Here is a 113,610-nt window from a genome sequence, read left to right as displayed (position 1 = left end):
TAGCCACCACAGGCTGGCCTAAGTCACGCCCGGCATTCATCTGCTTGATGAAGATGAAGCCCAGCAGCGCGCCGCCGAGGTGGGTGATTTCGCCGCCCGCGTTGCCGCCGTTGATGCCCGCAATGGAAATCAGTACTACCACCAGGGCAATCCACTTGATTTTGACCGGGCCCAGGATGAAAAGCATGAACGTGTAGTCGGGCAACAGCGTGGCCGCCGCCACGATAATGGCCGTCACTGAGGCCGACGCGCCCAGCACTGGCTGCCCCACCATGGGCTGCAAAGCGGGCAGAAAATTATACGCCAGCAAAAACAGCACGGCCCCGGCCAGCGCCCCCAACACGTAGATGCTCACCAGGCGCCGGTCGCCGAGGTACTCCCGAATAATCTGCCCGAACCAGTAGAGGTTCAGCATGTTAAATAAAATATGCAGAAAGCCCTCGTGCACAAACGCGTAGGTGAGCAGCGTCCAGGGGTGACGCAGTAGTACCCAGCCGTCCGACGACAAAGCCAGGTAGCGCAGCACCACCGTGTAGATGCCCCGCGACTGCGCCAAAAACAGCACGGCCTGAAATACAATGAGCACCGCCCACACCAGCGCATTGAGGAGAATGAGCTGAATAAGCGCGTTATCGCGGCGCGAAAAAGCGGCGCGGATATCCTGAGTTACACTCATGAGAAACGTTGATTTTAATAGAAGCGGGCGCGCCCGCTTTCCCAGAACTTAAGAATAATGAAACCAATCAGCAGGCCGCCGAGATGGGCAAAATGCGCCACGTTGTCGCCGGGCGTTCGATGCACGCCACTATACAACTCATACAACGCATAGAAAAAGACAAAGTATTTTGCCTTGATAGGAAACGGGAAAAACAGCAACATCAATTCCGTATTCGGGAACAAGTAGGCAAAGGCAAACAAAATACCAAACAGGGCGCCTGAAGCACCCACCATCGGCGAAGCCATAACTGTTTGATAAATTCGCTGAGTTTCAGTGATAACAGTATTCCGCAGCACAGTATTACTGGGGTCGCGGTCAAGGGAGCCAGCCAGTGCCATATCGTCGGCGGCGTAAAAGCTATTGCCCTCCGTTAGTCGGACGAGTTGGGCAAAATCGCCACTCGTTGGATTCCGAACAAGGTCACGCTGGAGCTCTATAATGGGCCGCAACTCATAGTAGCGGACACCTTCGTAGAGTACGCCGGCCCCAACTCCGCAAATCAGCCAAAATACCAGAAAGCGTTGCCCTCCCCAGCGCTGCTCCAACATCGGCCCAAAGGAAATAAGACCAAACATATTGCCGATGAGATGGCCCCAGCCGCCATGCAGAAACATATAAGTTACAAATTGCCAGGGCTGAAAGAAAGAGGAGCTTATCGGAAATAAGGCCCCAAACCGTGAAATCTGGGGCAGCACATTAATACTGAGAACGAGTAGCAACACATTCGCAATGAGCAAATTGCGAACGGTAGGCGTGAGATTGAACATAGAAGAAGCAACAAAAGAAGCGTGCCGCAAAGGTCAGCTACGCGCCGGCTTTACGGAAATAGGCAGCCAGCTGCTCGCCATCGAGCAGCACTACGGTGGGGCGGCCGTCGGGGGTATAGTTGGGCACCTGGCAGCCGAAAAGCTTGTCTACCAAGGCGTTCAGCTCTACGTCGGGCAGGCGGGGCAGGCTGGTAGCCTGGGCCACGCGCCGGGCCAGGGCGCGGGTCAGCGCCTCGCGCCGGTCAAGGCGCAAAGGGGCGGCCCCGCTCCGAAACTGCTCAATGAGGCCCTCTAGCAGCTCCTGCTCGCCTTGGGCGGGCAAATCGGCGGGCACGGCCTCAATGGCAATGGTGAGCGGCCCAAACTCGGCAAAGCGGAAGCCCAGCAGGTGCAGCGTGGGCGTGAGCTCGCCCAGCACAGCGTAGTCGGCGGGCGAAAACGTGAGCGGCCGTGGAAACAGAAGCGCCTGCGAATGCCCGCCGCCGCCCCGCTCCTGCCCCGCCGCATACTGTTCATACAGAATGCGCTCGCGGGCCGCCTCCTGGTCAATCAGCATCAGCCCCGACTTCACGGGCAGCAGCACGTAGCGGTTCAACACCTGCGTGGCGCGGGGCGCGCCCTGGTTGGTGGCCCGCGCCGCACTGCTGGCGCTGGGCGCGGCCGCGGCGGCCGCAGGGCGCGGGCCTTCGGGTGGCGCGGGGTGCGTGAAGGGCAGCTCGGGTAGGGGCGCGGTAGGCGGCTCTACCACAAAGGCGGGCGCAGTGGGTGCGGCCTCCTCGCCCGCCGGGCGCACGGGCTGGCCCAGTTCGCGGTAAAAGGCTTCGAGGTCGCGCTTAGCTTGCTCGGTGGGGCGCGCTGGCACCTGGCGGTCGCCGGCGGCTTTGCGGTCGCCCCGCGCGGCGGCCGATACCGAGTCGGCCAGCGCATCGGGGTTGAACTGCACGGCGCGGGTGGGCGCGGGCAGCGCCGCGCTCTCGCCAAAGGAATTTTTGCCCGCCGAGGTGCGCAGCGGCCGGATGGGCGCAAAGTTCACGTCGCCCTCAAAGTCGAGCGAGGGCGTGAGGCTGTGCAAACCCAGTGCCTGCCGCACGGCCGCCCGCACCACGGCGTACACCGTTTTCTCGTCCTCAAATTTTATCTCCGTCTTGGTGGGGTGCACGTTGATGTCGATGGCCTTGGGGTCGAGCTCCAAAAACAGCACGTAGAACGGGTGCGTGTCGCGGGCCAGCAGGCCCTCGTAGGCCGCCAGCACGGCGTGGTTGAGGTAGGCCGAGCGGATAAAGCGGTTGTTAACGAAGAAAAACTGGTCGCCCCGGCTCTTCTTCGCCGACTCGGGCTTGCCGATGTAGCCCTTCACCGTAATGAACGGCGTAACTTCTTCGCAACCAGCTAGTTGCTCTTTATAATTATTGCCCAGCAGCGCCACAATGCGCTGGCTCAGCTTGCCAGCGGGCAGGCCAAATACCTCCAGGTCATTTTGGTATAAGGAAAAGGCAATCTGCGGGTTAGCCAGCGCCACGTGCTGAAACTCGTCCAAGATGTGGCGCATCTCTACCGCGTTGCTTTTCAAGAAGTTGCGCCGGGCCGGCACGTTGAAAAACAGGTTTTTGACAGCGATACTCGTGCCATCAGGGCAAGCCGTGGGGGCCTGGCTCGTTACCTGCGAGCCCTCCACGAGCAGCAGCGAGCCGGTTTCCTGGCCCCGCTGCTTGGTGCGGATTTCGACCTGCGCCACGGCCGCGATGCTGGCCAGCGCCTCCCCCCGAAAGCCCAGCGTGCGAATGCGAAACAAGTCCTCCGTCGAGCGGATTTTGCTGGTGGCGTGGCGCTCCAGGCTCATGCGGGCGTCGGTGGGCGACATGCCGAGGCCATCGTCCACTACCTGCACCAGCTGCTTACCAGCTTCCTTTACAATGAGTTGCACGCTGGTGGCCCCGGCGTCCACGGCGTTTTCGAGCAGCTCTTTCACCACCGAGGCCGGGCGCTGCACCACCTCACCCGCCGCAATCTGGTTGGCGAGGTACTCGGGCAGAAGTTGGATGATGTCGGGCATAGGGAGCGGGGGCGCGCCGGGGGCGGCACCGTTTTTTGGCCTGGAGGCGGGCAATTAGTCAGCAGTACCAGCGTTTTGCGGCCGGGGCTACTGGCTTGGTGCCTACCTTTGCGGCCAATTTGGGCTAGCTGCCCGGCTTATTTTCGGCTGCCAAGCAAGGTTAGGTTCCTTAGGAACCGCCAAGGGCAGCCGGGGGTTCCGGCAGTGTTCACCGGCAAAAGTAGGCCGGCGGAACCGCCTTTTCTACCTCTTAAAACTTCCCGCCCTGGGCTGATGCGCGTCGATTTCCGGTTTCTGTTTCTGGGGTTGCTGCTGGGAGTTGCCGGGTTGCTACTGGGTTCTTCGGAACTCCGCCCGCCCCTGCCTGACCCGCTGCTTGCCAGCCCCGCCGAGCAGCGGTGGGTCGATAGCGTGTTCACTGCCCTCACCCCCGACCAGCGCCTGGGCCAGTTCTTTATGGTAGCGGCTTACTCCAACCGCGAGAAGGCTCACGCCGACCGCATCGAGCGGCTGGTGCGCAACCAGGGCATCGGGGGCGTGATGTTTTTGCAGGGTGGCCCCAAGCGCCAGGTGCTGATGACCAACCGGTTGCAGGCCGCCGCCAAGGTGCCGCTGCTCATCGCCACCGACGCTGAGTGGGGCCTCGACATGCGCCTCGACTCGACCTCGCACTTCGCCAAGGAAATGACGATGGGCGCCATGGACGACGACCGGCTGGTGTACCAGATGGGCCGCGACCTGGCCCGCAAGCTGCGGGCGCTGGGCGTGCACATCAACTTCGCGCCCGTGGTAGATGTAAACTCCAACCCCGGCAACCCGGTAATTGGCAACCGCTCATTTGGCGAAAACCAGGACCGCGTGGCGACGCTGGGCGTGCAGTACGTCAGGGGGTTACAGGACCAGCACGTGATTGCGGTAGCCAAGCACTTCCCCGGCCACGGTGATACCGACACCGACTCGCATGTGGCTCTGCCGGTGATTAATACCGACCTGGCGCGGCTCGAAAAAGTGGATTTAGTGCCTTTCCAAAAGGCGTTTGAGGCCGGGGCGCTGGGCGTGATGGTGGCTCACCTCTACATGCCGCTCTTCGACACCACCAATGCCAAAACCACGACCCTTTCGAAGGCCCTGGTAACGGGCCTGCTGCAAGAGCGCATGGGGTTTAAAGGCCTGATATTTACCGATGCGCTGAATATGCGCAGCGTGAGCAAGCTCTACAAAGATGGCGAGCTGGACGCCATGGCGCTGGCCGCTGGCAACGACGTGCTGCTGTTTTCGGAAGACGTGCCGGCTGCCCTCATTCGCATCAAGGAAGCTGTAAATGCGGGCCACCTCCAGCAAGCCGACCTGGATGCGCGGGTGAAGAAAATACTGCGCGCCAAGTACTGGGCGGGCCTCAGCCATTACCAGCCGGCCAACGCCCTCACCGTGCGCGACAGCCTCAACCTGCCCGCGTCACGGGTGCTGTCGCAAACCATTTTTGAGCACGCCGTCACGGTGGTGAAGAACGAGGACAAGCTCCTACCCTTCCAACGCCTTGATACCCTGCGCATTGCGGCCATCACCATCGGTACGCAGCCGGAGGGGCCCTACGCCACTATTTTCAATAAGTACCAGCCCGGCCCGGTGTACGCCGTGCCCGACCGCTACGCGCCCGACTCCACGTTTACGCGCATTCAATCGCGCCTGGGCGATGCCAACGTGGTAGTAGTGAGCCTGCACCAAATGAATAATACGCCTAGCCACAGCTACGGCCTGGGCGATGGGGCACTGAAGTTCATCAAGAGCCTGCAAGCCGACAAAAGCCGCAAAACGGTGGTGGTGGCGATGGGTAACGCCTACGGCCTCAAGTACTTGGAAAGCGCTCGCACGCTGGTCTGCGGTTACGAAGACCACTACGCGGCGCAAATTGTGGTGCCGCAAATCTTGTTTGGCGCGCTGCCGGCTAAGGGCAAGCTGCCCGTAACGGTGTCGGAAACCATGAAAATAGGCGCTGGCCTGGCCCTGCCCGAGTTGCACCGCCTGCGCTACGCCGCGCCCGAGCGCGAGGGCCTAGACTCAAAAATAATGAGCCAGATTGACCACATTGCCCTCGAAAGCATTGTGACGGCCGCTACCCCTGGCTGCCAAGTGCTCATCGCCAAAAACGGCACTGTGGTATTTGACCAGAGCTACGGCTACGGCACCTACGACCAGAGCCAGCCCATCACGAATAGCACGCTCTACGACTTGGCTTCGGTGACGAAAGTGGCCGGCACGTTGCAGGCCGTCATGTTTTTGAAGGACCAGGGCCGCCTCAACCTCGACGCGAAAGTGGCTTTCTACCTGCCCGAGATGGCGCGCACCAACAAGCGCGACATGACCGTGCGCGACGTGCTGCTGCACCAAGCGGGTCTCAAGCCCGGCATCCCCACCTGGGAGCGTACCGTGGCCGGTGGCAGTCTCAAGCCCGCCTACTATTCAAGCCAGCGCTCCGATGACTTTCCCAATGAGGTAGCGCCCGGCGAGTATTCCATCAAGGCCGCCGACGACTCGGTGTGGGCTTGGACGATGCGCTCGACGCTGCTGCCCAAAGTGCGCGGCAAATACCCGGTGGAATATTCCGACCTCAGCTTCATCATCATGAAGCGCCTGAGTGAGAAGATATTGGGCCAGCCGCTGGCCGAGTTTCTGCCCAAGGAATTTTACAAGCCGCTGGGGCTGGCCACCATGACGTACAACCCCCTCACGCGCTTCCCCAAGAGCTGCATTGCGCCTACTGAGAAGGATACGTACTACCGCCGCGAGCAGCTGCAAGGCACTGTGCACGACCAAACGGCCGCGCTCGTGGGTGGCGTAGGTGGCCACGCCGGCCTCTTCGCCACCGCCAACGACCTGGCCGTGCTCATGCAGATGAACCTGCAAAACGGCCGCTACGGCGGCAACACGTATTTCCAGAACTCGGTAGTGAGCGAGTTTTCGCGGCCGCAAGTAGCCGGCAACAAGCGCGGCCTGGGCTGGGACCGCGGCGACCCCAGCAAGCCCGAAGGCCCCACCAGCCGCCTGGCCCCGGCCAGCACCTTCGGCCACACCGGCTTCACGGGCACCTGCGTGTGGCTCGACCCGGACAACCAGATTCTCTACGTCTTCCTCTCCAACCGCGTGTACCCTGACGCGGGCAACATCAAGCTGCGGACGTATAACATTCGCACCCGAATACAAGAGGTGATTTACAAGGCGATGGCCCAGCACCGGCCTGGGCAAGTAAGTAGCTCAGTTGGTGGGCAGTAGCTGTTTGCGCTGGCTTAGCGCAAATAAAGGTTATTTTTTGCTTTTTGGGCTCCGGTGCCGCTCGTCCTTTACCACCACGGGCATTAGTTCAACTGTTACTTTGGACTCCCCTCCCATATCTACTTTGCCAGTTCGCATGGTGCAATAGCCAGCTGCTTCTACGGCAAGAAGTCGGGCGCTATGGCAGCCCACCCAGCCTAATCTAAAAAAGCCGCTATCGTCAGAGAGTACTTCCTGGGTTTTCAGCACTATGGTATAACAGTCGTAGTAGGCTACGTGAATAGCTGCCTTACTAATTGGCCGCTTTGTTTCGCTATTGATAATCCTGCCTTCCACCCAGGTAGCAATGGTGTCGAAATAAGCAGTAGTCACTGCGGTAATCTTACCACAAGCGGTAGAATCCGTGCTAGGCACGAACAACTGGGCTTGCACCGCTGGCACGGCACTCAATATTATTAAGGCCGCGAACACTGGTTTATTCATTCTATTGGCGGTAAGGTAGCCGCCGCAACTTACTCCTTAATCCGCGGACGTCTATACGTTGAAGCTATTTGGAAAGTCGGAAAACGCCTAGTAGGGAACCTTACTTATCCATCATTCTGACTACTCCATAAGCATCTTTGCTACAATAGGTTACTTAAGCTTAGCCACCGGCGTGGTGCTCGTCATTACGCCCTCGGGCACAGTTTGCGCAGCCGTTACGTAGTCGAACCGGGAGGGCTTATCGACTTCGCTGCGGCCGGACGCCAGCAGGATTTGGCCGTGGCGGGCGTACTCATTCCAGCGGCGGCGGAAGGCGGGCTGCGGGTCGGCCGCCTTGGGGAAGTAGGCCCACTCATCTACCAGGCCGGTGGCGCGGTTTACCAGCACTTCGTAGCGGTTGTCAGGCGTTACGCCCACTTTGGCAAACGTCATTTGCAGGCGGTCGGCGGGCGCACCGTCCATCGTTTTGCCTTCGCCCAAGTACTTGAGCGTCACGCCGGGGTCTTCCATCTTGAAGGGCATCACCAGCCAGTAGGAATTATTAATCCAGAGGGGCGTCAGCTTTTCGAGCACCTGCTGGCCGGCCGGCGTGGCCGACACGTCCTGGCCGCGGCTATACACGTGGCCCTGCTTGGAGTTGAGGTTATAGTTGGCCACCAGCGTGTCCTTTTCCCAGTGAAAATCGCCGGTCTTTTTGTCCCAAATCTGGTATTGGCCGCCAAAAAAGTCCCAGGCCAGGTAGCGGGTGGCATCCCAGCCCTCCCGGCCCCCCATTTCCTTCAATACTCGGTCGGCAATGGCCACCGCTTTGGGGTCCGAAGCCTTATCAGGGCCCTTTTCGGCGCACCCCAGCAACAAGCCGCTGGCGGCAGTGGCGAAAATAAATCCGGCTAAGCGAGAGGCGAGGCACATGGGAGCAAGAAAAATACGCCGACAACGCGATTTGCCGAAACAACTACGCTACCAGCCAGTGAATGAGGGGGTTGGTAAATGTAACCTATTTTTCGCTTGCCGGTAGCGCAATAGCCCAAACCTGCTAGTTCGCGTCTTAATCCGCCTTAGTAGCGCGGGGCCGCGCACCACCAGGGCGTTACTGTGGAGCTACCCACGCGTTGTCGGCCGGGTAGCTGTCGGGGGTGTAGGTGCTACCCAGCTTCACCTGGCGGATGGCGCGGCGGCCGGCCACGGGCACCGTCACGCTCTGGGCGTTGTCCTTCCACACGGCGATGGTGCGGTGAATTTTCTCCTCGCTGCCGTTGTCAAACGTCACCGTCAGGTCTACGGGCATGGGCTTGCTGCCTTTGGCCGTGACCACGATGGCGGCTGGGCCATCGGCGGGGCGCGTTACGCTCGTGATGGCCAGGTCGGGGTAGCCGCCCTCAAAAAACCAGCGCTGCCAGAACCAATCCAGGTTTTGGCCCGCCCCGGCGTTCATCGAGTAGAAGAAGTCGTAGGGCATGGGGTGCTTGCCGTGCCAGGTGTCGATGTAAGTATGCAAGGCCTTGGTAAACAGCTCATCACCCAGCAAATCCTTCACGTAGAGGTAGCCCAGGCCGGGCTTGGGATACGAGTTGAGGAAGAACGGCGCGCCGGTTTGCTGCGTGGTGAGCGTCACGATGGGCAGGTCGTCCTCGGTGTCGGCGGCGCGGGCGTAGGGCACCATGCCGTAGTCATCGACCAGGCCAGGCTGGATGAGGGGCGAGATAATCCACTCGCCGATGGTAGCCCAGCCCTCGTCCATCCAGCCGTATTTCGTTTCGTTGATGCCCATGTAAAACGGGAACATCGTGTGAAAAATCTCGTGGTCGGTGAGCGTGATGCCCTCCTCGCGGGTGTGGGTGGGGTTGTCGTTCACCATCATGGGGTACTCCATCTGGTCGAGGCCGTCGAACACCGTTTCGTGGCTGTACGGGTAAGGCCACTTGGGAAAGGTGTAGCTCATGGCCTCCACCGTTTTACGGCCAAACTGCGCAACTTCCTCAAAATCATCGTGTTTGGCGTTATACACGGCATCCACGCGGGTGCGGCGCTTAGTAGCGCGGTCTACCACCAGGCTGGTGGCCTCCCACACGTAGTGGTCGGTGGTGGCGAAAGCAAAATCGGTGACGTCGCGGGCGTCGAAGTGCCAGGTATTGTAGGCGTTGGGCGCGGTAGCGTCGTGCAGGCGTGCTTCGGTGCTATCAATAATACTCGTAATACCGTCCTTTTTCTCGGCCGTGCGCAGGCGGGTTAAGTACTTTTTGGTAAGCACTTTATCGGCATTCGTCAAGTCACCAGTGGCCCAGACCAGGAAATTGCGCGGCACCGTGATATCGGCCGCGAAGTGGCAGAAGTCGTTGTAAAACTCGGGGCCGCCGGTGTAAGCTATTCGATTCCAGCCATCTATGTCGTCGTACACGGCAATGCGCGGGAAGAAGTACGCCACAAACGCCGCGCCCGGCGCCACCTCGCCCGTGCGCTGGTGCGAGCCTTTGTTGAGGACGTAGGAGTACGTTACGTCCACCTGCGCCGCCTGGCGCGCCCCAATAGCCCGGCGCAGCGGCACCACCATATTAGTGTTGTCGATTTGCAGCTGAACGGGGTCAATTACCTGGCCATTAATACTTAGACGCTCAATATTCACGCCATCGCTGAGGTCTTCGGGGGCAAACTTGCCTGAGCGGGGTGCCCCCTTCTGGTACAGATTAGGGTAGAGCTTAAACCAGAGCTGGCGCAGTGAATCGGGGCTGTTATTTTGATAGGCGATGTGAACCGTGCCAGCCAGCAGCCGCGTGGCCGGGTCAAAGTTGACCTTGATGGTGTAGTCAGCGGTGTTTTGCCAGTACTTGGGGCCTGGCTGACCGGTGGGCGAGCGGGTGCCCCGGTCGTAGGTGGCGCGCAGGTTGCGCGGCATCGGCAGGGCCGTTTGGGCCTGGCTGGCCGAGTACGTGAGGGCCAGCAGCAACAGCAGTGGCAAGCGAGAAAGAAGGGGCAGCTTTTTCAAAAAGAAAGCTAACATGTAGCGTTGGTGAAGCCGAGAGGCAGTTTTTGGCGAAAATCGGCCGGCTAATCTATAAACGCGAAAAGCCGGCTCGCCGCTGCAAGCCGGCCCGTAAAAATAGGCAGGTAAGTAGCGCGAAGCTCCGGCTTCGTGCGCGAGCACAGCGAGCAGGCGGGGCCGGACGACCCCCAGGCGCGGGATACTCGCTGCGCTCGCGCACGAAGCCGGAGCTTCGCGCTACTACTCTAGCGCTCTAGCTTGAAGCCGGGCTCGCGGGCGGGCGGCGCGGTGCGGTTGGCCACGGCCCAGCCGGTGAGGTACATCCACTGCGTCATGTGCAGCAGCTTGTTGTAGTCGATGCGCTGGGGCTCATCGCGGGGCGTGTGGTAGTCGACGTGCAGCAGCGAGGTGTACATAATGGCCGGGATGCCCAGGCGCGCATACGGCAGGTGGTCGGAGCGGAAATACCAGCCCTCAGGGTGGGTAGGCTTGTCCCACTCGGTATCAAGCTTGAACTTAGGGCCGGCCTGGTTGGCCGCCAGGGCAGTTTTCACCAGGTCCGACGAGTTCAGGTGGGGTGGGGTCGAGCCCAGTAGGGCGGCCGAGTCGGGGGCGTTGCGGCCCATCATCTCAGCGTTGAGCACGGCCACAATGCTGGATTGCGGCACCGTAGGGTGGGCCGAGAAATAGGTGGAGCCAATCAGCCCGCGCTCCTCCGAGCCCTGGTACACGAATAGCGCCGAGCGGCGGGCCGGCTTTTGCTTAAATGCCCGCATGATGGCCAGCAGCGCGGCGCAGCCGGTGGCGTTGTCGTCAGCTCCGTTGTAGATGGAGTCGCCCGCGATGGGGGCGCGCACGCCGTCGTGGTCCTGGTGGGTGCTGAAGAGGACGTATTCCTTTTTCAGCTGCGCGTCGGTGCCGGGCATCTTCGCCACGATGTTCACGGACGGGTACTGGAAGCTCTCCACTTTCAGCTCGGCGGTGAGCTGCTGGCCGGCCGCCTGCTGCACCCAGCTAGCCGCGCTGGCGGGTAGCCAGATGACGGGCGGCGTGCTCACGACCTTGGTGCTGGCTGCGCCGGGCAGGCTATAGCGCCCGCGCTCATAAATGTGGCTCCAGTGGTCGTAGAGTGCCTGCGAGGGCGCATCCGACACGAAAACTACCGCCACCGCGCCAGCCTTGGTGAGCTCGCCGGCCTGCCCGGCAAACTTGCCAAACACGTAGCGCCGGTAGCTGATGCCGTCGGTGGGCGCGCCGGCAATCTGCACGGCCACGGCCTTGCCTTTCACGTCCACTTTGGCCAACTCGGCGGCCGAACCGGTGCCCACGTACACCAGCGGCGCGTTTATGCTGGCGTTGGTAGGGGCCGTTACCGCGCCGTCTTCATTCAGCTTAATTTCGTGCGTGCCAATGCGCAGCGTGCTCGCCTTGGTGAGGCGGGTGCGCTGCAAGTGGAACCACTGAAAGTACGTACCATCGTCGCCGGCCGGCAGCATACCGGTGGCCCGAATTTGGTCGGCGAGCCACACCGAGGCCTTTAGCTCGTCGAGCGTGCCACCCTCGCGGCCCCGGTAGTGGTCGCCGGCCAGCGCAAACAAGTCGCGCTTGATGTCGACTTCCTTGATGGCGCTTTCGGCGTTGGTGGTAGCGGCGGCAGACGCAGCTTTTTTCTGGGCCTGGCCAGCCAGCGGCAATGCTAAGCTGAGGGCAGCTAAGAGGTAGGTTTTGTGTTTCATAAGCGCAAAGTTTCGCAAGGTTAATTTTTGGAGGGCAAGATAGGCGCAACATTCCCAGGTAATCGGTTGACTCACGGGTGGCACCTTGCGAAACCTCTTTTAACCTTGCGCAACCTCGCGCTATTTCTGGCGGGCGGCCCAGGCATCCATCCGGCGCTCCAGCACGGCCAGGGGCATGGCCCCGTCCAGCAGCAGCTCGTCGTGGAAAGCCTTGAGCGAGAACTTTTTGCCCAGCTGCTTTTCGTAGCGCGTGCGCAACTCCCTGATTTTGAGCTGCCCCGTTTTGTAGGCCAGCGCCTGGCCGGGCCAAGCCATGTAGCGCTCAATTTCGGCGGTGGCCCCTTGTTCGGTAGTCGCCTCGTTATCAAGCATGTACTGGATAGCCTGCTCGCGGGTGAGGCCCTTGGCGTGCATGCCCACATCCACCACCAGCCGGATGGCACGGTGCATTTCGGCGCTCAGCGCACCCAGGTATTGGTAGGGGTCGGTGTACATGCCTAGTTCCTTACCCAAGCTCTCAGTATACAGTGCCCAGCCTTCGCTGAAGGCCGAGTAAAAGGCAAAGCGCTGGAATTTAGGTAGCTCCGTGTTTTCCTGCTGCAACGACACCTGGAAATGGTGGCCCGGAATGGCTTCGTGCAAAAACAGCGACTCCATACCCGGCGTCTTAAACTTGGTCGCGTCGAGAATGGGCACGTAGAAAATACCCGGCCGCGAGCCGTCGGCCGCGCCGCGGTTGTACTGCGCGCTGGCCGTGGCGGCCCGGAAGGCCTCCGTCTGCCGAATCTCAAACGCCGTTTTAGGCAGGCGCCCAAACAGGCGCGGCAGCCCCGGCGCCACCCGCCCCTGAATGGCGCGGAAGCCGTTGAGCACGTCCGCGGGCGTCTTGTAAGGCCGGAATTTGGGGTCGGCACTCAGCGAAGCCAGGAGATCGGGCAGGGTGCCAGAGTAGCCGAGCTGCTGGCGCACCTGCTCCATTTCGGCCTTGATGCGGGCTACTTCTGATTGGCCAGTTTGGTAGATTTCGTCGGGCGTGCGGGTGGTGGTGGTCCAGTAACCCACGGCGTAGGTGTACATGTCAGCCCCGCCCGGCACGGCCGCAATACCGGTGCTGGTACGGGCAGCGGGCAGGTATTCGCTCTTCAGAAAAGCCGCCAGTTTTTGGTACGTGGGCACCAGCTGCGTGCGGATAGCTTGCGCATACGCGGCCGTGAGGCGCTGCTTATCGGCCGCCGAAAACGTAGCTGGCAACTGCTTGACGGGGCCGTAGAATACGCTTTGCTCGGGCTCCGCCACGGCCAGCGCTTCGAGTTGCGGTATCATCTTTTGCACCAATACTTTAGGCAATACCACGCCCGTGCGCATACCGTGCCGGAAGTCGGCGATAGCCGTATCACCCCACACTGGGAATTGCCGCACGCGGCTCAGCCAGTTATCGTAGTCCTGCGCCGTCTTAAAGGGCTGCGCGCCGGTGCCCGCCCCCAGCTGCGCCAACTCGATGGGCAGGCCGCTAAACTGCGTAAACGGCATCGTCCAGGTCGGTTGCTTGAGCCCCGCCAGCCGGGTCGTCATCTCGTACTGAAACACGTCGTAGCTGGTTTGGTCGGCCGCGCCCAGCCGGCGGCGGTCAATGCGGGTCAGCTGGCCCTGGTAGCGAGCATACAGACTGCGCTGCAACTCCCGAAAATCCCGCGTGCCCGAGTTGGGCAGCTGGTCGTTGTAGCGGTTATCGCCCTGGGCGGTGGCTTGCAGCGGGTAGAGGCGCGCCTGCTCCTCCCAGTAGTTGGTAAACAGCGCGGCCAGCGGGGCCGACATAGCCACGGCCTTGGGCGCGTTGGCCCGCGTGGGCTGAGCCAGCGCGGGGGCGGCCAGGCCGGCCACCAGGCAACCCGCCAGTAAAAGTTGCTTCATTAGGAAATCGCTAAAAAGACGTTAGCCCAAAGCTACGCGGCGGCCCGGGGTGGCGGTATCGGCGCTTTTGGGTTCGCGCCCGTAAAGCCTTGGCCGGGGCCGCCGGGTAGCGGCCAACATCCGCCGCGCATTCTGGTTAGCCCCTCGCCTACTATCCTTTCTACATGAACATCGGCATTGTTTGTTACCCCACCTTTGGCGGCTCCGGCGTGGTGGCCACCGAGCTGGGCAAAGCCCTGGCCCAGCGCGGCCACAAGGTGCATTTTATCACATACAGCCAGCCGGTGCGGCTCGATTTTTTCAACGAGAACGTCTTCTACCACGAGGTGTACGTGCCCACCTACCCGCTCTTCCAGTTTCCGCCCTACGAGTCGGCGCTGGCCAGCAAGATGGTGGATATCGTGCAGAACGAAAAGCTTGACGTACTGCACGTTCACTACGCCATTCCGCACGCGTCAGCCGCGTACCTGGCCAAGCAGATTCTGCGCTCGCGGGGCATCACGGTGCCCGTGGTAACTACGCTGCATGGCACCGACATTACCCTGGTGGGCAAGGATGCCAGCTACGAGCCGGTGGTTACGTTCAGCATCAACGAGAGCGACGGCGTCACGGCCGTTTCGGCCGACTTACGCCGCGAAACCTACGAGTATTTCCCCGTTGAGCACAAGATTGAGGTTATCCCCAACTTCATTGACCTGCACCGCTTTCGCAAGCAGGAGAAAAGCCATTTCCGCACTGCCATCGCGCCTGAGGGCGAAAAGCTGCTCATTCATACCAGCAATTTTCGCTCGGTAAAACGGGTCGAAGACGTGCTGCGCATCTTCTGCGGCGTGCGCCAAGTCATCCCGGCCAAGCTGCTGCTGGTGGGCGACGGCCCCGACCGCTCGCGCATGGAAAAGCTGGCCCGCGACCTCGATTGCCAGCGCGACATCCGCTTCCTGGGCAAGCTCGAAGCCGTGGAGGAAGTCCTCAGCGTGGGCGACTTGTTCTTGATGCCCTCTGAGAATGAGAGCTTTGGCCTCGCCGCCCTTGAAGCTATGGCCTGCGAAGTGCCCGTAGTGAGCACCAACGCCGGCGGCATTCCCGAGCTCAACGTGCACAACGTAACCGGCATGCTCAGCAACATCGGCGACGTGGACGACATGATTAAAAATGCCCTCTACGTGCTCGACGACGAGAACCTACCGCGCTTCAAAGCCGCCGCCCACGCCCGCGCCGAAGAGTTTGCGGTGGGCAACATCGTGCCGCTGTATGAGCAGTGCTACGAGCGCGCCGTGCAGCTGGCCGCCGCGCACGCCCGGTAGCATACTAAAAGAACGTCATGCTGAACGCAGTGAAGCATCTCTACCGCCTCGTTGGATAGAAGCGATAGAGATGCTTCACTGCGTTCAGCATGACGTTCTTTTAGTACTTTATTTATTGACTTACAGCAAGATATCACCTATCTCCTGCCAACTGCACACCCGCCGATAACGCGTTTCGTGCGCGTTGTGCGGCGCATCAAATAACAGCCCTTCGCCTCGAAAGCCGTCGAAATTATAAGCGTTATCGTCAATCAGGTAATCGGCGTTCAGGATGCTCTTATCACCACAAAACACGTAGTTGCGCCACGAAATAAACGGGAAGTGCTGCTCCAGCCACCGATATTTATCAAGAAAGGAATTGGGAAATTCCATCGCCGCAGTAGCTATAAAAATCTCGTAGCGCTCGCTCAATTCCCGCAGTACCCGCTGGCTATCCGCAATAACGGGTAGGTCGCGAAAAAAGCCCTCCGCATTGGGGTAGGCGCGCAGGGCCGGCTGGTGCTCGGGGGCTACCACGTCGTACGGGCTTTTGCCACGTAGTGCTTCCCGCGTCAATTCCAGTTGAAAATCGCGGCCGTACCACTCCTGAAACCGGGCAATGGAATCGGCCATGACCTCATCCATGTCCACGGCAATTACTTTTTTAGCTGTCATAAGCAGGAACAACCAGCCAGTGCGATGAGCGGTTCGGGGCTGAAACCTAAAAAAGCTGCGCCGCCTCGCGCTTTACCACGGTCAGGGCCTGGGCCGTGGGGTCGGCTGCATCGGTCATCAGGCCCTCCAAAATGCGCTTGGCCAGCTCGGTGCCGCGCAGCTGCGTAGGGTTGCTGAGGCCGTGGAAGGCACGGTTTATCATCGTGAGCACGTCTTCTTTGGCTTGCTTTACCTGGCCCCAGGCCTCGGGCGTGAGGTAGAGCTGCTGCGAATAATTGTGCTCAAACTCGCTACGGATTTCCTGCTGCAACAGGCGGTGGTAGTCGGCCGCGTTTTGGCCGGCGCTGCTCAGGCGCACCAAAATATTGTTGGGCGAAATGCGCTCCAGCAGCAGCGTCACGCGCTCGTAGGCTTGCAGGCGTATGGGCAGCGTGGTTTTGCTGCTGTCGAGCCGCAGCTCGATGAGGCGGCGCTGCTGCTCCTTCTCCAGGTACTGGCGAAACAAGAAGAAGATGGACCCCGCTACAATGAGCGCGGGCAAAATAGTTTTGAGCAGGTCGAAGAGATAAGTGGTCGTGTCCATAAATTGCGTACTAGCTTTATTTGGCGTGAAGCTACGGTGGCCCCGGATTTTATGGCTAAAAAAGGCCCTCGCCCGCCCCGCTCACCCACTCACCTGAACCGCCGCCCGCCTGCCCCTGTTTACAAGCATCGGCCACCCGCTGGCCGCCGTATATTTGTCTTATCTACATTCATTCTAAACTCGAACCTATTATGGCTACCACCACGCAAGCTCCCCCTATCGGCCTCACTTCCCGCGCGTTAGTGGAGGTTAAGAATATCATTCAGGAGAAAAATGTCCCCGCCGACTATGGCTTGCGCATTGGGGTGCAAGGCGGTGGCTGCTCGGGCATGAGCTACCTGCTGGGCTTTGACAAAGCCAAAGACCAGGATGAGATTTACGACCTTGACGGCGTGCAGCTCATTATGGATAAAAAGCACGCCATGTACGTGCTGGGCATGGAAGTTGACTTCCAGGACGGCCTCAATGCCCGCGGCTTCACCTTCAACAACCCCCAGGCCAAGAGCACCTGCGGCTGTGGCTCGTCATTCTCGGCCTAGGCAGTAGCTTAACTAGTTAATTATCTTATTACCAATACCTTGCATGGACATTAAATATTTATCCGATGCCAAAGGCAACGTGACCGGGGTATTTATTGCCATCGAGGAATGGGAGCGCCTGCAAAAGCAGTACAAAATAGGTGAAGAGTTACCGGCCGATTCCGGCAAGCAACTGCGGCAGGAGCTAACCGGTGCCCTCCAGCGCCTCAAAAAAGACGATTCGGAAGACTAACGCTTCCCTAAAGTGCATTAAAAAAGCCCGGCTAGCCGGGCTTTTTTAATGCACTCTTTTGTGCGGTGGCGCGCCTTAGCCCAAGGGCGAAATCTTGAAGCCGGCTTCCTCCACAGCTGTCACTACTTGGCCGATAGAAACCCGGCCTGAGGTAATGGTGAGGATTTTATCAGTATCGTCCGTATCGACTTGCCAGTTGCCAGCCCCCACTTCCTGGTTGAGAGTCGGCGTTACGGCGCGCACGCAGTTGCTGCAATTGATGGTGGTTTTGAAACGCAGAGGAGACATAAGGGTAAATTGACTGAGCAGTGGAAAGTAGGCCGGCCGCAACCGGGAGAAGCTGACCTATGCTACTACAAAATTCGGGCGGATTTGCTTCCCTTTTGCCACAACATTTGGCTGAGCCAGTGCTGAATTAGGCCACCCTATACCCAGCTTAATAGGTTTTGGTCATATCGTCGGGCACCACGATGAGGTAGTCGGCCAGGTCCACGTTCTCCTTGTCAGTAGTTTGCAACTGACTTTGAGTCACTACGCTCAGCGTTTTAACGCGCAGCTTGGGCGCATCCTGACGCAGGTAAGCCACAATGCCGTCGTGGTGGTCGGAGTGATAGGAGCCGTTGAAGTGCAGCAGCGTTTGGCCGGGGCGCAGGCCAGTGCGAATGGCGTAGGCCATGGTGGCATCCTTGAGCGCCTGGGCCTGAATGACGTTGCGCGCCCCGCCGCCGTGAGCCCCGCCGCCGCCAAACATGGCGGCCATATTTTTGTAGCCCGGCAGCTCGTAATCAACTTTGAGCGGCAGCGGCATCAGGTAAGCTTTTTCGGCGGCGGGCAGTTGGTCGAGGGCCGTGAGCGAGCCGCGCGCTACTTGCTGGGCGTAGCGGCGCGGCGCATTGGTAGCGAATACCACCAGGTGCTGGTCGCGGGCCAGTTGCAGCAGCGGGCGGTAGTCGGTGGCGTAGTTGGGCCAGGGTCGGCTCTGGCGCTCAAAGGCCGAGTCGGGCAGCGTGCCGGCGGCGTACTGCGCCACCAGCGGTTGCACGTCGCGCTCAAACATTTCCAGGCCCAGTACCAGTTGGCCGGGGCCTTTTAGCTTGTTTAAGTCCTTGGCTACCTGCATTTCCAGCCAGTGCGCCATGGGGTCGTTGTGCTGCTCGCCAAAGAATACCACGTCGGCCTGGGCTAGCTGGGTCAGCATTTGGTCGTAGTCGGCGGGCTGGCCCTGGGCCGTGAATAAGCGGTAGGCGGGCCGGTCGCCGGCCGGCGCGAAGGCCAGCAGCAAGGGCAGGCAGAGGAGGGAGAAGAAACGGGTAAACATGGGGCTAACAAAAATCGCCTGTCATTGCGAGCCCGCGAAGCAATCGCACCCGAACGACAACACTCCCACGACAACGGCGCGGACGATTATGTTCTGGTGCGATTGCTTCGCGGGCTCGCAATGACAGGCGATTACTCAATAAGAAGCTTATCCCTTATAAAACATCCATTTCGACAACTCTTTGTATGTCACCTTCTTGCCGTACATCAAAATACCTACGCGGTAGATGCGGGCTGCTACCCAGGTAGTACCCACGAAGCCGGCAATGAGCAGCGCGCCCGACAGCAGCAGTTGCCAGGTGGGCACGCCAAAGGGCAGGCGCATCACCATGGCAATGGGCGAGGTCAGCGGAATCATGGAGAGCCAAAAGGCCAGCGGGCCGTTGGGGTCGCCATTGATGATGACGTTGATGCTCACGATGTAGCTCAGGATGAGCGGGATAGTCACCGGAAACATGAACTGCTGCGCATCGGTCTGGTCATCCACGGCCGAGCCGATGGCTGCAAACAGGGCCGAATACAGCAGGTAGCCGCCCAGGAAAAAGAACAGGAAGCCGCCAATGATGCTGCCGATGGGCAGGCCATCGAGAACGCTCCAAATGTTGACCGGCTGGCCGGGGCGCGGGGCTACCATTTCACCGGCCGCCGGGGCCGGGGCAGTAGCCGAAACGGCCGACTTATCAACAGTATTCTGCTTGTTATCAACATTTTGAGTGGTAGTTGACGTTGCGGCGGCCACGGGTTTGTCGGCTTTCAGCAGCAGCGGCATCACCACCGTGGTAATGCCCCACGACAGCACCAGCCACAAGGCAAACTGCGTGAGCACGACGCCGGCGATGCCCAAAATCTTGCCCATCATGAGCTGAAAGGGCTTGACCGACGAAATCATGACTTCCATGATGCGGTTCGATTTTTCCTCACTCACGCCGCGCATCACCTGCACGCCGTAAATAAAAATGAACATATACACCAGAATGGACAGCACGTAGGCCATCGCTGTGGTGGTGCCCACGTCGTTACGCCGGCCGCCCTGCTGGGTGAGGTCGATGGTGGCCAAGTCGACGCGGGCCTGCATCTTGTCGATGGCGGCCTGGGTGAGGCCCGAGCGCGCCATTTTCAACTCGCCCAGGGCTTTATTTACGGCCTTGCGAATGGTTTCGCGGCGCTTGAGGGGCAGGCTGCCATCGGCCAGCACTTGCACGCCTCCGGTGCTATCGAGGGTGAAGCTGGCCGGAAAATCGAGGAGCGCAGCAGGCTTGGGCTTCGCTTTTTGGAAGGCTTGCTGCGCGGCGGCCAGCGAGCCGGGCGCGGCGGGCACAAACTTGATGTCCTCCGTATCGGCCAGGTGCTCGGCCAGGCGGAGGCCACTTTCGTCGTGCACAACCACTATGTCGGGCTGCGAACCGCTGTTGAGCTTAGCAATGGCGATGCTGGCGCCGGCCAGCAGCAGCGGGGCCAGCAGCGAAATTACCAGGAAGCTTTTTTTGCGCACCCGAGTCAGGTATTCGCGCTGAATGATAAGCCAGATTTTATCCATAAGTACAAGTAGCGCAATGGCTTAGCTAACAGTTGATTCCAGGAGGGTTTCGGGCATGGTTTCGCGCACGCGCCGAATAAAAATCTCGTTGATGCTGGGTATTTGCTCCCGAAAGGCGTGCACCTGCACCTGCCCGATGAGGAAGCGCAGCAGGTCGTTGGGCGTAGTGCCGGCGTGCAGCTGAATGCGGGCGTAGAAGTGGTCGTTTTCGCGCGCCTTCTGCTCTACTACCTCAAAATCGGGGTGCATCACCAGCAGTTTACCCTGGCCCTCCACTTCGTAGGTACTGGTTTTGAACTGGTTTTTAATCTGCGACACCGGCCCGTCGAGCACCTTGCGGGCGCGGTTGATAAGCGCAATATTGTCGCACAGTTCCTCCACCGATTCCATGCGATGGGTCGAGAAAATGATGGTGGCCCCATCTTGCCGCAGCTGCAAGATTTCGTCCTTTATCAGGTTGGCATTGATGGGGTCGAAGCCCGAGAAGGGCTCGTCGAGAATAATGAGCCTGGGCTGGTGCAGCACGGTGGCAATGAATTGCACTTTCTGCTGCATGCCCTTGCTCAGGTCCTCCACGTTTTTCTGGGCCCAGGGCTTTAGCTCCAGCCGGTCAAGCCATTGCTTGATGCGCTGCGTGGCTTCGGCGCGGGGTAGCCCGCGCAGCTGGGCCAGATAAAGCAGCTGCTCGCCCACCTTCATTTTTTTGTAGAGGCCGCGCTCCTCCGGCAGGTAACCAATCTGGCCGATGTGACTGGGGTTCAGGCGCTCACCGCGGAATAAAATCTCGCCCGAGTCGGCCCCCGTTATCTGGGTGATGATGCGGATAAGCGAGGTTTTGCCCGCGCCGTTGGGGCCCAGTAGGCCAAAAATACTTTGCTCGGGCACGGCCAGGCTCACGCCGTCGAGGGCGGTGTGGGCGGCGTACTGCTTACGCACGTCGCGGGCTTCCAGAATGGGCCGGGAGGCAGGGTTTTGCATAGAAAGAAGGCGTAGTGTAGGGTGTAAATGTAGCCGCCGGTAAGGAGTGGCCCGCCGCGCAGTTTCCCAAGCGGTAACTGTGGGGCCTCAAGCGGTATTAATCAAGGCTGAATGGCGCGGTACTGCACAGCTTAGTGCGGCGCATCGGGCGGCGACGTTTCATTTAGTTCGTGCAGTTGGCCTTCGAGCCGGTCGAGGTGCTGGCCATACAGCCGCTGTAAGTACCAATTAGTAGCCCGCGAGGCCGGCCAGTAGAGCACGGCCATTTCCACTACCAGGCCGCCTAGTATCAGCGCCAGTTTGGCCGGGGTAATCTCTCCCAGCATCTTCAACATAGCGAAGGCTCCCATCATAAGTGCCGTTACCGGAATCATGGCCAGCGTGAAGCGGTAATAAAACCGAATAAGGGCCCGCAAGCCGCCCGTAATGCGCAGCAGGTGCGTTCGCAGGTTGCCCGCCGGGTCGTCCATGTTGCGCAATAAGTCGAGCTTACGATTCAGGTAATAGATGCACACCACCGCTACCAGCGCCAGCAGCCCGCCAAATAGCCGCAACCACAGCGCCGGAGCCAGCGCACACATCCCCAGCGAGACAACTACCAAGGCGTAGTTGACACCCATTTCCAGGCGGGCATTGCGGCGCAGCTGCTCCACAATGCTGCCCGATTGCCGGGCCACCAGCTGGCTTAGCTCAGCCGCACTGAGCGGCACCGGGGCCTTGTCCGGCGCGGGCTGCTGCCACTGCCGCCGCAAATCATCAAGTTCCATAACGCATTATCTTACAAGTAGTTAATTGTGAATCAGCTGCCGGCGCAGCTTATCCTGTACCCGGTGCATTTTTACGCGCACATTATTTTGGGTAATCCCCAGGATATCAGCCATTTCGTCATAGGGTCGGTCTTCCAGGTACAGCAGCACGAAGGCCTTATCCACGTCCGAAAGTCGGTCGATGGCGCGGTAGAGGGCGGCCGTCTCCTCGGGCTCGTAGGCCTCGGTGGGCTGGGCCAGAAACCGGGCAGCCTCGTCTTCCAGCCCTACGGATGCCGGCCGCCGCGTGCGCTGGCGCAGGTTGCTAATGGCTACGTTCAGGGCGATGCGATAGAGCCAGGTGCTGAGCTTGGCGTCGGGCTGGGGCACGTAGCGCGGCCAGGCCCGCCACAGTTGCAGCACTATTTCCTGAAAGAGGTCCTGCCGGTCGTCGGCGTCCTGGCAGTAGAGCCGGCACACCCGCCGCACCAACGGCTGGTAGTCATGCAAGGCAGCCAAAAAATCGGCAGACGGGACAGTACTCATTGCAGGGTAGAGGTTTCAACTAACTAATCGCCGAAGGTCGCCCCGCATTACAACCCGCCCAACTTTTTCACCACAGAAGACGCAAAGGGTTTCGCAGAAGCACAAAAAAGCCCCACCTGACCAATAGCCAAGTGGGGCATTCAAGTTGCAACCGCGCCGCCAGAATCTGCGAAATCTGCGCAATCCGTCTAAATCTGCGATTATTGGAAGTACTCCTTTACCTTCTCAAAAAAACCCTTCTCGTTCTTGCCGGGGTGCGGCGTAAAGTTGTCCGAGTCGCGCAGCTTCTCCAGCAGCTCGCGCTCCTGGTTGCTCACGTTTTTGGGCGTCCATACGTTGAGGTGAATCAGCTGGTCACCGCGGCCGTAACCGTTTAGGTCCTTGATACCCTTACCGCGCAGGCGCAAAATCTTGCCCGGCTGCGTGCCGGGGTCTACCTTGATTTTCACCTTGCCCTCGATAGTAGGCACCTCCAGGCTGGCGCCCAGGGCAGCATCCACAAACGAGATGTACTGCTCAAACATGATGTTGTTGCCATCGCGCTTGAGGAACTCGTGCGGCTCCTCCTCAATCTGAATGAGCAGGTCGCCGGGCACGCCGCCGCGCTCGGGAAAGTTGCCTTTCCCGCTCATGCTCAGCTGCATATCATTGGCCACGCCGGCCGGAATGTTAATCGGAATCACTTCCTCATTCAGCTGGCGGCCGTCACCCTTACACACGTCGCATGTAGCCGAAATGGTTTTGCCCTCGCCGTGACAAGTGGGGCAGGTGCTGGCGCTCACCATCTGACCGAGCATCGTGTTTACCACGCGCTTGGTTTGGCCGCTGCCCTGGCAAGTAGCGCAGGTTTTAAGCTCGGTGCCGTTCTTAGCCCCGGTGCCGCTACACGGGGGGCAAGCCACGTAGCGCTTCACCTTGATTTTTTTCTCAACGCCGTTGGCAATCTCCTCCAAGTCAAGCTTGAGTTTGATGCGCAGGTTGGAGCCCTTTTTTACGCGGCGGCCCTGGCCGCGCCCGCCGCCGAAGAAGCCATCGAAGCCACCACCCCCACCGCCGAATATGTCGCCGAACTGCGAGAAGATGTCCTCCATGTTCTGCGCGTGGCCCGCTCCGCCGCCCTGCTGGTGGCCAAACCGGTCGTAGCGCGCCCGCTTATCCGCGTCGCTGAGGACTTCGTAAGCCTCGGCGGCTTCCTTAAATTTGTCCTCCGCCGTGGGGTCGTCGGGGTTTTTATCAGGGTGGTATTTAATGGCCATCTTGCGGTAGGCTGACTTAATGACGTCGCCCTCCGCGTTTTTGGCTATTCCTAATACTTCGTAATAATCGCGCTTCACAGTTGCCATTTTTGCAGAATTTTATTATAATCGAACGTCATGCTGAGCTTGCCGAAGCATCTCTACCGCTTCATTCAACGATGCGGGCGAGATGCTTCGGCAAGCTCAGCATGACGTTCTTTTTACTTATCTAATACTATTGACCTAGTACCACTTTCGCGTGGCGGATAACCTTATCGCCCAGGTAGTAACCTTTTTCAATCTCCTCAACAATCTTGCCGCGCAAATCGTCGCTCGGGGCCGGAATTTGCGTGATGGCCTCGTGCAGTTCCGCATCGAAGGCCCCGCCCTTGGCTTCCATCGGGGTTAATCCCTTCTGCTGCAAGGTTTTGCTGAGCTTGTTATACGTGATATCAAGTGCGTTTTGCAGCGCGGCCGGGTCGGCGGTGCCCTGCGTGTGCAGCCGGGCCCGGTCAAAATCGTCGAGCACCGGTATCAGGGCCACCATCAACTCTTGGTTGGCGGTTTTGAAGAGGTCGGTGCGCTCCTTAGCGGTGCGGCGCTTGTAGTTTTCAAACTCGGCCGCCAGGCGCAAATACTTGTCCTTGAGGTCAGCTAGCTCGGTTTCGGCGCGGCTGCTACCGGTTTCGGGCGCGGCGGCATCGGGGGCAAGGTCCTGCTCGCCGGCGGTATGCTCGGCGGTAGTGTCGTTCAGCGGCTGGTCGTCAGGATTCATATGTTTATCGTCGGTCATTTTCTGGAAAAAATGGCGGAATCGGCTAGTGAAAGGAGTTCCCATACGGGTACCGGGTCGGGCGCAAGGAGTTTGCCAAAGGTAGACAGGCTGCCAAGTTGGCACAAAGGCAGCCTTACGTTATCCTGTGCACCGTACGCCGGGCAGTGTAAAACTACCCATGCCAATCCTGTTGCCAGCTAGCTTTCTTCGCGCTTTAGCGGCTGCGGCACGTGGCGAAACTGCTTTAGCGCGAAAGCCGCCGCACCCGGTAAAGAAGCGATACATGCGGCCAGCATGTATTGGAGCAACGCCTGCCCATGCGGCACCTGCGGAATAAAGAATGGCCGGAACCAGGGCAGCCAGCAAATAGTAACGCAGAGCATAACATGAGCAGCTATCCACCAGCGCATACCAGCTTTAAAAGCCCCCGAAGGGTCTGTGATGTCACGTTGCACCTGCCGGCACAAGAGCCACATTGGGGCCACTGCCGCCACAAATTCAATCAGTAACGAAATGAATTTCAGGCAGAGCAATACGTAAAAGAAGCTGCCCCACAGTCCTAGTATCAGGGTGCTGAGAAGCAGCCCTGTTACAAACAGTAGCAGCAGTGGCTTTCTCCATTTCATGCTGCAAGCTACTCCTCAGTCAACACTCCCAAAACAAGGTTTTCAGCGGCCAACCAGCTTGTTGGGACACGCTGCTTATTTATCCACATCGATATCGGCCGCGCCTTCCGTGATAGCGATGCGCTGCACCCCGTTGGCTACGGTGAGGCGGAAGGTGCCAACGAGGCGGCGGGTGGCGGGCGCCCAGCTCGTTACGATAAACTCGGCCGGCTCACTGCTCAGCACTCGAAAGGTAAGCTCGTCGTAGCCGCCGGCGGCATTCTGCGCATTAGCCAATTCAGCGTATTGGCTGGGCCAGGCGGCCGACAGCTTGTAGGTACCGGGGCCCTTAAACTTGGGCAGGGCCAGCGTGAGGCGATGGGAAGCCGGCCCGGCGTTTTGGTCACGGGCAAAAACAACCAGCGTACTATCGCGGTCCAGCTTACCGGTTACCGGCCGGGGGTCACCCAAAAAGCCAACGAGAATAGTACCAATATTGGTGGAATTATTGGCCACCACCGGCTCGCCATTGGCTCGGAATACCGCAGTGGAGCTTTCGTTGAGGCGGCCCTGGGGCAGGGCGGGCTCCACTAGCTCTTGCGTAAGCGTGCAGCCAGCCAGGCCCGTCGCCACGGCCAGCACACTCAGGTAGTTGGTGGTTTTCATGGCGTGGTGGTAGCTGATGGGTTGCCCAGGGTCAGGGTCAGGAGGGCGCAAAAGAGGCTTTGCTGTGGGTTTAGGTTGGCTTGCAGGGCCAGCCCCCAGCGTGCGCCATCGGGGCGAAGGGGAGTTTGAACCCCTACTTCCAGGGGCAGGCCCAGCGCCTGGTATTGTCGGTAGGCAAATACGTATTCTTCGCTGCCCAAAACGCCGCTGTACTGCACCGAGTAGCGGTACTCGCCCAACTTACGCCCCCCCACCCAGGCCAAGCCTGCCGCCCCATACAGTTGCCCCCGGCCCAAAGGCAAGCTACGCCCAGCCAACAACCCCACCTCCGTTTGCCGGGAGCGGGTATTGACCTTGTCGAACCACCGGGAGCCCGGCCCCGAGGCAGCGCCCCGCCACCAGTAGCGCGCGCGGCCCAACAGCAGCAGTGGCCCGCGCTCATAAGCCAGGTACACGCCCACCGCGTTGCCCACGCCGGCTCCGGCCGACCAGCGCGGCGCGGGCAAAGGGCCGCTGGCTACCTGCGCGCTGGCAACCAGCGGCAGCAGCAACAAACTGTAGAGTATCCGCATTTGCTTGGCTACCTGCTTCTAGCGCCGACCAGCCGGCCCTTTCGCAAGTAGATAAGCCAAGCTACTGCGGACATTGCGGCGCAGCAAACCTTTCTTAGCTGTCAGCAGACACCGCTTCAGCAAGATTACCTAGCTTAACGCTTTTATAATCAATTGCTTATCCTATACGCTACCTGACTTTAGCCAGCTCCCTACTCTTCGTGCAACGCCTCCCAAATCAGGTCCTTCAGCGGCTGAATGTTCTTGTTGGTCAGGCTGGAAATGAACAGCGTGCGCGGCAAGTCGTCCGGTAAGGAAGCCAGAATCTCGGCTTCTAATTCCTCGTCGAGCATGTCGGCTTTGGTGATGGCCAGCAGGCGCTTTTTGTCGAGCAGGTCGGGGTTGAACTGCTCCAGCTCGCCCAGCAAGATGCGGTACTCGGCCGCGATGTCCTTGCTGTCGCAGGCTATCATAAAGAGCAGCATGGAGTTGCGCTCGATGTGGCGCAGGAAGCGGGTACCCAGGCCCCGGCCATCGGCCGCGCCCTCAATGATGCCGGGGATATCGGCCATCACAAACGACCGGTAGTCGCGGTAGGCCACCACGCCCAGGTTGGGCACAAGAGTGGTGAAGGCGTAGTCGGCAATCTTGGGCTTGGCCGCCGACACCACGGAGAGCAGCGTGCTCTTGCCGGCGTTGGGAAAGCCCACGAGACCCACGTCGGCCAGCAGCTTCAGCTCCAGAATTACCTGCTCCTCAATAGCGGGCTCGCCGGGCTGCGCGTACTGCGGGGCCTGGTTGGTAGAGGTTTTGAAGTGGTCGTTGCCCAGGCCGCCACGCCCGCCGGGCGTGAGAATGAGGCGCTGCCCTTCCTCCGTTATTTCGAGTTTCATTTCGCCGGTTTCGGCGTTGCGGGCCACGGTGCCCAGCGGCACCTGAATGACAATGTCCTCGCCCTGCGCGCCGGAGCGCAGGTTGCCGCCGCCGCCCTCGCCGTCCTGAGCGAAGAGGTGCTTGCGGTATTGCAGGTGCAGCAGCGTCCAGAGCTGCGAACTGCCTTCCAGAATAATGTGGCCGCCGCGGCCGCCATCGCCGCCGTCGGGGCCGCCGTTGGGCAGGCCCTTGGCCCGGAAGAAGTGGTGCGAGCCCGCGCCGCCCTTGCCCGAGCGGCAGTTGATTTTGACGTAGTCGATGAAGTTGTTGTTAGCCACGGGTTTATAGGTATCGTTATTAAAAAACTGTCATCCTTATCTGGCGTCCGCTTGCGAAGGACCCTCTCGCGTTAGTGGCCGCCGGGCTTATTTACCCAGCGATTCCAACCGTGATAAGGTCCTTCGCAATCGGACGCCAGATAAGGATGACAGACGGATTACAAAAAATTAGCGCCAGCCGCTACGCTTTTACCTCGCGGGTAGCGGCGGCGGGCACCTCGGGAACGGCCGCCTGGTGCTGGTCGATGATAGTGGAAATCTGCTGGAAAATTGCCTCGATTTCACCTATTCCATTGAGGGAGTGAAACTTGTGCTGAACGGCGTAGTAGCCGGCTACCTGGGCCGTTTCAGTGTTATACACGGTTACGCGGCGGCGAATTTTGGTTTCGTCCTGGTCGTCGGGGCGGCCGCTGGTTTTGCCGCGCTCTAGTAGGCGCGTTACCAGCTCTTCCTCATTCACTTCGAGGGCAATCATGCAGGCCACGCTGGTGGCGTGCTCGGCCAGCAGGCGGTCGAGGCTTTCGGCCTGGGCCGTGGTGCGCGGGAAGCCGTCGAAGATAAAGCCAGCGGCTTGCTTATTACTTTGCAAGGCACTGCCAATCATCCCGATAACTACTTCGTCGGGTACGAGAAAGCCATCGTCCATGAGCTTTTTGGCCGTTAGGCCCAGCGGGGTGCCTTCGGCAATTTGGGCGCGGAGCAGGTCGCCGGTGCTTAGGTGCACGAGATGGTACTTGGCAATGAGCTTCTGGCTTTGAGTGCCTTTGCCCGCGCCGGGCGGGCCGAAGAGGACGATGTTATGCATGGGAGAAAATCGAAAATGAGGCGCAAGCGCCAGGGCGGGAACGGAGAAGTAGCCTTCTAAAAAACGGGTTTCGGCGGCCTACACGGCCACGTACACATCGGGCAAGTTACGACCCAGGCCATCGTAGTCAAGGCCGTAGCCCACCACAAAATCATTGGGAATTTCGAGCGCGATATAATTCAGCGTCAACGGGTAGCGCAGGCTGGCGGGCTTAAAAAACATGGCCGCTATCTCGATAGAGGCCGGGTTGTTGGCTTGCAGCGTGGGCAGCAGGTGGTTGAGCGTGGTGCCGGTGTCCACAATGTCCTCGACCAGAATGATATCGCGGCCCTGCACGTCTTCGCGCAAACCCAGTATCTCCTGCACCTGGCCGGTGCTGCCGGTGCCCTCGTAGGAAGCCACGCGGATGAACACAATCTCGCACTCGCCCGTGTAGCGCTTGAGCAGGTCGGTGGCAAACATGAAGCCGCCCGTGAGCACCACCACGAACAGGGGCCGGCGGCCGGCGTAGTCGGCATTGAGCCGCGCAGCTACCTGGTCGATGGCCGTGGCGATTTCAGCGGCCGAGAGATAAGGCTTGAAAGCCTTGTTGTGGAGCGTAATGAGGGGGTGACCCATGCGGAGGGAGTGGCCTAGGTGGCCGTTTCGGGGGTGCAAAGGTAAGGGCGGTAACATAACCCCTGCGCGCCCACCGCGATTGTTGGCCGCAGTGCGCCTGCCTGCCGCGGGGCCGCCGCAGGCGCACCGCCCACTTTGCGTGGTGCCAAAACTGACAGGATGTAGGCCTTTCCTTAGCCGCAGGTTGCATTTGGCACCTCGCAGCCGCTACTACTTCTTACTTTGGGCGCTCAACAATACATCTTTTTCGGACCTTTTCCCAATGCCTACTTTTAGAAAAATGCTGACGCGCGCGCTCTTGGCGACGTTACTATTACCCGGCGCGGCCCAGGCTCTGGCGCAGCCGGCGGCTCAACAAAAGCTGATTTTAGCAGCCGGCCAGTTTGTGCGACAGCATGGCCGCCTGCAAGTGGTGGGCACCCAGCTCGTAGACCAGCGCGGCAAGCCGTTGGTGCTGCGGGGCGTCAGCCTAGGCTGGCACAGTCTGTGGCCGCGCTTCTACAACGAGGCGGCCGTGCAGTGGCTGCGGCAGGACTTTGGCTGCAACGTGGTGCGGGCCGCCATGGGCATTGAGGTGGGCGAGCGCAATTACAAGCAGGACCCGGCTTTTTCAAAAGAGAAAATAAATACCGTGGTGCAGGGTGCCATCAAGGCCGATATGTACGTGATTATCGACTGGCACAGCCACAACATCAACTTGCCGGAAGCCAAGGAGTTCTTCGCCGAAATGTCAAAGAAATACGCCAAGTATCCCAATATTATTTACGAGGTATTCAATGAGCCCGATCAGGAAAGCTGGCCCGAGGTGAAGGCCTATTCGGAGGAGGTCATCAAGGTCATTCGGGCCAACGACCCCGGCAACGTCATCCTGGTAGGTTGCCCGCACTGGGACCAGGATATCAACCTGCCCGCCGCCGACCCCATCAAGGGCTACAAAAACCTGATGTACACCATGCACTTCTACGCCGCCACGCACGGCAAGTGGCTGCGCGACCGCACCGACGCGGCCCTGCAAAGTGGGCTGCCGGTATTCATCTCCGAGTCGGCCGGCATGGAGGCCAGCGGCGACGGCCCGCTCAACCTCGTGGCCTGGCAAGAATACCTCACTTGGCTGGAGGCCAAGGGCTTGAGTTGGATTGTGTGGTCGGTATCAGACAAAGACGAGACGTGCTCCATGCTGCAAAAATCGGCCAGCTCCACAGGCCCGTGGCAGGATGCTGATTTAAAGGAATCGGGGCTGAAAACGCGGGAATACCTAAAGCGTTATAATACAGTTAAATAAGCTTAATCCTCTGCCCTATCAAACCAGGAAGATTAGGCTGGCACACCCACAAAAAAAGGAGACAGAAACGCAAGCGCTTGCGTTTCTGTCTCCTTTTTTTTGCACAACCCGTTAATAGCTAATTACTTGGAAAGCGTGTCGCACAATCGCTTCGGCGGCGGGCGGCACGTTTTGCACGAAGCGTACGTGGGGCTGGCTTAGCTCCGTGCGCAGGGGAACCGGCACCATGCCGGAGGTGCCGCCCACGCGGGCAATGTGCGGCGCAATTACCAGCGATACAATACTCATGAGCTTAATGAGGATGTTCATGCTCGGGCCGCTGGTGTCCTTAAACGGGTCGCCCACGGTGTCGCCGGTCACGCTGGCCTTGTGGGCCTCGGAGCCCTTGTACTGCATCACGCCATCGACGAGCACGCCTTTTTCGAACGACTTTTTGGCATTGTCCCAGGCTCCGCCGGCGTTACTCTGAAACATGGCCATGAGCACCCCGCTCACCGTGACGCCCGCCAGCGTGCCGCCCAGCACCTCGGGCCCGAAGGCAAAGCCGATGACAATGGGCGTAAGCAGCGCAATGGCCCCCGGCATTATCATCTCCCGAATGGCCGCTTGGGTGCTAATAGCTACGCACTTCTCATATTCGGGCCGCCCCGTGCCTTCCATAATGCCGGGTATCTCCCGAAATTGCCGACGCACTTCCTGCACCATGGCCATGGCCGCCCGGCCCACCGCCGCAATGGCCAGCGCCGAAAAAATGAACGGTATCATGGCTCCCACAAACAGGCCCGCCAGCACGTTGGCATTGCTGATGTCGATGGCATCGATGTGCGCCGTGCCCATGAAGGCCGCAAACAGCGCCAGCGAGGTGAGCGCCGCCGAGGCAATGGCGAAGCCCTTGCCAGTGGCCGCCGTGGTGTTGCCCACGGCATCCAGAATATCGGTGCGCTCGCGCACTTCCTTCGGCAGCTCGCTCATTTCGGCAATGCCGCCCGCGTTGTCAGCAATGGGCCCGAAGGCGTCGATGGCCAGCTGCATGGCCGTGGTGGCCATCATGCCAGCCGCCGCAATGGCCACGCCGTAAAGACCTGCTGCCTTGAAGCTTAGCACAATACCCGCCGCCAGCACCAGAATAGGCAGCACCGTGCTTTCCATGCCCACGGCCAGCCCACCGATAACGGTAGTGGCGTGGCCAGTGCCGCTTTGTTGCACAATGCTGTTTACGGGCCGCTTGCCCATGGCGGTGTAGTACTCGGTGATGATGCTCATGAGCGTGCCCACGCCCAGCCCCACCAGCACCGCGTAAAACACGTGGTTGGCATCGAAGGTGTAACCCCGAATGGTAATATCACCATCTGGCAACATCCACTTAATCAGCAAGTAAGAAAATACGCCCGATACGGCTACCGATACGTAGTTGCCAAAATTGAGGGCGGCCTGCACGCTGCCGCCTTCCTTCACCTTCACCAGCAAAATGCCGATGAGCGAGGCCACAATGCCCAGCCCGGCAATGGCCATTGGCAGCAGAATGGGCGACAGCCCGCCAAACGCATCCGTATTGCCCAGCCGCACTTCGCGGCCCAATACCATGGTAGCCAAGATAGTAGCTACGTACGAGCCAAACAGGTCGGCCCCCATGCCGGCTACGTCGCCCACGTTGTCGCCCACATTGTCGGCGATGGTGGCGGGGTTGCGGGGGTCGTCTTCCGGAATGCCGGCTTCCACCTTGCCCACGAGGTCGGCCCCCACGTCGGCAGCCTTGGTATAAATGCCGCCGCCCACGCGGGCAAACAACGCAATGCTTTCGGCCCCCAGCGAAAAGCCGGTGAGCACTTCCAAGGCCTTTTCCATCTCCACACCGCTGGCCGAGCCACCCAGGCGCACCACAAACAGCTGGTAGAAGATAATGAACAACGACCCCAGCCCCAGCACTGCCAGGCCCGCCACGCCCATGCCCATTACCGAGCCGCCCGAAAATGAGACTTGTAGTGCCCGGCTCAGCGAAGTGCGCGCCGCCTGGGCCGTGCGCACGTTGGCTTTGGTGGCAATTTTCATCCCGATGAAGCCGGCCGTGGCCGAGAACACCGCCCCAATCAAAAACGCAATGACAATCACCGGGCTAGACCGCTCGCCCGTGAAACCCAGGTACCCCAAAAACACCGAGGCGATGAGGGCAAACAGCGCCAGCACCCTGTACTCAGCTTTCAGAAAAGCAATGGCCCCGTCGGCGATGTAGCCGGCAATGGTGCGCATCTTTTCATCACCAGCATCCTGCCGGGCTACCCAGCCCGCGCGCAACCAGGTGTAGAGCAGGGCTACTATACCCAGCGCGGGTAGCGCGTAGAGAATAAATGGCATAAGCAGGATGAGAATTAGGGTGGGAAGAAGGGTTGCTAAACCCATGATAATGAGCGAAGCCGAGCAAATATAGGTCGGTCGACCTGCATTTACTCGGCTTCGCAGTATGGCACTTTGGACACCTACATCTTGCGGAAGAAATTCACGGAAACCCGTTCAGTTATCCAGTATAAAACGTAGCAGGCAAGCGTGACTACTGGGATTGCAAGCCAGTAATAGCGCGTGTAATTTACTAATGAGCCCGTCGTGGATACAAGTAGCCCGCCGCACAAAATAAGTAGCGGAAAATGATAGAGGTAGAGCGAAAAGCTAAAAACACCAACCGGATGAAAGGCCCGCACGGCTAAGTTGCGGCGCGCCACCCGTCCGGCCAGCAACGCCGAGATAGCCAGTACCGCCAGCAATACCGCGACCAACCCCGAGAGCACCTTCAGCTTTAATATAGCCAACGGCAGTAGCAGCACGGCTAACAGCAATATGCTGATACCCAGCAACCAACCCGATGCCTGCCGAAACCAGGTTAGCCAGGCAGTGCGTACCACTACATCGTAGAGTGCGACGCCGACTGCAAAATAAAAATTATAGGTAATTAAAAAGTCTATAATAAATCCTCCGTTGTAATGAAATACATTATTACCAATACCCAATAGGTAGAACAACAAGGATACCCCATAATAGGCTCGAATGCGCCAAAAGGCCAGCGGCACTGATAAATAAAACAATGCCTCGGGCAGCAACGACCAATAAACAGAATTATACCCAATAAATAGATTGCCCTGTCCTGGCAAAAAGACTAAAGTGCGTGTTAGTGCTAGCAGGTTGAAATGCCGTAGGCTATCCCAGGCTACTAACAACGCGCTATTCAGTTCGCGGTGCTCAGCCTTAGTCAGCATCTGAGGCACAAAATGGCCGATAAGTGCTAGTCCACCAGCAGCCAACAGAGCGGAAGCCAGGTAAGGAGGATAAATTCGCACTGCCCTATTTAGGTAGAAAGACGCAGCTGCGCGGGGCTTACGCTGCTGCGCATACCGAATAAAAAAGCCGGATAACACAAAGAAGAATATGACCATCTCGTATCCCGCCGAGCTAAGCATATCGAAGGCGAAAGCCACATACTGCCAGATGCTCCATGCTACCCGCGGAAAAACGGCTAAGTAGTCATGACCGCCAGACCATAATATGTATTTAGCATGGTAAACAACTACATAGAACGCACAGAAACCCCGCAAACAGTGCAAAATATCAAGTTCCTGATAAGATAAATGCCGGATTGGAGGGATAACTACCACTGGCACAGCAACGGGAGAGGGATTGGTAATCACTGAACTAAATTTTAAACTGCTTACTGAATTGACAAAAATACTGCTTTGCCTTACAACTCGCGCATTAGCACTTCATACAAAGCTACCATGCTGGCAATGTCAGCTTTAGCTACAATCTCGTTGGGCGAATGCACTTCGTCTTCGGGTGCACCCACAAAGCACCAGTCCCAAGGCACATCGCTACGCTGCAAGTCCTTCGCATCGGAGCTCCCAGTACCCTCTACCTCCACTTGGTGCGCGATGCCCGATGCCCGCGCAATGGCCCGGATGCGCTCGACGTAGGCCCGGCGCGGAATGAGCGAGTCGCGGAGTGAAATAACGCAGCCGTTACCTGCTTTTACTCCCTCCGTTACCCAGGTAATATCTGCAATCAGGGCCTGACGCACGCCGTAGCTTTCGTAGATAAACCGGGCCAAGCATGGCACCGAGCCGCCGCCGTGCTCCTCCCAGCACGAAAAGGCGATGATGCCATGCTCCAGCGTTTCGGCCAGGCGCAGGGCGGCCCACACCCCGAGGCGATTATCGAGGTAGCAGCTCTGCACGGCAGCGTCAGTTTCTCGAAAGTCGCAGGCAAACGTGAGGCTGGTGCCGGGGTCAATATCACGGCTGAACTCGTAGCCCAGCACTTCGGTTTCTGCCTCATCTGCGCTTCGCTCCACCGTTAGCGTACACTCTATTTCGCCTTGCGCATCTCGCCCCACCAGCCGGTAGCCCGGCTCACATTCTGGCCCACCAATGGGCACCAGCTCACGGCCATACCGCACTGTGAAGCCAATGCTGTCGAGGTGCGCAAAAACGGCCGTCCGGGGCTGCCCGAATACCAGCAGCAGGCAGTCCTGAAACCGGCTTTCGTCGTGCACCACCAGCGGCGGATGCCGCCAATGAGCACTATGCTCGCGCACATAATTCAGGATATAGGCAGTCAGCCCTGCCTCCTCCCCCGAGGGAGCCGGCAGTTGGCACAGCGTTTTCAGCAGGTGCATAAGCTAATGAGTAAGTCGGTTAAACTGCCAAAGCTAGAGCCGCTGCCGTACTTTCGTATGGCCGAGGGCTGGCTTTTTTCTGCCCTATTTGCCCATATGTCCCTTCTCTCCTGGTTTTCGCGTAGTTTGCTAATAATATTGCTCCTCAGCAGTAGTATTCTGCTAAGCCAAGCACAGCAAACTACTTCCCGCGATACCATGCGCCTGCGCGTTGGCCAAGTGCCCGCCATGCGCACCGTGGCCATCGACACGGTGAGTGTATTGCCCACCGCCGACACCAAAGGCTGGCTCCTACTAGACAAGGATATTCAGTTGGAGCTAGATGGGGCCGTGCAAAATCTCTACAATTTCAAGTACGATAAGGCCGAAAAACAATTTCGCTCGCTGCGGCGGCGCTATCCCCACCACCCCATGCCCTACTTCCTGCTGGGCTTGAGCACATGGTGGAAAATAATGCCCACTAACTTCGACAGCAAGCAGTACGACAAGTTGTTCTTCGCCTACATGGACACGGCCAATACTTACAGCGAGCAAATGATAAAGGCCGACCCGCACAATTACGAGGCCTATTTCTTCCTCTCGGCCGCCAACGGATTCGACGCCCGCCTCAATGCCGAGCGTCACAACTGGCGCAAAGCCACCGTCAGCAGCAAGCGCGCCCTCACCTATCTGCAAAAGAGCAGTGAAGCCAACGGTCTCAGCCCCGAGTTCTTATTTGGCGAAGCCTTGTTCAACTACTACGCCGTCTGGATTCCCGAAAATTATCCGCTGCTTAAGCCCGTCCTACTATTTTTTCCCAAGGGAAATAAGCAGCTAGGCCTCAGTCAATTACGCACCGTAGCCAACACTGGCTTCTATACTAGTGTTGAAGCTAAAGTATTCTTAATGAAGCTTTTGCACAACGATGAGCACCAAACGGCCGCTGCCATGCCCATTGCCCGTGGCCTGGCCCTCAAGTACCCCGATAATGGCTACTTCGCCCGCTTCTACTCCCTGCTTTGCTTCGACCAAGCCGACTTTGCCGAGTGCGAGCGCGTAAGCCGCGACATTCTCATTAAAATCAGTGTAGGCCTCCCCGGCTACGAAGCCAGTAGCGGCCGCTACGCCAGCTACTTCATGGGCTACCTCATGCAGTACAAATACCGCGACCTCGCAAAGGCTAAAGACTACTACCAGCGTTGCATTGTATTTGCCGAAAGCAACAACGAAACTGATGGCGGCTTCTATTTATTCGCCAATGCCAACCTGGCCCGTATGGCCGACCGCGACCGCGACCTTCCCGCCGCCCGCCGCTACTACGAAGTATTAGCTGATAAGGCCGACCATAAGTCTGACCAGTACAAAGAGGCGAAAGCTTGGCTAAAAAAGAATTCTTAATCTTATAGTTTATATCTATGGAATTGTCCGACTTATTTCTAGCGCCGCTTTATCTAGGAATATTCTATTTTATTGCGTACATGGTGCGCCCAGCAGTTACAAACAAGTTTACCCGGCCTTATTTTCTTCCTGGTCTTACCCTCAAGTTTGTGGGTGCTATTGGCCTGGGTTTAATTTATCAGTTTTATTACCACGGCGGCGACACATTCAATTATCTATATCACGTTAAAGTAATTGCAGCAGCCTTTGACCACTCTTTTTCTACCGGTCTCAAATTCTTAACAGATGATGGCGGAAGTCAAGACCCAGCACTGCTTCCATACATCTCACGCATGTTCTGGCATCAGGCAGGTTCTACTGAGTTTCGCTTAGCTAGGCTTGCTGCGTTCTTAGGTTTATTCTGTTTTAATAATTATACCGTAATCGCGTTATTCTTCGCGATTATAAGCTTCAGTGGTATGTGGGCCCTATACATAACCATGGTTAAGATCCGACCCCACGTATATAAGGAGTTGGCTTGGACTATGTTTTACATGCCATCCCTATTTTTTTGGGGTTCAGGGCTACTTAAAGACTCCTTGTGTATCGGCGCATTAGGCTGGCTGTTCTATGGCTTCTATCGTGGCACCATCCAAAAGCAAGCTATCCTTAAAAGCCTACTTATTGGCGGCTTAGGCGCGTATACTTTATTTAATATAAAGGTGTACATTTTACTTTGCTTTTTACCAGCCGCGCTGCTATGGGTGTTCAATGAAAATAATGCTCGCATAAAAAATAAAACATTTCGACTCATTGCTAAACCAGTATTTTTTGCAGTAGGTGGACTTATCGCTGTATATGCAGCTACTAACCTGACAAAAGGCGACGAAAAATATGACGTCGATAAGATTGGTGCTCGCAGCAAGCTGACCGCTGATTATTTATATGAGGTTAGCCAAAAACAGGAAGGTTCGGCTTATACGCTTGGTAGCCAAGATGGCACTATCGGTGGAATGGTCAAACTAGCACCGCAAGCCATCGCAACTGCACTATTCCGACCTTTTTTATGGGAAGCTCGCAATCCTGTTATGTTACTGTCAGCGTTGGAAGCTGGTTTTTTCCTACTGTTTACGTTACGTATTTTTCGACGAACGGGAGTTTGGTCAACGCTCTCACTTATCAGCCAGACACCCGTTTTATTAATGTGCTTCGTTTTCTCACTTATTTTTGCCGCATCAGTTGCTATTACAAGCTCGAATTTTGGAACCTTAGTACGTTACAAAATTCCCCTTATCCCATTCTATTTAGGAGGGTTATATATTCTTCAAAGCATTGCGGCAGAGAAAAGCCGTGTACGGCGGCCTAATCTAGTCCAACGGCAATTGGTCTAATTAAGTAGCATTATGCGATAGTTTAGGTTTTAGATAACTTTAGTCGAATTTATTGACCATTGCATGTAAAAAACTCTGCATGTGTATGATGTCCTGGGCTCAACGCAACTTAGCTTTTGCAATTCCGAGGCCCTATAGCTGTTTCGCAAACCGCTTATCCAATTTCAAGTGGGCTGCACATGGTAACCACAATGGTTAAACCAGTGCTGGGCGTCTTGACTGCTAATCCAGTCAATAGCCGCCTGCAGGGCTACTTCCAGTGCCGCTCGGCTCTGGGCCTGGGCAGTGCGCACCGCCGTTTTGAGCTTGCTCTACGCCTGCTCAATGGGCGAGAAGTCCGGGGAATAAGGCGGCAGAAATAAGAATTGTACCCCACGCTCGGCCAGCCACTCACGCAGGCCGCCAATCGTATGCACCGCTAGGTTTTCTAGCCCCAGCACGTCCCCCGAGCGGAGCGTTGGGGCTAGAAAACGGTTCACATACAGCGCGAAGCGCTCGTAATTGAGCGCCCCTTCGAAGAGTTGCATCGCCCCCAGGCCCTGGGCCGAAAGCGTGCTGAGCGTGAGCGAAGGCCCGCGTTGGAGTGGCACGGCTTGCCCCACGCGCTGCCCGCCGGGGGCGCGAGCGTAGCGGCGGCAGGCATCCAGGCACAGCCCTGTTTCATCGAGAAAATGAAACCGGCGGGTATCGTAGTGCTGGGCTAGGGTTTCGACCTAGTCCTGACTCAGTGCCACCACGCGGGGCGTGTCGCGCTCATGCGCGTGCAGGCTTTTTTTTGCGCCGCAACTTATGCTCTTGCAGCACCTGCCAGAGGCAGGTTTGCCCCACGGGTCGCCCGCCCTGCGTCTGCCAGGCCTAACTCGACCAGGGTGGCATCTGGGTGCTGGCCGACATAGGCCACGAGCCAGGCCTGCGACGCGGCATCGAGGTAGCGGGCACGGCCCCCCGCTGGCCGGTTTAGCCGCCAGCGAGCCGGTCTGGCGCTCATGGCGCAGCAGCTTTTTAAGAAACGACACGCTCACCCCAAACAGGGCAGCAACGGCGGCTTGCAGGACGCCCGGCTGGCGGTAGGCCGCCACCACGCGTGTGCGTAAATCAAGCGAATAAGCAGGCACAGGTCTTGCTCACATAAACGCTTAGATAAGGGACAAGTAGTTCACGAAACCGCTATCTGCAAGACTCCTAATTAAAGTCCAGCAACTTTTTCTATTATATATAAAAAACTTATTCAGCAGGTCTAATTTGCTAATTATTCTGTTTGATTCGTGCAAAACAACCCTAAAAAATTGCTTTTATTAGCATGTACCGAATAGTGCTGCTCAACTGTGGCTCGTGCAGCGTAACCGAGTTGCGCTCGCAGTTCAGGATTTGCTAATAGCTGGCGCAGACGCTGCTCCCACTCGGCTGGAGTAGCACACACGTAACCGTTTTGACCATCTTGCACTACCTCTGTATTCATCCCTACCGGTGACACTAGGGCTGGAATACCCAAAGCCATGTATTGCAATGCTTTAAAAGAGCACTTCCCTTTTGCCCACAAGTCATCCTCCAGTGGCATAAGCCCCACATGAAAACCTAGCAAATCTTCTATTTCAGTATTCTTGCGCCAGGGCATAAAGACGAGCGAGTTCAAGGGTATTGTAGGAGACTGGTTAGAGATAACCCTAAACTCAAAATCCAGGCCTTCTTCTTCCAACTTCTTCAGCACGGGTATTACCTGGTCTAGGTATTTAAGGGTGGAGTGGGTTCCCGTCCAGCCAATAACCAGGCGACCGGGTGCGCCTTGATTGCGCACCTTATTGTGCAGATACTCGGTATCAATAGTAGTTGGGTTTACTATGGAATGTGGGTTGAACTGCCGGGCATACGCAGCCAGGTATGCATTGCCACAGCTGTTTTTAGAGGCCCACCGACAAATACTGGCTACTTTCTGGTGCCATTTCATACCGGCTGCCAGCTTGTTAGCTTCTGAGGTATTGGCTAACCAAATAGCATCGTCAAAGTCGTAGATTAGCCTTTTACCCAACAACTTGGCAATCACCCATTCTAGTATCGGGGGGCCAAGGGGAGCGGCTTCCCGGTGGATAAATACAAAATCGTAGGCTGGCACTGTGAATAGCAGCCTTAGTCGCCGGCCAAATCCCCCTAGAATACCCAGCGTTTTGGCTACCATTTGCCCCGGCTTGTAGAGAATATTCCACGTGGCTTCCGATAGAAATGGGGCTAGCCGATACTGGTGCCCCTGGGCCGTCAGCGCATCGAGGTACTGCTCAAAGCGAAACCGCTGCGACGGGGCCCGGCCCGGCGGATACGGAACAAGAAATAAAATGCGCACAATCAATGACTCAAATAAGTAACACGTTATCACCCCGTGGGAAGTAGCGCTTTGTACGCCGCCCGGGCCCGGTCGAGGCTGCGGTAGTGAATGGCCAGTGCTCGAATATGGTTGCGGTAGTCAGCTTGTTGCATAATAGCTGAAAGCTGCTTCAGTGCCACCTGTATGCTACCCGGCTGAGCTAGGTCAAATACTGCCCCCCCGTTCTCGGCTTCAATAATAGCCGAGTCATCGCCCACGCCGGGCGTTACCAATACGGGCAAGCCACTGGCCCAATACTCTCCAATTTTGATAGCTGAGCAAAATAGGCGGCAAGGGGCGGGCTTTATAGTCGCGAAAGCTACGTCGGCCGCCGTTAGGTAGTCGGGCACTTCGGCATGCGGAGCCTTTGTAACGATAGCTTCGGCCTCTAGGCCTACCGCAGCTAGCTTAGTACGCACTTCCTCAATTGGGTCGGGCGTGAGAATGACAAGGCGAAAAGCCGGTCCGAAGTAATCAGCAGCGGTGCGAAACACCTCGAATGCTTCCGCATCATAGTAGATACCGCCAAATTTGCCCACGTAAATACCCACTACCGCCCCGGCAGCCAAGCCTAGCCGTTGCCGCACACGTTGTCGGGCTTCCAAATTGAATCCAAACGCACTGGTATCAACTGAGCACGGCACGGTAGCAATACGGCCAGCAGATACGCCCTCTTTTATGAGTTGCTGGCGATAATTCTCGGCTACGGGCATCAGCCCACTAGCCAATTGTTTCTGCCGCTTTTCCCAATGCCGCTGAAACAGGTAACGCGGGTCGTAACGCCGCCATACTCCCGACTCCAGCATGTAGTCAGCGTGCGGCTCAAACGACTCGACGTAAAACGGCAGTTTGGTTTTCTGCCAGACCAAGTAAGCTAGTGCACCCGCTGGAGCACCCCGCGCTAGAATAAAATCAGGTTTAAATGCTGCCACCTGCTTCACTAGCTCTTTTGGGAAACGCGTAAAATCCTCTATCTTGTTGAGGATAACGTTGCGGCCAGGCTGCGAGCGCAACGGCTCGAAGGATATTTTGCTTACCGCATACCCTGGTTCAAATTGTAGTTTAGCCTGCGCCTGGGAGCCCCGCTCTACTGTAACGAGCCGAATTGCGGCTACATCGGCCCGGTCTTGCAACAGCCGCAGGTGCGGAAATATCGTGCTGGTGGTTAGTCCGTCGAGCAGGCCCCAGTAGCCTAGATAAAGAATGCGCATAAGTAACTCCGGTAGGTGGCCCGGCCGCTAGCCTTTCAATAGCCCCACCAGCTGGGGCCCAAGTGCGATGCGTGCTAGCAGGAGCACAACAGTTTTGGGGCTCAACCCGGTTGCGGCCTGCCAGGCAAAGCGAAAGGCCTGCACCCGGTGGCCATCAGCATAGGCATGAATAGTACAAAGATAGTAAACCCGCCCAAGCAGCCGACGGCGCTGGTCCGCCGTGAGGCTCAAGTGCTGTTGCATCCAAATGGCAGCGAGCGCCAGTCGCCGAATCAGTCCTTGGTTGTCGGCCCGCATTGAGCGCTGGTCATGGTCATTCATAGTAAGGGTCACAGCATCTATCAAGTGTACCTCTGCCCCATGCTGGGTGTTTTCCAGCATGAACATCCAATCTTCCACAGCCGCATAGCGGCGGTCTTCCTCAAATCCCTTTAAGGTAGGGTTAGCTCGGCGTACGCATACATTACAAGCTAGCGCATTACCTTGGATAAAGCTCTCAAACCCCAATCGGCCCGCTGGCAAGGAGCCTAGGTCAGAAGGCCGTCGCTGACCGTCGCGGTCAAAGTCATACTTGGTAGCAATGAAATCAGGCGGTACGGTCGCTGCCGTAATGGCATCGTGTAGCGTACTCAAGTGGTTAGGATGCAGAAGGTCATCTGAATCCAGAAATAGTACATACTCTCCTTTCGCATGGGCCAAGCCGTAATTACGAGCGGCGCCACGTTCAGCATTTTCTTTAGGCAGGTAGTGTAAGCGTGGGTCGGTAAAGGACTGCACAACTGCTGCTGTATTGTCCTGGCTGCCATCATCTACAATCAGCACTTCCAATCTAGTAAATTCTTGTTCTAATACAGAACGGAGTGTAGAACCAACAAAACCAGCACGATTGTATGTGGGGATAACAATAGTAAAAAATGGATTCTGACTCATACTTGGTAAACAGATAGACAAGACTATTAGTCCCATCACAACAAAGGACCGGCACAGAACCGGTCCTTTGTTGTGATGAAGTTATTTCATCAATAATTATACTAAGCTTACCAATACTACTCGTGGTAGTTATATACTTTATGGCCACCTTTCAACAGGTATTCGTCGCGACGGAATAGCTCTACGTCGGCTGTCATCATATCTTTCACTAGCGATGCTAGGTCGTGTTTCGGCACCCAGCCAAGCTTAGTTTTGGCTTTTGTAGGGTCGCCAATCAACAATTCTACTTCCGTAGGCCGGAAGTAGCGCGGGTCAATTTCGAGTATTACGTCGCCGGCCTGCACTTTCGCATCCGGGTTGTTTACGCTTACTACATGACCTTTTTCTTCCACCCCTTCACCCGTGAAGGCAACTTCAATGCCTACTTCGGCAAAAGACATCTTCACAAAGTCGCGTACAGTCGTCGTTACGCCGGTAGCAATGACGAAGTCCTCCGGCTCATCTTGCTGCAGAATACGCCACATAGCTTCTACATAGTCCTGCGCGTGGCCCCAGTCACGCTTGGAGTCGATATTGCCGAGGAAGATTTTACTTTGCAGACCTAGCGAAATACGGGCTACACCCCGCGTGATTTTACGCGTTACAAAAGTTTCGCCGCGTAGCGGACTCTCGTGGTTAAAGAGAATGCCGTTGCAGGCAAACATGCCATAAGCCTCCCGGTAATTCACCGTAATCCAGTAAGCATACATTTTGGCTACTGCATAGGGCGAGCGCGGGTAAAATGGAGTGGTCTCGCTTTGCGGCACCTGCTGCACCAAGCCATACAATTCTGAGGTGGAAGCCTGGTAAATACGGGTTTTCTTTTCCAAGCCCAAAATGCGAATGGCTTCGAGCAGGCGCAGCGTACCAATACCATCAGCATTGGCTGTGTACTCGGGCGTGTCGAACGATACCTTCACGTGTGACATAGCTCCGAGGTTATAAATCTCGTCGGGCTGAATTTCCTGCACAATGCGAATCAGGTTCGTCGAATCGTTCAAGTCTCCGTAGTGCAGCGTTAAACGAACGTTGCTCTCGTGGGGGTCTTGGTAGAGGTGGTCAATCCGGTCGGTGTTGAATAGCGACGAGCGGCGTTTTAAACCGTGAACTTCGTAGCCTTTGCTAAGCAGTAATTCGGCCAGATAGGCACCGTCTTGGCCCGTAATACCGGTAATGAGAGCAATCTTCATAAAAGAATGAGGTTTGTAAAAAGCAGCTATTTTGCTTGTAAAGATTATTTTTAAAATGATGCCTAACTAAGGCCTACCCAACTGCAAAAGTATTAAGGAATCAGCCAGGAATTTTGTATTCATCAACCTCAGCTATGCCGACGTCAGCCAATAGCACTTCTGCCACGCGCCGGGCATTTGCTTGCGAGCCAAATTTTTGCCGCTCTACGCCTTCTACGAACTGCTGTATGGCCGCGATATACGCGTGGTATTCGGCGTAAGGCATCCGCAACAAAAACTCAGCTAGCTCGGCATCAGTTGCAAATGCCTGCCGGTCAATAAAACACCCTTCTGGCACAAAGCGCCGAATATTCGGTTCGCCTAAATAAACTGGTACGCAGCCGGCGAAGAGACAATCGAATAATTTCTCCGAGATATAGCCTGGCGTACTGGTATTCTCGTAGCAAATAACAAATCGGTAGGAGCGAATGACGGCAAGTTTTTCTAGGGGCGGTACAGGCCCACGGTTCAGGCTTTTTATCGCCCGCTGACGCGGCACTGCTACGAGGTCGGCCAGCCAATCGGCGATTGACCTTGGTAGTACCCGCTGCAATATCCCTAACCCCCGAAAACTGCGGTATGCTGCCGGGTCTACCCCCCGGCTATAAAAAGCAAACTGTTGCGGTAGGTGTTTGCCAAACCAGCGTAGCGTACGGTAGCGGGTATAAAGTAGGGAGTTCGATTCAGGCTTAGGTGGGGTAAACTGAAACATGCCCGCCATCAGCACTAGTAGTTTTCGCTTACTAAACTCTTCCTCCGTTACATCCTGAAATGCCGGGTAGCTATCGAGGTCAATCGCGAAGTAATGGTGAATGTATTTTTCACCATCAGCCAAATTATAATCGAACGTGAAAACGCGGTCAAAGACGGCGTGATTCTCTTTCATCCATACTTTTGGATAGTATGTAATAGGCTCGTTGAGTAGTAGATATAACCGCTGCCCTGGCTGCCGATGATAGGTTTGGAAGAAGTCTACTACATCGAGCCCGATAACTAGCTCAGACTGCTCAGGCGGATGTATATCCTGAGTAGCCAAATCGATACCTCTTTCGGCTAGTTGTCGGCGAAGTTCCGCGAACATATACCCATAATTCTTGACCCCTTTGATGGGCAAATCGGAAAAAATGCGGTTCTGCAGAAAATCCAACTCATCCAAAACAACCAACGTAGCTTTCATATCAGACAAAATATATGCTTAAGCAATAATTTATTGCGCACATTACCCAGCACGTGAGAGATGCACTTTTTAATTTACCAACTTATACCGAAATTTTAGGTAATATTTTTCCAGTGCGCTACTGTATACTAGTTTATCCATAGCTGCCATCAATGCCGGGTGGCGGTCATATTGATGCACGATAGTAGGGCGGGTTCCTTTGCCATCTAGCACGAAACCTTCTGCATCGAGCACAAAATTAGGCTCAGCTCCCACAGTCAGTACGGGCGAATCTTCGTTGTAAAGTCGAATCACCGGTTCCAGCTTACCTTGTTGCAATAGTCTGTTGTGCACCGCTTGGTCAGCGCAATCATAAGCGTCCCGCAAGGTCATAATTTCTCGCAATAGCGCTTCCAGGTAAGTCTTCACCCTGTGGGTTGGCCCTAGTGTAGTGCCCGCGCAACTAATAATGTGAGGAGCCATTTCCAGCATAACCTCTTCTCCATACCCATTCTTAATCCAAGCACTGTTATACTGACAATCAGCAGTCTTTCGAGTCCGGCTTTCCATCGCTACATACAAGGCGTTCTCCATGTTGAAGTCAAATGGGTCGCGCTGAAACACTACATCGCGCACATCGGTAAGCAGTACTTTTTCAAACTCTCCTTCATGCTTTAATAAATAATCCAAGTACAAGAAGTGCCGAAAATTATAAATATGAATAGGGTCAGGTAGCAATTTAAAATTATCAGGGTGCGGCTTAGCTATATACGGGAAAATCGTATTATAACGAATTACTTCCACCCCTATACTCTCCAGCTTTTTAATGGAGCTTTCACCGGTATTAGGACCGGCATATAAAACAGCTTTTCCCTTAAATGGCGTTTTAAATAACGATAGGAAAAAACGTGACAAATGAAAGAAATTATAATTGTCACTTATCGTTAGAATGAGATTGTTTTGCATACAGAAATTGATTTACAAATTTGCTAATGTCTCGGTCAAAAAAGCTATATCAACCACCACATCCTCACTATTAGGCACTGCTAATGAGCCCGAGCCTACTACCGCTGTGCAAGGAACTGCATAGTACGCTAGTTCTAAATTAGAAGCTAGCTGGAAATAGCACAAGTTGCAAATAGTGTTGTTCATCAACTCAATGATGGTTGCACCACTGTCCAGAAACAGCATATTGGTTAGGTTAGCACCATGCAGGCCGATAAGTAATTCCACACCTTGCATGGATGCCACCTGCTGTTCAAAGCTCATGCCCTCAAAATAGATAATCTTGATGCCATACTGGTCAAATAAATCCGCTAGCTCTGCCTCGTTGGCTAGCCGCCTAGCTTGCTGCTTGCTACGCGAAACGTACAGCCGCTTACCAGCGGTGTTGACGGTCGTGCCAAAATGACCCAGGGCCTGCTTCACCTCACTTCTCACCCGGCGTATTAGTTCTGGGTCCTGCTTGCCTGGCGGAGCCACGTGCGAGGGCATAATCAGTTTTTGCACCTGTACAAATTTTTCAGTCGGCACTGGTTGCAATAGCGGGAAGCCCAGCGCTTCGGTAGTGACCTGGATGTAGTTGCGGACTGGCGTGGGCGACAGCAGCAGGCAACTGGGGTATTTTTCACGCAACAGTAGAAGCCGGGGCAAGGAGTCTACCAGCCAATGATAATAGTTACCGGCGGCCCAATGGTCATAGATGAGCCCGACTGGCTGGGATATAGTCGTTTTTTTGGCCATCCACTGCCGAAGCAAAAAAGTACCCGAAAACTCTTCCTCAAAAATAGGGTAAGCGATGCTGGGCACAAATAGCTGGAGGCCACGCAGTACTACCCCATGCCAGGATACGCACACCTGGTCGAACTCATACAAAAGATGGGCCGGCAAGCTGGCTTCTTCCTCAAACCACACTTGAATGGCGGGAGGCAGCACACGAATGTTTCGGGGAGGTGGCCGCTTTCCCAACTCTCTAGCTGGGTGTAGTAATTGGCTTACTACCGGAAAAGGACTTACCAACGTTTGCGTTTTATTAACAAAGCGAACCAGATTGCTAATAAGAGTTTTAACTTTTCCCAACATATTAATGGTCAATTCTTACTTGACTTACAGCCCTCCTTACCAGAACTGCCTACCAGCTGCTCACGGCTACTTAATACGTTTTGCCAGGCCGCCCAGGCGGCAGTAGCGCCCGGCTGCATTAGGAGCTGCTACCAGATAAGCCAGTGAGAAAAATCGAGACATAAGCACCTCTCTTCCCCGATGCGCATTCCCATATACATACCTGGGTTGGAGCTGTATGCACCGATAAACTTGGTGGAATTGGCACAAATATCCATGCTGGCAAAAAGCTTTAGATGCTGATGATACTTGAATTCTCGGCTTTCTTTCAAAAACTCGTAGTGAAAATAGCCACGCTCCGTAGGGCTGCATAGCGTATAAAAATGCCAGTCTTGGTACTGCGCCCGCAACTGCTCCATTATGCGATAATCATCAGTCAGGATAAAGGCATGCTTCGTGGTACCCAATTGCTCGGCGGGTACCATGTACTCGCTAAAGTCAAATGTTTTGGTTTCGGTAAATTTATCACCTGCACGAATATGAATGCTAATATATTCTGAATTCGCAAGGCCCGCAGATTTTATTAGGTTGGCTATCAATGGTGCGCTCTGGGCGTTGTATTGCCAGAAGGCAGCTATTAGCTGCTGAGTCACGTCAAGCACGGACGCATTGTGAAATCCTAATTCCGGAATATCAAAACGGGTATCGGCGAAAGACCGGTCGCGGTGCAGTTCCCATAGGTCCTGAGTCAGGTATGTCACCCCAAATAGTGCCTTATAGGCTGCTACTATAAGCTCGTACTTTATCAGCTTTTTCAGCGCAGGCTCCCGGCTACCGCTCAGCACGGTAGGACGAGTACTGTAGTCCTTATTGAAGCGATGATGGTTTACGGCTACAAAAGGCAGAAAAAAATCATTCCAGGCATCGCGCCAGGCAAATTGCGTGAAGTCGGAATATAACTCAAATTTAATATTGTGCTTCAGGCAATATACCATTGCCAATATCATATTATTATATTCCGAAAAAAAGCCGGCTTCTACGCCTAGTCGAAAGACCAACTTTTTCTTAAAGGAATTATTGAGTTCGGTGTACTTAGCAAGCCACTCATCATTTTTCATTGGAAGCAAAGCAGAAGAGTTTTTAAGTAGTCAGCTAATAACCGCCTAGCCTGTGTAGCCTGCGCCGAAGAAATGCTCGCCGGCCTAGCACATGCTGGATATGACAGGCGCACTAATACCAACTAATAGCCTATCTCTGCAAAGATACGCCGGATAAACCAAGCAAGGTTTCTGACTGTCTTAGCGGGCTCTCATAAGTAATTACCCCGTCAGCAGGCTTAATTTTGTGGGATGCGTAGCCTGCTAGCTATGTTATCGATGCAATTGGTGAGCCAAAATTATCATCAATATATTATATATTTTTTATTTATGGAAATCGTCACAGTTATTATTCCAACGCATAACTATGGAAGATATATAGCCGAAACGTTGGACAGCCTGCTTGCGCAAACTTATCCGCACTGGGAATGCCTCATTGTAGATGATGGCTCGGTGGATGACACTAGGGAAGTGGTAAACGCTTATGTGGCAAAGGACCAGCGCTTCCGCTACTTCTATCAAAATTGCCAAGGCGTATCGGCTGCCCGTAACTACGGGCTCAAGCAGGCCACTGGCACCTACATTCAATTTCTGGATGCCGACGACCTTTTACCTATCTGTAAGCTAACGCGCCACACCGACTATCTCCGGCAACACCCAGAGGTTGACATTGTGTATAGCAGTGTGCGGTATTTTGCTAATAACGACCAGAGCAAGCTAAGTTTTTCGTTTGATATGGCTAATATCGAATGGATGCCGCAGGTTGATGCCACACCTTATTCAGCCCTCTCGCACCTGATGCACCGCAACATCATGCCTATTCACGCTCCCCTATCACGAGCGGCGCTGCTGAGCAGGGTGGGGTCGTTCAGTAGCACTATGAAACACTGCGAAGACTGGGATTACTGGTTTCGCTGTGCAGCCATTGGCGGGCAAATTCGCTACCTGGATGCGCCCAACGCCATCGCGCTCATTCGTCTCCATCAAGTCAGCGCGAGCCAAAACGGCGCAGCTATGCTGGTCGGGGGCGGGCTGATGATGGAACAATTTGTTAACTACCTTAAGCAACACCCCACCCACATCCGGCGCTCGCAGCAAACAGCCCTCAAACGCATGCGGGCTATAGACTTGCTTCGGCAGCGTAAGCTTGGTAGCGGCCTGTTGCTGGGCCTGAGCACTGCTGGCCAACCCACCGAAGGCGACGCCAGCCTGCGCGATGTATTGTTTTGGTTTAAGAAAATGCTATTCGCTTCCGGTCCCGTCCAACCCTAAGTTAAGATATGAAGCAGGATGAGGATTTTGTTGTGTAACCATTAACTTAAGAGTCGCCTTATCCATGGTTGAAATATTTTCTCCAATAGATAAGCTGCACCAGTGCAGATAATCAAGTAAGCTATCAACCGAATTCCAAATGTCAAGGGATTCCCAGAGAACAGCACTACATAAGAAAAAATAACTATAATAGGGAAATGTATAATATATAATCCATAAGATATAGTCCCCGTATTCGATAGCCGCTTGATAAGCAGGGCACAGATATCCTGTAATTTATTTTGAAACAAAAAGACCAAGACAGCCGCTACGTAGAATAGTGTTGGTATCAGTAAATCAACCGTATACCGTTCACCTGAATTACGCAAAAAGTGATAAAAGGTGAGTGCTGGTGAAAAAATTATCAGTCTTAAGATATGCTTTTTGAAGCTAATTCGATGACTAGCAAAAACGAGAACTGTAACGATGCAAAATGGTAGATAAGATAAATCTAAGAACTTTATTTGCTCATCTGGAAAAGACAACTTATACGGAGCAATACTAATTATCGCTTTCGAAATAATTGTGGTTAAAACGTTTAACTTTTCCAGAGATACTAATAGCAAGAGCATGCTTACCATCACTGGAAAAGAAGTACTATCCGGGGACTGGCAATATCTAGCCAAGATGAGTCCTACCAACCAAAATGTGAATCCTAAAAAATAATCCGAAACCAAGTAAAACCCTGAGAAATACGCAGTTACGCCAATTATAAGAACAATTACGCTAGTAGCAATAATATTTAAACGCAGAAAAGATATCGGTATAAATAAAAGATAAAAAATCACTTCGTAATTAAGTGACCAAGCAGGGTTATTTTCAAATATAACCGGTGCCAACATATTTTGTGTTAAAGTTAGATTACTAATAATTGTCAATGAATTGTAAGAATGGATAGCTATTAAAAGCGCAAAGATTATACATAGTATGTATATGGGGTATATTCTAACAAATCTCTTTTTTAAGTAGCCTGAAATATCATTTATTTTCAACGGCTCACTGTGCGCGCGTCCAATCACGTAGCCCGATAGAACAAAGAATATCAGTACGCTTAAATGCCCTGGCGCAACGAAAGAAAACACTCCACTCGGCTTATAATGCGGGTCTAAAAGGTAGGGATATAAAACTAAATGATGCCACACCACTACGATGGAAGCTACCCCACGCAATGCCTCCAAGTTTAGATTAAACTTGCGCGGCTGTGGGTTTGTAGCAGGCAATGGCATTGCAGTTTCTTTTCCCATATACGCATTTTACTACAATTTTGACATAAGCAGGCATTTACCTGAAATCACCACACAAACAATTTCTATTCTTAGCACCTATTTCATAGCTTATTTCATCACTTTGCTCTATCTCCGATAGGTGAAGTACCTAGAAACTTGATACTTACAAATGATTAAAAGTAAAGTAAGCTCCTCGCAGGGCTAAGTGGCGGGCGCCAGTCTTATGCATGAGGGCAAATAAGGGCTGCCAGGCAGCTTTGCCACTAACCTGAAGAAAGCGGTAGAGGGCCGCAAAAAATGCTTCCAGAGGTAGCGCGCTTAAGTAACCCATGCTGTGTAGAATGGCTTGCTTCAGCGCGAAAGACAATACTTTGTGGTGGGAGGGATAGGTGGCTAGCAGGTCAGCTTTGGCTTCTACTACTTGCCGCAGATTTTGCCGGTCGGTACCCGACACGGAGTTGCTATGCACCCGGTACGCAGCCAGAACTTGGCTCGTACCAAGCAATTGATAGTCTTGAAGTAACAACTTGAGCCACAGGTGGTAATCCTCCGCGTTTTGAATCAGCTGGTTTTCCGTAAAGCCACCCACCGCTTCTAGTACCTGCCGTTTGCATAACACCGTGAGGATGGGGATGCGATTATGAGCTAAAAAAAGCTCGAGGCCCGCTGGCCCAGCATAGGCTTGGGCTGGCACATGCATTCTCTCGCTGTTCGCGGTCAGCTCGTGCTGATGCTCGAATACGTAGGTATCCGAAAAAATTAAATCAGCTCCGCTTTCTTCGAGGAAGGGCACCTGCACGGCTAACTTATGCGGAAGCCACAGGTCGTCGGCGTCCAGAAAAGCAATGTAGCGGCCCGTAGCGTGCTTCAAGCCATTATTACGGGCGCGGCCCTGGCGGGCATTTGACTGGTAAATGTAGCGGATGCGCTCATCATGGGCAGCATAGCGCTGCACAATGTTACGCGTGTCGTCGGTTGAGCCATCGTCAACGATTACTAGCTCCCAGTGTGGATACGTCTGGGATTGGACGCTCTCTATTGTCGCGGCTAAATGTGCAGCGGCATTATAGGCCGGCATAATGACTGATACCAGCGCGCTTTCTATCAGGTCTACAGCCGCATCCATGTACGAGGAATTAGGTCAGAGTTGGGGCCTTCCTGCTGCATCCATTGGCGGGGGGCTATTACTAGCTTATGGGGGTTGGCATTGAGCCAGGCCCCCCACCAGCTAAAGGAACTATTGGCGATGATATGGTGCTGGCACAAGCTCATTAAGCGCATGTCTTCGAAGCTGTCTTTGCCTTGGTTGTGGGCTACGTAAACTGTGGGGGCCGCAAAGTGCATATTGGCCCGCACCCAATCGGGGTCATCCGAAAATACGTATAATACCGGCTCGGCTACTTGGGCCACCATATGGCGAACGGCCTGTTCGTAGTAAGCCGGCGAACAAGTACCGTGCACTTGATTGTACAGGGAATTGGAAACGTAGTCGCCCCGCCGCACATGAACCGACACGGCATTCTGCGCTTGTATCTGCTGGGCTAGCAGTAGGTTTTGACCCGTGGGGTCGCTGCGAAACGTAAAATCCCGCCGAATGAGCGCTTCGCAGCGGTGGAAATACCGCTCAGTTTGCCAGTAGCCGTCGAAATAAGTGTTGGGACCAGTTTGCCATACTTGGGGGTCATACTGGAAATAGTGCGACTCGTGGTACGTGGATGCCCGCCGTAACCGCCGCAGCACCCGGTATTGCAGGCGCTCGGGCAGCGTTACCGGCTGATACTTAAATAGGGCGATTTCCTGCGCAGAAGCAATCGGCACGGCGCCCACAAAAACACCTAACTCAAAATCGCGGTAAGTGACGTGCTCGCGTGGCGTACGGTCAAGCAAATCGGTTGTATCGAACGCAACCGGCAGCTTGCGTCGGTGGTGCAAGCTTCGACCAAAGGCGTACTGAAACATTTGGTTGCCTAGGCCACCAACTAAATTTACGATAAGCATAAGTAGGTCAAGCGATTAAAAGCCAGCCGAGCCCCACGGGCGGCTGGCGTGGCTAAGTTCCCCACAGGCTGATAGCAGCTCAGGCGCTTAGGGTCGCTTTCAACTGTTGTGGGTTTAAATAGAACGCTTCGTCCACGGCTTTTTCACCAACTAAGCAGTCATAATCAAACCCCAGCTCATGACAAAGCCAGTAATAATGCGGGGGAATAACGTTTTCGGGAAATAGCTCGACCAGGCGCAACGGCGCGGAAGCTCTAAAAATAAGGTTGACCAAGCCAGCCCCGTGAATGCCCACCACGAAACTGGCTTGCCGGTACAGCGCCACTTGCTCGTCAAAGCTTAGCAAATCGTTATCAATCACTTCAAAGCCCTCGGCCAGCATTAGCGCCTCTACTTCCTGAATATTGGCAAGGCGGCGGCCGCGGTTGCTGCCCCGCTTCACAAATATTTTTCGGCCAGTGGTGGCGGCATCCGGTGCTAATGGGGCAACATCCAGCAGGTCCAGAATATTCAGAAAATTAGCCTTGGTATTGGGTAGGTTTTTGGCGACAATTACCGTGTTGGCCTGCACCATTACGTCGGGATGCTGCTCTATCCAGGTGCGGTTGCGCAGCTTGCTGCTACGGCTGATAGCAGCCTTAATGTAGGGGATGGCCAAGGAACCAGCCGGCACCAGCACCGGGATGTCGGTAGCAAACCCTGCCTGATTTAGATAAGCCAGTTGGCCGAGCACATCATTTAAAAAATGCCAGTAATTTTTGAAGTAATACTGAATAGAAATAATTTTATCAACTTTTACTTCTTTGTTAGGCTTCAGCTTGATAGCCACGAAGGAGGGCTTTTCCTGAAGCTCGCTATAAGGGAAAGAGTATAAAGAATACTCTTTTTTATGTTTATCAAAAATCCAACCGGCCACTGGCTCAATGTAGGCCGGACCAGCTATCGTATAAATGTATTCGCTCTGCTCAACGCTGTTATATATTTCCATCGAGGCTGCCGCCTTAGCTGGCAGGTTATCGGTAGGAGTATGTAGAAAAGGCCGGCTATGTCTAAAAAACGTAAATTCTTCTTTCGTAGGGTTTCTAAAATATCGCTTTGAGATACTAGTTTCTATTCCTTTAGAAAGATAAATTATTTTATTTTTTATTTTTCCGAGTAAAGCCATTTTGTTCGACAGACTTAGCGAAAGAGCAACAATTTGAATCTTATTTCCTACTCTTAATTACCCTAGCAGGAACTCCCGCAGCAATGGCGAAAGGTGGAATGTCTTTTGTTACGCAACTATTAGCAGCAATTACAGCTCCCTCTCCTATAGTTACACCGTCAGTAATGGTAACATTTGCACCAATCCAAACATCGTTTTCAATAACAATGGGACCCTTAGTAAAATCACCAGCAAATCGCATTGGTTTTTCTAACTGCTTGTAATCATGGTTTCCAGATGAAAGCATACAGTGTGGAGCTATCATTACATTATCACCAATAATAACTTCACCAGCATAGATTACAACAAACGGATTTAGTTGACAATACTTTCCTATTGTCACTTTCCCAAAAGATTGTATTATTACGTAATCTTTTAGCTCAGTATAATCATCAATGAAAATATTAGATGGATTAATTAACTTCACACTATCGTAGATTTTGGCAAGTTCAGAAATAGTTGCACTCACATTAGGAGTAGCAGCTATTAAGAATCTATTTCTTAATTTGCCAAGTACTTTCCGCATCAATGAGGCCATGATTTTTGTACTTATATTCCTTATCACCTACCTCGAGAATATCAATCTGAGTAGCTGCAGAATTATAATAGATATTTTGAGTAAAAGAGTCGATACCTATCGACACGATATAAGCACCTGCTCGTAGATTATGCTCTATTTTAACTGAAACCTCAAACTCACCATCCAAATCTACAGCTTGGTACCCATCTAGAGACCTCGCAGTAAAAAGAGAAACGTGTTCGAAATTTGCTAGGTTAAGATTAAAATTTATGCCTTTAAGTGGTTTTAACGCTTTACCTTTTATAGTAATTATCATTGGTTGGTCAAATCTGGCACATCCTGGTTGACCAAAGTAATTAGTTAATGACAACTCGTATAATTCTAGTTCGGAGGTATTAGTCTTTTTAAGGGTATCGTTATTATCCATCGAAGCAGACAAAACGGTATAATAGGCCGCAATAGAGTCTTCAACTGATGATTGCATTAACAATTGCCCGTTAGCCATAACTAAGCCTCGCGTGCAAAGGCTTTTCACTGCTGCCATATTATGGCTTACAAATAATACCGTTCGTCCATCATTGACGCTCACATCTTTCATGCGGCCGAGGCATTTCTTTTGGAACTCGGCATCCCCTACCGCTAGCACTTCGTCCACAATCAACACTTCCGGCTCCAGGAAAGCGGCTACGGCGAAAGCCAATCGTACGTACATGCCACTACTATAGCGCTTCACTGGCGTGTCGATATAGCGCTCCACGCCCGAGAAATCGACAATCTCGTCGAACTTACTGCGAATCTCGGCTTTGGTCATGCCCAGGATGGCCCCGTTGAGAAACACGTTTTCACGACCGGTCAGTTCAGGGTGAAAGCCCGTGCCCACTTCCAGCAGCGAGGCGATGCGGCCCCGCACCTTGATGCGCCCAGTAGTAGGGGCCGTTACTTTTGAGAGTACCTTGAGCAGGGTAGACTTGCCGGCTCCGTTGCGGCCGATGATGCCCAGCACCTCACCCTGCTTCACCTCAAAGCTGAGGTCTTTCAGCGACCATACGTAGTCGCTGCTACCCTTGGCGGTGCGGTCGTTGGCTTCGCCAAGCTTAGCAAACGGGTCTTCCTTACCGCGCAGCCGGGCCCACCAGCGGTTCAGGTCGTGGCTGATGGTGCCCGTCCCAATCTCACCGAGGCGGTACAGCTTGCTTAACTCTTCTACTCGGATTGCAACGTCGCTCATCTCAACTCTTATCTTATACCTTACCTGATTTTCAGTCTGTCTCCGGGCGCTCACGGCCCGGCATCTTCTTGTGCCTGGGGGCCGCCTATACGGTATCGGTAAAGCTTTTCTCTACTTTATTAAAAATAATGGTACCCAGCGCCAGGATAATAACCGTAGCCAGGGCACTATACCCCAGGTAGCCCCAGCTAAACGTGCCCGTGCCCAAGAAGCCGTAGCGAAAGGTTTCGACCACCGACGTCATCGGGTTGGCTAGCAAAATCATGCGCATTTTGGGCGAGGTTACGCTCGATAGCGGGTAGATGATGGGGGCCGCGTACATCAGTAGTTGAATGCCAAAGGTGAGTAGCATGGCTAAGTCACGGTACTTGGTAGTGAGGGCACTAAAAATCATGCCCAGCCCCAGCGACAGCAACCCCATCAGCACCACCAGCACCGGCGTTAGAAGGATTGCCCAGTTGGGATGCACAACGGGGCTCGTACCCCAGTAATAAGCCCAGATAAGCAAAAACAGCACAAACTGAATACCAAAGCGCACCAGGTTGGATAACACGATGGACAGTGGCATCGTGAGGCGCGGAAAGTACACCTTACCAAAAATGGCCGCGTTCGTCGTAAACACCGTCGATACCGAGGTGAGGCTCTGCGAGAAATAATTCCAGACGGTAATACCCGCCATGTAGAACAGGAGCGCAGGCATTCCTTCGGTCGAGATATTAGCTACACTATGGAAAATGATGTAATAGGTGAGCGTAGTAAGCAGCGGCTGAATGAAGAACCAGAGCGGCCCTAGGATGGTCTGCTTATAGTTCGACACAAAATCGCGCCGCACGAATAGCATCACGAGGTCGCGATAGCGCCATACGTTGCGCAGGCCCAAGTCGAGCAGGCGGGTTTGGGGCTCAATAATTTCCGTCCACTGCTCAGCTTCCGGTAAGGTGGCCGAAGCGTAGGTGGTAGTGGCAGATACTGTTTTAGTAGGTTGCACAGGGTGCCGAATGAATAGGAGACAAAGCCCATAGCGGGCTTCTATAATAAAAACAGATGCAGGTCACGGAGCTTCAAGCGAACACTTGCTTCGGGTTGCTACCTGCATAAAGATAAGCTAGCACCTTGAATACCAGTTGCCCTGGCTCACCCATCGGCGGCGGGGCACTACCAGCTTAAGCCGGAAAGGCGTCGGCATACACAGCCTGCACACCTTCTTCGAGGCCAGTGGTGGCTACCCAGCCGTGGCCGGCCAGCTTGCTCACGTCCATAAGCTTGCGGGGCGTACCATCGGGGTAGTCGGCGTTGAAGCGAATGCCGCCCTGGTAGCCTACTGTACGCTGTACCAGTTCGGCCAACTCCCGGATGCTGAGGTCGGTACCGGTGCCTACGTTCACGAGGCCAGCCTCGTTGTAGTTTTCCAGCAGCCAGTAGCAAGCATCGGCCAGGTCATCGACATGCAAAAATTCACGGCGCGGGGTACCGGTGCCCCACACTTCTACCTCAGGGGTACCGGCGAGCTTGGCTTCGTGAAACTTACGAATGAGCGCCGGCAGCACGTGCGAGTTCTTCAGGTCGTAGTTGTCGTGCGGCCCATAAAGGTTAGTGGGCATAGCCGAGATGTAGTTGCAGCCATACTGGCTCCGGTAGGCATCGCAAAGCTTGATACCGGCAATCTTGGCAATGGCGTAGGGCTCGTTGGTACTTTCCAACTCGCCCGTTAACAGCGAATGTTCCTGCAAGGGCTGCGGGGCCAGCTTGGGGTAGATGCAAGATGAGCCCAGGAACAACAACTTCTTCACCTCATTCAGGTAAGCATGATGAATCACGTTATTCTGAATCATCAGGTTATCGTACAGAAACTCCGCCCGGTAGATGTTGTTGGCGTTGATACCGCCTACTTTAGCTGCAGCTAGTACCACATAGTCAGGTTTTTCCTGGCCGAAAAAATCGGCTACTGCCTGCTGGTTACGCAAATCCAGCTCGCTGGAAGTGCGCGTTACAAAGTTGGTAAAACCAGCTTGCTGCATGCGGCGTATCATGGCCGAGCCCACCATTCCGCGGTGGCCGGCAACGTAGATTTTAGCGTTTTTTTCCATCGAAGCGCAGTGCTTGGTAAGCAGCTGAGTTGGCTTTGTTAGCGTATATAAAGAGTAAGCTGCTAGCTTTTGAATACTAGCGGTTGGTTTTCGTTCTGACTAACAGAGCGGTGCAAATAAGCTAGTGTTAAATTAGTTTCGCTTACTGCCTAATTAGTTTTTCCACCAATCCAGGTTGGGCTTGGCTACGGAGGTTACCGCGGGGCGCAACGCTTGCAGTATACCAGTCGGCACTAGCTTTTTGAGCATGGGGTTAATGCTAGCCCCAAGTATCATGCGGCGGGTCCGAGAGCTATAGCCAAGCAGCCCAGGCAGCTTGCTGAATGCAATGGGCCGGGCAGCGGCCATGTCACGCTTACCGGTCCAGTTAATCTCCCAATAGGTATAGAGATTACGGCGCTCCTCTTCGGTAAGCCGAAATATGGTGCCGTAGCGGGGCTCCTGCTCGCACAGCTCCACCATCTTTACCAGGTTGGGGAACCACTTATCGCTGGTAACGGTGCGCTGGTCGGGGTGCAGCTGATACACGGCCAGCATACTGGGGATATAATGGCCAGGGGCCAAGTGGGCTATTCGGTACCACTGGTCAATGTCGGCGCACATATCCACAGCAAGGCGCATGCCACCCGTTTCCTCGAAAAAGCGCCGCTTTACAAACGTGGCGTGTTGCGGAGGAATAGTTTGGAACAGAATAGTGCGCGGCGTGATTTCGCCCGCCGGGTTGCTACTACTCAGCACAGTGCCTTGCAAATCAATTGCGTACTCCCCTCCCGAAATAAAGCTAGCTTTAGGATACTGGTGAAAAGCCGCCGCCATGGCTCGAAAAGCGCCGGGCAGGTAATAGTCATCGGAGCTTTGCACAGCCAGAATTTCGCCGGTGGCCCGCGCAACTCCTTTGGTTACGGCATCAACAAACCCCTTATCGCGGGCCGACCACCAGATGAGGCGGTCGCCGTATTTCTTGAGTACCTCCACCGTCTCGTCAGTCGAACCCCCGTCCGAAACGATTATTTCGATGGTTCCGGGGTAGTCCTGCTTCAGAATGCTTTGCAACGTGCGGTCGATAAACCGGCCTTGATTCCAGGAAGGAATAACGATTGAAACCGAGGGGAAATCCTGTGTCATGTGGGCGCTTTACTTAGTAAGGGCAGCGATATCAGCTAGCCACAAGTCGAGCAATTCTATTTCCTGCGCAGTCACAATATTTTCCGTGGCCAGCTCGGCGTAGGCGCGCCGCAGATTCTCGCTCACGGTGTTGGCAGGGTCGATAGCGCGGGTCACGGCCGCAATTACGCGGTTGGCATGCAGGTAGCACGGAATCTCCGACTCAAAGTCCTTCACGTAATCGTGCGGATTACGTACCTGAATTACCGTAGCTTCCGTAAAGCCTAGACGGTAACCATGCACCCACATGATAGGCTGGGCCACGAGGCCGCGCAGAATATCGGTAAAGCGGAACGTAACGTAGGCCGGCAGATAAAGCAGCGGAAATAATTCCTGACGCACGGCCGTATTCTGCGAGTTGAAAGGGCACAACGTACCTTCAGCCAGCACGATAGGGGCACGCTTGTTAAAGAATATTTCGGTGTTATCAATTAGGCGATAGATAGCATCCACGTCGGGGTCGCTGTCAGCCAGTCCCTGCCAAATACCAATCTTAGCGGTTTCCTGGGTCAGCTCATCCTCTTTGAGGTTATGGTCAGTATTCAGGATGAGGTCGAGCGGATAACCACGGGGCCAGATGTGGTGACTAGTAAAATTCTTATAGATATTTACGAAGCCCTTATTGGCCGGCGAGGTAGCGAATACGCCATCAGTGGCTGGGAAGGCCCAGCCGTCGTACGGGATATTGTCGTCGTCAGTATCAATGATTACTGTGGCCCCCCCCTGGATAGCATGCAGGTAGCCCACCATCTTGCGGCCATAATGATTGAAGGGCAGCTTCTCACTTAACCGAAAGCCCGCCGCCTCTTGGTCGGCTACTGACAAATAAGTTACGTTGGGCTCATTCCATTCGGTAGGCGATTTCTTATCTCCTGCCACTACCAGCTGATAATCAGACAGCGAAGCAAACTTAGTAACAGCTTCGGTAGGAGCAAAAATGGAGGTAATAACAATGCTGGAAGACGGCGAACCCATGCGAGGTAGTTAAGTAATTTAAGGCTTTTGAGCTAGCAAAGATACGGGCTTTGGGGAGAAGTATGGCGGCCGGTGGGCCAACTGCATTGCTGAATGCTATACAAACTGGTTTAGTATGCCCTTAAATCACCGATGGCTTTGTGTAAGCACAGCGAACAGGGTTTTCCCCAAACGCCGTACTTTTTCCTCAATGAATTCAACATATCTCGCAATAATGGCTGGCGGCATTAGCAGTCAATTCTGACCCTTTAGCCGCGCGCACTTTCCTAAGCAATTTCGTGATATACTAGGTGTTGGGCGTTCCATGCTTCAGCTTACACTAGACCACTTTCGGGGTATTTGCCCGCCCGAGAATATTTTTGTGGTCACCAATCGCGATTACGTCGGCTTAGTGCAGGAGCACCTGCCCGATTTGCCGGCCGACCAGATTCTTGGTGAGCCCATCGGCCGCAATACGGCACCCTGCATTGCCTATGCCAGCTACCGCATTGCGCAACGCGACCCGCAGGCTACCATCATTGTCTCGCCTGCCGACCATGCTGTATTGCGCGAAGAAGAATTTCGCCGGCTTATTGGGGTGGCGTTGGCAGCGGCCCAGGCGCATGACGTATTGATTACCATGGGTATTCACCCTTCCCGCCCCGATACTGGCTATGGCTACATTCAGTATCTGAGTGGGGCCGGCCAGCCGCTGGCAGCTACCGGCCTGCATAAAGTGAAGACATTTACTGAAAAGCCGAATGCTAATCTAGCCCAGCCATTTCTGGATAGCGGCGATTTTCTCTGGAATGCGGGGCTGTTTATCTGGCGGGCTGATGTCATTCTGCGGGCTTTTGAACTAACGCTGACTGATGTTTTCGAGGTGTTTGAAAAGGGAAGCGACCAATTGGGTACTGCGCAGGAAGCAGCTTTTATTGAGGAAGCTTATGGAAGTTGCCGCAATATCAGCATCGACTATGGCGTGATGGAAAAGGCTGATAATGTATATGTATTACCCGCCGATATTGGCTGGAGCGACCTTGGAACCTGGGACTCTTTACACCGAGTGGGCCAGCGCGATGCCCAAAACAACGTTGTCGATGGTGATGTACTTCTCTACAATACCCAAGAATGCATTATTAAAACTCCTCAGGAACGCCTAGTAGTTGTCCAAGGCTTAGAAGGCTATATAGTAGCCGAGTACGACAACGTGCTGCTCATTTGCCAGCGTAGCGAAGAGCAGCGCGTTAAAGAATTCGTCAGTGACGTAAAAGCTCGCAAAGGCAACGGCTACCATTAGGAACCTATCCGAATAAGCACTAGGTAAGCCACTAATATTAGGTGGGCTGCTGATAAAAAGCCGGCAGCCTGCTCAGTTCCTATCTAGGGTTCACCTGCGGAACACCTAATCCCCGCTGAACGACCTATCTTATCCTGATAGCATGCTCCTTTGGGAATGTCAGATAAGCATGACAGTTTCTACTCAGCTAGCTCATAAAAGCAGAAAAGCCACTTAATAACTTTACATCATCGGTAAAAGCTACTTATTGCTTCAGCTACTGCATCTATCATCGCCTCCGTCATGCCTGGCCATAGTGGTAAGCTCAGGCAGGTAGCCGCCAGCTCCTCTGCTAGGGGCAGTGCCCCAGCGGCTAGGCCTAGGTAGGCGTAGGCGGGCTGCCGGTGCGGGGGCACTGGATAGTGCATCAGGGTTTCGATACCAGCTGCTGCCAAGTGCTGCTGCAGGGCATCGCGCCGGGGAGTATGCACCACGTACAGGTGCCAGACGGGCGCGGCTCCAGCGGCCACGAAGGGCAGGCGCAGGTCCGGCAGACCGGCTAGGCGCTCGTTGTACCAAGCGGCCAACTGGCGGCGCTGTTGCGTCCAGGCCGTCAAGTGCCGCAACTTCACACGCAGCACAGCGGCCTGCAACTCGTCTAAGCGCGAGTTGTAGCCAATAGTTTCGTTTATATAGCGCCGCTCGGCGCCGTAGTTGCGCAGCCGGCGCACTGCCTGGGCTAGCGCGTTGCTGTTGGTAGTCACAGCCCCGCCGTCGCCTAAAGCACCCAGATTCTTGCTAGGGTAGAAGCTAGTGGCATTCACTTGCCCGAAGCTGCCTGTAAATTGGCCTTGCCAGGTTGCACCCTGGGCCTGGGCGTTGTCTTCCAGTATCCACAGACCTGCGCCGGCGGCCACATCCAGGATGGCCGACATCTCGCAGGGCTGCCCATAAAGGTGCACTGGCATAATACCCCGCGTTCGCGGCGTAATGGCCGCTGCCAGGCGGGCTGGGTCGAGATTGCTAGTGTATGGGTCCGGCTCCACTGGCACGGGCACCCCACCGGCATGTGTCACGGCCAGCCATGTGGCAATATAAGTATTGCTAGGCACGAGTACTTCGTCGCCTGGCTGCACGCCCAGCGCCCGCAACGACAGGTGCAACGCGTCTAGTCCATTGCCTACTCCCACCGTGTATTCTACTGCGCTCGCTTGGCTGTACTCGCGCTCAAAGGCATTTAGCTGCTCGCCCAACACAAACAAGTGCCGGTCATACACTCTTGTCATTGCTGCCAGTATCTCAGTACGAATAGCCTCGTGCTGGCTCGCTAACGAAAAAAATGGAATATGCATAAGTAGTAAAGAAGCCGCCTACCTACAAAATTACGCTCCTTTGCTCACTTGACTCTACCCTATGTTAGCGCGTGAGGATACTTATCGGAGCCAGTTGAGTACAGCTGCAATATGCCAGAAAGCGAGAAAGGAGACGGCGGTTTTTTCGTAGCGGGTCCAAGCGTCGGTACTGTTTGAGGCGGCCGAAAAGGCGTTCGATTTTATTGCAGTCACGACAGGTTTCCTCGTCTAAGTTAGCCGGCTCTAATCGATTGGCTCAACTGGGGATAAAGGCTTGCATGTCGTGTTGCGCACAAGAAGCCCGCTTCTCATAGCTGCCGCACGCATTGTTAGCCAGAACTTTACCGGGTTGCAGACCCGTGAGCAAGAAATTTGCCTGCGGACAGTCGCCCACCTACCCACCCGTAGCAAGTAGGCGCACGGCGCTGCCAAGGGCATCGCTACAGGCGTGAATATTAGTACTCATGCCCCACTACTAGGGCCGAGGCACTCGGTTTCGGGGTTGCTTTTTTTGGCCGGTCGAGTGTTAGTGGGCCCACAACAGAGTTAAATCGAATATAACCTAATCCAACCTGGGCGCTTTTAAGGCTTTGAACACTTTTTACCAGGTACCTTTTTAGGAAAGCCGGCGAAAGCGGCGGCACACCGGCCCGCATGAGCCAAATGACAGCGTTGAAAAACAGGCGATTGTCAGCAGTGCTAACGCCGCAATCACTGCCTTTGCCAAGTAAAAGCGGCGCGACCGTGGCCCATTAATAGTCAGTTGTTTCGTGGCGAAGCACATAATTTAGTAGCTTGTGCCTAAAGTTAACTACCCTCATGCTCTAAAAGGTCAGGTAGTGCAGAGAGCAGCCCGCCAGCGCGAGAAGGTCCTGAAAGCTAAGAAATAGGCACTCCCCTCAACAAGACAGCCTGCCCCCGAAGTAATCCGGATGGCAGGCTGCATGCAGTCAAAATAATAGCGCTATTTCACGTGCTCCTTAAAGTATTCCAGCGTACGGCGTAGGCCCTCAGCGCGGTCTACTTTGGGCTCCCAACCCAGAATTTCCTTGGCTTTGGTGATGTCCGGCTTGCGCTTCATTGGGTCGTTTTCGGGTAGGGCTTGGTAGGTCGGCTTGAACTCAACGCCGGTCAACTTAGCTATCTCCTCCCCAAACTGCTTGATGGTGATTTCGGCCGGGTTACCGATGTTCACTGGCAGCGCGTAGTCGCTGAGAAGCAGACGATAGATACCCTCTACCAAGTCATCAACGTAGCAAAAGGAGCGCGTTTGAGAACCGTCGCCGAATACTGTCAGGTTTTCGCCGCGCAGAGCTTGGCTCAGGAAAGCTGGCAGCACGCGGCCGTCATCGAGGCGCATGCGAGGACCATAGGTATTGAAAATGCGGATAATGCGCGTTTCCAGGCCGTGGTGAGTGTGATAGGCCATGGTAATGGCTTCTTGGAAGCGCTTGGCTTCATCATAGCAGCCACGCGGGCCCACGGGGTTTACATTACCGAAGTAGGTTTCGACCTGCGGGTGAACCTCAGGGTCACCATACACTTCAGACGTGCTGGCAATTAGCATCCGCGCGCCTTTTACCCGCGCCAGGCCTAGCAGATTATGCGTGCCCAGCGAACCTACCTTCAGCGTCTGAATCGGGATTTTGAGGTAGTCAATGGGCGAGGCTGGCGAGGCGAAGTGCAAAATATAATCCAGCTTACCCGGCACGAACACGAATTTGCTTACGTCGTGGTGGTGAAACTCGAAGTCTTCGCGCTTGAACAGGTGCTCGATGTTGGCGAGGTCGCCCGTTATCAGGTTATCCATCGCGATAACGTGATAACCTTCAGCTAGGAACCGGTCGCAGAGGTGCGAACCCAGGAAGCCGGCCCCGCCGGTAATAAGGACGCGTTTTTTTTCTTCAGACATTATTGTTGACTGTTAGCTAATGGTCTATGGTTATTAGCTTTTTTGAGAAGAAATTTAAGTACTAGTAAAAAGCCAACAGTCATAAGCCATTGGCCAATAACTTAGATAATTGGTTCTTTATGGGCCGTGCGAACACCGATGCAGTGGTAGGCAAAGCCAGCTTCCTTCATCTCGGCCGGGTCATAGATGTTACGGCCGTCAAAAATCACTTTTTGCTTCAGCAACCGGCCTACTACCTCGAAAGAAGGTGAGCGAAATTCGGGCCATTCGGTCACGACTAATAATGCATCGGCATCAACTAGGGCCTCAAATTGGTCTTTAGCATAAGTGATGGTATCGCCTAGCGTGTGCTTGGCTTCTGCCACAGCTACTGGGTCGTACGCTGATACCGTGGCACCTTCAGCTAACAGCTTTTCGATAATGACTAGCGAAGGGGCTTCGCGCATGTCGTCGGTTTTAGGCTTGAAGGACAGGCCCCATATGGCAAACCTTTTGCCTTTCAGGTCGTTGCCAAAATGCTTGCGCACTTTGTTGAACAGTACTTCCTTTTGGGCTTCGTTCACGCCTTCCACGGCTTGCAGTACCTGCATTTGGTAGCCATTTTCCTGAGCGGTTTTGATGAGGGCCTTTACGTCTTTGGGGAAGCAGGAGCCGCCGTAGCCAATGCCGGGGTAGATGAACTTGGTACCAATGCGAGCATCGGAGCCAATGCCGCGCCGCACCATGTTTACATCGGCCCCCATTATTTCGCAGAGGTTGGCGATATCATTCATGAATGATATTTTGGTGGCCAGCATCGAATTAGCCGCGTATTTCGTCATCTCGGCCGACGGAATATCCATGAAGATAATCGGGTGGCCATTGAGTAGAAACGGCTTATATAAACGGCTCATTACTTCCTCTGCCCGCTCGGAGCTAACACCCACCACAATACGGTCGGGTTTAAGGAAGTCGTCAATAGCCGCGCCTTCTTTCAGGAATTCCGGATTGGATGCTACATCAAAGTCTATGGTTTCGCCACGCTTACTCAAAGCCTGCTCAATCTCGGCGCGCACCTTGGCTGCCGTGCCGACGGGCACGGTGCTTTTGGTAACGACTACGCCATAACTATTCATGTTTTCACCGATGCCACGGGCCACCGCCAACACGTATTTGAGGTCGGCCGAACCGTCCTCACCAGGCGGAGTACCAACGGCAATAAAGGCTACGTCGCAGTCTTTGATAGCCTCAGCCAAGTTGGTAGAGAAGTGTAACCGTTCCGCCTTCACATTGCGGGTTACCATCTCTTCCAACCCTGGCTCATAAATAGGTAGGATACCGTTACGAAGGTTAGTAATCTTTTTTTCGTCAATGTCAATGCAGGTAACATTAATGCCAACTTCGGCAAAGCATGTACCTGTGACTAATCCGACATAGCCGGTGCCTACAACTGCGACTTTCATTGTGAGAGCTAAGTGTTTTAAAGAAGTAATAGCTTGGTGACAGTAAAAATATAATATCAAGTTAACATTAAGCCATGTAATGTTTCCACCAATACTGGAACACTATCAGGGCCCAAATGCGAGCGTGGGCATCACCGGGGCTGTTGGAAAACAGCTGTTTTTTCAGTTTCTGCACTGCTTCTACGTCGAAGATACCTTGACCAGCCACGAAATCATCGGCTAGTAGGTCTTGCTCGATGAGGGGGCGTAGCTCGCCGCGCATCCACTTCAGCAGGGGCACTTCGAAGCCATGCTTAGGACGGTCGTAGAGTTCGGGCGGCAGCATGGGGCGGAAGGCATCCTGCACGATTTTTTTCTTCATCTTGCCATCTACCTTGCTGCTGACGGGCAGCGAGAAGGCGAAGTCCACCACTTTATAATCGAGAAATGGCGTTCTGACCTCCAGCGAGTTAGCCATACTCATCAGGTCTACCTTGGTGAGCATATCGTAGGGTAGCACCAACTGCATGTCGGTGAGCAGCACTTCATTAAGGTCGCCGTCGGCGTGAATATTTTCGAGAATATCCTTGCGGCGCTTGGCGGCTATCTTTTTATCAACTTTGCGGCGGCTGGCGGGGCTGAGCAAGTCGGCCGCCTGCTTTTCGGAGGCGAAGCTGGCCCAGTCCATGTAGCGGTCTTTGGGGCCGCTGAGCATGCCGCGCGAAAAGCGCTGCAGCTGCCGGACTTTATTGCCGAAGTACGAATTGCGCGACTTGGGCAGGATGTCCCAGAGCAGATTCAGACCCGTCACGGCTTCTGCCTTGAAACCGCCCTGCCGCACCTGGAAGTCGCCCATGTGCTTGTTGTAGCCGCCAAAAATCTCGTCGGCCCCGTCGCCACTCAGCGCTACCGTTACGTGCTGGCGGGTGCGCTGGCTGAGGATGTGCACGGCCAGCGCCGACGAATCGGCAAAAGGCTCGTCGAAGTAGTCGAGCATCTGGAATATGTGCTCGTACAAGTCATTGTTACTCAGCGAGAAAACCGTGTGGTTGGTGTTGTGCATCTTCGCCACCAGGTTGGCGTACTTGGTTTCGTCGAAGAAAGGCTCGTCGCGGAAACCGATGCTGAACGTGTTGAGGTGCGGCGTGTGGCGGGTAGCCAGCGCCGTAATCACGCTGGAGTCGATGCCGCCACTGAGGAAAGAGCCCAGCGGCACATCGGCTACGAGGCGGCGCTCCACGGCCTCATCCATGAGCGACACCAGTTTTTTCTGCTGCTCGTCGTAGGTCAGCTTGTTTTTGGCAACCTGCTTGGGGTCGTACGGGATTTTGTACCAGCGCTTGCGCACCACCTTGTTGCCCTGGATGAAAAGGTAATGACCGGGCAGCAACTTCTTGATACCCTTAAAGATAGTGGCGGGGCCCGGAATATAGTTGAGCTGCAAATACTGGCTTAGGGCTACGTAATCGAGCTTGCGGGGCACGCCCAGCGCCAGCAGCGATTTGAGTTCGGAGCCGAACAGCAACTGGTCTTCATCGCGGTACACGTGCAGGGGCTTCACGCCGTAGCGGTCGCGGGCGATGAAGAGGGAGTTCTCCTCTTTATCAAAAATAGCGAAACCAAAAAAGCCGTTGAGCTTTTTGATGAAACTCCGGCCTTCGCTGATGTAGAGATTCAGAATAACTTCCGTATCAGTCTGTGAATGAAACTGATAGCCTTTCTTTAACAGCTTCTCCCGCAGCTCGCGAAAGTTGAATATTTCCCCGTTGAAGACGATGGTGTAGCGGCCCGAGGCGTCGGTCATGGGCTGGTTGCCATCGGCCGACAAGTCGAGGATGGCTAAGCGCCGAAAGCCCAAGCCGCATTGGTCGTACACGAAGTGACCTTGCGAATCGGGGCCGCGACGCACAATGGCGTCCGTAGCCGCTTGCAAGCGGGTAAGGGCCAAGCGGCCCGAATCGGAGAAGGCGTAAGCGCCGGTTATTCCACACATAGCTAGTGGGCAAAGATAGGGCGTAGCCTAGTGTAGTAGGCCGGACAATTGCAGTAAGCTACCCAATTACAAGGTCAAATACGCAACCCCGGCCCGCACGAACTAGTAAAGCCTAACCGGCCGCAACCCGATTGCGGACTCTTTTTCACGTAACTTCTCCCCCACCCTACCTTATGAGTTTGCAACAAGAATTTGAAGCTGCCGTGCAGCAAGTCAACAACTTACCAGCCGATACTGCCCCTAAACATATGACTGAGCTTTATGGCCTGTACAAGCAAGCCACTGAGGGCGACGTGAATATGAAAAGCGGCGAAGTGGATGCCACTAGTGCCGACCAAGCCAGCGGGCCCGGTGGCATTTCGCAGGGCCAGTGGGATTCCTGGGATAAATACAAGGGCACCTCAGAGGAAGATGCTAAGCGCCAATACGTGGCCAAGTTAACCGAAATAACGGGCGGCAATCAGGCTGGTGGCTCGGAGGCCGGTTCGGTACCAACCGATGCGCTCACCAACGCGCCGATGGCCCCCGATGCGCCGCTACCCACTGGCACAGAGAATGATACAACCGCGCCGCAACCCGGCTTCGGCCCTGGCCAAAGCACCGGGGGCCTGCGCGGCGACATCACGGCCGGCGCTCCTTACGGTGGCGAAGACAAGCTGAAAGGCGCGCAGTAGTGCCCAGCACAAACTGAATACGGGGTGACAAAACTGAGTTGTGCAACTCAGTTTTGTCACCCCGTATTCAGTTTGCACCTTATTTATAAGTACTTACGGTAGATATTATACAAAATGCGTCGGTCTGTCTCCGTTAGGATTGGGCTGGGGTCGGTGGGCACAAAGTGGCGCTTGAACGCTTTGGTGGCAGCAGGGAGGTCCTGCGTGTCGTAGCCGATGATACGCAGGGCTTCGCGGGGCGTGAGGCCAGGCAGGAACTGGCCTAGCGAGTCAGTGGCAAAGGGCGCGGCGGTGGTATCGGTAAGCACCGCCGCGTCGTACCACAGCCCAAAGCCGCGTTGTGCCAGCTTTTGCCAGGGAAACAGGACGCTGGGGTCGCTTTTACGAGTGGGCGCAATGTCGCCGTGACCGATAAAGTTGGTTGCCGGGATGTTGTAGGTGCGCTTGAGCGCCGCCAATACTTTCAGCAAGCCGACCAACTGAGCTTCCTGAAACGGCTCCGTGCCGTCATTATCTAACTCAATTCCAATGGAAACCGAATTAATATCGGTGATACCGCCCCAACGGGCCGCACCGCCGTGCCAGGCCCGCAGGTAGTCGCTGAGCATATGGTAGGTTTGGCCGTCGCGACCAATTACATAGTGGGCGCTCACCTGGGGCTTCACCAGCGTGAAGGTCTTGAGGGTCTGGGCCGTACTGCTTTGGGCCGTGTGGTGAATGATGACGTAGTTGGGCTTGCGCAGGTTGAAATTGACGGTGCCGACCCAGTAGGGCGAAGAAGGCAGGCTATCGGTTGGCTGCGCGGGCTGCGCCTGGATTTGGCGCGCTAGTGCTTTGGCCTGCTGGCGGTACACCTTATTGGTGGCCGCGTAGGGGTTGCGTACGCAGGCAGTAGCGGCAAGGCCCAGCAACAACAGCCCGAGAGAAATTTTCATGCTGCAAAAAAAGCTAGCCTAACCTTGGTTTCAATGCTGCCACAGCGCACTCGGGAAAAAACCCAGGCCGATGGTGAAGTAGGTGTTGGAATCCAACAAATTGCTTTCGGGGCCACTCGCCTGGGCGGGCCGGGCCCGCAGCAGGGTCGAGCCGCCGATGCCGGCCTGCACGTAAGCCAGCCGCTGGCCGCTGGGGCGAAAGCCAAATGTGCTCCGCAGAAAAAATAGTGGCTCACCGCGCAGCATCGAGGTCAGGCTGAGCGGTTGGCCCAAATTAGTAAGGCTGGTAAACCGCACCTGCGTGAGCCGATAAGCCAGCCCTAATTGAACAGTCGGGCCAATTTGCCAGGTACCGTACAGCTCGCCAAAAAGCTTGTTGTAACGCGCATCATACTGGTATTGAGTGGAATAAATTGTTTCATTGGTTCGGTAGCGCACCTGACTATGGGCCTGCCCACCCCCGACCAGCGCGCCTAGTACTATCTCCTCGCCCAGGGGCCAATAGGTACCCGCGGCCAGCTCGTACTGCCCAATTCGGGCGTAGGTGCTGTCTTGGCTGTCGCTTTTGCCGTCGATGGCGGCGCGCACCAGCAAGTGGCGCACCGGCGAATAATTGATGGCCCCGTGCACCCGTTTATTGAAGTAGGCGCTGCCGGCTACCTCCACCTGGCCTTTACCGTAGAGGGCGGGCGCGGCGCACTGCATAGGGCGGTACACCGCACAGCTCCCCAACCCTGCCAGCAGCAGCACCCACCCTCGGCCAATCGGTACCAGTTTTTTCATAAGCTACTGTTTGTCAACCACCCCAAGGCAGGTAGTGAGCTACCCTTAGATTCGGCTGCCTACCAAGAGGTTGCATCAGCCCAATACCCCGGGCTTGGGCCACAAAAAAGCGCTCGCCGCCCAAAGGGGAAACGAGCGCTTTTTGCGGGGCCGATAGCCGGCCTTATTTAGCGTAGGCCACCGAGCGCATTTCGCGGATTACGGTCACTTTAATCTGGCCGGGGTACTGCATTTCCTTCTCAATTTTTTGCGAAATCTCGAAGCTTAGCTCGGCGGCGCGGTCGTCGCTCACGTTTTCGGCATCCACGATAACGCGTAGCTCGCGGCCGGCCTGGATGGCGTAGGTCTGGTTCACGCCTTTGAAGGCGGAGGCCGTTTCTTCGAGCTGGCGGAGGCGCTTGATGTAGCTCTCCATCATTTCGCGGCGGGCGCCGGGGCGCGAGCCCGAAATGGCGTCGCAGGCCTGCACAATGGGCGAGATGAGGGCCGTCATCTCCATTTCGTCGTGATGGGCCCCGATGGCGTTTACTACGTCGGGGTGCTCCTTGTATTTCTTGGCCATTTCCATGCCCAGAATGGCGTGGGGCAGCTCGGGCTCCTCGGTGGTCACCTTGCCAATGTCGTGAAGCAGGCCGGCGCGGCGGGCGTGCTTCACGTTGAGGCCCAGCTCGGCGGCCATCGTGGCGCAAAGGTTAGCCACTTCGCGGCTGTGCTGAAGCAGGTTTTGGCCGTAGGACGAGCGGAATCGCATCCGACCCACCATGCGAATCAGCTCGGGGTGCAGGCCGTGAATGCCCAGGTCAATGACCGTGCGCTCGCCAATTTCGATGATTTCCTCCTCAATTTTCTTGGTCGTTTTGGCCACGATTTCCTCCACCCGGGCGGGGTGAATACGGCCATCCTTCACCAGCAAGTGCAGCGAGAGACGGGCAATTTCGCGGCGCACCGGGTCGAAGCCCGAGATGATGATGGCCTCGGGGGTATCGTCCACAATCACTTCGACGCCCGTGGCGGCTTCGAGCGCCCGGATGTTGCGGCCCTCGCGGCCAATGATTTTACCCTTTACGTCATCGCTTTCAATGTTGAACACCGATACGCAGTTCTCAATGGCGTGCTCCGAAGCCGTGCGCTGGATGGTTTCTAGCACCACTTTTTTGGCATCCTTAGTGGCCGTGAGCTTAGCCTGCGCCACAGTGTCCTTGATGTAGGAGCTGGCTTGCAGCTGGGCCTCGTTTTTGAGGCTTTCCACGAGCTGCTCGCGGGCTTCGGCGGCGGTGAGGCCAGCTATTTTTTCGAGCTGATTTTGCACGTCGTGCAACTGGGCTTCGGCTTCCTGCTGCTTGGCTTGCAGCTCGGCCAGGGTGGCTTCGTGCTTGGCCTGGCGCTTCTCTTCTTGCTGCTCGGCGCGGGTGCGCAGGTGCTCGGTATCGGCCTGGAGCTTTTCGCGGGTACCGTCGAGCTCTTTTTCCTTCTGCTGAATTGTTTCGAGCTGCTTCTGGGTGGTATCGCTGAGGTGCTTGATGCTCTGCTCTTGGGCTAATACGCCCTGGCGGCGCTCAGTCAGCTCCTGGTCGAGGGCGGCTTTGAGGCGCTGGCTTTCGGCTTCAAATTCGCGGCGCACGCGCTTCTGCTCCTGCTCGTACTCGTTTTTGAGGTTGCGAAACTTGTCTTTCGACTGCTGAATACGCTCGTCGCGGGTGCGGGTGGCCTGAATTTCGGCCTCTTCGAGGAGCTGCTGGGCTTTGGCTTTGGCCTCGCCTTCGAGGTCTTGCCGGGCTTTGCCGGCAAGCTGCCGCCCCAGCAGCACGCCCGCCACGAGGGCAATGACGGCCGCGATGGCGACATATAAAATGATGGATGACATGGAGTTATGGAATTGAAGTGGAGTCAAAACCATAGCAACGGCAAAAACCCGGAACCGGAGCGCAGCAGAAGGCCACTTGCCTTCGATGCGCCCGGCCGGGCCAACGAACATTACGGGGGCTGCCCTGCCGCTAGGCGGCCAGCACCACGCCAGTCAGCAGCTCGTCGAGGCGCGCCAGGCGCTCGGTGAGGGCTGCATCGGTTCCATCCTTTTCTTTGCTAACTTTCAGAGAGTCAGCCATGGTAGCGAGGGCTACCATCGCCAGCAGGTCTTGTTTGTCCTGAATACCGTATTTCTCCCGAAACTCGCGTAGCTGTTCGCTGAGCTGCCGGCCAGCCAGGCGCAGGCGCTCTTCGTCGGCCACGGCTACCCGCATGGGGTAATCGCGCTCGGCAATGCGAATCTTGATAGCTAGTTCGTTCATAGAGAGCTGAATAGGGCAGTCATTTGAGAGGGCTCTTTACTCCCTCAGATAGGCAAGGCATTTATCTATTTCGCGGATGTATTCGTTGAGGCGTTGTTTCAGCTCGTTGGCCTGGGTGGGTTCCCCGCCGGCTATAGTCTGGACAAGTTTAACAATGTTTTCCTGGTTTTGGTACTCGCGCAGCTGTTTTTCTCGGTCGCGCTCGTCGGCCCGCAGGTGTTGAATCGTGGTGTGGGCATCGGCCAATTCTTCGCGCATCTGCTGATAGGCAGCCACTAAGGTGGTTACCTGCCGCTCCAGGCGGTCGAGTTGCGCAAGTTGTTGAGAAGAGGCCACAAAAAGGGGTTATTTAGCCCGCGAAGGTAGGGCGCGAACGCAGGATGCCCTAGCAGGGCACAAAAAAGCCCGCCGGTGGGGCGGGCTTTTCACGCGTTATTTAACAAAGCCGGTTATTCGCCACCCTTTTTCTTGGTTTTGACTTTGGTGCCGTCGGCCTTGTCGGTCTTGGTTTTGCCGTCGGGCATGGCCGGCATGGCGGGCGCGCCAAGCGTGGTAGCAGGTACGGGCGCGGCCGAGGCCGTTACGGGCCCACCGTTGAGGTCCAGCTCCTGCACGTCGTAGCCGAGCTGCGAGAGGCCTGGGAAGGACTTGGCGCGGTCGCCCACCACCACGATGTACATTTTATCGGCGGGCAGGTACTTCTGCACCGAGGCCTGCACGTCTTCCTTCTTCAGGTTTTTGAGGATGTCGGCTTGCTGGGCTACGTAGTCGGGTTTGAGGTCGTACTCGGCGAGGCGCGAAAGGAAGCCGGCTTTCTGCTGGCCGGTTTCGTAGCGTAGCGCATCGCTCTGGCCCACTGACGATTGCAGGAAGGCCAATTCCTCATCCGAGATGCCATTGCGATAGTTTTGGATTTCGCTCATAAACTCCTTTACCGAGGCAGCAGTGGCGTCGGCGCGCACGCCGGCCTGGGCCGTGTAGGGGCCGAAGTAGCGCGTGCCGCGGTAGCCCGAGCTAGCGCCGTAGGTATAGCCCTTGTTCTCGCGCAGGTTCAGGTTGATGCGCGAGTTGAAGGCGCCGCCCAGCAGGTAGTTGGAGAGGTAGGCGCGGTAGTAGTCGCCGGTGGCGTCGTAGGCGAGCGGCGTGAGGTAGCCCACCCGGATTTCGGATTGCGCCGCGCCGGGCTTGTCGATGAAGTAGATTTTGGTTTTGTCGGGCTGCACGGCGGCCGTGGCCACGGGCAGCGTCACGGGCTTGGCGGGCCAGGCCTTGAGGAAGGCCAGCGCGGGCTCCACGGTGGTCTGGTCCTGGTCGCCCACGATGGTGAGGTTGCTCACGCTGGGCGAATAGTACTGCTGGTAAAACTGCTTCACGTCGTCGAGCGTCAGGCTCGTGACGCTGGCGGTGGTGCCGCTGTTGGGCACGCCCATGATGTCTGTTTGGCCATACAACAGCTTGGCATAGGCGTTGTTAGCGATTACCACGGGCTGGGTTACCTGGTTGGCGATGCCTTGCAGAGTCTGCTTTTTGATGCGGTCGAAGTCGGCTGGGTCGAAACGCGGGTGCAGCAGGCGCTGGTCGAGCAGGGCCAGCGTGGCGGGCAGGTTCTTGGTGAGCGACTGCACGTAGACCGTCGTGTTATCGTCGCCGGAGAATACCTGGATGGTGCTGCCCAGGCGGTCGAGCGCCGCCGAAAACTCCTCGCCGGTGTACTTCTCCGAACCTTCGTTGAGCATTTGGGCCGTGAGGGCGGCTACGCCGGCTTTGCCGGGGTTGGCCTGCTCTAGGCGGTGGCCGCCTTCGATGGTCAGCAGCATCGTGGTGGTGGGCAGCTCAGTGTTCTTAGTACCAATGACTTTCAGGCCGTTACCAAATTTATCCTGCCAGATGGCAGGCACCTTTACCACCGGGTTGGCACCCGACTTGGGCTGCTTGGCGCGGTCAAAGGAGTCGGTGGCCTTCACGTATTTCAGGCCGTCGTAGCCGTAGTTGGGAGCCTTGTAGCCGGCGGCGGAGGCGGTGTAGTTGTCCTTAGCGGCCTGCTCGTCGGTTTTGCCCTTGGGCACCACGCTCAGGATAACGGCGTGCTTGCCGCGAATATATTTATCGAACACACGCTGCACGTCGGCCTTGGTGAGGCTGCGCAATTCGCGCAGCTTGATGGGCAGGCGATTGGGGTTGTTGAAATAGGTTTGATTAGCAGCTAGTTGGCTCACCTTGCCACTCACGCTACTGAGGCCGTTGATGAGTTGCGCCTCGGTGCTGGCTTTGTAGCGGGCCACCTGCTCGTCGCTGATGCCAGTTTTCTCCAGCTCTTTCAGCGTGTTGCGCATGATAACCTCGGTGCTGTCCAGGCCTTTGCCGGGCAGGCTGAGGGCCACCATGGCAAACTCGCCGCTCAGCTCCGAATTGCGCTGGTAGGCCTGCGCCTGCACGGCTTTCTGGTTCTTTACCAGGTTCTTATAAAGCAAAGACGTTTTGCCGCTGCCGATGATGTCGGCCAGGGCATCGAGCGCTACCTCATCGGGGTTGCTGTGGGCTACCGTCGGAAACACCATTTGCAGCATCGGGAAGCGCACATTGTCCTCGTAGCTCACGTAGCGGTCGGCGGTGAGCACGGGCTCGGGCAGCTTCTGCACCGGCACGGCCGGGCCGCGCTTGATGGGACCGAAGTACTTCTCGGCTAGCTTGAGTACCTGGGCCGTGCTCACGTCGCCGCCAACGGTGAGAGTGGCGTTGTTGGGGCCGTACCAGCGCAGGAAGAAGTTTTTGAGGTCCTCCACGCTCGAATTATCGAGGTCTTTGAGGTAGCCGATGGTCAGCCACGAATACGGGTGGCCGTAGGGGTACAGTATTTTAGAAATATACTCGCTGGCCAGGCCGTAGGGGCGGTTATCGTAGTTCTGGCCGCGCTCGTTTTTGACGGTAGCACGCTGAATCTCAAACTTTTTCTGGCTCACGGCATCCAGCAAAAAGCCCATGCGGTCGGCTTCCAGCCAGAGGCCGGTTTCGAGCTGATTGCTCGGCAGGGTTTCGTAGTAGTTGGTGCGGTCCTGGTTGGTGCTGCCGTTGAGGGTGCCGCCAGCGGCCGTTACCAGCTTGAAGTGCTGCTGGTCGCCCACGTGGTCGGAGCCCTGAAACATCATGTGCTCAAAGAAGTGCGCGAAGCCCGACTTGCCAATCTGCTCGCGGGCCGAGCCCACGTGGTAGGTCACGTCCACGTGCACCAGCGGGTCGGAGTGGTCCTCAGTCACGACCACCGTTAAGCCATTGGGCAACACGTATTTCTCGTAGGGAATCACCAGCTCACCGGGCTTGGCCGTCACTTTCTCGACTAGGCGGGCACCGCCAATCGTGGGCGAGGCCGCGGTTTTTTTGGCAGCCGGAGTTTTTGCAGCGGCTTTGGAAGCCGGCTGCTGGGCCACGGCGGGCACCGCGAGCAAAGTCAGTCCAAACAGCCAGGGGTAGGCAAAACGCATTTTCAGAGTAGGAAAAGGGTGAGAAAAAGCCGGCCGGGCAGGAAAGCCGCAGCTTACCCATCCGGCCGGCCCACAATGTTACTGGCCACTCCGCGCTTGGCATTACACCAACGCTTCATTTTTTGGCGCTCTACTTCCGAATCAGCGCGCCCGCTTGCTTTTCAAATTGTTGAATGAGCCGCTGCATCACCTGGTCAATAGCTTGTTCAGTAAGTGTTTGCGTGGCGTCTTGCAGCAGGAAGCTCACCGAGTACGACTTCTTGCCGGATTCGAGGCGGTCGCCTTCGTACACGTCGAACACGTTGAGGCTTTGTAGCAGTTTCTTCTCGGTGCGCTGCGCGATGGTGCGCAACTGCTCGAAGGTCACGGCTTTATCTACTACCAGCGACAGGTCGCGGCGCACCTCCGGGAACTTGGGCAGCTCGCGGGCGGTGAGCATGGCCTTGTACTTTTTGAGCAGCCACTCCCAGTCCAGCTCGGCGTACCACACGGGCTGGCTCACGTCGAGGCGCTTGAGCATGGCCGGCGACACGGCCCCTACGTTGCCAATGGGCTGATTTTGTGCGAGTAAGCTCAGGCCGCCCGCCAGGTAGGGGTGCTGCGTGGGCTGGGGTGCGACCTGCGGGTGGCCCAGCGCGGCCAGCACCTGCTGCGCGGCCCCGGCGGCGGCGTGGAACGTGGCTTTTTGGGTGGGGTGCTGCCAGGTTTCGGCGGTGGCGGCCCCGGTAAGCCAGATGCCGAGCACGGTTTTCTCCTGGTACTTGCCGGCGGCGGTGCGCTGGTAGGTTTTGCCAAACTCGTAGAGCTTGAGGTCGCGCTGGCGGCGGTTGAGATTGTGGCGCACCACCTCCAGGCCCGAGTGCAGCAGCGCGGGCCGCATCACGTTGAGGTCCTGGCTGTTATAGTTGAGAATACGCACCAGCGTTTCGTCGGGCGCGTCGGCCTTTTCAAAGTACTGCGAGTTGGTGAGCGAGTTGGTGATAATCTCCGAAAAGCCCTGGCCGCTGAGCAGGCTGGCCACTTTCTGACGCACCACCTCGGGGTCGGGGTTGGGGAAGGGCGACAGGAACGAGGCCGAATTATAAGGCTTCAGGGCCACGTTGTTGAAGCCGTAGATGCGCAGGATTTCCTCGATGATGTCGGCCTCGCGGGTCACGTCCACCTTGTAAGGCGGCACTGCCAGCAGCCACTCAGTAGTGCCGGTTTGGGTCGATTCTTCCTCTATCTTGATACCCAGACCAGTCAGGATTTCGCGGATTCGCTCCTCCCCTATCTCCTGGCCGATGAGCTTGGCCACGCGGTCGAGGCGCAGGCGCACCTGGTTGTTGGGGATGAGGTGCGGAAACTCGTCTACCACCGGCGCGGCAATGCACGCGCCGGCTATTTCTTGCAGCAGCAGCGCGGCCCGCTTGAGAGCCGTGGGTACCATGTAGGGGTCGGTGCCGCGCTCGAAGCGAAACGAAGCATCGGTTTTGAGGCCGTGGGTTTGGCTGGTGCGGCGCACCACGGCCGGCGCGAAGTAGGCACTTTCAAGGAACACGCGGGTGGTAGCGTCGCTTACGCCCGAGGTTTTGCCGCCGAACACGCCGGCCAGGGCCATGGGCGCACCGTTGCCGTCAGTAATTACAAGGTCGTCGGTGCTCAGGGTGCGCTCCACGCCATCGAGGGTTACGAACTTCTCGCCGGCCGCAGCGCGCTTTACGCGGATTTTAGCGCCCGTAATCTGGTCAGCATCAAAGGCATGCAGGGGCTGACCCAGCTCGTGCAGCACGAAGTTAGTCACGTCCACCACGTTATTAATCGGCGAGAGGCCGATGCTGCACAGGCGACGCTGGAGCCACTCGGGTGAGGAGCCCACGGTGATATTATCAAGCAGCAGGCCGGCGTAGCGCGGGCAGGCCTGGTCGTCTTCGATAACCACGGCGATATTGTCGCCACTGACGGGCGCGGCGAAGGCGCTCACGTTGGGCAGGTGCGCTGGCTCACCCAGCAGGGCGCGCAGCTCGCGGGCCACGCCGTAGTGCGAGGCGGCATCGGCGCGGTTGGGCGTGAGGCCGATTTCGAGCACCGTGTCGGTGCCCAGGCCGAAGTAATCGGCGGCGGGCGTGCCGTCGGGCAGGTCGGTATCGAGCACCATAATGCCGGCGTGCGACGCACCGAGACCGATTTCATCCTCGGCGCAAATCATGCCCTCGGAGGCCGCGCCGCGGATTTTCGATTTCTTGATTTTGAACGGCTCACCAGTGCTGGGGTACAGCATGGCACCTTCCAGGGCCACTACCACGCGCTGGCCGGCGGTCACGTTGGGGGCGCCGCACACAATCTGGCGGGGCGTTTCGTCGCCCACGGCCACGGTGGTGAGGCTTAGCTTGTCGGCGTCGGGGTGGCGCTCGCAGGTGAGCACGGTGCCCAGCACTAGGCCGCGCAGGCCGCCCGGAATGCTTTCAAAGTCTTCCAGGCCCTCCACTTCGAGGCCGGAGCCGGTGAGCAGGGCGGCCACCTCATTGGCGGGCAGGGCGGTGGGGAACAGGGTTTTGAGCCAGTCGAAGGAGATAGTCATGCTAAAAAACGCTGGCGCTGGAGGGGCCGGGCGTGGGCGGCAAAGGTACGGGCTGGCTGGGTGCCCCCCTAAACGCCGAAGCGTTGGCTGCTCAAAAGCGACCTGCCAGCTACGCCAGCTGGCTAACGCAACACTAATCATTGCATACGGCTTGACTATCAATTACATTCAATTTAACAACCAGCTATGACTCCCTACTTACCTAACTTCATCTTGCCCGATGCCGACTATTCATTTTGCACCGCACCCGGCGCTGCTGGAGTTCGTAAACAGCGTTTTTGTGTTCGATATTGACTTTCGGGCCGGCACCGGGCTGTCCCCTATATACCCGTTCGTGCCCTCGCCCAACCGGTTTCTATGCTTTTTCCTCCACGACCAGGTGAAAATGAGCAAAGGACCGGGCGAGGAATTTGTCGAGCGGGCGCGTTCCATCATTATCGGGCCGCAGCAGCTGCCCGTCACCCTAGACCTGGGCCAGCAGCATCAGGCGGTAGTTGTGTGCCTGAAGCCCGCCGGCATGTACCGGCTGCTGGGCATCCCAATGGCCGAGCTGGTGGACTGCGATTACGATGCCCGCTTGGTGATGGGGCAGGAAATCGACGAGCTAGTGGACTGCTTGCAGGAAGCACCCACCCACCAGCAGCGCAACGACATCACCCAGCGCTACTTGCTAGGCAAGCTGCCTAAGCTCAAAGCCCTACTGCCTTTCGACCTGGCCATGCTGCGCCAGGTGCAGGCCAGCGGCAACCTGCCCATCGAGCGCGTGGCGGCCGACGCCTGCCTGAGCGTACGGCAGTTCGAGCGCAAGTCGTACGAGCGGCTGGGCCTTTCGCCCAAAGTATATAGCCGCATGATTCGGTTTTCGCACGCCTATAAGTACAAGGAAAGCGCGCCGCACACCTCCTGGACGGAAATAGCCCACCGCTGCGGCTACTTCGACCAAATGCACTTTATCCGCGATTTCAAAGCCTTTGCTGGCTTTGCGCCCAGCATGCTGAAGGAAGCCGAAATCGAGCATTCGATGCTTTTCCGCACGATGGAGGACTTGTCGATTTCCTTTTGAGTGACGCGGCGGCGCGGGGTGGCGCTCAACCAGCTACTGCCGCCAGCCAGCGCAGCACCAAGTCGGCATCCTCGCGCTAGGTGGTCGGCCCGGGAATATCAGGCCCCGAAAGAGGCACCGCTCCAGCGCCGGCGGGTGGGGCTAGCCAACGAACCCGAAATTTAAATTTTTGATTTTCAATTACTTATTATTCAGCGGAGTTGTACTGCTCGGGCGTCGTTTTTTTGAAAAAGGTCTTGCCACTGCTATCCGTGAAGTATTGCGGCACGGCCGAACTGGTGCGGCGGTAGTTTCCGTCGGCGTACACGGCTTGACCAAAACCGCATTCGCCGTGGCCTTTTTCGGTGGCCACAACGACAGCCTGGGCCGCAAACGTCAGGCGCAGCTGGCAGTCCAGCATATCTTCCTCGCTCCGAATGGCGCAGCGCCCCACGCCCCGGCGCACCACTGCCCGCCGGTACAGGTTGCCCAAGTGAAAGGCGGGTGGCCCGTAGCACACATCCAGCGCCACCAGCACGGTCGAGTCCGATTCGGGGTACACGTAGAGCGTGCCGCCCGCTTCCTTGCGCTTGGGGTCGCCCCAGTTGTATTCGCCAGCGTAAGAGGCCGTTAGCAGCGCGGCGTGCGGCGGGGCAGGCGCGGCGGCCGTGGGCGTAGCGGGGGCTTTGGTGGCCTGGTCGGCGGGCTCGGTGCAGGCAACTAGGGTGGCTAGTAGCAGCAAGGGGAAGCACGTGGATACGCGAATCATTGAAAACTTAATTTATTGGTTAGCAAGTATTTACATACTACTTCAAGGCTGCGTGGGCAGCTCCAACTCGGCGTAGGTAAGGGGCACGCGGGCGGCGGCGGTAGCCACGTCGGCATTGGGGTCGGCGTCAGGGTGGGCTTGCAGCAGCACTACGTGGCGGGCATCGCGCCAGCGGGCGGCGCGGGGGCCCCAGCGCTGCGGGTCGCGCGACCACACGAGCTGCGGAGCGCCGCTGCCGCAGCGGTAGAGGCTAAGGTCGGTGGGCGTGCCGCCGCTGGTCACGTCCTCGCACATGCTGAGTAGGTAGCGGCCATCGGGCGACACGCTGGGCTCGCCTAGCAGGCTAGTGCGGTGGCCGGTGCGCTGGTCTACCAGCAGCACGGCCGGGCCTTCGTCGGTGGTCACGTCAACCACCCACTGGTACACCTGCGGCAGACTGCCCCAGTAGTAATAGCCGATGTCTTTGCCCTCGGGGCCATCCTCGGAGGTGGGCTCGGGCTTCAGCGTGATGGCCGGGCCCTGGGCGGGGTGCAGGATGAGCAGCTCGCCCCGGCGCTGCACGCGGCCATCGGCAGGCAGCGGGGCGTCGGGCACGTGCGCCAGGCTTTCGGGCCTCTCATCGTCGCTGGGGCGGGCGGGCAGCGGGCCGGCGGGCAGCTTGGCAAACTCGGCCTTGGTGCTGGGGCGCAGGTTCAGAATGCCTATTCGGTGGCCCACGGAGTCGGCCACGGCGAGCGTGTCGGTAGGCGCTGCTGCGGAGGCACTGGCGGCGGCCGGCGCGGTGGGCGGCGACTGCGGGGCGGCCGCGTTGCCGGCGGGCTGGTCGGGGCGGCAGCTGGCTAGCAGCAGCAGGAGCGCGGGGCCTAGGTAGAGTTTCATGTGAACGGTGTTTAAGCAGTGGTTTTGCGATGGAAAAGGCTGGTTTTGAATATCCTGGCTGCTAACAATGGCCGCCGTGGCTACGCCCAGCCGCCACCATTAGTTGGCAGCAGCGGCGGGCTTACCGGCGGCGGGCTGGCGGCGGAGCGTGGCAAAGATGGCCAGCAGCTGGCGCAGGCCCGCCGCCGATTTGGCTTCGCCAAACGCATTGACCTGCGCATCCCAGCCCCGGCCGCTGTGGCTGGCGAACACGCTGTTGACGGTGTAGCCCGTGGCGCAGCGGTGGATGGTAAACGTGGCCGGGTGCCCCAGCAGCGTGACGGCCACCCGGCGCACCCGGCAGCCGCCCGTGGTATCGCCCTCATCGCCCTGCGGGTGCCCGCCCAGGTAGAGCCCGCCCGAAAAATCAGCCTGCACGGTGGTATCGGCCGGCGCGAAGTAATACACCAGGAAGTCCGGGCCGTTGGTGGCTTTAAGCGCGAACCCGGGGGGCAGGGCCAGGTAGAAACCCGTTTTGCCCAGCTGCTGCGGGGCGGTAAGTGGCGCGGGCGCGGGCACCCTGGCGGCGGGCACCGGGTGGGGCTTGGCGGCGGTAGCGGCGGGTTGGTCGGGGGCCGGGCAGGCCGTCAGGCCCAGGGCGCCAACCCCGAGCAGCGCGGCGTACCCCAATCGAAACCTTTTTTTCATAAGATTCAAGCAATCAATTTACTACACTGCTTATGCACCCAGCTACTCGTTGCGGTGCTGCTGCCAGAGCTGGGCGGCGTGCTGGCGAAAGGCAACCGGGGCGGCTTGCCAGGCGGCATCCAGGGTGTAGGCACCGCCATCGTGCTGGCCGTTGCCGATGGCGATGCGACTGGTGCCGCGCACGGCGTACTTCTGCGGGCCTTCGTGCATGATGATTTTTTGGGTGCTGGGGCTCACGTCGCCCCGGCAGGTGGTGCGGTACACCAGCCACACCTCGGCCGTGCCATCATGGTCGAGGTCAGTCACGGTGAGGCCTTTGGGACGAAACTGGGCTTCGATATCCAGCGGGCAATCATCTTCAAAATCATGCACTTGCCAGGTGGGAGCCGCGCTATTGGCTGGGTAGTGGTAAGCGTAGAGGTCGGCGCGCTGGCTGTCGCTGGCTGGGGCGGCGGGGTCGGGTGCGGGGCCGCTTTGGGTGGCCAGCACGGTATAGGTACCGGTGCGGTCAGTGTAGCGCAGGGCCTGCACCACGCGGCCGCTGCGCTTGAGGGTGGCCGGCACGGCCGCCGGGGCCAACGGGCTCACCCGCAGCTGGGCCTGGGCACTACCGGCAAGCAGCAGGAGTGCCGGCAGCAGGAAATAGGTTTTCATAATAAAATGTAATTTATTGTTAGTCAGTTAGTTATTTATAAAAAGCAATACCGCAAAAGGCAGCGCTACCACCCCGGCCAGCCCCAGGTACAAGCGCCACTGCGCCCGGTGCCACCAGGCCGCGGCCAGCAGCGCCAGCCCCAGGGCCCCCGCCAAAAACAGCTGGCCCAGCAGCAGCCAGTTCAGGGCGTCGCCGGCCCCGCCGGGGGCGGGCTGGGCGCGGTAGGCCGCCGCTTCGGCCACGTACTGCGCCCAGCGCAGCAGGTAGAGCAGCACCGCCGCCAGCGCGAGCCAGTGCCGCCCGGGTAGCCGCCAGTTGGTAGGTGATTTCATGGCAGCTTCAGGGCTTGATTTCCAGCAGCCCCTCGGCCGAATAGACGTACTCCACCTCCTTGCCGACCTTATCCTGGCGCAGCGACAACAGGTACAGGCGCAGCTGCAAGCGGCCCGCGCGGGCGCGCAGCTCCGGCGGGTTGGGCAGGTCGATGGACGTGACGCGCTGGCCGTAGTGCTGGGCCAGCGAGTCGGCCAGGGGGCGCAGCAGCACGTGCAGTTGGGTGTGCCAGGGGCCGGTAGCAGCCCGCCGCTGCTGAAGCAGCAGGCTGTCGCCGCTGTTGGTCATGAGAAGGCGGAAGGTGCCCTCCCGCAGGGGCAGCGCCAGGGCGGTAGCGCCCGTAGTGTCGGCAGGGCCCATCAGCAGGCCGATGTCCTTGAGCCAGTACTTGCCCTGGCCCAGGGCGTAGTACTGGGGCACGTTGCGCACGGAGTAGTCGGTCGATTGTTGCTCGGGCGTGTCGTTGAGGGCCTGTTGCAGCTGGTAATCTTCCAGGTATTCGAAGCCGCTCAGGTCAAACGGCCGGTACTTGCGCCACTGCTGCTGCTCCCAGGAGGTTACCTCGCGCAGGGAGTCGGGCAGCGCAAGCGAGCCGGCAAACTGCGGCTGCAAGCGGGCCAGCTTGTCGCGCTCGGCAAAGAAATAAAAGAGCGAGGTCAGTCGCCCGCGCACGGCGCGGGGCAGGCTGGGCACGCGGCCGTTGGCCCCGTCGAGGTGGCCGTTTTGCAGCAGGTGGTAGCGGTTGGTGAGCGCACGCAGCTCACTTAGCTGGCTGCGCTCGGCCACGGCAAACGCCCCCCACGGCCCGGCCACCGACAAAAACGCCAGCCCGGCCAGCGACACCGGAATCCAGACGATGCCCTGGCCCTGGCGCGCCAAAAAATACAGGGCCATGCCCAGCAGCCACGCCGCCAGCAGCAGCACAAAGTACCGCTCCTCGGTGAGGCCATAGGCACGAATACGGGTGCCGATGGCCACCGCCAGCAGCCCCAGTAGCGGAAACAGCGCCCGATAAAACCAGCGGGCAAAGGTGCGAATCCAGGTGTTTTCGGGGCTTTGGCGCAGCGGGTGAATGAGCAGCAGCGCAAAGATGCCCGCCACCGCCAGCGCCAGTATCAGCACCGATACCCAGCCTTTGGGCAGCTCCCACTGCACTAGTATGCGCAGCAGGTAGGCGTAGAGAATGCCCACGTAGAGCACCACCAGCGGCAGCAGCACAAACTGCGTAAATATCTTTAAACCATTAGGATAGGGGGCCTCCTGCTCCAGGGCGGCAAAGTCGGCGGGCACGCCCGCCAGAAAAAACCAAGTATTGAACAGCGAGGCCAGCCCCACGAACAGGTAGCCAAACACGTTGCTGCTGGTATCGTGGCCAAAGAGCTCGCGCAGGGCCATCAGGGCGATGGTGCAGCCCACATACAGCACCCCCGAGTAGAGCCCGGCCAGCAGCAGCCGCTGCAACAGCGTCTGGTTGTAGCGCCAAAAGCCGGGCGTGTCGGCCCCGCGCCGCAGCTCACCCAGGTAGGGCGCGGCGGCCACGGCCAGGTGCAGGCCCAGCAACAGCACCGCCAGGCGCAGGCCCCACACCAGGCCCGGCTGCGCGGGGGCCAGCGCATACCAGCCCACCAGCAGCGCCAGCGCCCCCGCCTGGGTTAGCCAGCGCCCGGTGGCCGACCAGCCGTAGCGCTCGGCGGCCAGCGCCAGGGCCAGCGTGAGCGGCAGCCCCAGCGCCCCCGCCGACAACACCGGAAACACCCAGGCCGGCTGGTTGGCCATGCCACTGAGATACGTGATGGCCTGGCAGCCGGCTACAAACACCACCACGGCGCACAGCAGCGTGAGCGGAAAGCGCCGGGCCACGCGCCCGGCCTCCCCGATTACGCGTTGAAGAGAAGGGAGTTGGAGCATAAATTATTTCCACCAGGGGCGCTTTTCTTCGGCCTGGGCCTGGCGAAATTTGGGGGTATCGCCGTTGCCCTCCAGGGCGGCCATGTAGGTTTGCCAGCTGTTGGCCACGTACTTGGCGGCAACCTCAAAGTCGCTCACGCTGAAGTCCAGGTCGCCGGATGCGGGAATCTTGAAGTCGCCCCAGTGGCAAGGTTTGCGCTGCTGGGTGGCGTAGCTCGCCCAGGTAGCCACGCACTGGTTGTTGCTGAAGCCGTCGCTCGGTTCGAGGGTATTGTATTGGGGCTGGCCCTTGGCATTGAGGTAGAAGTAGGTGGTGAGCGTGCCGCTGATGGTGCCGCTGCCGGCCTGGCGGCGGTCCTCGGCCAGTTCGACGCGGCAAGTCAGCTCGCCCTCCCGAAACTGCGGGTATTCCGCATTGGGCGCTTTATAGAGCCGCGCTTTCACCACGGTGATAGTGCCAGTGAAGGCGCACACGTTGGTTTTCACCCGCGTTTTGCCGCTCACTTGGTACACGTAGGGCTGGCCGGGCGCCGGGCGCACGCTGGTGTAGTGCAGGTAGAAGCGCTGGTAGTTGGCCCCAATGAAGCCCAGCGGCTCAGGAAACACGTCGGCGCTTTTATTACCGTAAAACGCCAGCCGGTCGGCGCGCCACAAGTAGCTCAGGTTCTTGGTTTTGAGTGGGGCAAGGTAGTCGGCGCTGGGCGGCGGGCCCTGAGCCGGGGCCGCTAGCGGTAACGCCAGCAGCGCGGCCAGCAGGCATCCGCAGTCCCACCAGCGGGCCATCAATAAGCGTAGGGAAAGGAGCATCATGAGCAGCAGGTGAACTTGGTTGAACGGCAATCCCAGCGGCCGGTTGCCGCCCCGGCCAGGGCAGCTTCCTCCCCGAAACTGCGGGCAAGGTATCAACGCTACCCCATTCACCGCGTACCAGTAAGCGGCACCGTAGTGCGGCGTGAGTGGCTTCGCCACTCACGCCACGAGCCGCGAACACCAATCATAATCCACTGAAAGTGAGCTAATTTGCAGCGACCAGCGACCCAGGACCCGCTTGGTGGGGCCGACAACCAGTTGGGGCAGCTTCCTAACTATCACTCAAAGCTTACGCTATGTATATTACTAATTTATTAATTCTCAGCTTGTTAGTAGTTGCGGCCCCGGCCCTGGCGCAGTCGAGCTACAACGTGGACGTGCCGAAAGACATCGTTATCCTGCAAAGCACCCGCGACTACGCGGCGGCGCTGGCAGGCGCCCGGCAGGCCGCCGCTAAGCTGGGCCGCCCGCTGAAGCTGGCCGGCTACCACCCCAATAAAGAGCTGGGCCTGAGCGCCAGCAAAGCCGATTGCACCGGCGGCGGCTACGACTTCCCCTGCTACGTGCCCAGGGGTCAGGGCGGGGCCGAAAACAGCGACTACCTCTCCATCGAGTTTTCCGACGGCTACACGGGCTTTGCCAAGGGCTACTACATTGTGGTAGCGGCCCTGGCCCCGCCCAACTCGGCCACCCTGCGCCAAACGCTGGCACGCGTGCAGCGCGCCTACCCTACCGCCTACGCCAAGCGCACAAGCGTGTGGCTGGGCTGCATGCACTGATTGCCATGAAAAACCCTGACCTTCAGCTGCTTATTCAGCCAACACCCGCCCAGTGGGGCCTGCGCGGCGACCCCGACCTCTGGCAAGAGCTGGGGCAGGCCCTGGCCGAGCAGCCGCTGGCCAGCAGCCCGGCGGCGGCCGACGCCCTGCTGGCCAGCCTGTACCTGGCGCTGGTGGGCGAAGCGCCGGCCACGGGCCGCCAGCCCTTCGTGGCCCGCTACGCCCACGGCGGCATGAGCAGCGGGCGCGTATCGGCCGATTTTTGGCTGACCCAGGGCTTTCCCCTGCTCAAAAGCCGCCTGCTGGCACCGCGGCCGTAGCGGGCGGGGCAGCCAACCGAAACCAGCGCCCGGCGCGGGCTTTTAACCCGTGGTTCGCTACGCGGCGGGCTACTTTTACCCCTCACTTAGCCGCCTCCTTTCGCGTATTGCCGAGCTATGGCCAAAACCATTCGCCCCATTCAGTGCCCCCAGTGCGGCAGCCCGCAAAACACGCCGCTTGGCCCCGACCTGTTTCGGTGCACGGCCTGCCAGACGGAATATTACCTTGACTCGGACGATGTGACCGTGAACGTGCGGCACCACTACCCTCCGACCGCAGCCGCGCCGGCGGCCCGGCCGCCCCTGTCGTGGGGCCAGCGGATGGCCATTGGGCTGTGCGGCCTCGTGGGGGTGGGCGCCGTGGTGTGGATGGTACTGCTCATTGCCCTGCCGCCGCAGCCCTACCGGGGGGTTACGGTGGTGGCGAAACCTATTTTTTACCTCACCCACTACGTGTACGCCGATGCCCAGCGGCAGCCCGTGTACGTGACGCTACGCACCCAGGCCCCCCGCTGGGGCAGCGACTCCGTGACGCTCTACGCCGATTTTTTTGACCCGCGCACCGGCCGGCTGCGCCGCGAGCAGGTGCTGGAGCCGCTGGCCCGCCGCCTCGACGACCACCGCTACGAGTGGCACACGTTTCCCAACGACCAGGCGTACTTACTTGGTAATGAGCATCTTTACCGCGTTGAGGCCCGCACCGACCAGCTAACCGAAGTGACGAACACCCTGCTGGCCAGCTACGCGCCCGCCAGCAGCGGCGTGGCCCAAGTGAAGTTCGACACGTCGAAAGAAGCGCTGACGTTGCTCACCAACGACGGCAAAACCCTGTACTACCTGCCCGCCACGGGCCAGGTATTTGCCGAAGGCGAGGCCTTTTACCAGGCGGCGAAAGTAACCCAGGCCAAGCGCTACTTCAGCCTGGAGCAGCCGTATGAGCCGGGCCTGAATGATAAGCCCTACCAGTTGCTGCGCTACCGCGCCGGAGCCCCGCCGCTCGACCTCACCAACGGCCGCCGGTTTTTCGAGCCCCGCATCCTGTACCAAGCCACCGACGCGCTACTCATCGACGTGGCCCCTACTGCTAAGCCCGAAGGTCCGCACCTCTTGCAGCGTCTCGACGTGAACACCGGCCGCGTGCTGTGGAGCCGCCCGGCCAGCCGCTACGACTTCGAAGATCCCGTGCGCACTCCCGATGGCTTCGCCCTGCACTACCGCACCGATTCGGAGCTAGACTACGTGCATGGGGCCCTGCTGCTGGCCAACGATGGCCGCGAGCTGCACGACTTCCAGCGCAAGCGGATGGAATAAATAATTATTTTTTTTAGCTGATGGTCAGTCAGATAATCCGGCCGTTTCGCACCACGTTTGCGAACCTGCTCGCCGGCAAGCTTTACAATTTCCGTCGGCGCAGCCTGTGGCGCTACCTGCTGGGCGCGCTGCTGCTCAGCTTAGCGCGGCCCGCGCTGGTGGGCAGCTTTTGGCCCACGCTGCTGGTGCTGGCCGCCGGCCTGGTGGGCCTGGGCCTGCTGGTGGTGGTGCTAAGCAGCTACGCACTTCGGCACAACCAGCAATTTGAGGCCGAAGTCACATTTCGGGCCGATGGCGTAGTGGTGCGGCCCGCCAGCGGGGCCCCGCCCGAAACGCACGACTGGCAGTGGGTGCGGCAAGCAAGCGAAACCAGCCGGCGGTTTTTTCTGGTGGTGAAACCATTTCCGCGCCTTGTACTCCTCCTCGATAAGCACCGGCTCACAGACGAAGAAGTGGCTACGTTCCGCACGTGGCTGGCCGCCCGCCAAAACAGCTAATTGGCTGTTCAGCAGCTGTTAATCTTCGCCCGCCACGCTGGGTTGCAGCGTCTGAACGGTGTGCTGAATCACGGCATCCATCGCGGCCTTGCGGTCGGTCGGGTACTCCCAGCGGAAGGTGGTGAGCGTGTTGCTTTTGAGCACCGTTTTCTCGTAGAAAATTGCACCTTTTACCTGCCCCGACAGCACGTAGCCGGTGCGCGTGAGCTGGTCGAGGGTGAGGGTGGCGTGCTTTTCCTGCCAGCTTTGCCGGGCTATTTTACGGTTGGCGGCCAAGCCGCCATCCAGGGCGTTGTAGCCGGCGTAGGCCGTGAGCACCGTCTGCCCATCGGCCGACACGAAGCGGCGGCCGTCGCCGTTGCCAGCTTCGGGCTGGGGGCGCAGGTCGGCCGGGTAATCGATGCGATAGCCGAAGCGGTCGTTGTGGTAGGTTTTGTAAGTGGGCGGGGCCACCGTAGCCAGCCCTGCTAGCAAGGCCGTAAGAGGGGTAAGCGTCATAGCGTGCATTCAGAAAACGAAAATATGTCGAAAATTCGCCGAAAATCAGCTATTTCGTTGTGGTTGCTGGCTGCCGGGGCTAGCAGCTGCGGGGCCGACCAAGCGCGGCCGCCGGCAACTCTGGCCCCGCCCCCGGCAACCCAGCGCCCACCCGCGTCGGCGCGGCAGCCAGTTTTGCCCACCGCAGCAGATACGGCGAACCGCCCCGACCTGGCCGCCCAGCTCCGGCCGATACGCGCCAACGTCCGGCGCATCGACGGCACTACGGAGTGGTCGGCCACGGCCGTGCGCAGCCTCGACGAGCCGGGCGAAGGCGGCGAAGCTACCTTCTACTACGCCCACGGCCAACTGGAAAAGGTAGTGGCCCGGCACTTCGGCGAAATGTCGCAGCAGTGGGTCAGCTACTACTTGCGCCAGGGCCAGCCCTCGTTCGTGCTGGAACAAGCCTACACCTACAACCGGCCGATGTACTACAACGCGGCCACCAGCAAGCAAACGCATGACAATGAGTCGTTTGACTTCGATAAGTCAACGGTGGAAGAAAGCCGCAGCTACTTCGCCCACGGCCAGCTGGTGCAGCAGCTCAGCAACCAAGACTGCGGGGCTCCCTTCGCCGCCGACTACCTGCGGGAGGAGCAACGACGCCTGCTGGCTGAGTTTCAGGCAGTAATGAGCACCCGCCAAAAGTAACTGGCTTGGGTAAATGCTGGGCCGCGGCGGGCCAACCCAATGCAGGAATTTCTTAACCCCCGCCGAAAGGCTACCCGTCCCCCACCGCCACCGGGACGGCGTAAGGGCCAGGCTGCGCCTTACTTCACGTTGGCCAAAATCCAGTTGCTAGTGTTACGTTCGCTGTCTTCGTTCACGGGCGAGGGCGATTTGGTGCTCGTGCTCATGGCCATCGTCAGCACGCCGGTGGCTTTGTTCCAAGAGTAGAACCAGCCGTGCTGCGCGCCCATCTGGGCGGGCGTGGGCTCCTGGGCGGTGGTGGTGAAGTGGATTTCCTTGATTTTGCGAATCGGGGCCTGGTAGTACTCGGCCCGGCTGCCGCCGAGCGAGCGCACGAGGTCGGTGCTGATGTTTTCGATGACGGTCCACAGCTCCAGGTCGCGTTTTTCGGTGAGCTGCTGAGCGGCGGCTTCGGTCCAGGTGAACTTGACGGGCATTTTGTGCTCGTAGCGCAACTGCCTGAAATGTTGAGAGTTGGCGTGCTCGGCGTCGTCCTTGCTGGGCTGGGCGGCGTCGGCCATCACGGCGCGGGCGTAGGCCTGCTCGTTGGCAGTGGTGTGGCCGCCGGGCTTGGGCGCATCATCTACTTTGCCCTGCGCGTGGGCCGCCGAAGCAGCTAAGAAAATGAGGGCGGCCACAGCAATAGCGCGGCCGGCTGGCGTGCAAGAGAACAGCATAGCAAGGGAAATGGTGAAAGTAGGAAGGACAAGCGTTGCAGCTAACCACGTTATTTAGAAGCTACTGAATATCCGTACGGACTACTTTACTACTTGGTTCCGCAAGAGCCGCGGTTCGGCTACCCGCGGTTTGTGGTCCTCAGCAGGCAGCTTTAGCCTCGGTGCCTGGCCTATTACTGCCCGTAGCACTTACTTGCGCCGCGCCAAGGCTACTCGCTAAACCGCCTTGCTCTCCAGCCCTGCTTACCACTTTTCACGCCCTCCCCTTTCCGCCCATGCCCAGCCACTCGCCCGCCGAACTCGCCGCCCGGCCCGCCCAGCGCATCCTGGTGCTGGTGCGGCCCACGGGCCTGCGGGTAACGGTGGCGCTGCTACTAGGGGCCATTCTGCTGGTAGCCAATACCTTAAGGCTGCTCGACAGCCCCGCGCCGGGGCGCCACGCAGCGGGCGCGCTGCTCGGCCTGGTGCTACTGCTGGGAGCCGGCTATCGGCGGGTGCGGGGCAACCAACCCCGGCTGCTACGCTTCGACCGCGAGGCATTGCACCTGGAGCCGCTGGGTTCCCAGCCGGGCCCGCCCGCCGAAACCATTGCCCTAAACAGCATCACGGCCTACACATACTGGCTGCGGTTGCTAACGTTCCGGCGGCTTGTGCAGTACCACCTGCGCCTGGAGCTGGCCGATGGCCGCGTGCTGCACCTGGCCGACCGCCCCGGCACCCGCCCCCATGACCCCACCGGCACCGTGCGCCTCGACGTGCTGGCCAAGCGGCTGGCCCGGCGCACCAAGCTAGGCCCGCGCCGCCGCCCGCGGTTCTTCCAAACCCAAGCGGCGCGGGGGCTGCTCTGGGTTGGTGGGGCGGCGCTGGTGGCCGGCCTGGGGCTGCTGGGGCTCGGCTACGAAGTGGGACTGCTGCTACTGCTGCCGGCGGTGGGCTACGGGTGCAGCTACTACCTGGGGCAGGGCGATGCTGACCTTGTGGAGTGACTGCGCCAGGAACGGGGCCTGGGCGGTGTCCGTTGCGGTAGCCAACCGTTACGCCCTGGCTAGCCAGGCACCGGGCCCGGCTACTGGCTAGGGCGTAACGGTTGGTACGGGGTGGGGCGCATCGTTGAAGTAGTCCCCCGCAGTATCGTTGCCCAACTCGCCGTAGTCGTTTTGGCCCCAGGCGTAGAGGCGGCCGTTGGTACCCAGGGCTATGCAGTGGTTGCTGCCCGCGCTGCACTGGGTGTAGCGGCCGGGCAGCGGGGCCGGCACGGGGCTGTCTTCATTGGGCGAGCGGCCGAGCTCGCCTTTGCTGTTGCTGCCCCAGGCCCAAAGCTGCCCATCGGCGCGGAGCGCCAGCACGAAGTCGTCGCCGGCCGCTACCTGGGCCCAGCGGCCGGGAATGCGCCGGGGGGTGGGCAGCGGCGGGGGTTGCAGCTGGCCCGTGGCCCGAAAGCTGTTGGTGGCCGTTGCGAGCTGGCCATGCGTGTTATCGCCCCAAGCGTAGAGCTGGCCGGCGGGCGTCAGGGCCAGGCTGAAATAGGCCCCGGCAGCCACCTGGCTGTAGCGCCCCGGCACCTGCCCCGGCTGGGGGTGGGGTAGGCTGTCGAGGGGCACCCCGGGCCCCAATTGCCCCCGCCTATTGGCGCCCCAGGTGAACAGGCGGCCATCGGGGGTGAGGGCCAGCACGTGGCTGGCGCCGGCCGCCACGTGGGCCCACTGGCCGGGCACCTGCACCAGCACGCTCCTCGTTTCCGACCGGTGGGCCAGCTGCTTATACGACACTGGCGCCGGCGGCGGGCCGGCCGGGCCCAGCACGCCGTCGTAGTTGCTGCCCCAGGCATAGAGGTGCCCTTCCGTGTTGAAGGCCAGGCTGTAGCCGATGCCCGCAATGGCCTGCGCATAGTGCCCGGGCACGCGCACCAGCTGGGCGTAGGGCCGGTTTGCGTAGTAGTCGATAGGGGCCCCGGGCCCCAGCTCGCCGCCGCCGTTGGCACCCCAGGCAAACAGTTGCCCGTTGGCGTTCAGGGCCAGGGCGTGGTAGCCTTTGGCAGATACTTGCACCCAATTCGCCTCGTGCCCCACCGGCGCCCAGGTCCGGCGCTGGGTCAGGGTGGTGTCAGGCCCCAGAATGCCGTAGCTATTGTCGCCCGCCGCCCACAGGGTGCCGTTGGTTGCCAGGCGAAGCGAATAGTTCCAGGCCGCCGCAATGGTGTGCGGGCCGGCCTGGGTGGCGGGCTGGCAGCCAGGCAGCGCCAGGCTACTGAGCCCGAGCAACGCCCGCCCGCACCAGCGGCTACCCAGCACTACTACTTGAGAAATGTTCATGCTGCTTCGGGTTCAAAAGACTGCTACCTGAGACAAACATACCCCACCTCAGCTAGTAGTTGAAAAGGGAGCTATGCCGCGCTTAGCGCGGCTTCGAATGCGGTGTACAGCTGGATGCAGCGCCGCATCTTTGTGTTTCGTCGTTGTGTAGCCCACCAAACGACAAACGCAAAGATGCGGCGCTGTACCCTGACGCTGAATTTGCTGTAAGCCGACTGGCAAATCCTAGTTTGGGTGGCCTGCCAGGGCAGGAAAACGGGTGCGCCTCGCAGCGGGAGCGCCCACCACCGCTGGCAGGAAAAGTGCGCTGCTTACAAGGGGTAATAATCTTGGGGGTCCCACTACAAGATGCGAACCTAAAAGCAGTGTCGTATTTTTATAACATGCTGTTTATCAGTAATTTATACTTAAAATCCTTTCAGCGGTGATAACTTTTCGTTTTCTGAGCATCCCTCTGCTCGCGCTGCTGGCCAGCGCTTGCAGCCCCTGCACCAAGCTGCCGCTCTCGGCCGCCGACCGGGTCTGGACGGCCGCCTACCCCCGCGTGGGCCAGGAGGTGGCGTTTCGCAGCAACCTGGGAAATACGGCCACCTACACCGTGGCCGAACGGGTGGACACCTACAACAACCTCGACTGCAACTGGCTGGAAATAGGCTCCGACCAGCCCGCGCATTTCCACGTGACGCTGCGGCCCACCGCCTTCCCGCAGGGCGGCGCCCACGACCTGACGCTGTACGTGCTGAAGTGGAGCGCCCAACAGCCCGCCCAGCTCGATTTCCGCCTGGCGAGCCTGGAAGCTTATTTCCATGAGAAAGACGACCACCACCACTTCCGGCTGCGGCCGCGGCCCTGCACCCTGGCCAGCGGCCAGCACTATCCCCAGGCCTACTATATGGAGGAGGGCCGCAACGCCATCGCCTACGGAACCACGGATTTTCGGGCCTGCTACTGGGACTCGCAGGCTGGGCTGGTGCGCTACGAGCTACCGAGCGGCGAAGTGTTTGACTTGGTGCCGGCGGCCGACTTACCGGCCCCGGCCCCGCCGGCTAATCGGCCGAATGGCTGAGCACCCGGAAGCTGAGGCGCAACAGCGCGTGCCGGGTAGTGTCGGGCGCATCGGCCACCAGCGGAATACGCTTGCGGTGCGCCCCGCCGCGATAATACGTGTAAAGCGTATCGGGCCGGGGCCGGTCGGCCCGCATCGGAAACACCCGGATGTACGCCACCGAGTCACTGACGCGGGCCTGCGCTACGGTCCCGAAGGGATAGTCTACTAAGTAGTCATTGCGCTGGTAAGAGTTGCCCGCCGGCCAGCGCCGATACTCCAGCAAGGCCAAGCGCCAGGAGTAAGCCAGGGCCATGCGCAGCGGCACCCGGTTGGTGGTGTCGGGCACGGTGGGCACGGGGTTACGGTCCGGAAAAAATTCCCAATAGTAACCGGAACGGTCGGCCGGCTCGGGCCCAAAGCCAGGGCGGCGGAAAGTGAGCGTATCGAGCCGGGCCGCCGCCGCCACCGAGGCGGGCACCAGCTGCACCCGCAGCAGCACCTGGCTGCGCTGGGCGGCGGTGTAGTTAAACAGGCTGTCGGCCGCCAGCGAGTCGGGGGCCCAGTAGCTGGTCAGCGTATCCTGCCGGTCGAAGTGGCGGTAGCCGGCGGGCAGGGTTTCGAGCAGCGGCTTGAGGCGCGGCGGCAATTCGGGGGGCGCGTCGGGCCGGCAGGCCCCAAGCAAGGGCAGCGCAGCGGCCAGCAGCAAACGGGTGCAATACATAAGACTGCTACTTAGCGAGATACATCCAGCTCGTCGTGGGTGACGCACGCATCATCGGCCATGCTGCCATCGGGCAGGGTGTGGCGGCGCTCGATGATGACGCGGCTGGGGGCAGCCCAGCGGGCCGTAACCGGCTCCCAGGCGGTGGGCTCGCGCTGCCAGCGCAGGTGTGGGCCGTCGGCCGTTATCTCCACCAGTGTCAGCAAGTTGGCCTGGTCGCCGCCGCCCAGGCCGGGGCTGGTGAGCAGCACAAAGCGGCCATCGGGCGAGGCCACGGGCGCGCCCATTAGCTCCAGGTGGCGGCCGGTGCGCTGGTCTACCAGCACCGTGCCGTCCGACTCCCAGTACCAGGCCCGCACCACCCACTGGTGCGCGGCGGGCAGGTTACCCCAATACATGTACTTCACGCCCTTCCCATTTTCGAGGGTAAACTCGGCCTCGGGCGTAGACGACAGCTTGGCGGCGCTGCCCTGCGCGGGCTGCAAGAACAAATCGAGGCCAAGGCGGCGCACCTGGCCCGGGGCAGCAGGCAGGCGCTCCGCCTTGGGGTCATTCGCTAAATCTGGCAATCCGCTGACAGACAATTTATTAAAAGCCTCGGCGGTACTGGGGCGCAGCTGAGCCACCCGCCCGCCGGGCAGGTGCAGGGTATCGGCCGGGCTGGCGGCGGCCGCGCTGGCGGCAGCGGCGGCACTGGGCTTAGCGGCGGGCATCGGGGCCGCGGGCAGGGTGGCTTGCTCGGTGGCGGGCGCATCGGGGCGGCAGGCGGTGCTGGCCAGCAGCAGCAGTACTGCCAGGCGGAATGATTTTTTCATAAATCCATCTAAATTAGCCACTTATGGGGTACGTTTGAGTGGTAAACCTAGCCTGTGAAGCGCTTGGTTTGAGAAGGCGGAGCAATCAAAAAACTATGCTTCCCAGGTGCGCAGCCAAGCCAGGTACTCGTCGCCGTAAGCGTTCGGGTTGAGTTGGCGGACGAGCTGCGCCAACTCCGCCGCCGAGGGGTCGCTGTCGGATACGTGAAAGAGCAGAAACACCTCCCGGCCCGCCGCCTGGTTGAAAAAGCCCTGCTGCTGCAAGTCGGCCAATACGTCGATGCAAGTGGTGTAGAGTTGCTGGCGAAACTGCTCGAAGGCCTCGCCTGCCAGCATTTCGTCCAGGGCCTGCGTGCCCAACTGCTGGCAGATGTCGTCGAACTGCGCGCTAGCCCCCACGTTTTCATAACGCCACTCCGCCGGCTCAAACTTCGCGTAAAGCTGGTCTTCCAATGGCTGGGCGGCCAGGTGCGCCAGCGTGTTGGTGGCGGGGCACACCGTCATCGCCCCCTCGTCGCTGTAGAGCGCAAAGCTGTAAATGCCCTCCATGCGGTGCTGGGCCAGCACCTCAGTAAAAGCGGCTTGGGTGGCCTGCGTGAGCTGGCTTTTTAGGTCTTGAAAATCAATAGCCATGAATGGTGTAAAAAAACTAGTGGCCGGCGGCGGCCGAGGCTATTCTTTGTAGATGTCAAACTTCGCCAATGGCACCCGGCCGAAGTCTTTGGCGGTGGTAGCGGTGGTGGTGCCGTGCTCGGGGTCGGTGGCGTGGAAGTGCTCGCTGCCGTCGCGGTGCAGCAGCCAGGTGCGGCCGGCCGGGTCGTACCTGAACGTCACGTAACGCGTCCAGCGCTGGGCGCTGCCGCCGTAGTGCTCCACCGTGAAGTAGCCCTTTTTGATGGCCAGGCCCATAAAGGGGTCGCCCATGATACCGCCGCAATCCACGCAGTACACGGCGTTGTCGGTGCGGACAGCCAGGTTGTAGGTGCCGCCTGCGCCGCCCACAAATAGCAGCAGCGGCCGCTTGGTGGGGTGGTTTACCACGTCGGAGGTCTTCTGCTCGTTGGGCTTGTTGAGCACAACCAGCCAGTCGGGGGTCGCGTCGCGGTTGAGGTCACCTGGTTCGGCGGCGAGCACGGCGTAGCCGGCGGGTAGCGCGCGGCGAATGGCGGCGGGCAGCTTCGGCACGGGCGCAGTCGGCTGCTGGGCCAGCCCCGGCAGCCGCCCCAGGCTGGCAGCCAGCAGCACCAGCCCGGCCCGGCAAATCATTGATAAAGAAGTCATACGGCTATTCTTCAAAGGCGGAATCCGGCAGTAGGCCGCGCACAAATGCCTCAAAACTAGGGGCCAGCGGCGTAATGCGGTAGTCGCTTTCCTGGTCAACGTGCACTACGGCGGGCTCGCCGGTGGGGCCGCAGGCGCGGTAGTCAAGCATCACCAGGTCGTGCCCAGCCGAGGGGCAGTCGGCCACGACCACGCCAATAGCCGGGTAGCCCCACTCGTCCAGCATAAACTGGCTGCCCTGGTCGCCGCACAGCGAAATGCTTTTTTCGTAGCCGATGCCGCAAATGGCCGTGATGGCCACGTGGTCATCGGCCCAACTCGTGGCCTCAGTGGTGGGAAAACGGGTGTTGACGGGCACGCCACCGTTGCGCACCCGCATCAGGGCCACGTAGAAGGCGGGCAGCCGGTAGCCCAGGTCGGCCTCCACGCGGGCAATCAGCTCGGCGCTGGGCGGGGGCTCGGTGTAGGCTTTCAGGGCGTAGGCGCTATCGGCCCAAAAGTGCCGGGCGTCGAAATCGGGGGGTAGTTCCATGCGGAGAAAAGGAAAAAGTGGCGAGCGGGCGAACGGCAGGGCTTACGAACGGCCCTGGCTCCGCGTTGGCGGAGCCTCGGTGGGCGGCTGCGGCGGCCTGGGCTGCAAGTGCAGCAGGGCCACCAGCCGCGGCCGCGACTGCCGCACCTCCGCCCAAAACGGCAACGTGAACAAGAGCAGCCCAACTGCAAACATACCCACCGGAATCAGGTCGGGCCAAGCCAGGCTGCCCACATTGGCCCGCAAAGAACCTTGCAGCAGCCCCTGCCCCATCGCCGCCACCACGCTGCCCACCCCGCCCAGCCACAAGGCCCCAAAGGCCAGCGTAAACGGGTGCAGGCTGTGGGCCAGGCGCAGGTAGCTGCCCCCCGTGGGTCGGGCCGCCACCTCCCCCCTGATGCGGGGCAGCATCGAGTTGCGGTAATCAATCACGCGGCTGATGGTGAACTGGTTACCCGTTATACTACCCGAAAATTCGCGCTTTTGCTGCACGCTGTTCTGCACCTGGCGCAGCAGCTCGGCGGGCGGCAGCGGCGAGGTGAAGTCTTCGGTGAGGGCGGGGAAAAAGCGCATCGGTTCTTACAAGATAAAATCGGCATCGGCCATTCGCACCACGTGGGGCCCGCGCTCAGGGTAGTGCCTGGCGGCCCCCGCATGGCCGGCCCGGCCACCGTGGGCCGCCAGGCACGCAAGTACGGCCGTTTTAAGGGCGGCCGTGTCGGTGTAGCGCAGGGGCTGGCCACCCACGCCCTGCCGGCCGTTGCCAAAGAACACCATCAGGTTCACCCCGGAGGGCATTTTATGGTCGAAATAATACAGCACATCAAGCCCAACTTGCGCGCACAGCGCCGCCAGCGCGGCCAGAAAATCAACCTGGCGCGCCAGCGGCAGGTGGCAGTCGAGGCGCAGCAGCGCCACCTCAGCCTGGTACCGGCCCGGCCCAGCGCTGACGGCTTGCAGCGAGCCGTTGCCGTAGCTATAGAGCGGCGTGGGGTCGTGGGGCTCGGCCAGGCGCAGCGGGGGCAGGCCGGCGGCAATTGGCTTGGTGGTGCGCGTGGCCTGCTGCTGGCGCAGCACATTTTCCAGCTCCCCGGCCACGTGCAACGTGTAGTCAGTCAGGGCATAGTCGCCCAAATCGAGTTGCAGCAGCGGGCCTTGCACTTTTCCAAAGATATACCCGGCGGGGTAGCGAGCGGCCACGGCGCGCACCTCGGCCAGCAGGGCCGCTGGGTTGGGGGCCTGCACGGTGGCCGTTAGCTCGGCCGGGCCGTCGGCGTGCCCACCCAGGCCGGGCCGAAAGGTGAAGAAATCGAAGGAGTAGAGGCCTTCAGGAAAGCCGTAGTACCAGTAGACACCGAGGAGCATAAGCGCAAAGAACAACCGATAGCCTCGACTGGTACGCTCGCCAGCCGGCCCGCGTTGGCGGGCCGGTAACCTTACCGGCCGTTGCTGGGTAAAGCCTGGGGCAAGTTATTGAATGCCTTGCGCAGAATTGCAGTACTCCCATTTTCAACCTTTCCTTTCTTCCAAATGACTGCTGACCCTAGCCCCGCCCGCCCCGAGCAAGCGCTGCTCGAACGCTACGCCGCCCTGGCCTACGACCGGCAAGCCGACTTGTACGAGGTTATCGGTGATAATGCCTGGAATGCGGACATGGACGCCGGCACCATCTCCTTCGGCCCCGGGCTGGTATTTCCGCTGCAAGCGCTGGGCACGTTTTCGCACGTTTCCGAAACGTGGCGGTGGGCCTGGGTCGCCGCCCAATCCGATTGGCCCGCCCGGCTGCTGACCCAGGCCGAGCAGCTCCGGGCCTACGGCGAGCAACACGGCATCGAGCTGCTCACCGTAGGCGAGTTTGACGCGACCACGCAGGACTTGCACGCCATTGGGGCCATTGCCTCGGGCATGTTGGGGGCCAGCGGCTACTACCTGGCCAACTACGGCCAGGGCACGCTGGTGCTAACCGTCAAGAGCGAGCATATTGACCAAGTGCCCAAAAATGACTTCGCCCGCATTTCAACTGTATTTCCTCAGGTTATCCAGATGTTCGAGATGCGCCACCGGCCGGCCTTCATCCACTATCTCACCCAAAAAGGCTATACGACCACCGAAACCGCCGATGCGGTGAGCGCCGCCGTGGACTCCGGTACGCTCACCGCTACCTTCGACGACCTTGGCCGGCTAGTTAACCTACAGGGCAAAAGCAATAGTTAGCTTTGTCTGTCAGGTAATTAACTATGAAGCTGTTTAGGAAGTCGTCAGCACGTCATGCTGAACGCAGTGAAGCATCTCTACCGCTTCGTTGAACGGCTCGGCTGAAGCGGTAGAGATGCTTCACTGCGTTCAGCATGACGTTCAATAATGTTTTTTTAGACTTCTCTAAACAGCTTCGGTGACTATTGCCATCTGCTTCGTCTGCGGCGAATTCAAAATAGGGGCTTTCACGCCCTGCCCGGCGTGCGGCACCGAGCCCCAAACCGACGACGACCTGGCCCACTCGCTGGCCCTCACCGACCATTACCTCACGCCCGAGGGCCTGGCGCAGGTGCAGCAGCGCGCTGCCAACGGGCAGCCGGTAAACATCGACCCTGATTTTTACGAGCTACTGCTAAAAAGCCTCCAGGACGAGCGTACGGCCAGGGCCAATCGCCCGTGGTGGAAATTCTGGTAAGGCGCGGCCCTGCGCCCGGCCCCTACCAGCTGCTGCCCGCCCCGCCCCCGCCCGACGAGCCGCCGCTGCTGCTGGAGCTGCCCGAGTCACTGCTGCCCGAGCTACTGCTACTCCCCGAGCTACTGCCCCACGACGACGAGCTACCCGAAGAACTGGCGGCAGGGCGGGGCCGCTGCGGGATAACCGCCCTGGTTTTCTCCTCGTGCTGGCAAAAGCGGCACTTCTCTACCCGCCAGCCCCAGCCCTCGGCGGCCGTGGTGGCGGCTTTTTCTACCCGCAGCCCGTCGAGCCCGAGGGTGTGGCAATGGCAGGCGGGGCACTCGCGCAGCTTGGTGCCGGGGTCGGCGTAGGCGAGCGTGAGGGAGTGGCCGCTGGCGCACTGCCACACGTCGTAGTCGATGGATTTAGCTTTTTCTTCGGCCTGCTGGCCAGGAGGCAGCTGTTTTTTTTCGGCGGCCCCGCGCAGCTTTTTCATGGGCTGGCCACACTCGGGGCAGGCAAAGGGTGCCTCGCGCAGCGCCGCCACGTGCCGCCGGTACCAAGGCCAGTACAGCGCCAGCGCCACCGGAAACAGCCAGGCCGTGAAGGCCAGCCCCTGGTGCGCCGCTTGCAGCTGCTGGTAGGCGGCGGGCCGGCCGGCCGGCACCACAGGGTGCCGCGCCCGCCCATACTGCCACCCAAAATAGCCGTGCAGATATAGCCACGGCAGCCCGTAGGCCAGGGCCAGAAACGCCCCCGTGGTCAGACTGCCTTGCAGCCCCAGCCCCAGCAGGGTCGCCAGCAGCCCCAGGGGCAGCAGCACCAGCCAGCCGCGCCCGCGCAGGCCGCGGGTGGTGCAGTACCACAGCCGCAGGTACACCAGCAGTGCCAGCCCGGCCGCCACTAACGTGCCTATCGGCGGCCCCGGCGCGGGCGGCGCGTAATAGTAGTCGGCCAGGTCTTCGCCGGGCTGGGCGGTGTTCAGGGGGTCCTCGTCGTCGAGCAGCCCGCTTTGCGCCATTACCGCCCGTTTCAGGCTGTCAAGGTAGAATTGGGTGGAGTCGGCCGCCGTGCGCAGCTCCGATTTTGGGAGCGGTGCAGCAGGCCGCAACCGCCCGATGAGGGCCGCCACACCCCGCTGCACCGCCTCGTCGTAGTTGCCGGCGCGGGCGGGCTCCACCATGTAGCGCTGCTGAATGCGGTAGCAGATGATGTCGGGCAGGTCGGCTTCCAGGCCGTAGCCGGTTTCAAACTCCACCCGGCGCTGGTCGAGCACCAGCAGCATCAGCAAGCCGTTGTTGGTGGCCTTGCTGCCGATTTTCCACTTGTTGAACAGCGCCGTGGCGGCCGTTTTGGGCACAGCCTCGCCGATACTGCGCACCAGTACCACGTCGATGTGCGCCCGGCCGCTGCGGTCAAGGCTGTCGAGGCGGGCGTTGAGAGCGGGCGCGGTGCCGGGGGCCAGCACGTGGTCGGGGTCGCTGACGTAGGCTTCGCCCAGCGTTTTGGGGTCGGGGATGGTAGTGAGGTAGTTGTCGGCCGTGATGCGCGGCGGCACTCCCTTATCGGGCTGGCAGCCAGTGAGTAAGCCCAGACATAACACGCAGCAACACAGCAGCAGACGACGCATAACCAACAAGTAAGTGTACTATATTATTGAAAATCAAGTAATTATGCCGCGCCTCAAGCCGCCAGGAATGGGGTGAGCGCCCCCACGTGCGTGAGCGTGAGCTGGTGCATGGCCCGGGTGCACGCCACGTAAAGCAACCCCTTATCCACCACCGTTTTATAGGTTTCGGCATTGGCAAAGGGCACCACGACTTCATCAAATTCGAGGCCCTTGGCCAGGTAGGCCGTGGTGATAAGCACGCCTTCCTTGAACACCGTGGACTCGGCCGTGAGCAGTTGCACGCCGGGCACTTGCAGCGCCTGGTGCAGCGCCGCGGCCTGCCGCTGGGTTTTGCAGATGATGCCCAGCGCGTGCTGCCCGCTACTCCGGAAGGCAATAACCAGCTGCTCAATGGCTTGCCGCTCCGCGGCCGGGCTCTCGTAGCGCGCCACCAGGGGCGGGCGGCCGTGCCTTTCGAGGGGCAGCAGGTCGGGGTTGGGGGTGATGCGCTGCGCGAAGGCCGTGATTTCGACCGTGGAGCGGTAGCTGCGGTGCAGCTGCACGATTTCGGCCTGCGGAAAAACGCGCTCGACGGTTTCAGCCGACGATGCGCTGTAGGGGTTAACCGTCTGATTTACATCGCCCAAAATCGTTTTGCGGCACGAAAACAAGCGGGCCAGCACGGCGTAGTGCACGGGGGTGTAGTCCTGCATCTCGTCCACCACCAGGTGCTTCACGTGCTCGTAGGCGCTGAGGCCCTCCAGGCGCAGGCGTAGGTAAATGAGGGCAAACACGTCGGCATATTCCAGGGTGCGCTGCTGGGGGTCGTAGCGCAGCAGCTCGGGCCGGCCCAGCCAGCGGTAAAAATCGCGGTAAAAATCCAGCACCTGCGAGAACTTGAACATGCGCGGAATGGCTTCGCCGATGATGGATTTTTCCGCGCCGGTGAGCTTGCGCTGGGTGGCGTCGCGCACGTAGGTGCGCACGTCCTGGGCCACCAGCGGGGCGCGCTTCAGCAGCGGCACCCGGTGGTAGGCCTTAAACCGGCCCTGGATGAAGGGCAGCGGCACTACCAGCCGCCCCAGACGCAACTCATTGCCCGTGAAGTAGTTATTTTCCACGTGCAGCAGGTACTGGTTGAGCTGCCGCAAAAACTCGGCCGACGACTTGAACTGGATGCGCTCGACAAACGCGGGGTCGGGGGTTTCGAGTAGCGCGGCCACCTGCTCAAAAAAGGTTTGGAACGGGTGCTGGAAACCCAGCAAATCGGCGGCCAGCTCCTCCATGCCCAGCTCCGGAATGTGCTCCTCCCCCAGCTCGGGCAGCACGTTGGAAATGTAGTCGGCAAACACCTTGTTGGGCGAGATGATGAGCACGTCGCGGGCCATAATGGTGTCGCGGTAGCGGTACAGCAAAAACGCGATGCGGTGCAGCGCAATCGACGTTTTGCCCGAGCCCGCCACGCCCTGAATCACCATCACCGACGCAGTTTCGTTGCGAATCACCGCGTTCTGGTCGCGCTGAATGGTGGCCACGATGTTGCGCATCTTATCGTCCGACGCCTTGGCCAGCTCGCGCTGCAGCACGTCGTCGTGGATGTTGACGTCGTTTTCGAGCACGAACTCCAGCTGGCCGTCGCGAATGCGGTACTGCCGCTTGAGGGCGATGGTGCCCGCCACCGGCCCCGAGGGCGTGGCGTAGGTGGCCTCGCCCAGCTCGTAGTCGTAGAACAGCGACGAGATGGGCGCCCGCCAGTCGTAAATCAGGTTTTGGCGCTGCTGCTCGTCAAAAAACGAATACACGCCGATGTACACCGGCGCGGCGGCCTGGCCCGGCGCGGCAAAGTCGATGCGCCCGAAGTAGGGCGACTGCCCCAGCTTGAGCAGCCGGCGCTTGCGGGCCACGGCGGCCTCGCCCGTGAAGGCCATGCGGTTGATGGACTGGTCGGCGGCCACCATGTCGGCGTCGTCCATGCCCGACTGGTGCTCGTGGATGTACTCTTTTTTCTCGCGCAACTCGCTGGAAAACCGCTTCACGGCGTCGTCGCCGCGCCGGATGGCCAGGGTCAGCTTTTCCTGTATTTCTGCTAAGTAGGCTCGTTCGGCTTGTTCGGTGGCGCTCATCCGGAGGGATAAATGATAGTGGGCCGCAAAGGTGCGGGCAAATGCCGGCCTGCGCGGTGCACCCCGCAGAGCGAGCTAAAGCGCACCCCCGACAATGTCGCATTTATACTATCCGCCGGCACCCCATGCCGATACTTTTGAGCCATATTTCGCTCACTTCTTCTTCCCTATTGCATGAAAACCTTTCTGCTTACGCTCAGTGCCGTGGCGCTGCTCACCACCCCCGCGGCCGCGCAGCTGGCCACCATTGCCAAGCGCCCGGCCGCGGTAGCCACCAGCGCCCCCACCGCCGACGACCAGCTGTTTACCGGCCTCGTCGAGCAGCTGGGCGCGGCCATTGAAAAGCACGACATGGCGGCCCTGGGCAAGTTCATGGCCCCCGAATATGTGCACTACAACCCCAGCAACAGCAGCGGCAACCGCACCGAGGAGCTGGCCTACCTCGACAAATGGGGCCCCACGGCCGTGAAGCTGGTGGGCCCCGTGAAGGTGAACCGCTACGGCAACGCCGCCGTGACGGTATCGACCAGCAACTTCAGCGGCGAGGACAAAGGCAAGGCCTTCAGCAACACCATCCAGATGATGATAGCCTGGGTGCTGCGCGATGGCAAGTGGCAGATGGCCGTGGTGCAGTCGAAGATGCTGCCCGCGTAATGCAACTACCTGAATAACAGCATGTTAATGCATAAAATGCTGTTATTTAACATCTTACCCCACCTACTCACCCTACCTATGAAAACTACCTGGTTGACACTGCTGGCCCTGGCGGGGCCGGCCGCCGCGCTCCAAACGCTGGCGCAAAGCCTGCCGGCCACACCGGTGCGGCCCGTTACAGACACCTATTTTGGCCGCGCCGTGGTGGACAACTACCGCTGGCTGGAAGACACTAAAAGCCCCGAAACGCAGGCCTGGCTGAAAGCGCAGGGCGACTACGCGGCCGCCACGGTGGCGCGCCTGCCGGGCCGCGACCAGCTCATCAAAACCTTTCAGGACTACGACCAGCTGCGCACCGTGCGCTACGGCGAGGTGAAAAAGCGCGGCGGCCGCTACTTCTACCGCAAAACGCTGCCCACCGAAAAAGTGGGCAAGCTCTACGTGCGGGAGGGCAAGGCCGGCCCCGAAAAGCTGCTCTTTGACCCCGTGGCCTACGACCCGACCAAAGCCTACGCCATGACGGCCTTTTCGCCCAGCGCCGATGGCCAGCGGGTGGTGGTTGCCTTGCAGCAGGGCGGCGCGGAGCTGTCCACGCTGCGCACCCTCACGGTGGCCACCAAAACCTGGCTGCCCGAGAGCATTCCGGCGGTATTCGGGGGTGACATTGCCTGGCTGCCCGACAACAGTGGCTTCCTCTACACGCCCCAAAACTCGGCCGACCCCAAAGACCCCAAGGGCAACCTCGACACCCGGGCGCGGCTGCACCGCCTCGGTACCAGCCCCCAGGCCGACCCAGTGCTGCTGTCGCGGGTTAAGTACCCGGCGCTCGGCATCCGGCCCGACCAGTACCCGATACTCTATTTTTCGGATGATAACACCCAGCTCTACGCCGACTTGAGCTCGGTGGATAACCGGCGCAACGCGTGGGTAGCGGCCCCGGCCGACTTGCGGCAACCCACCATCCGGTGGCAGCAGCTGGCCGCCCCCACCGACAGCGTGTATAGCTACCTCAAGCTGGGCAGCAAGCTGTATCTGCACAGCGTGAAGGGCGCGCCGCAGGGCCGCATCTTGGTAACCGATGCCGCCCACCCCAACCTGGCCACCGCCACTGTGCTGCTGCCCGAAAGCCAGCTCAACATTACCCGCCTGGTTAGCACGAAGGACTACCTATTTGTGACGCTCAACGACGGCATCAACGACCACGTGCGGCAGTACGACCCACGCCGGGGCCAGTGGGCCGACGTGCCGCTGCCGGGCACGGGCACGGCCGGCGTCGAGCCCTACGATGCCGCCCACAGCAACGAGGCGCTGATTTACATCACGTCGTGGAAGCAGCCGGTGGCCCTCTACGACTACCAGCCTGAAATTAAGCAGCTGGTCGCCAGCGCCTTCGAAGTACCCGTGAACTACCCCGGCGTGGCCGACTTGGTGGTGGAAGAGCTGGAAGCCCCCAGCCACGACGGCGTGCGCGTGCCGCTCTCCCTCATCTATCGCAAGGGCTTGAAGAAGGACGGGCAGGCCGTGTGCTTCATGACCGGCTACGGGGCCTACGGCATTTCGGCCGCGCCGGGCTTCAGCACCCGGTACCTGGCTTTGCTCAACCAAGGGGTCGTACTGGCCGTGACGCACCCGCGCGGCGGCTCCGAAAAAGGCCAGAAGTGGTACCGCGCCGGCTACCAGAAAACCAAGCCCAACACCTGGAAAGACTTTATTGCCTGCGGCGACTACCTCGTGAAAAACGGCTACACCAGCCCGGCCCACCTCATTGGCGAGGGCACCAGCGCGGGCGGCGTGCTCATTGGGCGGGCCATCACCGAGCGGCCCGACCTGTTTGCGGCGGCCATCAGCAACGTGAGCTGCTCCAACGCCCTGCGCATGGAAAACTCGCCCAACGGCCCCGTGAACGCCCCCGAGTTTGGCACCGTCAAGGACTCGGCGCAGTGCGCGGGCTTGTATGAAATGGACGCCTTCCAGCACGTGCAGGCGGGCGTGAAATACCCGGCCGTGCTCTGCGTGGGTGGCATGAACGACCCGCGCGTGATTGTGTGGCAGCCGGGCAAGTTTGCCGCCGCGCTGCAAGCCGCCAGCACCTCGGGCAAGCCCGTGCTACTGCAAGTCAACTACGACAACGGCCACTTCACCGAAGACAAGCAAGTGTCCTTCCGCAACTTCGCCAACATGTACGCCTTTGCCCTATGGCAAGCCGGCCACCCCGGTTTTCAGCCCCAGCCCATCGCCGCGAAATAGCGCTGGCGCAGCCCTGATGTGGGGCGGGGCCGTCCCACATCAGGGCTGCGCCAGCTGCTCGCCGGCCCGCACGGCCACCGTGAGGCGATTATCTGCGGGCGGCTTGGGGCAGCTATACTCATGATTATAAGCGCAGAAGGGACTGTAGGCCGCATTAAAATCGAGGGTGATTTCGGTGGCCGCGGGCGCGGGCAGCGGCAGGTCGAGGTAGCGGCCGCCTGCGTAGGTCTGCTGGCCGTTGGTGGCATCGGTAAAGGGCAGAAACAGCTCATTGGTACTGCCCTGCTTTTGCAACAGCACCAGCTTTTGCGGCTGGCCGCCCAGCTCAAACTCTGCGGTGCCCCAGCGCACGTAGGCATCGGCCGAGCCGCGGGTGAGCGGCAGCGGCAGCGGGGCCAGCACGGCCGCCCGCGCCAGGCGCGCTACCACGCGGAAAGCGGCATCGGGCGCGTAGTAGCGCAGCCCCGCAAACGCCGCCCGCTGCCCCGCCGGAATGGGCGACGTATCGGCCGTGCGAAAGGCGGCGTCTTTCTGCTGCCGCGCCTGGCGCACCTGGGCCAGGTAGGCCGGGTCGGGCGTGCTGGCGGTGGGTTGAGTATCCGACCAACTGTAGAAAAGAAGGGCCAGCACGGCTAGCAAGCCCAAGGGCAGAAGAATTTTACGCATAGTGAAATGTAGCGCGAAGCTCTGCTTCGTGCGCGAGCGCAGCGAGCAGGCGGGACCGCGCCGACTGGCGCATACGCAAGCTGCTCGCTGCGCTCGCACGCGAAGCAGAGCTTCGCGCTACTGTTTATTACAGCATGCCTTCGTCGGCGAAGCTGTAGTAGCCGTTGTCGGTATAAATGAGATGGTCGAGGATGGGCAGGTCGAGAAAATTGCCGGCTTCCTTGAGCTTTTTGGTGAGGGAAATGTCGGCGCCGCTGGGCTGGCGGTTGCCGCTGGGGTGGTTGTGCACCAGAATAATGCTGCTGGCCAGGTTTTCGAGGGCGTGCTTGAAAATGAGCTTGGGGTCGGCTACGGTGCCGGCCACACCGCCGCTGCTGATTTTTTCTTGGCGCATCACCACGTTGGCGCGGTTCAGCAAAATCACCCAAAACTCCTCGTGGGGCAGGTCTTGCAGGGCCGGCCGCACCAGCTGGTAGATGTCACGCGAGCTGGCGATGGTAGTGCGCCGGCCCGCGCCCTGCTCCTTGCGGCGGCGGCCCAGCTCCAGGGCCGCCACCACCGTAATGGCCTTGGCCGGCCCCACGCCGGGGTGGCGGCACAACTGCTTGATGCTGAGCCGCGCCAGCTCATTAAGGTCATTGTCAACGGCTTGCAGCATCAGCATGCCCACGTCTACGGCCGTGAGCTTGGTGGTGCCCGAGCCCAGCAAGATGGCAATCAGCTCGGCGTCGGAGAGGGCGGCGCGGCCCTTCTGCATCATTTTTTCGCGGGGGCGGTCTTCCTCGGCCCAGCTTTTGATGCCGAAGCTGGCGGGCGGGGTGTAGGGCGCGGCGGCGGGCAGGTCGTCGTCGTCGTCAGGGGTAAGCGGGGCAGCGGAAAGCATTGGGAAGCTGAATTATAGCGGCAATGTAAAATAAAACTGCCGGCTGCCCGTCAGCCCGCCCGGCCGCCGCGCTTCGCCAAACCTAAACCGGGGGCCGGCCGTTTGGCTTTTCGTATGCAAAACCGACTCGTTTTCTGGGCAATATTCCTGCTAATAATCGCGGCTGAGGCCTACGGCTTCGTGGCCGTGCGCACGGCCCTCAACCTTACTACGCTGGCCGCCCGGCGGGGCTTTGCGCTCAGCTACTGGGCGCTCACGCTGGGGCTGTGGGCGCTGTGTTTTTGGGCAGCCTCTACCCGCCACAACGGCGCAGTGGAGCTCAAAAGCTACTTGCTGGGCGTGCCGCTGGTGCTGCTGGCCGCCAAAATCATCGTCGTTTTCCCCATGCTCTTCGAAGACCTGACCCGACTGGCACGCTGGGCGGCGCGGGGCTTTGGCAGCGACACGGCGGCCGGGCCGGGAGCCGCGCCACTCACGCGCAGCCAGTTTATCAGCCGGCTGGCGCTGGGGCTGGGCGCGGTGCCGCTGCTAGCGCTTGTTTGGGGCATGGTGAAGGGCAAAACCGACTACCAGGTGCGCCGCGTGGTGCTGCGCTACCCCAACCTGCCGGCGTCGTTCGATGGGTTTAAAATCCTGCAAATCTCCGACTTGCACACGGGCTCGTTCAATGGCAATACCGAGCCCATGCGGCGCGCCGTGGCCATGATTAACGCCCAAAAAGCCGACCTCATCGTGATGACCGGCGACCTCGTGAACGACCGCGCGCATGAAGTGGAGCCGCATATCGAGGCGCTGGCGGGCATCACGTCGGAGCTGCCGATTTTTTCCATCCTCGGCAACCACGACTACGGCGACTACGTGCAGTGGGAAAGCCCCGCAGCCAAGCGCGAAAACCTGCAGCGCCTGGCGCGCAACCACGCCAAAATCGGCTGGCGGCTGCTGCTCGATGAGAGCCACACCATCCGGCGCGGCCCCGACGAGTTGGCCGTGCTGGGCGTGCAAAACTGGAGCAGCCACCCCAACTTCCCCAAGCACGGCAAGCTGGCCCAGGCCCACGCGGCCAGCGGCCAGGCCGCGTTCAAGCTGCTGCTCTCGCACGACCCCTCGCACTGGGAGGCGCAGGTGCTTGATTACAAAGACGTTGACCTTACGCTCAGCGGTCACACCCACGGCATGCAGTTTGGCGTGAACCTGCCGGGCCTCAAGTGGAGCCCCGTGCAGTACTCCTACCCGCAGTGGGCCGGCCTGTATGAGCAGGGCCGCCAAAAGCTATACGTGAACGTGGGTCTGGGCTACCTCGGCTTCCCCGGCCGGGTGGGCTTTTTGCCCGAGATAACGCTCATCGAGCTACGCCGCGCCTAGCGCCGGATGGTTAGTAACTGCTTGGTAGCAATGGCGTAACCGTGGCAACCTCACTCAGGCAATTTCGTTTGAGCCCCACCAAACGCCATTTTCTTTCCCCCAACTCCCCTTTCTCATGAAAAACGCTCTGTTGCTGCTGGCCAGCGCTACGACTATCTCGCTGACTTCCTGCTCGCAGGAAAAAACCAATGACACCACAACCACTACCGTGGCCACCCCTGCCACGGCTACTGCCGATACGGCTGCGTACCGCACCCGGTCACAACGCATAGCCAATAAATTTATCTCCGATATGAAAATAGCGGATGAGGCTACAAAAGCGAAGCTGCGCGCCGCCTACTACAACCGCTCTACGCACTATGGCATGCTACGCGAAAAGTACAAAACCGATACCACTGGTATGGCTGCCGATATGCGCCTGTTTAACACGCACGCCGATGCTGACTTCAAAAGCATCCTGACCGACCCGGCGCAGTATAGCGCCTACGAGTCGTCGCGCTCGAACTACGATGAAGCTAACAACATGGACACGGCCGACCAGTCGGCTTCGTCGAGCGCGATGCCTGCGGCCGATAGCTCGGCTGCGATGAGCAGCACCAGCACGACTACGACCACTACCACTACTTCGGACAACACCATGGGCAGCGGCGCTATGGTGGAGAAAGGCAAAACCAAACTGACCGACGGCACCAAAATCAAAGTAAAAGACGACGGCACCGTGAAGGTGAAGGATGCCAACGGCAACAAGGCCAAAATGTAGGGCTTTGGGCGGCGAAAGCCACCCGTTAGTCTGCGAAAAACCCGCGTCTGCAACGGCGCGGGTTTTTTTTGCCTCATTTGGTGGCAGCTTTGTAGGGAAGTTGCGTTAAATGAGTTGTGTTTTTGCCGGTAGCCCCTTTGTTTTCTAAGCATATTCTGCTGTTTTTCAGCTTGTTATTCTTATTTGCCCTGTCAACCACGCGGGCGTGGGCGCAGGCCGGCAGCCCCTCGCCCACGGTGCGGGTGAGCGGCACAGTTTCGGCTACGGTGAGCAAGCAGGTAATTCCGGGGGCTACGGTGCTGGTGCAGCGCACGCGCCGCGGCGTGGCGGCGGGCGCCGAGGGCGACTTTTTCATCGTTGCCTTGTCCACCGATACGCTGCTGTTCAGGGCCGTGGGCTACAAGCCGCACCGGGTGGTGCTGGGCGGCACCACACTCTCGCAGCTGGTGGTGCAGGTGAAGCTCGACCGGGATTCGGTGCAGCTGGGCGAGGTGCGCGTAACGGCCGACCGCCCTGACCGCGCGGCCATCAACCGGGCGCTGCGCAACATGAAGCGCCCCGTGCAGCCGGTGACTAAAATCCCCAAGAAAGGCCCCAAGCCCAAGCCACTCTTCGCCGTGGACTCCACCGCGCCAAAGGCTGAGGCCCCCACCATCAGCGGCTCGAACGTGGACTGGCTCTACGACCAGTTTTCGCGCCAGGGCAAGGAGCGCCGCAAAGTGCAGGAGCTGGAAGCCCGCGATGCCGCCGAAAAAGCCCGGCAAAAACGCGCCGAGTACAATAAAGCTTTCCGCGATAACCGCGGCTACGAGTGAGCTTCAATTATCAGTTATCAAGCCGACTAAAATTGGGCATATGGTAATTGATGACTGGTAATTGATAACTGATAACTGCCTTCCGGCGTAAGCCTAAGGGATGAAAATTGGATATCCCTGCGTGAATGAAAAGCTGCCGTGCAGCGCCGCCCGCACGTTTCGACTGGCCTCGTATACCCCCGAGCGCCTGGAAGAGACGGTGGCCGCCAACCTGGCCTGCCTTCAGCAGATACTGGAGTGGAATGTGGCGCACGGGCTGCTGTTTTTCCGCATGGGCTCGGATATTGTACCGTTTGGCTCGCACGAGGTCAATACGTTTCCGTGGCGCGAGCGCTTTGCCAGCGAGTTTCGGGCTATTGGCGAGTACGTGAAGCAGCACGGCATGCGCATCTCGTTTCACCCCGACCAGTTTGTAGTGTTGAACTCGCCCGACCCGGCCATTGTGCGCCGCAGCGTGGCCGAGTTGGTGTACCAGGGCGCAATGCTGGACTTGATGGGGCTGGACGCCACGGCCAAGCTGCAAATTCACGCCGGCGGGGCCTACGGCGATAAGGGCGCGGCCCTGGCCCGCTGGACCGAAACCTTCCATACCCTGGTGCCCGAGGCGGTGAAGGTGCGCTTGGTGGTGGAGAACGACGACCGCCTCTACAGCCTGCGCGAGTGCCTGAGCCTGCACGATGTAACGGGCGTGCCCATCCTGTTCGACAACTTTCACCACGAGTGCCTCCACCACGGCGAGCCCATGCGGGAGGGTCTGCGCCTGGCCGCCGCCACCTGGCACCCCACTCGCGACGGCGTGCCAATGATGGACTACAGCTCGCAGGCCCCCGATGAGCGCAAGGGCAAGCACACCGACACCCTAGTACCCGAGCTATTCGAAAGCTTCCTGGCCGACCTCGACGGGCTGGACGTGGATATGATGCTCGAAATCAAGGATAAGGAAGCCAGCGCTGTGCGCGCCGCTCAGCTGCTACGCGGCCGGGGCTTGCTGCCGCCCATGCCAGCCGGCTATGTGCCTCCGGTGCCAGCACCCCGCCCGGCCAGCGCACCCGCGCCGCCCAAAAAGCGCGCTGCCAAACCTAAAGCTCCCTCGGCTACTTAGTATTCTTTAGTATTCTCCCTTTCCCTTTTTCCTGATGAATGACCACCTGCACGCGACCCTCTCGGGGTTGCAAAACGGCCTGACTAGCTTGCCCCTCGGCTCGGCAATGGATAACACGGAAACCTGGCAGCAGCAGTTCTTGCAAAGCGGCCAGCCCGAGCTGCAGGACATTGCCCGCGAAATGGGCAACCTGCAATCGCTGCTCAGCAGCGGCAGCCTCAGCGCCACGGCCATCGGCAACTCGCTTACCATGCTGGGCGACCAAACCAGCCAGGCCAGCCACCACGCCCCCGCCGAAATCAAGGACGACCTGCTAAAGCTGGCCGATACCTTGCGCCGCCACGGCAATGAGCTGCTGGCCCACGCCGCCAAGTAAGTACTGCCTCTGGCGCTAAATGAAAAAGGACGACCTGCTCTATTAGCAAGGTCGTCCTTTTTCGTCAACTATTTTTTGCACAGTTAGTTACCTGCACTTTGAGGCTGCAAGCGGCGCTGATTGATATTGCTGGAGCTAGAACCCCGCGTGGGCACCACATCGCTCGACTGCCGCCGGCTCTGTTGCGGAATGAGGCCTTGCTCGCGCACGTCGGGCACGGCCGTGGGCGACTGCTCGGGCGTGGCGGCCACCGGCACGCGGCCGTCGGACATGCGGCTCGGCAGCGCATCATAGCTGCTGGTGGTGCGCTGCACCTGCGACGGCCCCTGGATGGTGCTTTGGTTGAGCGCCGGGTTGAGGGGCGGCACGGAGGTTTGGTTTTGGCTGCCGCCGCGCATGGGTGCGGTCGCATCAAAAGGCACCGTTTGGGCGTGTAGCGCAGTGGTTACTAACGCGCTGGCTACGAGTAAAAATAAAGTTTTCATGGCGGAGCTATAAGTTAGTAATAACAAGAAAAAAGCTGGCCGCTCCCAGGGAACAGCCAGCTTTAAGCCTTACGATAATGGTGGCCAAAAGGCTACTACATCGTGGTTTTGTTCATGGTGCCGTCGGCCGACTTCGACTTCATTTTCGAGCCTTTGTTCATGCGGCGGTCGCTGCGCATGGTGCCTTTGTCGCTCATCGTGCCGGGGGTCATGGTACCGGTACCGCTGTTCATGGTACCGTTGTTCATCGTGCCATTGTTCATGGTACCCGTAGCCGGGGTGCCCATAGTACCCGTAGCTGGGGTGCTCATGGTGCCGGTACCCGTGGTCGAAGGCGTGGTGGTGGGGGTAGTCTGGGCCGAAGCAGCAGTAGCGCAAAGGGCGAAGGCAGCGGCGAAGATGATGGAGGTGGCTTTCATGGTCAGGGGGAAGAAATTAGAATAATTTAGCTGGTTAGCTAGGCCTTGTACGCAGGTACCGCCCCTTATTGTTGCCTGATTATCAGACTATTCAACGCCGGGCAACTCCTAATCGCGACCTTATTCAGTACTCACTCACTAATTATTAGCGACTTACCAACTAATAGGCTGGAAATCATATTTTCTTAAAATTTTCCATTATCACCTCCTGGTAGCTACGCAGCCAGGCAACGACTGGCCCCGGCTGGCAGCATTTTATTGATATAATATTCAAGTCAAGCCGCTGTCTTTGGGCCGGGGCTGCTGACAGCGCGGGCGGCCTGCTCGGCACTGGTTTTCTGGCGGGCCTGCTGCATCACGGCTTCCAGAAACTCGGCGTCCGAATAGAGCGCCGGCACCACCGGGGGCGCGGGGGGCGTGCTGAAAAGCGCCACAATCTTTGCGAATAATTTCATGAAGAACAAGAGTAAACTACTGGTATCTACCTGTTAATCAGACAGCCGGCCCGGCCAAAAAATTCGACTAGCTATTGGCACACCCCGCAAAAAGGCCAGCTTCCCGGGGGTAAAGCTGGCCTTTTTTAGCAGTATGCGCTTGATTATCTGCTTATTATAGCTATAGCCGGGTGCTAGCCGCCCTGCTTGCTGGCCCCGCCCTTGGTGTCGTCGTTGTTGATGCTCTTGCGCTGCTTGGCCTGGCCGCTCTGGCCAAAGCGGTAGCTGAAGTTGAGGCGGAACCCGCGCTGGTAGGAGCGGTTTTCGGTGCGCTCGTCGAAGGCCGCCGTGGTGGTAGTGGAGCGGTAGGGCCAGTAGGCGTTGAAGGGGCTGGCGATGTTGAGGCTCAGGTCAGCCTTTTCCTTCATAAAGGTTTTCTTCACGCCCATTTGGTAATAGAGGTTGGCCG

Annotated in this window: 106 protein-coding genes and 3 pseudogenes (2 of these 109 running past the window's edge); 27 read left to right on the top strand and 82 right to left on the bottom strand. The window is 58.4% G+C overall.

The window, feature by feature from the left end; all coding sequences use genetic code 11:
• The 3 genes in view from ACYVGC_RS15275 to mutL are tightly spaced (at most 37 nt apart) and all read right to left on the bottom strand, a layout consistent with a single transcriptional unit that may run on beyond the window.
• Window positions 1-676, bottom strand: partial view of a rhomboid family intramembrane serine protease gene (locus tag ACYVGC_RS15275; RefSeq protein WP_460584706.1) — the 5' portion only. 221 nt of this gene lie to the left of the window's left edge; the window shows 676 of its 897 coding nt (coding positions 1-676); it begins with the start codon at window positions 674-676; its stop codon lies off the left edge, out of view.
• Between the two features lie 14 nt (window positions 677-690).
• On the bottom strand, window positions 691-1,485 hold the full coding sequence (locus ACYVGC_RS15270; protein WP_460584705.1) for a rhomboid family intramembrane serine protease: 795 nt from the start codon (window positions 1,483-1,485) through the stop codon (window positions 691-693).
• A gap of 37 nt (window positions 1,486-1,522) precedes the next feature.
• Window positions 1,523-3,538, bottom strand: a complete 2,016-nt coding sequence (gene mutL / locus ACYVGC_RS15265; protein WP_460584704.1) for a DNA mismatch repair endonuclease MutL — start codon at window positions 3,536-3,538, stop codon at window positions 1,523-1,525.
• A 273-nt stretch (window positions 3,539-3,811) separates the two neighbouring features.
• Between mutL and ACYVGC_RS15260 the strand changes: the two genes are divergently transcribed.
• Entirely contained in the window at window positions 3,812-6,808 is a 2,997-nt protein-coding gene (locus ACYVGC_RS15260; RefSeq protein WP_460584703.1) for a glycoside hydrolase family 3 N-terminal domain-containing protein, read from the top strand.
• Between the two features lie 30 nt (window positions 6,809-6,838).
• Here ACYVGC_RS15260 and ACYVGC_RS15255 read toward each other — a convergent pair whose 3' ends face one another.
• The 5 genes from ACYVGC_RS15255 to ACYVGC_RS15235 form a co-directional block, all read right to left on the bottom strand.
• Window positions 6,839-7,291: a hypothetical protein gene (locus ACYVGC_RS15255; protein ID WP_460584702.1), complete on the bottom strand. Its 453-nt coding sequence runs from the start codon at window positions 7,289-7,291 to the stop codon at window positions 6,839-6,841.
• 150 nt (window positions 7,292-7,441) lie between these two features.
• Window positions 7,442-8,203 carry a hypothetical protein gene (locus ACYVGC_RS15250; protein WP_460584701.1) on the bottom strand — a complete coding sequence of 254 codons (762 nt, stop codon included), beginning with the start codon at window positions 8,201-8,203 and terminating at the stop codon, window positions 7,442-7,444.
• Between the two features lie 178 nt (window positions 8,204-8,381).
• The gene (locus ACYVGC_RS15245) at window positions 8,382-10,274 is read right to left on the bottom strand and encodes a M1 family metallopeptidase (protein ID WP_460584700.1); all 1,893 of its coding nucleotides are present in this window, start codon (window positions 10,272-10,274) and stop codon (window positions 8,382-8,384) included.
• Between the two features lie 242 nt (window positions 10,275-10,516).
• The gene (locus ACYVGC_RS15240; RefSeq protein WP_460584699.1) at window positions 10,517-12,007 is read right to left on the bottom strand and encodes a M28 family peptidase; all 1,491 of its coding nucleotides are present in this window, start codon (window positions 12,005-12,007) and stop codon (window positions 10,517-10,519) included.
• Between the two features lie 120 nt (window positions 12,008-12,127).
• Complete coding sequence (locus ACYVGC_RS15235) at window positions 12,128-13,918, bottom strand: DUF885 domain-containing protein (protein ID WP_460584698.1); 1,791 nt, start codon at window positions 13,916-13,918, stop codon at window positions 12,128-12,130.
• A 164-nt stretch (window positions 13,919-14,082) separates the two neighbouring features.
• Between ACYVGC_RS15235 and bshA the strand changes: the two genes are divergently transcribed.
• Entirely contained in the window at window positions 14,083-15,222 is a 1,140-nt protein-coding gene (gene bshA, locus ACYVGC_RS15230) for an N-acetyl-alpha-D-glucosaminyl L-malate synthase BshA (RefSeq protein ID WP_460584697.1), read from the top strand.
• A gap of 120 nt (window positions 15,223-15,342) precedes the next feature.
• Here the strand turns inward: bshA and ACYVGC_RS15225 are convergent, their stop codons facing one another.
• Together ACYVGC_RS15225 and ACYVGC_RS15220 are read right to left on the bottom strand one after the other, a co-directional pair.
• Window positions 15,343-15,876, bottom strand: a complete 534-nt coding sequence (locus ACYVGC_RS15225; protein ID WP_460584696.1) for a 5' nucleotidase, NT5C type — start codon at window positions 15,874-15,876, stop codon at window positions 15,343-15,345.
• Between the two features lie 46 nt (window positions 15,877-15,922).
• Window positions 15,923-16,459, bottom strand: coding sequence for a DUF7935 family protein (locus ACYVGC_RS15220; protein ID WP_460584695.1), 537 nt, complete (start codon window positions 16,457-16,459; stop codon window positions 15,923-15,925).
• 191 nt (window positions 16,460-16,650) lie between these two features.
• Here ACYVGC_RS15220 and ACYVGC_RS15215 point away from each other — a divergent pair, with 191 nt between their 5' ends.
• Both ACYVGC_RS15215 and ACYVGC_RS15210 read left to right on the top strand, forming a co-directional pair.
• Window positions 16,651-16,998, top strand: a complete 348-nt coding sequence (locus tag ACYVGC_RS15215; protein WP_460584694.1) for a HesB/IscA family protein — start codon at window positions 16,651-16,653, stop codon at window positions 16,996-16,998.
• A gap of 43 nt (window positions 16,999-17,041) precedes the next feature.
• On the top strand, window positions 17,042-17,230 hold the full coding sequence (locus ACYVGC_RS15210; RefSeq protein WP_460584693.1) for a hypothetical protein: 189 nt from the start codon (window positions 17,042-17,044) through the stop codon (window positions 17,228-17,230).
• Between the two features lie 75 nt (window positions 17,231-17,305).
• On the opposite strand, the gene ACYVGC_RS15205 is transcribed toward ACYVGC_RS15210, so the two are convergent.
• The 14 genes from ACYVGC_RS15205 to ACYVGC_RS15140 form a co-directional block, all read right to left on the bottom strand.
• A complete protein-coding gene (locus ACYVGC_RS15205) occupies window positions 17,306-17,518 on the bottom strand; it encodes a heavy-metal-associated domain-containing protein (RefSeq protein ID WP_460584692.1) in 213 nt (70 codons plus the stop codon).
• A gap of 148 nt (window positions 17,519-17,666) precedes the next feature.
• Window positions 17,667-18,548 carry a ChaN family lipoprotein gene (locus tag ACYVGC_RS15200; protein WP_460584691.1) on the bottom strand — a complete coding sequence of 294 codons (882 nt, stop codon included), beginning with the start codon at window positions 18,546-18,548 and terminating at the stop codon, window positions 17,667-17,669.
• 147 nt (window positions 18,549-18,695) lie between these two features.
• Window positions 18,696-20,084, bottom strand: coding sequence for an ABC transporter permease (locus tag ACYVGC_RS15195; RefSeq protein ID WP_460584690.1), 1,389 nt, complete (start codon window positions 20,082-20,084; stop codon window positions 18,696-18,698).
• Window positions 20,085-20,105: 21 nt separating this feature from the next.
• On the bottom strand, window positions 20,106-21,062 hold the full coding sequence (locus ACYVGC_RS15190) for an ABC transporter ATP-binding protein (RefSeq protein WP_460584689.1): 957 nt from the start codon (window positions 21,060-21,062) through the stop codon (window positions 20,106-20,108).
• 131 nt (window positions 21,063-21,193) lie between these two features.
• On the bottom strand, window positions 21,194-21,829 hold the full coding sequence (locus ACYVGC_RS15185; RefSeq protein ID WP_460584688.1) for a hypothetical protein: 636 nt from the start codon (window positions 21,827-21,829) through the stop codon (window positions 21,194-21,196).
• Between the two features lie 21 nt (window positions 21,830-21,850).
• On the bottom strand, window positions 21,851-22,327 hold the full coding sequence (locus ACYVGC_RS15180; RefSeq protein ID WP_460584687.1) for an RNA polymerase sigma factor: 477 nt from the start codon (window positions 22,325-22,327) through the stop codon (window positions 21,851-21,853).
• Window positions 22,328-22,554: 227 nt separating this feature from the next.
• Window positions 22,555-23,697 carry a molecular chaperone DnaJ gene (gene dnaJ, locus ACYVGC_RS15175; protein ID WP_460584686.1) on the bottom strand — a complete coding sequence of 381 codons (1,143 nt, stop codon included), beginning with the start codon at window positions 23,695-23,697 and terminating at the stop codon, window positions 22,555-22,557.
• Window positions 23,698-23,824: 127 nt separating this feature from the next.
• A complete protein-coding gene (locus tag ACYVGC_RS15170) occupies window positions 23,825-24,382 on the bottom strand; it encodes a nucleotide exchange factor GrpE (protein WP_460584685.1) in 558 nt (185 codons plus the stop codon).
• A 179-nt stretch (window positions 24,383-24,561) separates the two neighbouring features.
• Window positions 24,562-24,990, bottom strand: a complete 429-nt coding sequence (locus tag ACYVGC_RS15165) for a hypothetical protein (RefSeq protein ID WP_460584684.1) — start codon at window positions 24,988-24,990, stop codon at window positions 24,562-24,564.
• A 75-nt stretch (window positions 24,991-25,065) separates the two neighbouring features.
• Window positions 25,066-25,635, bottom strand: coding sequence for a hypothetical protein (locus tag ACYVGC_RS15160; protein WP_460584683.1), 570 nt, complete (start codon window positions 25,633-25,635; stop codon window positions 25,066-25,068).
• On the bottom strand, window positions 25,632-26,207 hold the full coding sequence (locus ACYVGC_RS15155; protein WP_460584682.1) for a hypothetical protein: 576 nt from the start codon (window positions 26,205-26,207) through the stop codon (window positions 25,632-25,634). The genes ACYVGC_RS15160 and ACYVGC_RS15155 overlap by 4 nt, the downstream gene beginning before the upstream one ends.
• Window positions 26,208-26,398: 191 nt before the next feature.
• Window positions 26,399-27,397, bottom strand: a complete 999-nt coding sequence (gene obgE, locus ACYVGC_RS15150) for an Obg family GTPase (RefSeq protein ID WP_460584681.1) — start codon at window positions 27,395-27,397, stop codon at window positions 26,399-26,401.
• A 181-nt stretch (window positions 27,398-27,578) separates the two neighbouring features.
• Window positions 27,579-28,202 (bottom strand): adenylate kinase family protein, encoded by a 624-nt coding sequence (locus tag ACYVGC_RS15145; RefSeq protein WP_460584680.1) that lies wholly within the window; start codon window positions 28,200-28,202, stop codon window positions 27,579-27,581.
• 78 nt (window positions 28,203-28,280) lie between these two features.
• Window positions 28,281-28,820 (bottom strand): phosphoribosyltransferase, encoded by a 540-nt coding sequence (locus tag ACYVGC_RS15140; protein WP_460584679.1) that lies wholly within the window; start codon window positions 28,818-28,820, stop codon window positions 28,281-28,283.
• Between the two features lie 280 nt (window positions 28,821-29,100).
• On the opposite strand from ACYVGC_RS15140, the gene ACYVGC_RS15135 reads away from it, so the two are divergent.
• Window positions 29,101-30,102: a glycoside hydrolase family 5 protein gene (locus ACYVGC_RS15135; protein ID WP_460584678.1), complete on the top strand. Its 1,002-nt coding sequence runs from the start codon at window positions 29,101-29,103 to the stop codon at window positions 30,100-30,102.
• A 111-nt stretch (window positions 30,103-30,213) separates the two neighbouring features.
• Here the strand turns inward: ACYVGC_RS15135 and ACYVGC_RS15130 are convergent, their stop codons facing one another.
• From ACYVGC_RS15130 to ACYVGC_RS15120, 3 genes are all read right to left on the bottom strand, one after another.
• On the bottom strand, window positions 30,214-32,454 hold the full coding sequence (locus ACYVGC_RS15130; protein ID WP_460584677.1) for a sodium-translocating pyrophosphatase: 2,241 nt from the start codon (window positions 32,452-32,454) through the stop codon (window positions 30,214-30,216).
• A 122-nt stretch (window positions 32,455-32,576) separates the two neighbouring features.
• Entirely contained in the window at window positions 32,577-33,776 is a 1,200-nt protein-coding gene (locus ACYVGC_RS15125; RefSeq protein ID WP_460584676.1) for an acyltransferase family protein, read from the bottom strand.
• A 50-nt stretch (window positions 33,777-33,826) separates the two neighbouring features.
• Window positions 33,827-34,759 (bottom strand): M20/M25/M40 family metallo-hydrolase, encoded by a 933-nt coding sequence (locus tag ACYVGC_RS15120; protein WP_460584675.1) that lies wholly within the window; start codon window positions 34,757-34,759, stop codon window positions 33,827-33,829.
• Between the two features lie 96 nt (window positions 34,760-34,855).
• Between ACYVGC_RS15120 and ACYVGC_RS15115 the strand changes: the two genes are divergently transcribed.
• Window positions 34,856-36,136, top strand: a complete 1,281-nt coding sequence (locus tag ACYVGC_RS15115) for a tol-pal system protein YbgF (RefSeq protein ID WP_460584674.1) — start codon at window positions 34,856-34,858, stop codon at window positions 36,134-36,136.
• A 17-nt stretch (window positions 36,137-36,153) separates the two neighbouring features.
• Entirely contained in the window at window positions 36,154-37,506 is a 1,353-nt protein-coding gene (locus ACYVGC_RS15110; RefSeq protein ID WP_460584673.1) for a hypothetical protein, read from the top strand.
• A gap of 311 nt (window positions 37,507-37,817) precedes the next feature.
• Here ACYVGC_RS15110 and ACYVGC_RS15105 read toward each other — a convergent pair.
• From ACYVGC_RS15105 to ACYVGC_RS15065, 9 genes and pseudogenes are all read right to left on the bottom strand, one after another.
• Window positions 37,818-38,171: pseudogene (locus tag ACYVGC_RS15105) on the bottom strand (IS630 family transposase); the annotation flags it as partial.
• A 584-nt stretch (window positions 38,172-38,755) separates the two neighbouring features.
• Window positions 38,756-39,841: a glycosyltransferase family 4 protein gene (locus ACYVGC_RS15100; RefSeq protein ID WP_460584672.1), complete on the bottom strand. Its 1,086-nt coding sequence runs from the start codon at window positions 39,839-39,841 to the stop codon at window positions 38,756-38,758.
• A gap of 29 nt (window positions 39,842-39,870) precedes the next feature.
• Complete coding sequence (locus tag ACYVGC_RS15095) at window positions 39,871-41,073, bottom strand: glycosyltransferase family protein (protein ID WP_460584671.1); 1,203 nt, start codon at window positions 41,071-41,073, stop codon at window positions 39,871-39,873.
• A gap of 27 nt (window positions 41,074-41,100) precedes the next feature.
• Window positions 41,101-42,003 carry a glycosyltransferase family 2 protein gene (locus ACYVGC_RS15090; protein ID WP_460584670.1) on the bottom strand — a complete coding sequence of 301 codons (903 nt, stop codon included), beginning with the start codon at window positions 42,001-42,003 and terminating at the stop codon, window positions 41,101-41,103.
• Between the two features lie 116 nt (window positions 42,004-42,119).
• Complete coding sequence (gene gmd, locus ACYVGC_RS15085) at window positions 42,120-43,232, bottom strand: GDP-mannose 4,6-dehydratase (protein WP_460584669.1); 1,113 nt, start codon at window positions 43,230-43,232, stop codon at window positions 42,120-42,122.
• 100 nt (window positions 43,233-43,332) lie between these two features.
• Window positions 43,333-44,448 carry a glycosyltransferase family 10 domain-containing protein gene (locus ACYVGC_RS15080; RefSeq protein ID WP_460584668.1) on the bottom strand — a complete coding sequence of 372 codons (1,116 nt, stop codon included), beginning with the start codon at window positions 44,446-44,448 and terminating at the stop codon, window positions 43,333-43,335.
• Window positions 44,449-44,517: 69 nt separating this feature from the next.
• A complete protein-coding gene (locus ACYVGC_RS15075; RefSeq protein WP_460584667.1) occupies window positions 44,518-45,393 on the bottom strand; it encodes a hypothetical protein in 876 nt (291 codons plus the stop codon).
• Window positions 45,394-45,405: 12 nt separating this feature from the next.
• Complete coding sequence (locus ACYVGC_RS15070; protein ID WP_460584666.1) at window positions 45,406-46,362, bottom strand: glycosyltransferase family 61 protein; 957 nt, start codon at window positions 46,360-46,362, stop codon at window positions 45,406-45,408.
• A gap of 275 nt (window positions 46,363-46,637) precedes the next feature.
• Window positions 46,638-47,606: a hypothetical protein gene (locus ACYVGC_RS15065; RefSeq protein WP_460584665.1), complete on the bottom strand. Its 969-nt coding sequence runs from the start codon at window positions 47,604-47,606 to the stop codon at window positions 46,638-46,640.
• A gap of 231 nt (window positions 47,607-47,837) precedes the next feature.
• On the opposite strand from ACYVGC_RS15065, the gene ACYVGC_RS15060 reads away from it, so the two are divergent.
• Entirely contained in the window at window positions 47,838-48,857 is a 1,020-nt protein-coding gene (locus ACYVGC_RS15060; protein ID WP_460584664.1) for a glycosyltransferase family 2 protein, read from the top strand.
• Between the two features lie 41 nt (window positions 48,858-48,898).
• On the opposite strand, the gene ACYVGC_RS15055 is transcribed toward ACYVGC_RS15060, so the two are convergent.
• The 10 genes and pseudogenes from ACYVGC_RS15055 to ACYVGC_RS15010 form a co-directional block, all read right to left on the bottom strand.
• Window positions 48,899-50,140, bottom strand: coding sequence for an acyltransferase family protein (locus ACYVGC_RS15055; protein ID WP_460584663.1), 1,242 nt, complete (start codon window positions 50,138-50,140; stop codon window positions 48,899-48,901).
• Window positions 50,141-50,285: 145 nt separating this feature from the next.
• Window positions 50,286-51,248: a glycosyltransferase family 2 protein gene (locus ACYVGC_RS15050; RefSeq protein WP_460584662.1), complete on the bottom strand. Its 963-nt coding sequence runs from the start codon at window positions 51,246-51,248 to the stop codon at window positions 50,286-50,288.
• Entirely contained in the window at window positions 51,233-52,120 is an 888-nt protein-coding gene (locus ACYVGC_RS15045) for an alpha-1,2-fucosyltransferase (RefSeq protein ID WP_460584661.1), read from the bottom strand. Before ACYVGC_RS15045 ends, ACYVGC_RS15050 begins: the two co-directional genes overlap by 16 nt.
• Window positions 52,121-52,199: 79 nt before the next feature.
• Window positions 52,200-53,285, bottom strand: coding sequence for a glycosyltransferase family 61 protein (locus ACYVGC_RS15040; RefSeq protein WP_460584660.1), 1,086 nt, complete (start codon window positions 53,283-53,285; stop codon window positions 52,200-52,202).
• 46 nt (window positions 53,286-53,331) lie between these two features.
• A pseudogene (locus tag ACYVGC_RS15035) lies at window positions 53,332-53,490 on the bottom strand (DapH/DapD/GlmU-related protein); the annotation flags it as partial.
• 328 nt (window positions 53,491-53,818) lie between these two features.
• Window positions 53,819-55,072 (bottom strand): ABC transporter ATP-binding protein, encoded by a 1,254-nt coding sequence (locus ACYVGC_RS15030; protein ID WP_460584659.1) that lies wholly within the window; start codon window positions 55,070-55,072, stop codon window positions 53,819-53,821.
• Window positions 55,073-55,157: 85 nt separating this feature from the next.
• A complete protein-coding gene (locus ACYVGC_RS15025) occupies window positions 55,158-56,060 on the bottom strand; it encodes an ABC transporter permease (protein WP_460584658.1) in 903 nt (300 codons plus the stop codon).
• Between the two features lie 175 nt (window positions 56,061-56,235).
• On the bottom strand, window positions 56,236-57,159 hold the full coding sequence (locus ACYVGC_RS15020; protein WP_460584657.1) for a GDP-L-fucose synthase family protein: 924 nt from the start codon (window positions 57,157-57,159) through the stop codon (window positions 56,236-56,238).
• Between the two features lie 153 nt (window positions 57,160-57,312).
• Complete coding sequence (locus tag ACYVGC_RS15015) at window positions 57,313-58,284, bottom strand: glycosyltransferase family 2 protein (protein ID WP_460584656.1); 972 nt, start codon at window positions 58,282-58,284, stop codon at window positions 57,313-57,315.
• Between the two features lie 9 nt (window positions 58,285-58,293).
• Window positions 58,294-59,298 (bottom strand): STELLO glycosyltransferase family protein, encoded by a 1,005-nt coding sequence (locus ACYVGC_RS15010; protein ID WP_460584655.1) that lies wholly within the window; start codon window positions 59,296-59,298, stop codon window positions 58,294-58,296.
• Window positions 59,299-59,488: 190 nt separating this feature from the next.
• Between ACYVGC_RS15010 and ACYVGC_RS15005 the strand changes: the two are divergent.
• Window positions 59,489-60,577 (top strand): annotated as a pseudogene (locus ACYVGC_RS15005) (mannose-1-phosphate guanylyltransferase).
• 227 nt (window positions 60,578-60,804) lie between these two features.
• On the opposite strand, the gene ACYVGC_RS15000 reads toward ACYVGC_RS15005, so the two are convergent.
• From ACYVGC_RS15000 to asnB, 4 genes are all read right to left on the bottom strand, one after another.
• Window positions 60,805-61,908, bottom strand: a complete 1,104-nt coding sequence (locus ACYVGC_RS15000) for a DegT/DnrJ/EryC1/StrS family aminotransferase (protein WP_460584654.1) — start codon at window positions 61,906-61,908, stop codon at window positions 60,805-60,807.
• Between the two features lie 964 nt (window positions 61,909-62,872).
• Window positions 62,873-63,820 (bottom strand): UDP-glucuronic acid decarboxylase family protein, encoded by a 948-nt coding sequence (locus tag ACYVGC_RS14995; protein WP_460584653.1) that lies wholly within the window; start codon window positions 63,818-63,820, stop codon window positions 62,873-62,875.
• 101 nt (window positions 63,821-63,921) lie between these two features.
• Window positions 63,922-65,262 carry a UDP-glucose dehydrogenase family protein gene (locus tag ACYVGC_RS14990; protein ID WP_460584716.1) on the bottom strand — a complete coding sequence of 447 codons (1,341 nt, stop codon included), beginning with the start codon at window positions 65,260-65,262 and terminating at the stop codon, window positions 63,922-63,924.
• Window positions 65,263-65,329: 67 nt separating this feature from the next.
• Entirely contained in the window at window positions 65,330-67,234 is a 1,905-nt protein-coding gene (gene asnB, locus ACYVGC_RS14985; RefSeq protein WP_460584652.1) for an asparagine synthetase B family protein, read from the bottom strand.
• A 173-nt stretch (window positions 67,235-67,407) separates the two neighbouring features.
• On the opposite strand from asnB, the gene ACYVGC_RS14980 reads away from it, so the two are divergent.
• Window positions 67,408-67,908 (top strand): acyl-CoA-binding protein, encoded by a 501-nt coding sequence (locus tag ACYVGC_RS14980; RefSeq protein WP_460584651.1) that lies wholly within the window; start codon window positions 67,408-67,410, stop codon window positions 67,906-67,908.
• Window positions 67,909-67,991: 83 nt separating this feature from the next.
• Here ACYVGC_RS14980 and ACYVGC_RS14975 read toward each other — a convergent pair whose 3' ends face one another.
• The 7 genes from ACYVGC_RS14975 to pheT form a co-directional block, all read right to left on the bottom strand.
• Complete coding sequence (locus tag ACYVGC_RS14975; RefSeq protein WP_460584650.1) at window positions 67,992-68,843, bottom strand: N-acetylmuramoyl-L-alanine amidase; 852 nt, start codon at window positions 68,841-68,843, stop codon at window positions 67,992-67,994.
• 30 nt (window positions 68,844-68,873) lie between these two features.
• On the bottom strand, window positions 68,874-69,626 hold the full coding sequence (locus tag ACYVGC_RS14970; protein ID WP_460584649.1) for a hypothetical protein: 753 nt from the start codon (window positions 69,624-69,626) through the stop codon (window positions 68,874-68,876).
• Between the two features lie 163 nt (window positions 69,627-69,789).
• Complete coding sequence (gene rny, locus ACYVGC_RS14965) at window positions 69,790-71,490, bottom strand: ribonuclease Y (protein WP_460584648.1); 1,701 nt, start codon at window positions 71,488-71,490, stop codon at window positions 69,790-69,792.
• Window positions 71,491-71,620: 130 nt separating this feature from the next.
• Window positions 71,621-71,914: a cell division protein ZapA gene (locus tag ACYVGC_RS14960; RefSeq protein ID WP_283563536.1), complete on the bottom strand. Its 294-nt coding sequence runs from the start codon at window positions 71,912-71,914 to the stop codon at window positions 71,621-71,623.
• Window positions 71,915-71,950: 36 nt separating this feature from the next.
• On the bottom strand, window positions 71,951-72,250 hold the full coding sequence (locus tag ACYVGC_RS14955) for a hypothetical protein (protein WP_460584647.1): 300 nt from the start codon (window positions 72,248-72,250) through the stop codon (window positions 71,951-71,953).
• Between the two features lie 113 nt (window positions 72,251-72,363).
• On the bottom strand, window positions 72,364-75,393 hold the full coding sequence (locus ACYVGC_RS14950; RefSeq protein ID WP_460584646.1) for a M16 family metallopeptidase: 3,030 nt from the start codon (window positions 75,391-75,393) through the stop codon (window positions 72,364-72,366).
• A gap of 130 nt (window positions 75,394-75,523) precedes the next feature.
• A complete protein-coding gene (gene pheT / locus ACYVGC_RS14945) occupies window positions 75,524-77,953 on the bottom strand; it encodes a phenylalanine--tRNA ligase subunit beta (protein WP_460584645.1) in 2,430 nt (809 codons plus the stop codon).
• 220 nt (window positions 77,954-78,173) lie between these two features.
• Here pheT and ACYVGC_RS14940 point away from each other — a divergent pair, with 220 nt between their 5' ends.
• Window positions 78,174-79,016 carry a helix-turn-helix domain-containing protein gene (locus tag ACYVGC_RS14940; protein WP_460584644.1) on the top strand — a complete coding sequence of 281 codons (843 nt, stop codon included), beginning with the start codon at window positions 78,174-78,176 and terminating at the stop codon, window positions 79,014-79,016.
• A 187-nt stretch (window positions 79,017-79,203) separates the two neighbouring features.
• On the opposite strand, the gene ACYVGC_RS14935 is transcribed toward ACYVGC_RS14940, so the two are convergent.
• From ACYVGC_RS14935 to ACYVGC_RS14905, 7 genes are all read right to left on the bottom strand, one after another.
• Window positions 79,204-79,764, bottom strand: coding sequence for a hypothetical protein (locus tag ACYVGC_RS14935; RefSeq protein ID WP_460584643.1), 561 nt, complete (start codon window positions 79,762-79,764; stop codon window positions 79,204-79,206).
• Window positions 79,765-79,806: 42 nt separating this feature from the next.
• On the bottom strand, window positions 79,807-80,643 hold the full coding sequence (locus ACYVGC_RS14930; RefSeq protein WP_460584642.1) for a hypothetical protein: 837 nt from the start codon (window positions 80,641-80,643) through the stop codon (window positions 79,807-79,809).
• A 99-nt stretch (window positions 80,644-80,742) separates the two neighbouring features.
• On the bottom strand, window positions 80,743-81,330 hold the full coding sequence (locus tag ACYVGC_RS14925) for a hypothetical protein (protein ID WP_460584641.1): 588 nt from the start codon (window positions 81,328-81,330) through the stop codon (window positions 80,743-80,745).
• A gap of 42 nt (window positions 81,331-81,372) precedes the next feature.
• Entirely contained in the window at window positions 81,373-81,984 is a 612-nt protein-coding gene (locus tag ACYVGC_RS14920) for a M949_RS01915 family surface polysaccharide biosynthesis protein (RefSeq protein WP_460584640.1), read from the bottom strand.
• 27 nt (window positions 81,985-82,011) lie between these two features.
• Window positions 82,012-82,317: a hypothetical protein gene (locus ACYVGC_RS14915; RefSeq protein WP_460584639.1), complete on the bottom strand. Its 306-nt coding sequence runs from the start codon at window positions 82,315-82,317 to the stop codon at window positions 82,012-82,014.
• Between the two features lie 7 nt (window positions 82,318-82,324).
• Entirely contained in the window at window positions 82,325-84,226 is a 1,902-nt protein-coding gene (locus ACYVGC_RS14910) for a DUF4153 domain-containing protein (RefSeq protein WP_460584638.1), read from the bottom strand.
• A gap of 3 nt (window positions 84,227-84,229) precedes the next feature.
• On the bottom strand, window positions 84,230-85,036 hold the full coding sequence (locus ACYVGC_RS14905; protein WP_460584637.1) for a hypothetical protein: 807 nt from the start codon (window positions 85,034-85,036) through the stop codon (window positions 84,230-84,232).
• 296 nt (window positions 85,037-85,332) lie between these two features.
• Here ACYVGC_RS14905 and ACYVGC_RS14900 point away from each other — a divergent pair, with 296 nt between their 5' ends.
• From ACYVGC_RS14900 to ACYVGC_RS14885, 4 genes are all read left to right on the top strand, one after another.
• Complete coding sequence (locus ACYVGC_RS14900; RefSeq protein ID WP_460584636.1) at window positions 85,333-85,815, top strand: hypothetical protein; 483 nt, start codon at window positions 85,333-85,335, stop codon at window positions 85,813-85,815.
• A 5-nt stretch (window positions 85,816-85,820) separates the two neighbouring features.
• A complete protein-coding gene (locus ACYVGC_RS14895; protein ID WP_460584635.1) occupies window positions 85,821-86,135 on the top strand; it encodes a hypothetical protein in 315 nt (104 codons plus the stop codon).
• 117 nt (window positions 86,136-86,252) lie between these two features.
• On the top strand, window positions 86,253-87,446 hold the full coding sequence (locus ACYVGC_RS14890; protein WP_460584634.1) for a hypothetical protein: 1,194 nt from the start codon (window positions 86,253-86,255) through the stop codon (window positions 87,444-87,446).
• Window positions 87,447-87,466: 20 nt separating this feature from the next.
• A complete protein-coding gene (locus ACYVGC_RS14885) occupies window positions 87,467-87,943 on the top strand; it encodes a hypothetical protein (RefSeq protein WP_460584633.1) in 477 nt (158 codons plus the stop codon).
• An 18-nt stretch (window positions 87,944-87,961) separates the two neighbouring features.
• Here the strand turns inward: ACYVGC_RS14885 and ACYVGC_RS14880 are convergent, their stop codons facing one another.
• Window positions 87,962-88,441: a hypothetical protein gene (locus ACYVGC_RS14880; RefSeq protein ID WP_460584632.1), complete on the bottom strand. Its 480-nt coding sequence runs from the start codon at window positions 88,439-88,441 to the stop codon at window positions 87,962-87,964.
• Window positions 88,442-88,465: 24 nt separating this feature from the next.
• Here ACYVGC_RS14880 and ACYVGC_RS14875 point away from each other — a divergent pair, with 24 nt between their 5' ends.
• The gene (locus ACYVGC_RS14875) at window positions 88,466-89,131 is read left to right on the top strand and encodes a hypothetical protein (protein WP_460584631.1); all 666 of its coding nucleotides are present in this window, start codon (window positions 88,466-88,468) and stop codon (window positions 89,129-89,131) included.
• Window positions 89,132-89,250: 119 nt separating this feature from the next.
• Here the strand turns inward: ACYVGC_RS14875 and ACYVGC_RS14870 are convergent, their stop codons facing one another.
• Window positions 89,251-89,847, bottom strand: a complete 597-nt coding sequence (locus ACYVGC_RS14870) for a hypothetical protein (protein ID WP_460584630.1) — start codon at window positions 89,845-89,847, stop codon at window positions 89,251-89,253.
• Between the two features lie 275 nt (window positions 89,848-90,122).
• Here ACYVGC_RS14870 and ACYVGC_RS14865 point away from each other — a divergent pair, with 275 nt between their 5' ends.
• A complete protein-coding gene (locus ACYVGC_RS14865) occupies window positions 90,123-90,833 on the top strand; it encodes a hypothetical protein (protein ID WP_460584629.1) in 711 nt (236 codons plus the stop codon).
• A gap of 87 nt (window positions 90,834-90,920) precedes the next feature.
• On the opposite strand, the gene ACYVGC_RS14860 is transcribed toward ACYVGC_RS14865, so the two are convergent.
• Complete coding sequence (locus ACYVGC_RS14860; protein ID WP_460584628.1) at window positions 90,921-92,159, bottom strand: RCC1 domain-containing protein; 1,239 nt, start codon at window positions 92,157-92,159, stop codon at window positions 90,921-90,923.
• 424 nt (window positions 92,160-92,583) lie between these two features.
• On the opposite strand from ACYVGC_RS14860, the gene ACYVGC_RS14855 reads away from it, so the two are divergent.
• Window positions 92,584-93,225 carry a hypothetical protein gene (locus ACYVGC_RS14855; protein WP_460584627.1) on the top strand — a complete coding sequence of 214 codons (642 nt, stop codon included), beginning with the start codon at window positions 92,584-92,586 and terminating at the stop codon, window positions 93,223-93,225.
• Here ACYVGC_RS14855 and ACYVGC_RS14850 read toward each other — a convergent pair.
• The 7 genes from ACYVGC_RS14850 to ACYVGC_RS14820 all read right to left on the bottom strand — a co-directional run bounded on the left by ACYVGC_RS14850 (window position 93,206) and on the right by ACYVGC_RS14820 (window position 97,921).
• The gene (locus ACYVGC_RS14850; protein ID WP_460584626.1) at window positions 93,206-93,928 is read right to left on the bottom strand and encodes a hypothetical protein; all 723 of its coding nucleotides are present in this window, start codon (window positions 93,926-93,928) and stop codon (window positions 93,206-93,208) included. The genes ACYVGC_RS14855 and ACYVGC_RS14850 overlap by 20 nt on opposite strands.
• An 11-nt stretch (window positions 93,929-93,939) precedes the next feature.
• Window positions 93,940-94,743, bottom strand: a complete 804-nt coding sequence (locus tag ACYVGC_RS14845) for a hypothetical protein (RefSeq protein WP_460584625.1) — start codon at window positions 94,741-94,743, stop codon at window positions 93,940-93,942.
• 93 nt (window positions 94,744-94,836) lie between these two features.
• The gene (locus tag ACYVGC_RS14840) at window positions 94,837-95,376 is read right to left on the bottom strand and encodes a DUF4303 domain-containing protein (RefSeq protein ID WP_460584624.1); all 540 of its coding nucleotides are present in this window, start codon (window positions 95,374-95,376) and stop codon (window positions 94,837-94,839) included.
• 39 nt (window positions 95,377-95,415) lie between these two features.
• The gene (locus ACYVGC_RS14835) at window positions 95,416-96,024 is read right to left on the bottom strand and encodes a hypothetical protein (protein WP_460584623.1); all 609 of its coding nucleotides are present in this window, start codon (window positions 96,022-96,024) and stop codon (window positions 95,416-95,418) included.
• 4 nt (window positions 96,025-96,028) lie between these two features.
• Entirely contained in the window at window positions 96,029-96,556 is a 528-nt protein-coding gene (locus ACYVGC_RS14830; RefSeq protein ID WP_460584622.1) for an SMI1/KNR4 family protein, read from the bottom strand.
• Between the two features lie 42 nt (window positions 96,557-96,598).
• Window positions 96,599-97,129: a hypothetical protein gene (locus ACYVGC_RS14825; protein WP_460584621.1), complete on the bottom strand. Its 531-nt coding sequence runs from the start codon at window positions 97,127-97,129 to the stop codon at window positions 96,599-96,601.
• A gap of 6 nt (window positions 97,130-97,135) precedes the next feature.
• Entirely contained in the window at window positions 97,136-97,921 is a 786-nt protein-coding gene (locus tag ACYVGC_RS14820; RefSeq protein ID WP_460584620.1) for a hypothetical protein, read from the bottom strand.
• A gap of 165 nt (window positions 97,922-98,086) precedes the next feature.
• Between ACYVGC_RS14820 and ACYVGC_RS14815 the strand changes: the two genes are divergently transcribed.
• Both ACYVGC_RS14815 and ACYVGC_RS14810 read left to right on the top strand, forming a co-directional pair.
• On the top strand, window positions 98,087-98,770 hold the full coding sequence (locus ACYVGC_RS14815; protein ID WP_460584619.1) for a DUF6882 domain-containing protein: 684 nt from the start codon (window positions 98,087-98,089) through the stop codon (window positions 98,768-98,770).
• A gap of 178 nt (window positions 98,771-98,948) precedes the next feature.
• Window positions 98,949-99,227 carry a hypothetical protein gene (locus ACYVGC_RS14810; RefSeq protein WP_460584618.1) on the top strand — a complete coding sequence of 93 codons (279 nt, stop codon included), beginning with the start codon at window positions 98,949-98,951 and terminating at the stop codon, window positions 99,225-99,227.
• Window positions 99,228-99,249: 22 nt separating this feature from the next.
• On the opposite strand, the gene ACYVGC_RS14805 is transcribed toward ACYVGC_RS14810, so the two are convergent.
• Window positions 99,250-100,836, bottom strand: coding sequence for a TPM domain-containing protein (locus ACYVGC_RS14805; RefSeq protein ID WP_460584617.1), 1,587 nt, complete (start codon window positions 100,834-100,836; stop codon window positions 99,250-99,252).
• 53 nt (window positions 100,837-100,889) lie between these two features.
• Complete coding sequence (locus ACYVGC_RS14800) at window positions 100,890-102,938, bottom strand: HelD family protein (protein ID WP_460584616.1); 2,049 nt, start codon at window positions 102,936-102,938, stop codon at window positions 100,890-100,892.
• A gap of 174 nt (window positions 102,939-103,112) precedes the next feature.
• Between ACYVGC_RS14800 and ACYVGC_RS14795 the strand changes: the two genes are divergently transcribed.
• Both ACYVGC_RS14795 and ACYVGC_RS14790 read left to right on the top strand, forming a co-directional pair.
• Window positions 103,113-103,592 carry a nuclear transport factor 2 family protein gene (locus ACYVGC_RS14795; RefSeq protein ID WP_460584615.1) on the top strand — a complete coding sequence of 160 codons (480 nt, stop codon included), beginning with the start codon at window positions 103,113-103,115 and terminating at the stop codon, window positions 103,590-103,592.
• A 78-nt stretch (window positions 103,593-103,670) separates the two neighbouring features.
• Window positions 103,671-105,839, top strand: a complete 2,169-nt coding sequence (locus ACYVGC_RS14790) for a prolyl oligopeptidase family serine peptidase (RefSeq protein WP_460584614.1) — start codon at window positions 103,671-103,673, stop codon at window positions 105,837-105,839.
• Between the two features lie 39 nt (window positions 105,840-105,878).
• On the opposite strand, the gene ACYVGC_RS14785 is transcribed toward ACYVGC_RS14790, so the two are convergent.
• Window positions 105,879-106,505 carry a DUF1684 domain-containing protein gene (locus ACYVGC_RS14785; protein ID WP_460584613.1) on the bottom strand — a complete coding sequence of 209 codons (627 nt, stop codon included), beginning with the start codon at window positions 106,503-106,505 and terminating at the stop codon, window positions 105,879-105,881.
• A 127-nt stretch (window positions 106,506-106,632) separates the two neighbouring features.
• Window positions 106,633-107,388: a JAB domain-containing protein gene (gene radC / locus ACYVGC_RS14780; RefSeq protein WP_460584612.1), complete on the bottom strand. Its 756-nt coding sequence runs from the start codon at window positions 107,386-107,388 to the stop codon at window positions 106,633-106,635.
• 114 nt (window positions 107,389-107,502) lie between these two features.
• Here radC and ACYVGC_RS14775 point away from each other — a divergent pair, with 114 nt between their 5' ends.
• From ACYVGC_RS14775 to ACYVGC_RS14755, 5 genes are all read left to right on the top strand, one after another.
• Window positions 107,503-108,750, top strand: coding sequence for a metallophosphoesterase (locus ACYVGC_RS14775; protein ID WP_460584611.1), 1,248 nt, complete (start codon window positions 107,503-107,505; stop codon window positions 108,748-108,750).
• Window positions 108,751-108,865: 115 nt separating this feature from the next.
• Window positions 108,866-109,510 carry a hypothetical protein gene (locus ACYVGC_RS14770; protein WP_460584610.1) on the top strand — a complete coding sequence of 215 codons (645 nt, stop codon included), beginning with the start codon at window positions 108,866-108,868 and terminating at the stop codon, window positions 109,508-109,510.
• Window positions 109,511-109,680: 170 nt separating this feature from the next.
• Window positions 109,681-110,325, top strand: coding sequence for a carboxypeptidase-like regulatory domain-containing protein (locus tag ACYVGC_RS14765; RefSeq protein WP_460584609.1), 645 nt, complete (start codon window positions 109,681-109,683; stop codon window positions 110,323-110,325).
• A 100-nt stretch (window positions 110,326-110,425) separates the two neighbouring features.
• Window positions 110,426-111,427: a UV DNA damage repair endonuclease UvsE gene (uvsE, locus tag ACYVGC_RS14760; protein WP_460584608.1), complete on the top strand. Its 1,002-nt coding sequence runs from the start codon at window positions 110,426-110,428 to the stop codon at window positions 111,425-111,427.
• A gap of 34 nt (window positions 111,428-111,461) precedes the next feature.
• Entirely contained in the window at window positions 111,462-111,803 is a 342-nt protein-coding gene (locus tag ACYVGC_RS14755; RefSeq protein WP_460584607.1) for a hypothetical protein, read from the top strand.
• Between the two features lie 83 nt (window positions 111,804-111,886).
• Here ACYVGC_RS14755 and ACYVGC_RS14750 read toward each other — a convergent pair whose 3' ends face one another.
• From ACYVGC_RS14750 to ACYVGC_RS14735, 4 genes are all read right to left on the bottom strand, one after another.
• Window positions 111,887-112,288 carry a hypothetical protein gene (locus ACYVGC_RS14750; protein WP_460584606.1) on the bottom strand — a complete coding sequence of 134 codons (402 nt, stop codon included), beginning with the start codon at window positions 112,286-112,288 and terminating at the stop codon, window positions 111,887-111,889.
• Window positions 112,289-112,383: 95 nt separating this feature from the next.
• Complete coding sequence (locus ACYVGC_RS14745; protein ID WP_460584605.1) at window positions 112,384-112,707, bottom strand: hypothetical protein; 324 nt, start codon at window positions 112,705-112,707, stop codon at window positions 112,384-112,386.
• 275 nt (window positions 112,708-112,982) lie between these two features.
• A complete protein-coding gene (locus ACYVGC_RS14740; protein WP_460584604.1) occupies window positions 112,983-113,162 on the bottom strand; it encodes a hypothetical protein in 180 nt (59 codons plus the stop codon).
• Between the two features lie 173 nt (window positions 113,163-113,335).
• On the bottom strand, window positions 113,336-113,610 hold the final stretch of the coding sequence (locus tag ACYVGC_RS14735; protein WP_460584603.1) for a TonB-dependent receptor. 2,254 nt of this gene lie beyond the right edge of the window; 275 of the gene's 2,529 nt are visible here — the last part of the coding sequence; its start codon lies off the right edge, out of view; its stop codon occupies window positions 113,336-113,338.

It is taken from the genome of Hymenobacter arcticus, assembly GCF_054779975.1.
The sequence above is the reverse complement of the archived record's forward strand: the minus strand, read 5'-3'. Positions and strand labels throughout refer to the sequence as shown.

Coding starts and splice junctions, on each gene's coding strand:
- ACYVGC_RS15270 (WP_460584705.1), bottom strand. CDS start 1,485: ATGTTCAATCTCACGCCTACCGTTCGCAATTTGCTCATTGCGAATGTG.
- mutL (WP_460584704.1), bottom strand. CDS start 3,538: ATGCCCGACATCATCCAACTTCTGCCCGAGTACCTCGCCAACCAGATT.
- ACYVGC_RS15260 (WP_460584703.1), top strand. CDS start 3,812: ATGCGCGTCGATTTCCGGTTTCTGTTTCTGGGGTTGCTGCTGGGAGTT.
- ACYVGC_RS15255 (WP_460584702.1), bottom strand. CDS start 7,291: ATGAATAAACCAGTGTTCGCGGCCTTAATAATATTGAGTGCCGTGCCA.
- ACYVGC_RS15250 (WP_460584701.1), bottom strand. CDS start 8,203: ATGTGCCTCGCCTCTCGCTTAGCCGGATTTATTTTCGCCACTGCCGCC.
- ACYVGC_RS15240 (WP_460584699.1), bottom strand. CDS start 12,007: ATGAAACACAAAACCTACCTCTTAGCTGCCCTCAGCTTAGCATTGCCG.
- ACYVGC_RS15235 (WP_460584698.1), bottom strand. CDS start 13,918: ATGAAGCAACTTTTACTGGCGGGTTGCCTGGTGGCCGGCCTGGCCGCC.
- bshA (WP_460584697.1), top strand. CDS start 14,083: ATGAACATCGGCATTGTTTGTTACCCCACCTTTGGCGGCTCCGGCGTG.
- ACYVGC_RS15225 (WP_460584696.1), bottom strand. CDS start 15,876: ATGACAGCTAAAAAAGTAATTGCCGTGGACATGGATGAGGTCATGGCC.
- ACYVGC_RS15220 (WP_460584695.1), bottom strand. CDS start 16,459: ATGGACACGACCACTTATCTCTTCGACCTGCTCAAAACTATTTTGCCC.
- ACYVGC_RS15215 (WP_460584694.1), top strand. CDS start 16,651: ATGGCTACCACCACGCAAGCTCCCCCTATCGGCCTCACTTCCCGCGCG.
- ACYVGC_RS15210 (WP_460584693.1), top strand. CDS start 17,042: ATGGACATTAAATATTTATCCGATGCCAAAGGCAACGTGACCGGGGTA.
- ACYVGC_RS15205 (WP_460584692.1), bottom strand. CDS start 17,518: ATGTCTCCTCTGCGTTTCAAAACCACCATCAATTGCAGCAACTGCGTG.
- ACYVGC_RS15200 (WP_460584691.1), bottom strand. CDS start 18,548: ATGTTTACCCGTTTCTTCTCCCTCCTCTGCCTGCCCTTGCTGCTGGCC.
- ACYVGC_RS15195 (WP_460584690.1), bottom strand. CDS start 20,084: ATGGATAAAATCTGGCTTATCATTCAGCGCGAATACCTGACTCGGGTG.
- ACYVGC_RS15190 (WP_460584689.1), bottom strand. CDS start 21,062: ATGCAAAACCCTGCCTCCCGGCCCATTCTGGAAGCCCGCGACGTGCGT.
- ACYVGC_RS15185 (WP_460584688.1), bottom strand. CDS start 21,829: ATGGAACTTGATGATTTGCGGCGGCAGTGGCAGCAGCCCGCGCCGGAC.
- dnaJ (WP_460584686.1), bottom strand. CDS start 23,697: ATGGCAACTGTGAAGCGCGATTATTACGAAGTATTAGGAATAGCCAAA.
- ACYVGC_RS15170 (WP_460584685.1), bottom strand. CDS start 24,382: ATGACCGACGATAAACATATGAATCCTGACGACCAGCCGCTGAACGAC.
- ACYVGC_RS15165 (WP_460584684.1), bottom strand. CDS start 24,990: ATGAAATGGAGAAAGCCACTGCTGCTACTGTTTGTAACAGGGCTGCTT.
- ACYVGC_RS15160 (WP_460584683.1), bottom strand. CDS start 25,635: ATGAAAACCACCAACTACCTGAGTGTGCTGGCCGTGGCGACGGGCCTG.
- ACYVGC_RS15155 (WP_460584682.1), bottom strand. CDS start 26,207: ATGCGGATACTCTACAGTTTGTTGCTGCTGCCGCTGGTTGCCAGCGCG.
- ACYVGC_RS15145 (WP_460584680.1), bottom strand. CDS start 28,202: ATGCATAACATCGTCCTCTTCGGCCCGCCCGGCGCGGGCAAAGGCACT.
- ACYVGC_RS15140 (WP_460584679.1), bottom strand. CDS start 28,820: ATGGGTCACCCCCTCATTACGCTCCACAACAAGGCTTTCAAGCCTTAT.
- ACYVGC_RS15135 (WP_460584678.1), top strand. CDS start 29,101: ATGCTGACGCGCGCGCTCTTGGCGACGTTACTATTACCCGGCGCGGCC.
- ACYVGC_RS15130 (WP_460584677.1), bottom strand. CDS start 32,454: ATGCCATTTATTCTCTACGCGCTACCCGCGCTGGGTATAGTAGCCCTG.
- ACYVGC_RS15120 (WP_460584675.1), bottom strand. CDS start 34,759: ATGCACCTGCTGAAAACGCTGTGCCAACTGCCGGCTCCCTCGGGGGAG.
- ACYVGC_RS15115 (WP_460584674.1), top strand. CDS start 34,856: ATGTCCCTTCTCTCCTGGTTTTCGCGTAGTTTGCTAATAATATTGCTC.
- ACYVGC_RS15110 (WP_460584673.1), top strand. CDS start 36,154: ATGGAATTGTCCGACTTATTTCTAGCGCCGCTTTATCTAGGAATATTC.
- ACYVGC_RS15095 (WP_460584671.1), bottom strand. CDS start 41,073: ATGCGCATTCTTTATCTAGGCTACTGGGGCCTGCTCGACGGACTAACC.
- ACYVGC_RS15090 (WP_460584670.1), bottom strand. CDS start 42,003: ATGAGTCAGAATCCATTTTTTACTATTGTTATCCCCACATACAATCGT.
- gmd (WP_460584669.1), bottom strand. CDS start 43,232: ATGAAGATTGCTCTCATTACCGGTATTACGGGCCAAGACGGTGCCTAT.
- ACYVGC_RS15080 (WP_460584668.1), bottom strand. CDS start 44,448: ATGAAAGCTACGTTGGTTGTTTTGGATGAGTTGGATTTTCTGCAGAAC.
- ACYVGC_RS15075 (WP_460584667.1), bottom strand. CDS start 45,393: ATGCAAAACAATCTCATTCTAACGATAAGTGACAATTATAATTTCTTT.
- ACYVGC_RS15065 (WP_460584665.1), bottom strand. CDS start 47,606: ATGAAAAATGATGAGTGGCTTGCTAAGTACACCGAACTCAATAATTCC.
- ACYVGC_RS15060 (WP_460584664.1), top strand. CDS start 47,838: ATGCGTAGCCTGCTAGCTATGTTATCGATGCAATTGGTGAGCCAAAAT.
- ACYVGC_RS15055 (WP_460584663.1), bottom strand. CDS start 50,140: ATGGGAAAAGAAACTGCAATGCCATTGCCTGCTACAAACCCACAGCCG.
- ACYVGC_RS15050 (WP_460584662.1), bottom strand. CDS start 51,248: ATGGATGCGGCTGTAGACCTGATAGAAAGCGCGCTGGTATCAGTCATT.
- ACYVGC_RS15045 (WP_460584661.1), bottom strand. CDS start 52,120: ATGCTTATCGTAAATTTAGTTGGTGGCCTAGGCAACCAAATGTTTCAG.
- ACYVGC_RS15040 (WP_460584660.1), bottom strand. CDS start 53,285: ATGGCTTTACTCGGAAAAATAAAAAATAAAATAATTTATCTTTCTAAA.
- ACYVGC_RS15030 (WP_460584659.1), bottom strand. CDS start 55,072: ATGAGCGACGTTGCAATCCGAGTAGAAGAGTTAAGCAAGCTGTACCGC.
- ACYVGC_RS15020 (WP_460584657.1), bottom strand. CDS start 57,159: ATGGAAAAAAACGCTAAAATCTACGTTGCCGGCCACCGCGGAATGGTG.
- ACYVGC_RS15015 (WP_460584656.1), bottom strand. CDS start 58,284: ATGACACAGGATTTCCCCTCGGTTTCAATCGTTATTCCTTCCTGGAAT.
- ACYVGC_RS15010 (WP_460584655.1), bottom strand. CDS start 59,298: ATGGGTTCGCCGTCTTCCAGCATTGTTATTACCTCCATTTTTGCTCCT.
- ACYVGC_RS15000 (WP_460584654.1), bottom strand. CDS start 61,908: ATGCATATTCCATTTTTTTCGTTAGCGAGCCAGCACGAGGCTATTCGT.
- ACYVGC_RS14995 (WP_460584653.1), bottom strand. CDS start 63,820: ATGTCTGAAGAAAAAAAACGCGTCCTTATTACCGGCGGGGCCGGCTTC.
- ACYVGC_RS14990 (WP_460584716.1), bottom strand. CDS start 65,262: ATGAAAGTCGCAGTTGTAGGCACCGGCTATGTCGGATTAGTCACAGGT.
- asnB (WP_460584652.1), bottom strand. CDS start 67,234: ATGTGTGGAATAACCGGCGCTTACGCCTTCTCCGATTCGGGCCGCTTG.
- ACYVGC_RS14980 (WP_460584651.1), top strand. CDS start 67,408: ATGAGTTTGCAACAAGAATTTGAAGCTGCCGTGCAGCAAGTCAACAAC.
- ACYVGC_RS14975 (WP_460584650.1), bottom strand. CDS start 68,843: ATGAAAATTTCTCTCGGGCTGTTGTTGCTGGGCCTTGCCGCTACTGCC.
- ACYVGC_RS14970 (WP_460584649.1), bottom strand. CDS start 69,626: ATGAAAAAACTGGTACCGATTGGCCGAGGGTGGGTGCTGCTGCTGGCA.
- rny (WP_460584648.1), bottom strand. CDS start 71,490: ATGTCATCCATCATTTTATATGTCGCCATCGCGGCCGTCATTGCCCTC.
- ACYVGC_RS14960 (WP_283563536.1), bottom strand. CDS start 71,914: ATGAACGAACTAGCTATCAAGATTCGCATTGCCGAGCGCGATTACCCC.
- ACYVGC_RS14950 (WP_460584646.1), bottom strand. CDS start 75,393: ATGCGTTTTGCCTACCCCTGGCTGTTTGGACTGACTTTGCTCGCGGTG.
- pheT (WP_460584645.1), bottom strand. CDS start 77,953: ATGACTATCTCCTTCGACTGGCTCAAAACCCTGTTCCCCACCGCCCTG.
- ACYVGC_RS14940 (WP_460584644.1), top strand. CDS start 78,174: ATGCCGACTATTCATTTTGCACCGCACCCGGCGCTGCTGGAGTTCGTA.
- ACYVGC_RS14935 (WP_460584643.1), bottom strand. CDS start 79,764: ATGATTCGCGTATCCACGTGCTTCCCCTTGCTGCTACTAGCCACCCTA.
- ACYVGC_RS14930 (WP_460584642.1), bottom strand. CDS start 80,643: ATGAAACTCTACCTAGGCCCCGCGCTCCTGCTGCTGCTAGCCAGCTGC.
- ACYVGC_RS14925 (WP_460584641.1), bottom strand. CDS start 81,330: ATGAAAAAAAGGTTTCGATTGGGGTACGCCGCGCTGCTCGGGGTTGGC.
- ACYVGC_RS14920 (WP_460584640.1), bottom strand. CDS start 81,984: ATGAAAACCTATTTCCTGCTGCCGGCACTCCTGCTGCTTGCCGGTAGT.
- ACYVGC_RS14915 (WP_460584639.1), bottom strand. CDS start 82,317: ATGAAATCACCTACCAACTGGCGGCTACCCGGGCGGCACTGGCTCGCG.
- ACYVGC_RS14910 (WP_460584638.1), bottom strand. CDS start 84,226: ATGCTCCAACTCCCTTCTCTTCAACGCGTAATCGGGGAGGCCGGGCGC.
- ACYVGC_RS14905 (WP_460584637.1), bottom strand. CDS start 85,036: ATGATGCTCCTTTCCCTACGCTTATTGATGGCCCGCTGGTGGGACTGC.
- ACYVGC_RS14900 (WP_460584636.1), top strand. CDS start 85,333: ATGTATATTACTAATTTATTAATTCTCAGCTTGTTAGTAGTTGCGGCC.
- ACYVGC_RS14895 (WP_460584635.1), top strand. CDS start 85,821: ATGAAAAACCCTGACCTTCAGCTGCTTATTCAGCCAACACCCGCCCAG.
- ACYVGC_RS14890 (WP_460584634.1), top strand. CDS start 86,253: ATGGCCAAAACCATTCGCCCCATTCAGTGCCCCCAGTGCGGCAGCCCG.
- ACYVGC_RS14885 (WP_460584633.1), top strand. CDS start 87,467: ATGGTCAGTCAGATAATCCGGCCGTTTCGCACCACGTTTGCGAACCTG.
- ACYVGC_RS14880 (WP_460584632.1), bottom strand. CDS start 88,441: ATGACGCTTACCCCTCTTACGGCCTTGCTAGCAGGGCTGGCTACGGTG.
- ACYVGC_RS14875 (WP_460584631.1), top strand. CDS start 88,466: ATGTCGAAAATTCGCCGAAAATCAGCTATTTCGTTGTGGTTGCTGGCT.
- ACYVGC_RS14870 (WP_460584630.1), bottom strand. CDS start 89,847: ATGCTGTTCTCTTGCACGCCAGCCGGCCGCGCTATTGCTGTGGCCGCC.
- ACYVGC_RS14865 (WP_460584629.1), top strand. CDS start 90,123: ATGCCCAGCCACTCGCCCGCCGAACTCGCCGCCCGGCCCGCCCAGCGC.
- ACYVGC_RS14860 (WP_460584628.1), bottom strand. CDS start 92,159: ATGAACATTTCTCAAGTAGTAGTGCTGGGTAGCCGCTGGTGCGGGCGG.
- ACYVGC_RS14850 (WP_460584626.1), bottom strand. CDS start 93,928: ATGTATTGCACCCGTTTGCTGCTGGCCGCTGCGCTGCCCTTGCTTGGG.
- ACYVGC_RS14845 (WP_460584625.1), bottom strand. CDS start 94,743: ATGAAAAAATCATTCCGCCTGGCAGTACTGCTGCTGCTGGCCAGCACC.
- ACYVGC_RS14840 (WP_460584624.1), bottom strand. CDS start 95,376: ATGGCTATTGATTTTCAAGACCTAAAAAGCCAGCTCACGCAGGCCACC.
- ACYVGC_RS14835 (WP_460584623.1), bottom strand. CDS start 96,024: ATGACTTCTTTATCAATGATTTGCCGGGCCGGGCTGGTGCTGCTGGCT.
- ACYVGC_RS14830 (WP_460584622.1), bottom strand. CDS start 96,556: ATGGAACTACCCCCCGATTTCGACGCCCGGCACTTTTGGGCCGATAGC.
- ACYVGC_RS14825 (WP_460584621.1), bottom strand. CDS start 97,129: ATGCGCTTTTTCCCCGCCCTCACCGAAGACTTCACCTCGCCGCTGCCG.
- ACYVGC_RS14820 (WP_460584620.1), bottom strand. CDS start 97,921: ATGCTCCTCGGTGTCTACTGGTACTACGGCTTTCCTGAAGGCCTCTAC.
- ACYVGC_RS14815 (WP_460584619.1), top strand. CDS start 98,087: ATGACTGCTGACCCTAGCCCCGCCCGCCCCGAGCAAGCGCTGCTCGAA.
- ACYVGC_RS14805 (WP_460584617.1), bottom strand. CDS start 100,836: ATGCGTCGTCTGCTGCTGTGTTGCTGCGTGTTATGTCTGGGCTTACTC.
- ACYVGC_RS14800 (WP_460584616.1), bottom strand. CDS start 102,938: ATGAGCGCCACCGAACAAGCCGAACGAGCCTACTTAGCAGAAATACAG.
- ACYVGC_RS14795 (WP_460584615.1), top strand. CDS start 103,113: ATGAAAACCTTTCTGCTTACGCTCAGTGCCGTGGCGCTGCTCACCACC.
- ACYVGC_RS14790 (WP_460584614.1), top strand. CDS start 103,671: ATGAAAACTACCTGGTTGACACTGCTGGCCCTGGCGGGGCCGGCCGCC.
- ACYVGC_RS14785 (WP_460584613.1), bottom strand. CDS start 106,505: ATGCGTAAAATTCTTCTGCCCTTGGGCTTGCTAGCCGTGCTGGCCCTT.
- radC (WP_460584612.1), bottom strand. CDS start 107,388: ATGCTTTCCGCTGCCCCGCTTACCCCTGACGACGACGACGACCTGCCC.
- ACYVGC_RS14775 (WP_460584611.1), top strand. CDS start 107,503: ATGCAAAACCGACTCGTTTTCTGGGCAATATTCCTGCTAATAATCGCG.
- ACYVGC_RS14770 (WP_460584610.1), top strand. CDS start 108,866: ATGAAAAACGCTCTGTTGCTGCTGGCCAGCGCTACGACTATCTCGCTG.
- uvsE (WP_460584608.1), top strand. CDS start 110,426: ATGAAAATTGGATATCCCTGCGTGAATGAAAAGCTGCCGTGCAGCGCC.
- ACYVGC_RS14755 (WP_460584607.1), top strand. CDS start 111,462: ATGAATGACCACCTGCACGCGACCCTCTCGGGGTTGCAAAACGGCCTG.
- ACYVGC_RS14750 (WP_460584606.1), bottom strand. CDS start 112,288: ATGAAAACTTTATTTTTACTCGTAGCCAGCGCGTTAGTAACCACTGCG.
- ACYVGC_RS14745 (WP_460584605.1), bottom strand. CDS start 112,707: ATGAAAGCCACCTCCATCATCTTCGCCGCTGCCTTCGCCCTTTGCGCT.
- ACYVGC_RS14740 (WP_460584604.1), bottom strand. CDS start 113,162: ATGAAATTATTCGCAAAGATTGTGGCGCTTTTCAGCACGCCCCCCGCG.